The sequence below is a fragment of the Pseudomonadota bacterium genome (genome assembly GCA_013285465.1).
In the GTDB taxonomy this organism is placed as follows: Bacteria; Pseudomonadota; Alphaproteobacteria; order Micavibrionales; family CSBR16-224; genus CSBR16-224.
Map to the genome: position 1 here is coordinate 660,686 of CP053449.1, position 113,356 is coordinate 774,041.

120 protein-coding genes (2 of these 120 cut by a window edge) are annotated in these 113,356 nt (G+C 52.1%); 54 read left to right on the plus strand and 66 right to left on the minus strand.

From position 1 onward, the window contains the following. Positions 1-564 carry the final stretch of a hypothetical protein gene (locus tag HND56_03200; protein ID QKK04753.1) on the plus strand. Its footprint begins 693 nt before the window's first position, so only the last 564 of its 1,257 coding nucleotides appear in the window; its start codon lies off the left edge, out of view; the stop codon is at positions 562-564. A gap of 19 nt (positions 565-583) precedes the next feature. Here HND56_03200 and rnd read toward each other — a convergent pair whose 3' ends face one another. Continuing rightward, positions 584-1,738: a ribonuclease D gene (gene rnd, locus HND56_03205; protein ID QKK04754.1), complete on the minus strand. Its 1,155-nt coding sequence runs from the start codon at positions 1,736-1,738 to the stop codon at positions 584-586. Between the two features lie 108 nt (positions 1,739-1,846). Between rnd and HND56_03210 the strand changes: the two genes are divergently transcribed. Beyond that, positions 1,847-4,180, plus strand: coding sequence for an NADP-dependent malic enzyme (locus tag HND56_03210; protein ID QKK04755.1), 2,334 nt, complete (start codon positions 1,847-1,849; stop codon positions 4,178-4,180). Here HND56_03210 and HND56_03215 read toward each other — a convergent pair. Continuing rightward, on the minus strand, positions 4,177-5,208 hold the full coding sequence (locus HND56_03215; GenBank protein QKK04756.1) for an endonuclease/exonuclease/phosphatase family protein: 1,032 nt from the start codon (positions 5,206-5,208) through the stop codon (positions 4,177-4,179). The genes HND56_03210 and HND56_03215 overlap by 4 nt on opposite strands. Before the next feature lie 175 nt (positions 5,209-5,383). On the opposite strand from HND56_03215, the gene HND56_03220 reads away from it, so the two are divergent. Next, complete coding sequence (locus HND56_03220) at positions 5,384-7,150, plus strand: tetratricopeptide repeat protein (GenBank protein ID QKK04757.1); 1,767 nt, start codon at positions 5,384-5,386, stop codon at positions 7,148-7,150. An 86-nt stretch (positions 7,151-7,236) separates the two neighbouring features. On the opposite strand, the gene HND56_03225 is transcribed toward HND56_03220, so the two are convergent. The 6 genes from HND56_03225 to HND56_03250 form a co-directional block, all read right to left on the minus strand. Next, entirely contained in the window at positions 7,237-7,536 is a 300-nt protein-coding gene (locus tag HND56_03225; protein QKK04758.1) for a type IV secretion protein IcmT, read from the minus strand. Positions 7,537-7,607: 71 nt separating this feature from the next. Next, on the minus strand, positions 7,608-8,852 hold the full coding sequence (gene tadA, locus HND56_03230; GenBank protein ID QKK04759.1) for a Flp pilus assembly complex ATPase component TadA: 1,245 nt from the start codon (positions 8,850-8,852) through the stop codon (positions 7,608-7,610). Then, a complete protein-coding gene (locus tag HND56_03235) occupies positions 8,831-9,754 on the minus strand; it encodes a type IV secretory system conjugative DNA transfer family protein (protein QKK04760.1) in 924 nt (307 codons plus the stop codon). Before HND56_03235 ends, tadA begins: the two co-directional genes overlap by 22 nt. 33 nt (positions 9,755-9,787) lie before the next feature. Further along, on the minus strand, positions 9,788-10,291 hold the full coding sequence (locus HND56_03240) for a DotD/TraH family lipoprotein (GenBank protein ID QKK04761.1): 504 nt from the start codon (positions 10,289-10,291) through the stop codon (positions 9,788-9,790). A gap of 85 nt (positions 10,292-10,376) precedes the next feature. Then, positions 10,377-10,799 carry a lytic transglycosylase domain-containing protein gene (locus HND56_03245; protein ID QKK04762.1) on the minus strand — a complete coding sequence of 141 codons (423 nt, stop codon included), beginning with the start codon at positions 10,797-10,799 and terminating at the stop codon, positions 10,377-10,379. 42 nt (positions 10,800-10,841) lie between these two features. After that, positions 10,842-11,828: a hypothetical protein gene (locus tag HND56_03250; GenBank protein ID QKK04763.1), complete on the minus strand. Its 987-nt coding sequence runs from the start codon at positions 11,826-11,828 to the stop codon at positions 10,842-10,844. Between the two features lie 432 nt (positions 11,829-12,260). Here HND56_03250 and HND56_03255 point away from each other — a divergent pair, with 432 nt between their 5' ends. Next, the gene (locus tag HND56_03255) at positions 12,261-14,957 is read left to right on the plus strand and encodes an ATP-dependent Clp protease ATP-binding subunit (protein QKK04764.1); all 2,697 of its coding nucleotides are present in this window, start codon (positions 12,261-12,263) and stop codon (positions 14,955-14,957) included. A gap of 102 nt (positions 14,958-15,059) precedes the next feature. On the opposite strand, the gene HND56_03260 is transcribed toward HND56_03255, so the two are convergent. The 10 genes from HND56_03260 to HND56_03305 all read right to left on the minus strand — a co-directional run bounded on the left by HND56_03260 (position 15,060) and on the right by HND56_03305 (position 22,627). Further along, on the minus strand, positions 15,060-15,404 hold the full coding sequence (locus tag HND56_03260) for a TfoX/Sxy family protein (protein ID QKK04765.1): 345 nt from the start codon (positions 15,402-15,404) through the stop codon (positions 15,060-15,062). A 121-nt stretch (positions 15,405-15,525) separates the two neighbouring features. Next, the gene (gene rplI, locus HND56_03265) at positions 15,526-16,113 is read right to left on the minus strand and encodes a 50S ribosomal protein L9 (GenBank protein QKK04766.1); all 588 of its coding nucleotides are present in this window, start codon (positions 16,111-16,113) and stop codon (positions 15,526-15,528) included. Between the two features lie 6 nt (positions 16,114-16,119). Next, on the minus strand, positions 16,120-16,407 hold the full coding sequence (locus HND56_03270) for a 30S ribosomal protein S18 (protein QKK04767.1): 288 nt from the start codon (positions 16,405-16,407) through the stop codon (positions 16,120-16,122). After that, positions 16,404-16,754, minus strand: coding sequence for a 30S ribosomal protein S6 (gene rpsF / locus HND56_03275; GenBank protein ID QKK04768.1), 351 nt, complete (start codon positions 16,752-16,754; stop codon positions 16,404-16,406). Before rpsF ends, HND56_03270 begins: the two co-directional genes overlap by 4 nt. A 186-nt stretch (positions 16,755-16,940) precedes the next feature. After that, positions 16,941-18,338 carry a hypothetical protein gene (locus HND56_03280; protein ID QKK04769.1) on the minus strand — a complete coding sequence of 466 codons (1,398 nt, stop codon included), beginning with the start codon at positions 18,336-18,338 and terminating at the stop codon, positions 16,941-16,943. Between the two features lie 41 nt (positions 18,339-18,379). Next, positions 18,380-18,607, minus strand: a complete 228-nt coding sequence (locus HND56_03285) for a DUF3126 family protein (GenBank protein ID QKK04770.1) — start codon at positions 18,605-18,607, stop codon at positions 18,380-18,382. Between the two features lie 50 nt (positions 18,608-18,657). Then, positions 18,658-18,999 (minus strand): hypothetical protein, encoded by a 342-nt coding sequence (locus HND56_03290; protein ID QKK04771.1) that lies wholly within the window; start codon positions 18,997-18,999, stop codon positions 18,658-18,660. Then, positions 18,999-20,411, minus strand: coding sequence for a threonine synthase (locus HND56_03295; protein ID QKK04772.1), 1,413 nt, complete (start codon positions 20,409-20,411; stop codon positions 18,999-19,001). The genes HND56_03290 and HND56_03295 overlap by 1 nt, the downstream gene beginning before the upstream one ends. A 9-nt stretch (positions 20,412-20,420) precedes the next feature. Continuing rightward, a complete protein-coding gene (locus HND56_03300) occupies positions 20,421-21,962 on the minus strand; it encodes a carboxypeptidase M32 (protein QKK04773.1) in 1,542 nt (513 codons plus the stop codon). Then, the gene (locus tag HND56_03305; GenBank protein QKK04774.1) at positions 21,959-22,627 is read right to left on the minus strand and encodes an SURF1 family protein; all 669 of its coding nucleotides are present in this window, start codon (positions 22,625-22,627) and stop codon (positions 21,959-21,961) included. The genes HND56_03300 and HND56_03305 overlap by 4 nt, the downstream gene beginning before the upstream one ends. Positions 22,628-23,133: 506 nt before the next feature. Between HND56_03305 and msrB the strand changes: the two genes are divergently transcribed. Both msrB and msrA read left to right on the plus strand, forming a co-directional pair. After that, entirely contained in the window at positions 23,134-23,655 is a 522-nt protein-coding gene (msrB, locus tag HND56_03310; GenBank protein ID QKK06538.1) for a peptide-methionine (R)-S-oxide reductase MsrB, read from the plus strand. Beyond that, positions 23,652-24,347 carry a peptide-methionine (S)-S-oxide reductase MsrA gene (gene msrA, locus HND56_03315; protein QKK04775.1) on the plus strand — a complete coding sequence of 232 codons (696 nt, stop codon included), beginning with the start codon at positions 23,652-23,654 and terminating at the stop codon, positions 24,345-24,347. Before msrB ends, msrA begins: the two co-directional genes overlap by 4 nt. Positions 24,348-24,397: 50 nt before the next feature. On the opposite strand, the gene HND56_03320 is transcribed toward msrA, so the two are convergent. The 7 genes from HND56_03320 to ruvX form a co-directional block, all read right to left on the minus strand. After that, complete coding sequence (locus HND56_03320) at positions 24,398-24,916, minus strand: hypothetical protein (protein QKK04776.1); 519 nt, start codon at positions 24,914-24,916, stop codon at positions 24,398-24,400. Positions 24,917-25,084: 168 nt separating this feature from the next. Further along, a complete protein-coding gene (locus HND56_03325; GenBank protein ID QKK04777.1) occupies positions 25,085-25,390 on the minus strand; it encodes a hypothetical protein in 306 nt (101 codons plus the stop codon). A gap of 112 nt (positions 25,391-25,502) precedes the next feature. Continuing rightward, a complete protein-coding gene (locus HND56_03330) occupies positions 25,503-26,255 on the minus strand; it encodes an RNA methyltransferase (GenBank protein ID QKK04778.1) in 753 nt (250 codons plus the stop codon). After that, entirely contained in the window at positions 26,255-26,917 is a 663-nt protein-coding gene (locus HND56_03335) for an HAD family hydrolase (GenBank protein ID QKK04779.1), read from the minus strand. Before HND56_03335 ends, HND56_03330 begins: the two co-directional genes overlap by 1 nt. Positions 26,918-26,938: 21 nt before the next feature. Beyond that, the gene (gene gatB / locus HND56_03340; protein ID QKK04780.1) at positions 26,939-28,390 is read right to left on the minus strand and encodes an Asp-tRNA(Asn)/Glu-tRNA(Gln) amidotransferase subunit GatB; all 1,452 of its coding nucleotides are present in this window, start codon (positions 28,388-28,390) and stop codon (positions 26,939-26,941) included. A gap of 93 nt (positions 28,391-28,483) precedes the next feature. Continuing rightward, entirely contained in the window at positions 28,484-29,578 is a 1,095-nt protein-coding gene (locus tag HND56_03345) for a patatin-like phospholipase family protein (protein ID QKK04781.1), read from the minus strand. A gap of 36 nt (positions 29,579-29,614) precedes the next feature. After that, a complete protein-coding gene (gene ruvX / locus HND56_03350) occupies positions 29,615-30,106 on the minus strand; it encodes a Holliday junction resolvase RuvX (protein QKK04782.1) in 492 nt (163 codons plus the stop codon). A gap of 58 nt (positions 30,107-30,164) precedes the next feature. Between ruvX and gatC the strand changes: the two genes are divergently transcribed. The 7 genes from gatC to HND56_03385 all read left to right on the plus strand — a co-directional run bounded on the left by gatC (position 30,165) and on the right by HND56_03385 (position 36,064). Next, positions 30,165-30,452, plus strand: coding sequence for an Asp-tRNA(Asn)/Glu-tRNA(Gln) amidotransferase subunit GatC (gene gatC, locus HND56_03355; protein QKK04783.1), 288 nt, complete (start codon positions 30,165-30,167; stop codon positions 30,450-30,452). A gap of 5 nt (positions 30,453-30,457) precedes the next feature. After that, entirely contained in the window at positions 30,458-31,945 is a 1,488-nt protein-coding gene (gatA, locus tag HND56_03360) for an Asp-tRNA(Asn)/Glu-tRNA(Gln) amidotransferase subunit GatA (protein ID QKK04784.1), read from the plus strand. Between the two features lie 67 nt (positions 31,946-32,012). Further along, the gene (locus HND56_03365) at positions 32,013-32,528 is read left to right on the plus strand and encodes a hypothetical protein (GenBank protein QKK04785.1); all 516 of its coding nucleotides are present in this window, start codon (positions 32,013-32,015) and stop codon (positions 32,526-32,528) included. Positions 32,529-32,567: 39 nt separating this feature from the next. Next, a complete protein-coding gene (locus HND56_03370) occupies positions 32,568-33,086 on the plus strand; it encodes a hypothetical protein (protein QKK04786.1) in 519 nt (172 codons plus the stop codon). 33 nt (positions 33,087-33,119) lie between these two features. Next, positions 33,120-33,605, plus strand: a complete 486-nt coding sequence (locus HND56_03375) for a hypothetical protein (GenBank protein ID QKK04787.1) — start codon at positions 33,120-33,122, stop codon at positions 33,603-33,605. A gap of 174 nt (positions 33,606-33,779) precedes the next feature. Beyond that, positions 33,780-34,964: a patatin-like phospholipase family protein gene (locus HND56_03380; protein ID QKK04788.1), complete on the plus strand. Its 1,185-nt coding sequence runs from the start codon at positions 33,780-33,782 to the stop codon at positions 34,962-34,964. Positions 34,965-34,996: 32 nt separating this feature from the next. Then, the gene (locus tag HND56_03385; GenBank protein ID QKK04789.1) at positions 34,997-36,064 is read left to right on the plus strand and encodes a DUF2806 domain-containing protein; all 1,068 of its coding nucleotides are present in this window, start codon (positions 34,997-34,999) and stop codon (positions 36,062-36,064) included. On the opposite strand, the gene addA is transcribed toward HND56_03385, so the two are convergent. Then, positions 36,061-39,753, minus strand: coding sequence for a double-strand break repair helicase AddA (gene addA, locus HND56_03390; GenBank protein QKK04790.1), 3,693 nt, complete (start codon positions 39,751-39,753; stop codon positions 36,061-36,063). The two genes, HND56_03385 and addA, sit on opposite strands and share 4 nt — an antisense overlap. Positions 39,754-39,761: 8 nt before the next feature. Beyond that, positions 39,762-43,100 carry a double-strand break repair protein AddB gene (gene addB, locus HND56_03395; GenBank protein QKK04791.1) on the minus strand — a complete coding sequence of 1,113 codons (3,339 nt, stop codon included), beginning with the start codon at positions 43,098-43,100 and terminating at the stop codon, positions 39,762-39,764. Positions 43,101-43,363: 263 nt separating this feature from the next. Between addB and HND56_03400 the strand changes: the two genes are divergently transcribed. The 8 genes from HND56_03400 to HND56_03435 all read left to right on the plus strand — a co-directional run bounded on the left by HND56_03400 (position 43,364) and on the right by HND56_03435 (position 48,719). Then, the gene (locus HND56_03400; GenBank protein QKK04792.1) at positions 43,364-43,852 is read left to right on the plus strand and encodes a hypothetical protein; all 489 of its coding nucleotides are present in this window, start codon (positions 43,364-43,366) and stop codon (positions 43,850-43,852) included. 86 nt (positions 43,853-43,938) lie between these two features. Continuing rightward, the gene (locus HND56_03405) at positions 43,939-44,163 is read left to right on the plus strand and encodes an AbrB/MazE/SpoVT family DNA-binding domain-containing protein (protein QKK06539.1); all 225 of its coding nucleotides are present in this window, start codon (positions 43,939-43,941) and stop codon (positions 44,161-44,163) included. Further along, positions 44,160-44,636: a type II toxin-antitoxin system death-on-curing family toxin gene (locus HND56_03410; GenBank protein QKK04793.1), complete on the plus strand. Its 477-nt coding sequence runs from the start codon at positions 44,160-44,162 to the stop codon at positions 44,634-44,636. The genes HND56_03405 and HND56_03410 overlap by 4 nt, the downstream gene beginning before the upstream one ends. A 93-nt stretch (positions 44,637-44,729) precedes the next feature. Further along, positions 44,730-45,107: a succinate dehydrogenase, cytochrome b556 subunit gene (gene sdhC, locus HND56_03415; protein ID QKK04794.1), complete on the plus strand. Its 378-nt coding sequence runs from the start codon at positions 44,730-44,732 to the stop codon at positions 45,105-45,107. 13 nt (positions 45,108-45,120) lie between these two features. Further along, a complete protein-coding gene (gene sdhD / locus HND56_03420; protein QKK04795.1) occupies positions 45,121-45,522 on the plus strand; it encodes a succinate dehydrogenase, hydrophobic membrane anchor protein in 402 nt (133 codons plus the stop codon). A gap of 13 nt (positions 45,523-45,535) precedes the next feature. Further along, positions 45,536-47,329, plus strand: coding sequence for a succinate dehydrogenase flavoprotein subunit (locus tag HND56_03425; GenBank protein QKK04796.1), 1,794 nt, complete (start codon positions 45,536-45,538; stop codon positions 47,327-47,329). A 38-nt stretch (positions 47,330-47,367) separates the two neighbouring features. Further along, positions 47,368-48,168 carry a succinate dehydrogenase iron-sulfur subunit gene (locus HND56_03430; GenBank protein ID QKK04797.1) on the plus strand — a complete coding sequence of 267 codons (801 nt, stop codon included), beginning with the start codon at positions 47,368-47,370 and terminating at the stop codon, positions 48,166-48,168. A 53-nt stretch (positions 48,169-48,221) separates the two neighbouring features. Then, positions 48,222-48,719, plus strand: coding sequence for a hypothetical protein (locus tag HND56_03435; GenBank protein QKK04798.1), 498 nt, complete (start codon positions 48,222-48,224; stop codon positions 48,717-48,719). Between the two features lie 84 nt (positions 48,720-48,803). Here HND56_03435 and HND56_03440 read toward each other — a convergent pair whose 3' ends face one another. The 8 genes from HND56_03440 to xth are packed head-to-tail and all read right to left on the minus strand — an operon-like array spanning position 48,804 to position 58,105. Further along, positions 48,804-49,226, minus strand: coding sequence for a hypothetical protein (locus HND56_03440; GenBank protein QKK04799.1), 423 nt, complete (start codon positions 49,224-49,226; stop codon positions 48,804-48,806). Positions 49,227-49,229: 3 nt separating this feature from the next. Then, positions 49,230-50,564, minus strand: coding sequence for a flagellar protein export ATPase FliI (fliI, locus tag HND56_03445; GenBank protein QKK04800.1), 1,335 nt, complete (start codon positions 50,562-50,564; stop codon positions 49,230-49,232). A gap of 36 nt (positions 50,565-50,600) precedes the next feature. Then, positions 50,601-53,306 carry a type I DNA topoisomerase gene (gene topA / locus HND56_03450; GenBank protein QKK04801.1) on the minus strand — a complete coding sequence of 902 codons (2,706 nt, stop codon included), beginning with the start codon at positions 53,304-53,306 and terminating at the stop codon, positions 50,601-50,603. A 31-nt stretch (positions 53,307-53,337) separates the two neighbouring features. After that, positions 53,338-54,540 carry a DNA-protecting protein DprA gene (gene dprA / locus HND56_03455; GenBank protein QKK04802.1) on the minus strand — a complete coding sequence of 401 codons (1,203 nt, stop codon included), beginning with the start codon at positions 54,538-54,540 and terminating at the stop codon, positions 53,338-53,340. Next, complete coding sequence (plsY, locus tag HND56_03460) at positions 54,527-55,132, minus strand: glycerol-3-phosphate 1-O-acyltransferase PlsY (GenBank protein ID QKK04803.1); 606 nt, start codon at positions 55,130-55,132, stop codon at positions 54,527-54,529. Before plsY ends, dprA begins: the two co-directional genes overlap by 14 nt. After that, positions 55,132-56,049: an aspartate carbamoyltransferase catalytic subunit gene (locus HND56_03465; protein QKK04804.1), complete on the minus strand. Its 918-nt coding sequence runs from the start codon at positions 56,047-56,049 to the stop codon at positions 55,132-55,134. Before HND56_03465 ends, plsY begins: the two co-directional genes overlap by 1 nt. Next, positions 56,046-57,296: a CoA transferase gene (locus tag HND56_03470; protein QKK04805.1), complete on the minus strand. Its 1,251-nt coding sequence runs from the start codon at positions 57,294-57,296 to the stop codon at positions 56,046-56,048. Before HND56_03470 ends, HND56_03465 begins: the two co-directional genes overlap by 4 nt. After that, complete coding sequence (xth, locus tag HND56_03475; GenBank protein ID QKK04806.1) at positions 57,293-58,105, minus strand: exodeoxyribonuclease III; 813 nt, start codon at positions 58,103-58,105, stop codon at positions 57,293-57,295. Before xth ends, HND56_03470 begins: the two co-directional genes overlap by 4 nt. A gap of 114 nt (positions 58,106-58,219) precedes the next feature. On the opposite strand from xth, the gene HND56_03480 reads away from it, so the two are divergent. Beyond that, positions 58,220-58,981 (plus strand): ankyrin repeat domain-containing protein, encoded by a 762-nt coding sequence (locus tag HND56_03480; GenBank protein ID QKK04807.1) that lies wholly within the window; start codon positions 58,220-58,222, stop codon positions 58,979-58,981. A 9-nt stretch (positions 58,982-58,990) separates the two neighbouring features. Here HND56_03480 and HND56_03485 read toward each other — a convergent pair whose 3' ends face one another. The 5 genes from HND56_03485 to HND56_03505 are packed head-to-tail and all read right to left on the minus strand — an operon-like array spanning position 58,991 to position 62,937. Then, a complete protein-coding gene (locus HND56_03485) occupies positions 58,991-60,007 on the minus strand; it encodes a GMP reductase (protein QKK04808.1) in 1,017 nt (338 codons plus the stop codon). A 32-nt stretch (positions 60,008-60,039) separates the two neighbouring features. After that, the gene (locus tag HND56_03490; GenBank protein QKK04809.1) at positions 60,040-61,032 is read right to left on the minus strand and encodes a calcium/sodium antiporter; all 993 of its coding nucleotides are present in this window, start codon (positions 61,030-61,032) and stop codon (positions 60,040-60,042) included. A 3-nt stretch (positions 61,033-61,035) separates the two neighbouring features. Then, positions 61,036-61,599, minus strand: coding sequence for a hypothetical protein (locus HND56_03495; protein ID QKK04810.1), 564 nt, complete (start codon positions 61,597-61,599; stop codon positions 61,036-61,038). A gap of 8 nt (positions 61,600-61,607) precedes the next feature. Continuing rightward, the gene (locus HND56_03500) at positions 61,608-61,946 is read right to left on the minus strand and encodes a ferredoxin family protein (GenBank protein QKK04811.1); all 339 of its coding nucleotides are present in this window, start codon (positions 61,944-61,946) and stop codon (positions 61,608-61,610) included. A gap of 52 nt (positions 61,947-61,998) precedes the next feature. Next, positions 61,999-62,937, minus strand: coding sequence for an exopolyphosphatase (locus HND56_03505; protein ID QKK04812.1), 939 nt, complete (start codon positions 62,935-62,937; stop codon positions 61,999-62,001). A gap of 164 nt (positions 62,938-63,101) precedes the next feature. Between HND56_03505 and HND56_03510 the strand changes: the two genes are divergently transcribed. Then, entirely contained in the window at positions 63,102-63,671 is a 570-nt protein-coding gene (locus tag HND56_03510) for a hypothetical protein (GenBank protein QKK04813.1), read from the plus strand. A gap of 4 nt (positions 63,672-63,675) precedes the next feature. Here the strand turns inward: HND56_03510 and HND56_03515 are convergent, their stop codons facing one another. Then, the gene (locus tag HND56_03515) at positions 63,676-64,080 is read right to left on the minus strand and encodes a hypothetical protein (GenBank protein QKK04814.1); all 405 of its coding nucleotides are present in this window, start codon (positions 64,078-64,080) and stop codon (positions 63,676-63,678) included. A gap of 173 nt (positions 64,081-64,253) precedes the next feature. On the opposite strand from HND56_03515, the gene HND56_03520 reads away from it, so the two are divergent. The 3 genes from HND56_03520 to HND56_03530 all read left to right on the plus strand — a co-directional run bounded on the left by HND56_03520 (position 64,254) and on the right by HND56_03530 (position 67,118). Beyond that, entirely contained in the window at positions 64,254-64,814 is a 561-nt protein-coding gene (locus HND56_03520) for a hypothetical protein (protein QKK04815.1), read from the plus strand. Positions 64,815-64,832: 18 nt separating this feature from the next. After that, the gene (locus tag HND56_03525) at positions 64,833-66,242 is read left to right on the plus strand and encodes a M48 family metalloprotease (protein QKK04816.1); all 1,410 of its coding nucleotides are present in this window, start codon (positions 64,833-64,835) and stop codon (positions 66,240-66,242) included. A gap of 114 nt (positions 66,243-66,356) precedes the next feature. Further along, positions 66,357-67,118: a DsbA family protein gene (locus HND56_03530; GenBank protein QKK04817.1), complete on the plus strand. Its 762-nt coding sequence runs from the start codon at positions 66,357-66,359 to the stop codon at positions 67,116-67,118. A 27-nt stretch (positions 67,119-67,145) separates the two neighbouring features. Here HND56_03530 and HND56_03535 read toward each other — a convergent pair whose 3' ends face one another. Both HND56_03535 and HND56_03540 read right to left on the minus strand, forming a co-directional pair. Next, the gene (locus HND56_03535; protein QKK04818.1) at positions 67,146-67,427 is read right to left on the minus strand and encodes a hypothetical protein; all 282 of its coding nucleotides are present in this window, start codon (positions 67,425-67,427) and stop codon (positions 67,146-67,148) included. Further along, entirely contained in the window at positions 67,424-68,077 is a 654-nt protein-coding gene (locus tag HND56_03540) for a GNAT family N-acetyltransferase (protein QKK04819.1), read from the minus strand. Before HND56_03540 ends, HND56_03535 begins: the two co-directional genes overlap by 4 nt. A 112-nt stretch (positions 68,078-68,189) precedes the next feature. On the opposite strand from HND56_03540, the gene HND56_03545 reads away from it, so the two are divergent. After that, on the plus strand, positions 68,190-68,906 hold the full coding sequence (locus tag HND56_03545) for a YdcF family protein (protein ID QKK04820.1): 717 nt from the start codon (positions 68,190-68,192) through the stop codon (positions 68,904-68,906). A 61-nt stretch (positions 68,907-68,967) separates the two neighbouring features. Here the strand turns inward: HND56_03545 and HND56_03550 are convergent, their stop codons facing one another. The 7 genes from HND56_03550 to HND56_03580 all read right to left on the minus strand — a co-directional run bounded on the left by HND56_03550 (position 68,968) and on the right by HND56_03580 (position 74,639). After that, positions 68,968-69,279, minus strand: coding sequence for a hypothetical protein (locus HND56_03550; protein ID QKK04153.1), 312 nt, complete (start codon positions 69,277-69,279; stop codon positions 68,968-68,970). Between the two features lie 91 nt (positions 69,280-69,370). Beyond that, the gene (locus HND56_03555) at positions 69,371-69,748 is read right to left on the minus strand and encodes an STAS/SEC14 domain-containing protein (protein QKK04821.1); all 378 of its coding nucleotides are present in this window, start codon (positions 69,746-69,748) and stop codon (positions 69,371-69,373) included. 36 nt (positions 69,749-69,784) lie between these two features. Then, a complete protein-coding gene (locus HND56_03560; protein ID QKK04822.1) occupies positions 69,785-71,257 on the minus strand; it encodes an NAD(P)H-hydrate dehydratase in 1,473 nt (490 codons plus the stop codon). A gap of 3 nt (positions 71,258-71,260) precedes the next feature. After that, positions 71,261-72,616, minus strand: coding sequence for an MBL fold metallo-hydrolase (locus tag HND56_03565; GenBank protein ID QKK04823.1), 1,356 nt, complete (start codon positions 72,614-72,616; stop codon positions 71,261-71,263). Between the two features lie 141 nt (positions 72,617-72,757). Continuing rightward, positions 72,758-72,952, minus strand: coding sequence for a hypothetical protein (locus HND56_03570; protein ID QKK04824.1), 195 nt, complete (start codon positions 72,950-72,952; stop codon positions 72,758-72,760). 172 nt (positions 72,953-73,124) lie between these two features. Further along, a complete protein-coding gene (locus HND56_03575) occupies positions 73,125-73,763 on the minus strand; it encodes a methyltransferase domain-containing protein (GenBank protein ID QKK04825.1) in 639 nt (212 codons plus the stop codon). Between the two features lie 3 nt (positions 73,764-73,766). Then, positions 73,767-74,639 (minus strand): acyltransferase, encoded by an 873-nt coding sequence (locus HND56_03580; protein QKK04826.1) that lies wholly within the window; start codon positions 74,637-74,639, stop codon positions 73,767-73,769. 137 nt (positions 74,640-74,776) lie between these two features. Between HND56_03580 and hydA the strand changes: the two genes are divergently transcribed. Further along, positions 74,777-76,240, plus strand: coding sequence for a dihydropyrimidinase (gene hydA, locus HND56_03585; protein QKK04827.1), 1,464 nt, complete (start codon positions 74,777-74,779; stop codon positions 76,238-76,240). Between the two features lie 16 nt (positions 76,241-76,256). On the opposite strand, the gene HND56_03590 is transcribed toward hydA, so the two are convergent. The 3 genes from HND56_03590 to HND56_03600 form a co-directional block, all read right to left on the minus strand. Then, the gene (locus tag HND56_03590) at positions 76,257-77,423 is read right to left on the minus strand and encodes a hypothetical protein (protein ID QKK04828.1); all 1,167 of its coding nucleotides are present in this window, start codon (positions 77,421-77,423) and stop codon (positions 76,257-76,259) included. Positions 77,424-77,526: 103 nt separating this feature from the next. Beyond that, entirely contained in the window at positions 77,527-78,483 is a 957-nt protein-coding gene (gene mdh, locus HND56_03595; protein QKK04829.1) for a malate dehydrogenase, read from the minus strand. Positions 78,484-78,514: 31 nt separating this feature from the next. Beyond that, positions 78,515-79,126 carry a ribonuclease D gene (locus tag HND56_03600; GenBank protein ID QKK06540.1) on the minus strand — a complete coding sequence of 204 codons (612 nt, stop codon included), beginning with the start codon at positions 79,124-79,126 and terminating at the stop codon, positions 78,515-78,517. 189 nt (positions 79,127-79,315) lie between these two features. Between HND56_03600 and HND56_03605 the strand changes: the two genes are divergently transcribed. Together HND56_03605 and HND56_03610 are read left to right on the plus strand one after the other, a co-directional pair. Then, the gene (locus HND56_03605) at positions 79,316-79,615 is read left to right on the plus strand and encodes a TrpR like protein, YerC/YecD (protein ID QKK04830.1); all 300 of its coding nucleotides are present in this window, start codon (positions 79,316-79,318) and stop codon (positions 79,613-79,615) included. After that, positions 79,612-80,517, plus strand: coding sequence for a GNAT family N-acetyltransferase (locus HND56_03610; protein QKK04831.1), 906 nt, complete (start codon positions 79,612-79,614; stop codon positions 80,515-80,517). Before HND56_03605 ends, HND56_03610 begins: the two co-directional genes overlap by 4 nt. Here the strand turns inward: HND56_03610 and HND56_03615 are convergent. Genes HND56_03615 through HND56_03625 form a run of 3 tightly spaced genes read right to left on the minus strand, consistent with a single transcriptional unit; the run spans position 80,507 to position 83,963 of the window. Continuing rightward, on the minus strand, positions 80,507-81,292 hold the full coding sequence (locus tag HND56_03615) for a hypothetical protein (protein ID QKK04832.1): 786 nt from the start codon (positions 81,290-81,292) through the stop codon (positions 80,507-80,509). The genes HND56_03610 and HND56_03615 overlap by 11 nt on opposite strands. 6 nt (positions 81,293-81,298) lie before the next feature. Next, positions 81,299-82,573 (minus strand): NAD-dependent dihydropyrimidine dehydrogenase subunit PreA, encoded by a 1,275-nt coding sequence (gene preA / locus HND56_03620; GenBank protein QKK04833.1) that lies wholly within the window; start codon positions 82,571-82,573, stop codon positions 81,299-81,301. A 28-nt stretch (positions 82,574-82,601) separates the two neighbouring features. Then, positions 82,602-83,963: an NAD(P)-dependent oxidoreductase gene (locus HND56_03625; GenBank protein QKK06541.1), complete on the minus strand. Its 1,362-nt coding sequence runs from the start codon at positions 83,961-83,963 to the stop codon at positions 82,602-82,604. A 296-nt stretch (positions 83,964-84,259) separates the two neighbouring features. Between HND56_03625 and HND56_03630 the strand changes: the two genes are divergently transcribed. From HND56_03630 to truA, 8 genes are all read left to right on the plus strand, one after another. Continuing rightward, positions 84,260-84,910: a deoxynucleoside kinase gene (locus HND56_03630; GenBank protein ID QKK04834.1), complete on the plus strand. Its 651-nt coding sequence runs from the start codon at positions 84,260-84,262 to the stop codon at positions 84,908-84,910. Positions 84,911-84,937: 27 nt separating this feature from the next. Then, positions 84,938-85,918, plus strand: a complete 981-nt coding sequence (locus HND56_03635) for an HAD family hydrolase (protein QKK04835.1) — start codon at positions 84,938-84,940, stop codon at positions 85,916-85,918. Positions 85,919-86,005: 87 nt separating this feature from the next. Beyond that, positions 86,006-87,313 (plus strand): tRNA (N(6)-L-threonylcarbamoyladenosine(37)-C(2))-methylthiotransferase MtaB, encoded by a 1,308-nt coding sequence (gene mtaB / locus HND56_03640; GenBank protein ID QKK04836.1) that lies wholly within the window; start codon positions 86,006-86,008, stop codon positions 87,311-87,313. Next, on the plus strand, positions 87,295-88,656 hold the full coding sequence (gene ftsY / locus HND56_03645) for a signal recognition particle-docking protein FtsY (GenBank protein ID QKK06542.1): 1,362 nt from the start codon (positions 87,295-87,297) through the stop codon (positions 88,654-88,656). The genes mtaB and ftsY overlap by 19 nt, the downstream gene beginning before the upstream one ends. A gap of 112 nt (positions 88,657-88,768) precedes the next feature. Continuing rightward, positions 88,769-90,319, plus strand: a complete 1,551-nt coding sequence (locus tag HND56_03650; protein ID QKK04837.1) for an AMP nucleosidase — start codon at positions 88,769-88,771, stop codon at positions 90,317-90,319. 93 nt (positions 90,320-90,412) lie between these two features. Beyond that, positions 90,413-91,144, plus strand: a complete 732-nt coding sequence (locus tag HND56_03655; GenBank protein ID QKK04838.1) for a hypothetical protein — start codon at positions 90,413-90,415, stop codon at positions 91,142-91,144. A gap of 81 nt (positions 91,145-91,225) precedes the next feature. Continuing rightward, positions 91,226-91,834 (plus strand): DUF2497 domain-containing protein, encoded by a 609-nt coding sequence (locus HND56_03660; GenBank protein QKK04839.1) that lies wholly within the window; start codon positions 91,226-91,228, stop codon positions 91,832-91,834. Between the two features lie 22 nt (positions 91,835-91,856). Beyond that, complete coding sequence (truA, locus tag HND56_03665) at positions 91,857-92,630, plus strand: tRNA pseudouridine(38-40) synthase TruA (protein ID QKK04840.1); 774 nt, start codon at positions 91,857-91,859, stop codon at positions 92,628-92,630. A gap of 20 nt (positions 92,631-92,650) precedes the next feature. Here truA and HND56_03670 read toward each other — a convergent pair whose 3' ends face one another. Further along, positions 92,651-93,529 carry a DnaJ domain-containing protein gene (locus HND56_03670; GenBank protein ID QKK04841.1) on the minus strand — a complete coding sequence of 293 codons (879 nt, stop codon included), beginning with the start codon at positions 93,527-93,529 and terminating at the stop codon, positions 92,651-92,653. 321 nt (positions 93,530-93,850) lie between these two features. On the opposite strand from HND56_03670, the gene HND56_03675 reads away from it, so the two are divergent. The 3 genes from HND56_03675 (at position 93,851) to HND56_03685 (ending at position 95,553) form a co-directional block, all read left to right on the plus strand. Next, positions 93,851-94,045 (plus strand): hypothetical protein, encoded by a 195-nt coding sequence (locus HND56_03675; GenBank protein QKK04842.1) that lies wholly within the window; start codon positions 93,851-93,853, stop codon positions 94,043-94,045. A gap of 180 nt (positions 94,046-94,225) precedes the next feature. After that, positions 94,226-94,843 (plus strand): hypothetical protein, encoded by a 618-nt coding sequence (locus HND56_03680; GenBank protein ID QKK04843.1) that lies wholly within the window; start codon positions 94,226-94,228, stop codon positions 94,841-94,843. Next, on the plus strand, positions 94,843-95,553 hold the full coding sequence (locus HND56_03685) for a tetratricopeptide repeat protein (protein QKK04844.1): 711 nt from the start codon (positions 94,843-94,845) through the stop codon (positions 95,551-95,553). Before HND56_03680 ends, HND56_03685 begins: the two co-directional genes overlap by 1 nt. A gap of 30 nt (positions 95,554-95,583) precedes the next feature. Here the strand turns inward: HND56_03685 and HND56_03690 are convergent, their stop codons facing one another. Beyond that, positions 95,584-95,955, minus strand: a complete 372-nt coding sequence (locus HND56_03690) for a hypothetical protein (GenBank protein ID QKK04845.1) — start codon at positions 95,953-95,955, stop codon at positions 95,584-95,586. Between the two features lie 21 nt (positions 95,956-95,976). Then, positions 95,977-96,945 (minus strand): hypothetical protein, encoded by a 969-nt coding sequence (locus HND56_03695; protein ID QKK04846.1) that lies wholly within the window; start codon positions 96,943-96,945, stop codon positions 95,977-95,979. 195 nt (positions 96,946-97,140) lie between these two features. Between HND56_03695 and rfaE1 the strand changes: the two genes are divergently transcribed. The 8 genes from rfaE1 (at position 97,141) to HND56_03735 (ending at position 104,422) form a co-directional block, all read left to right on the plus strand. Then, positions 97,141-98,580 (plus strand): D-glycero-beta-D-manno-heptose-7-phosphate kinase, encoded by a 1,440-nt coding sequence (gene rfaE1 / locus HND56_03700; protein QKK04847.1) that lies wholly within the window; start codon positions 97,141-97,143, stop codon positions 98,578-98,580. A gap of 27 nt (positions 98,581-98,607) precedes the next feature. After that, a complete protein-coding gene (gene rph / locus HND56_03705; GenBank protein QKK04848.1) occupies positions 98,608-99,348 on the plus strand; it encodes a ribonuclease PH in 741 nt (246 codons plus the stop codon). Positions 99,349-99,458: 110 nt separating this feature from the next. Then, positions 99,459-100,352 (plus strand): sterol desaturase family protein, encoded by an 894-nt coding sequence (locus HND56_03710; GenBank protein QKK04849.1) that lies wholly within the window; start codon positions 99,459-99,461, stop codon positions 100,350-100,352. A gap of 62 nt (positions 100,353-100,414) precedes the next feature. Beyond that, positions 100,415-101,050: an RdgB/HAM1 family non-canonical purine NTP pyrophosphatase gene (gene rdgB / locus HND56_03715; protein ID QKK04850.1), complete on the plus strand. Its 636-nt coding sequence runs from the start codon at positions 100,415-100,417 to the stop codon at positions 101,048-101,050. Then, positions 101,035-102,222 (plus strand): coproporphyrinogen III oxidase, encoded by a 1,188-nt coding sequence (locus HND56_03720; GenBank protein ID QKK04851.1) that lies wholly within the window; start codon positions 101,035-101,037, stop codon positions 102,220-102,222. The genes rdgB and HND56_03720 overlap by 16 nt, the downstream gene beginning before the upstream one ends. A 96-nt stretch (positions 102,223-102,318) precedes the next feature. After that, positions 102,319-102,519 (plus strand): 30S ribosomal protein S21, encoded by a 201-nt coding sequence (locus HND56_03725; GenBank protein ID QKK06543.1) that lies wholly within the window; start codon positions 102,319-102,321, stop codon positions 102,517-102,519. A gap of 81 nt (positions 102,520-102,600) precedes the next feature. Then, positions 102,601-103,707, plus strand: a complete 1,107-nt coding sequence (locus HND56_03730) for an Mrp/NBP35 family ATP-binding protein (GenBank protein QKK04852.1) — start codon at positions 102,601-102,603, stop codon at positions 103,705-103,707. Between the two features lie 10 nt (positions 103,708-103,717). After that, complete coding sequence (locus HND56_03735; protein ID QKK04853.1) at positions 103,718-104,422, plus strand: ankyrin repeat domain-containing protein; 705 nt, start codon at positions 103,718-103,720, stop codon at positions 104,420-104,422. Between the two features lie 4 nt (positions 104,423-104,426). Here HND56_03735 and HND56_03740 read toward each other — a convergent pair whose 3' ends face one another. From HND56_03740 to HND56_03765, 6 genes are all read right to left on the minus strand, one after another. Continuing rightward, a complete protein-coding gene (locus HND56_03740; protein ID QKK04854.1) occupies positions 104,427-105,401 on the minus strand; it encodes a hypothetical protein in 975 nt (324 codons plus the stop codon). Between the two features lie 72 nt (positions 105,402-105,473). Continuing rightward, complete coding sequence (locus tag HND56_03745; protein QKK06544.1) at positions 105,474-106,016, minus strand: dihydrofolate reductase; 543 nt, start codon at positions 106,014-106,016, stop codon at positions 105,474-105,476. After that, a complete protein-coding gene (locus HND56_03750) occupies positions 106,016-106,810 on the minus strand; it encodes a thymidylate synthase (protein QKK04855.1) in 795 nt (264 codons plus the stop codon). Before HND56_03750 ends, HND56_03745 begins: the two co-directional genes overlap by 1 nt. A gap of 118 nt (positions 106,811-106,928) precedes the next feature. Further along, entirely contained in the window at positions 106,929-107,447 is a 519-nt protein-coding gene (locus HND56_03755; protein ID QKK04856.1) for a cytochrome c family protein, read from the minus strand. A gap of 97 nt (positions 107,448-107,544) precedes the next feature. Further along, positions 107,545-108,030, minus strand: a complete 486-nt coding sequence (gene gpt / locus HND56_03760; GenBank protein QKK04857.1) for a xanthine phosphoribosyltransferase — start codon at positions 108,028-108,030, stop codon at positions 107,545-107,547. Between the two features lie 97 nt (positions 108,031-108,127). Beyond that, positions 108,128-108,868, minus strand: a complete 741-nt coding sequence (locus HND56_03765; protein ID QKK04858.1) for a hypothetical protein — start codon at positions 108,866-108,868, stop codon at positions 108,128-108,130. A 123-nt stretch (positions 108,869-108,991) separates the two neighbouring features. Here HND56_03765 and HND56_03770 point away from each other — a divergent pair, with 123 nt between their 5' ends. The 4 genes from HND56_03770 (at position 108,992) to HND56_03785 (ending at position 112,011) form a co-directional block, all read left to right on the plus strand. Next, the gene (locus HND56_03770; GenBank protein ID QKK04859.1) at positions 108,992-109,795 is read left to right on the plus strand and encodes a hypothetical protein; all 804 of its coding nucleotides are present in this window, start codon (positions 108,992-108,994) and stop codon (positions 109,793-109,795) included. A 172-nt stretch (positions 109,796-109,967) separates the two neighbouring features. After that, the gene (locus HND56_03775) at positions 109,968-111,047 is read left to right on the plus strand and encodes a divergent polysaccharide deacetylase family protein (protein QKK04860.1); all 1,080 of its coding nucleotides are present in this window, start codon (positions 109,968-109,970) and stop codon (positions 111,045-111,047) included. Positions 111,048-111,080: 33 nt separating this feature from the next. After that, complete coding sequence (locus tag HND56_03780) at positions 111,081-111,389, plus strand: hypothetical protein (GenBank protein ID QKK04861.1); 309 nt, start codon at positions 111,081-111,083, stop codon at positions 111,387-111,389. Continuing rightward, complete coding sequence (locus HND56_03785) at positions 111,382-112,011, plus strand: hypothetical protein (GenBank protein QKK04862.1); 630 nt, start codon at positions 111,382-111,384, stop codon at positions 112,009-112,011. Before HND56_03780 ends, HND56_03785 begins: the two co-directional genes overlap by 8 nt. Before the next feature lie 14 nt (positions 112,012-112,025). On the opposite strand, the gene HND56_03790 is transcribed toward HND56_03785, so the two are convergent. Further along, positions 112,026-113,168: a thiolase family protein gene (locus HND56_03790; GenBank protein QKK04863.1), complete on the minus strand. Its 1,143-nt coding sequence runs from the start codon at positions 113,166-113,168 to the stop codon at positions 112,026-112,028. Positions 113,169-113,224: 56 nt separating this feature from the next. Between HND56_03790 and HND56_03795 the strand changes: the two genes are divergently transcribed. Further along, positions 113,225-113,356: the 5' end (the start) of a methyltransferase domain-containing protein gene (locus HND56_03795; GenBank protein ID QKK04864.1), read on the plus strand. It continues 771 nt past the right edge of the window; only the first 132 of its 903 coding nucleotides appear in the window; its start codon is at positions 113,225-113,227; its stop codon lies beyond the right edge, outside the window.

A 113,356-nucleotide genomic window follows, 5' to 3' on the forward strand; every position in this document is an offset into this window, starting at 1 on the left:
TATAGTGTTTTGCAGAAACAGGCTGTGGATACGCTTGCGCTGGTCTTTCCCAAATCCGGTACGATTGAAGAATGGCGCCGCGATAATCTGGGCGGCGAATTGCTGGAAATGCAATACCCGGCCAGCTGGGTGCGCAACCGTACCCGTTACAACGAAGACGGTATTAAAACAAGTTTTGAACTGCATAATCAGGCGGAAGAAAATAAGGTTTTCGGGCTGATGCATTTTACCGCCATTAAACGTTCCAAAGATACGGATTTGCCAACGGAAATAGAAATTCTTAAGAAAAGTCTTGAGGAGGTCTACGGGTTGTATGTCAAGGAAATCAAATCATCCCAGCCAAGCTACGGGCCGCTGGAATTCGATTATATCCGGGAAGAAATTTATATTGTCGGTTTTGAGGCTGAACGGGGAATTCAGGATCAGGAGCTGCGGCTGCTGGTGATGGCGGATAGCAAATGGTATGTGATCTTTTACATGATGACACCGCTGGAAGCGAATGACTTCTATAACTGGGCGCGTAATATGCGCGCCTATGCCATCATTAAGGATAGTTTTCTGTAAGATTGCATGCGGGTATGTATCAGGGAAGCGGGAAGAATTTGACCTTGCCGCCCTTGATGGCCACGGCCAGCTCGCCGTGTTTCAAGGCCAGCGCTTTCTGCCCGAAAATATCGTAACGCCAGCCCCGCATAGCCGGAACATCGGCGCGGTCATTCTGGGCGATCTCTTCCAGATCCTGCGCATTGGCCAGCAGTTTCGGGGCGATTTTGTGTTCTTCACAGGTGTATTTCATCAACACACGCAGCAATTCGATAATGGCGGCGGCCTGATCTGATAAGCCGCGGCTTCTTTGCGGTTGCGGAATATCCGCAGGCGGTTTCGCTTTTTTGATTTTGTCCAGCAGCAGATCAAGATCTTTTGAAGCGATATCTTTCGGGAAGCGGCGGATTTTGTCGAAATCATCGCGGGTGTTGATCTTGTGCATGGCAAGATTTTGCATGACATCATCGCGCATGATACGTGTGCGCGGACGGTTCTGGCGTTGCGCGACTTCCTCACGCCATTCCGCCAAAGCCTGCAGGCGGGCGATGACATCTTTTTTCTCGGTGCGGATTTTCAGGCGTTTCCATGCGTTTTTCGGGTCGGCATCATAGGTTGCGGGGTTCAGAAGAGCCTCGTGATCTTCGGCAATCCATTCCGCACGCCCGCTTTCCTCCAGCATGGGGGCCATTTTGATGTAAATGTCGCGCAGATAGGTCACATCCGACAAGGCGTAATCCAGCTGCTGCGGGTTCAATGGACGTTTTTTCCAATCGGTGAAACGCGAGCTTTTATCAATGGCTTTCCCCAGAAAGCTTTTGACCAGTTTCTCATAGCCGATCTGGTCACCGAATCCCAAGACCATGCCGGCGATTTGCGTATCAAAGACGGAAACAGGCATTTTATCGAATTCGTGATAGAAAATCTCGATATCCTGACGGCAGCCATGCATGACTTTCAGGATTTTTTTATTCATCAGCAGCGCATGAAAGGGGGCAAGATTGATATCCTCGGCCAGAGGATCAATCGCGGCATAGTTCTTTTTGTCACTGCCTGCGGCAATCTGTATCAGGCACAGTTTGGACCAATAGCTGCTGTCGCGGATAAATTCCGTATCAACGGTTATAAAGCTCTCTTTTTGTAGCCCGTCACAGAATTTTTTCAGGTCGGCTTGCTGTGTGATGGTTTTTGTCATTATTTTCGCAAGAAGTGTTGGAAACTGAGGTAATTTATACTTTGTTTTATAGCATGCCATGCTAGATTAGCATAGGCGGAATATTAGAGCCACGAAGGAGGTTCCCCAATGAATAAAGACCGGCTATACCAAAGCGCGCTGGAATACCATATGCACCCGAACGGCCCCGGGAAAATCACCATCAACCCGACGAAAGCATTGGTGACGGCACGGGATTTGTCTCTGGCCTATTCCCCGGGCGTGGCGGCACCTTGCGAGGAAATCGCGGCAGACCCTGATAAGGCACGTGATTATACTGTGCGCGGCAATCTTGTCGCCGTGGTCACAAACGGGACGGCTGTTCTGGGACTGGGCGATATCGGCCCGCTGGCGGCCAAGCCGGTGATGGAGGGGAAGGCGGTTCTGTTTAAGAAATTCGCGGGGCTGGATTCCATTGATATCGAAATTGACGAAAAAGATGTCGATAAGCTGGTTGATATTATTGCCTCGCTTGAGCCAAGCTTTGGCGGTATCAATCTGGAAGATATCGCGGCGCCTGAATGTTTCGAGGTGGAAAGACGTCTGCGCGAACGCATGAAAATTCCGGTCTTCCATGATGACCAGCACGGCACGGCGATTATCGTCGGCGCGGCCTTTACCAATTGGCTGCATCTGTCGGGGCGCGATATCAATGATGTCAAATTGGTCGCTTCGGGCGCAGGTGCGGCATCACTGGCTTGTCTGAATATTCTTGTCGGTCTGGGGCTGCCGCGGGAAAACGTGTTTGTAACCGATCGTGCCGGCGTTGTTTATAAAGGCCGTAATGAAGGTATGGATGTCTATAAAGCGCCTTATGCACAGGAAACCGATGCCCGAACTCTGGCAGAGGTTATTAAGGGGGCGGATGTGTTCCTCGGCCTGTCGGGGCCGAATGTGATGAACAAATCCATGGTGAAATCCATGAATGACGCACCGTTGATTATGGCGCTGGCCAATCCCGTGCCGGAAATTATGCCGGAGGATGTCCGTGCGGTCAGCCCGGATGCCGTGATCGCGACAGGGCGCTCTGATTATCCGAACCAGGTGAATAATGTGCTGTGTTTCCCTTATATTTTCCGCGGAGCATTGGATGTCGGCGCGACGACGATCAATGAGGAAATGAAACTTGCCTGTGTCAACGCCTTGGCAAGACTGACCCGTGCCGAGGTCGGGGCAGAGGTCGCGCGTGTCTATAATGATGAAACGCTGGAATTCGGCCCTGAATATATTATCCCCAAACCTTTCGATCCGCGTCTGGTGGTCGAGCTGCCGATGGCGGTCGCGCAAGCGGCAATGGATAGCGGCGTGGCGACACGCCCGATCAAAGATTTTGCGGCCTATCGCAACCATTTGCGCGGCTATGTCTTTAAATCCGGCCAGTTAATGAGCCCGGTCTATGCGAAGGCATCGGACAGTCCGAAACGCGTTGTTTTTGCCGAGGGTGAGGAATTCCGTGTGCTGCATGCCACGCAAACGATTGTGGATGACGGTATGGCTTTCCCGATTCTGATCGGACGGGAATCCGTTATTCTTGAACGCATCCGCCGTGCCGGTCTGCGCCTGAAACCGGGTAAGGATTTCGAGCTGATCAATAACGAGTTTGATCCGCGTTATGATGAATATTGGCAGACCTATTACCAATTGCGTGCCCGTAGCGGCATTACGCCGGCCATCGCCAAAACCCATGTGCGGACGCGTGATACGCTGATCGGTGCGCTGATGCTGCACAAGAACGAAGCTGATGCGATGATCTGCGGCACGATCGGGCGTTACAATGCACATTTTGAAAATATCATCCATACCGTCGGGCTGCGCGAGGGTCTTACACATGCCGCGGCGTTGAATGTTCTGATTATGCCGACCGGTACATATTTCATCTGTGACGCCTATGTGAACCCCGATCCGACGGCAGAGGAAATCAGCGAGATGGTGATGCTGGCGGTGGAGCAAATCCGTCATTTCGGGATTACCCCGCGTGTTGCGCTGTTGTCGCATTCCAATTTCGGCAGCCATGATTATCCCTCGGCGCAGAAAATGCGTCTGGCCGCAAAATTGATCCGTGACCAAAACCCCGATTTTGAAGTTGATGGTGAAATGGCGGCGGATACGGCGCTGTCTGAACGTATCCGTGATTTGATCTTCCCGGATTGCGGTTTGACGGAGACGGCGAATTTGCTGGTGATGCCCAATATTGATGCGGCAAATATCTCTTTCAACATGTTGAAAGTGCTGAGCGATGCCGTTGTGATCGGTCCCTTGCTGCTGGGAACAAAAAAACCCGCCCATATTCTGACACCGTCTGTGACGGCGCGCGGTATCGTCAATGCGACGGCTGTGGCGACGGTCGGTGCGCAGAGTCAGGGCAGTATGGTACTGGAAACGCAGAAACCGGCGAAGCCTGCGCGTAAGCGCAAGAAGGCCTAAGGTACGGAAAAGAGCGTCAGCGTGGCCAGATGGTCGCTGCCGATGGCGGGCAGCGCCGTGAATTCCAGTAGCCGGATATCACCTTTATAGAAAACATGGTCAATCGGAATACGCAGCAGATGCGGGATCATCAGATTCTCCGTCTTGAACCGTGTCGGAAGCGGCACATAAACCGGCCATGTCGGGTATAAGCCGCGCCCGTTGCGGGCATTTCGCAATTCTGTTTTGCGCAGAAAGCTTTTATAGGAGGGTGTATACATTGTCATGTTCATATCACCCGCGACAATCACCGGCCCGTCCTGCGCCTGCTGCAGGGATGCGGCAACCCCGTCCATATAGCTGTCACGGTGTTTGAAGCGCATTTTCGAGACCGGCGATAACGGATGCAGCGAGGCAATCAGAATATCCCGGTCGTTGACTGTGATGCGGAACAGGATGGCAGGGTGCGTGTCCGTTGCCGGATACAGGCTTTCCTGCTGTGTAAATTCATAACGTGACAGGACCAGCATGCCGTTACTGCCCGGCTTGGCCTGATCAATCATATAGGGCCAGCCGTCTTTTGCCGCCGTCAATTCTTTTAAGGCATCCCGCCATTCCGGTGTGGCCTCGGCAATTGTGATAAGATCGGGTTTGTATTTATGGATGAAATGCAGCAACACGTCATGTTTCCGGTTGAATTTGAAGACATTGACCTGCATCAGCCTTAGTATCGGCGCATCGGCGTTATCAACCGCCTTTTGCGGACGCGGCATATAAGGGGCAAGCGAGGCGCCGCTTAGCAAAAGCGCAAGAAGGGACACGCCCAGAAACTGCTGCAGAATGCGGTTTTTTCGCCGTGTTTTTTTGCACCATAACAGCGCGGCAACCGAAAATAACAGCAAGGACAGTACAAAATAATAGCTTTGGAAATGTGCAATCAGGTCAAAAAACCAGAGTGACAGCGGCAGAAAAGGAATCAGGCAGGCCAGCAGCAGGAAATAGAGGCTGCCCAGCATGAAACTGCCGCAAAGATTTTTTATTATCCGCATGTTTTATTACGTTTTTTTTCTGATTTTTATATGATTCCATTAAATCTTAAAGGCTTTGAGGAAAACTTACCAATTTTTTCCGGCTGTTTTACTTTTCTTAAGGTTTTTTTGAGATCATATAATCATGGAAAACTGCGCTGTTTCTGTGGTTTTCCGCCTGTCGCAAGGGGGAGAAATGCACAAAATTCTTCAAAAATCATCCTATCTGGGCATTGTTTTCAGCTTATTTCTGCTGACGGCCTGTGTGCATCAGGATGCCCGGACGAACAGCTCCGAATATGCCGCAACGCCCTCTTATCTGGATAACCGTCAAGCCACGCTGACCGGTGCTTATCTGGCGGGACGTTTTGCGCAAAACCAAAGCGACTGGAGCGCGGCCAATTATTACATGAATCAGGTTCTGGGCATGGATGACGGTAATAAAAACCTGCTGCACCGGAGCTTTCTGCTGGCACTTGGCGACGGGGATATGGATCGTGCCCTGCCTTTGGCGCGACAATTGGTTGCAGGCGGTGAAAATGCCGAACTGGCAACGGTTATTCTGGTCGCCGATGCCATGGGGCGCGGCGATGCGCAGGCTGCATGGGGCTATACTGAAATGTTGAATGGCGGCGGCTTTAACGAATATGCCAAGCCGCTGTTTCAGGCATGGGTGCTGGTAATGCAGGAGGATATTCCGGCGGCGCTGGAAAAAGTCACCGCGCAGATTGAAACCTTTAACCGTGATCCGGTGTATCTGTTGCACAGCGCATTAATTGCGGAATATCACGGCGATAAGAAACAGGCGGAAGATTATTATCTGGAGGTTATGGCTGCAGAAGATTACACCGTTTATGCGGCTTTGACGGCGGCCAGCTTTTACGAGCGGGACGGGCGGACGGAAAAAGCCAAGCTGATTTACGGCCAGTTGAATGAAAAACGTAACCCTTACCGCGTCTTGTCACTCTCGCATATGGCGGAGGTTGTCGGGAAATCCGCATCTGACCCGCGTGATGCCGTATCTTTGCTGTTGTTCGAGCTGGCAACATTATTATATGAACGCGAAGCCTATGACAGCGCGCTGATTTACACGCGTCTGGCGGAAGTGCTGACACCGCAGTCTCCTTTTGTGGCGATGATGCTGGGGGATATTGCGCTGCATTACGGCGATTATCATGCGGCGCGTAAATATTATACCGCCGTCGGGGATGAATCGGGCATGATGCGTTTTGCGCGGCTGAAACTGGCGGAAGCGCTGGAGGCGGGCGGGCATCAGGATGAGGCGGTTGCGATTTTGTCGGATGCCGCAGATGAAGAAGAAAGCTATGCCGACAGTCTGATTTATCTGGGCGATATTTACCGCCGGAATGAACAATATGCCGAAGCCGTGCGTGCCTATAGCCGTGCGCTGGGGCGGATCGGCGATGTGAAATCCGAACACTGGTTTGTTGTTTACGCACGCGGCATGTCGCAGGAGCGTCTGAAAAACTGGGATATGGCTGAGCAGGATTTGCTGAAAGCGCTGGATTTGAACCCCGAAAATCCGCTGGTATTAAATTATTTGGGCTATAGCTGGGTCGATCAGGGGCTGCATCTTGAGCGTGCGATGGAAATGATCAAAAAGGCTGTGATGTTGCGCCCGGAAGACGGCTATATCACTGACAGTTACGGCTGGGCGCTGTATCAGACCGGCGCATTGGACGAAGCGGTGAAATGGCTGGAATATTCTGTTGAACGCGTGCCTTATGATGTGACCATTAATGACCATCTCGGTGATGCCTATTGGCGTGTCGGTCGCCGTGTCGAGGCACGTTTCCAGTGGGAACGCGCCTATAATTTGGCAAAAGCCAAGAGCGACAAGGAACGTATTTACCGCAAACTGGAAGCCGGCTTGCCGGGGCAAAATCCGGGAAAACAGCCGAAAACAGTCACGGCGGAACGCGAAGCCATGCTTCACCGCTAAAACAGATACCGCAGGGATGAAGCGATATAAGAAAACGGCCTTTATCAGTAAAGGCCGTTTTGCTGTGATCCGTTTTTTTTAATCTGTTATTCCTGATCGCCCAATTTGCGGCGGTCTGTCCAGAAATAAGCCGGGCGCTTCGGCCCGATGAGCCAGACACGCATGGCGCGTAAAGCAGCCGTAAAGGTCAGGCCTTTGCGCTCCAGCAGCCAGAAGGTAATATTCACCAGAAGAAAGACGGCAATCGTCCATTTCCGCGGAAACAGAACAACCAGCAGCAGAACAAGGCCGGCACGCGCATCAAAACGCCAGAAACGCGGAGTCTTCTGGCTGTTACGCCAGTGCCATGTTTGAATCAGGACGACTTCCGTTTCTTCTTTCGCCATGGGATTACCTTTATGCTTTGCGTTGTTTCAACAGCTTTTAATATTGTAGCAGGCAAGCGTTAAGAAATATTTTAATGCCCGCCACCGCCGGCGCGAAACTCTTCGACCTCTTCGCCGCGGGCGCGGCGCGCATCATCTTCTTCCTGAATTTTTCGCAGACCTTCGGCGCTTTGTACATAGGTCAGCAGGTGACGGCGGTCAATCAAGCCTTCGTCATATGCCTGACGTGCGGAAAACTCCATACTGCGGCCATGTTCGGGAACCATATTCATTAAGCGGCTGGCCCATTCCTCGAAGTTACAGCTCAGCATTTCCTCGCGGATTTCCTCGGTGAATTCCATCCACTCCCTTAAGCCCACACGGCCGCCGCCGATACGCGGTGCCAGCGTTTGCGTCACAATCAGACGCAGGGTTTCCATCAGCGAGTAGGCACGCTCAACCCGCTCGGCAGGTTCAAAGCTTGAAATCATACGACGGACGGTCGCGGCAACGCCGGTGGTGTGAACCGTGGCATAAACGGTGTGACCCGTTTGCCCGGCTTCAATAGCGGCGGAAATGGTTTCACGGTCACGCGCCTCACCAACCAGAATGATTTCCGGCTTCCGGCGCAGGGCGTTCCGGACACCATGAGCAAAACTTTCAAGGTGGCGCGGAATTTCCGACTGCCCGATCAGGCTTCGTTTACTGATAATCGTATCATAGGTGAACTCGATCGGCGCCTCATAGGTCAGCATCTTGCCGCAACCATGCGGACGTTCCAGCATCATGCGGTTTCCGGCGGCCAGCAGCGTTGATTTACCACTACCCGTCGGGCCTGTCACCAGAACAAGCCCCTGACGAGGGTGCCAGGCCTGTTTGATTTCTTCCTCGATACCCAGCTGTTCCATTGTCGGCGGTTCACTCGGCAGGACACGCATTGTGACCTGTGCACCGTCACGGCCGTCAGCCAGAATGGCCGTGATGTTGACACGGAAACGCTGGCGGTTCCAACGGTCGATCATGACTTCATAGGACAAATCGATATCACGGCCACCGGCCAGAAGCGCGAGAGCCTCAACGCCGTAGAGTTTGGTGATAATGGCATTCATATCCGCCGCATCAAGCGGACGGAAGGTTGCAGGGTAAAGCGTGCCGTGAATCTCGTTATAGACGGGACGTGCCGATTGGAAGGTGATATCACTCGAATCTTTCCGGACACACCAGAGAAGAAACGGGTCAACATGATCCTCTTGGAAACGATCCGGTTCTTCCGGATAAGTTTCCTTGATATCATCTTTACCTTTTTTTAGAAGACTTACCGGTCTGCGGGCTGCCATTCTTCATAACCTGTCTTGAACTCGGATTGTCCGGTAATGCGCAGAGCGCGGTCACCGACACGCAATTCATCCTTACCGCCTGTCACACCGCGGTCTTCGTGAAGGGCATAGGGCTCGGAAATCATGCCTTGCGCTACCATCATGCGGTAGCGAACCATCCCGTTGAAATCGGCAACAAGACGTTCAAGATTGCTTTCAAAAATCTGATTGGCCTGCTCTATGCCCGCTTTCCAGCCGCGTTCGAAGGCGGCATCCCATCGTGCAGATTCTTTCGGCGATTGCGGCCAAAGAATTTGCGGCGGCGGTTCGATCTCGACATCCCAATAGGGCTGGATATATTGACGCCAGTTGCGCGGTGCCGTCACAATCTGCGCATTTTTCTGAATATTGTAAATACGGTCAGCCACAGCAGCTTCGATACCGCCTTTGCTGACAATCAGGGCGTTTTCCGCCTCGGATACAATCGGTGCCTCAATCAGCAAACCTGAAGGGGCGCGCATCAAAAGCCGTCTGAAATCGAAGACTTCATCCAGCGATTTTTCATGACCGCTTAATTCCTCGGCGATTTCATGGCTGCGGAACGAGAGCCCGCCGCGCGCGCCGTAAGACAGGGCGGCTTCTTCTTGCGCCTCGGTACGGATATCAAGAGAAACGGTATCATTGACAACGCCGGTAATTTCCATGGCGGCAGCAGGGCTGATGATCGGCGTTGTTGCACGCAATTGATCGCGGCTCAGCGGTGTTCCCGTTTTTTCAGGCGTTTTGGTTAGCGCCTCGGACTGGGCAAGCGCCCGGCGGTCAGCTTCGGTGAGCTCGGGTCTTTTATATTTGGAGCTGCATCCTGTAAGCGCCATAACGGCTGTCAGCGCCAAGGCTGTGCAAATCGAAGTCTTTTTTCTCATATGTGCCATTCTTACAAACTTTCCGCGCTTTCTTTACATTGATTCGTCAAATAACGAGACATAGCTGACTTCAACCGTACGGTTATCCGCATCGACGACAACATCCGCGCGGGTTCCGCCTTGCAGACCCAGATCACGCAAAACATCAATGACCGGTTTTTCAACAACATTCAGCGTCACAACGACCGGAACGGGCGGACGGATGCCGGCAACGTTAAAGTTATATCCGACGCGTTCGGCAAGACGTGCGGTGATTTGCTCGAGAGGACCGACCCAATCAACGGAGATGCTGCGCATCAGTTCGCGCGGCGCATCGGTCACCGGAGAAACATTTGCCAGCGGCGTGCGTGCCTGTTCGACGGCAGCGAGCGTTTCCAGCGCAGCGGATGCGCGGTCAACCGATGATGCCAAACGCAGTGAAACGGCATCAGGCTGCGCAACCAGTTGATGACCGGTTGTCGGTTTAAAAGTGCAGCCCGAAAGCGCAATCATACCTGTCAAAGCCAGTGCCGTATAAAATGGGGTTGTCTTTTTCATCTTTGCCTCGTGTCCCTTAAAGATATTATGAGAAAGTGTGACTTTCCGCGTGAACGTACTTTATTAACAAAACATATTTTATCGTTTATCTCAAGCTGTTTTGCGTTTTCAACAGCCCTTGTCTGTGCATGGCAACAAAAACCTTCTGACGGTAGGGTAAACCATAGCGCGGCGTTTTGGAATGGTAGTGTGCAATTCCCGTATAAAGACTGCCGGCATCGTCACTTTTTTTGCGCAAAATCCATGCGCCGACGGCGACATTGATGCAGCCGTCATCACGAACCCAGCGTTTTGCCGTGGATTGCGGCACCTGCCAGTGCCGCGCCAGTTCCGGCATCCAGATTGTATTGATCTGCATGGGGCCAAGATCATAGGTGCCGTTGCTGTTACGCACCTGTTGTCCGACCTTGCCGCCTTCGACATGCAGGATGCCCACCAATACGGCAGGTGGAACGCCGTAGGTTTGCGAGGCAAGGAATATGCAGGTGGCTAAAGTGTTCGCAAGCACTGTCGCACTCTCTGATAAAGGTTTATGTGTATAGCTTTAATATTATCGGATGAAGTCGGATAATAGCAAGAGCGGATTATCAGGTTTCCCGATCAAAATTTTGATTTTGCTGTCGCTCGGGGACCGGTAAACGCTGAAAGGCGTTGTCCGCAATTTCCATTTCATCCAGATATCGGTATTTGCCGCGACTTTATCGTAAGCGCTTTTATCGGTGATCTTGTCCTCTGACAAAGCGCTCTTGTCGCCGCCGGTATAGCTGCCCCATGCCTTTACGGGGTCGCTGACGGAAAGAAGAGCCGCGCTGGCGGTCTTATTATCGGCGGAGCTTCCGAAAGGCAGGATGCGTAACTGTATTGCGCCGCTGTCAATATGCGGCTTCAGGTCATTCCAATAGGCGATGCAATGCTCGCAGGTCGGATTCATGAATATATATATATAAGGGGCATTCGCATTGCCGACAGGAAACCAATCCGCCTGCTCCACGATACTGTAGAATATTTCGGATTTGCCGGATTTCTTCGTGTCTTGTGCAGGTTTGTCAAATTTTTTGGAAGCGGCTTGCTGCGGAGCGGCGACCGGGGACGGAGCCGCTTTGACAGGGGCGGCAGCTTGTTTCGTGCCCCCGCTTTGTGCTGTGCCGCCGTCATCCGTCAGATTCAGCTTTTCAAGGAGGTTTTGCTGCGCCTCTTGTGTTAACGCCTGATCGGCCAGTTTGTTCCGCAGGGTTTGCGCCTGTTCTTGCGTGACGACCTCTTCCGAAGAGCTCATCAAAAGACCGAAGACAACGCCGCCTTCCGGTGTGGAATAGGCATAGCTTCTGCCGCCGTCAATATCGACGGCCCAGCCGTCCAGCCCGTATTTGTTTCCCAGGAAATGCAGTTTGCCGTTTTTTTGCGCAACGTAATTTGACAACAGTTCCGGCGGCTTTTTCGTTTGCGCCGCGGCGGGTTGCGGCACAAGAATCGACAGGCAGGCTGCAAAAAAGCCGAGTAAAAGATAGTTATACAGGGCAGTTTTTTTTCTGGTCATTGTGCTGTTTCCGTTTTCTTTCGTTAAATGTGACGGCTCAATATTAACATCACTTTGGCGGAGATGACCATCATAAAAACAAAATGCCTGCCGGTTGGTATAAGCCATTTAATTGTAGACAAGCGGCTTTTTTGCGCTAAACTTTACGCCGCTTTCAGCAAATGCCTGAGATTCGGGCGGAAAAGATATTGCGTTATAAGACTGCAGAGGTCGATTCTTTTTTTGAATCTGTTAAATCCGATGTGACGCAATAAAAAGAATGTTTTTTGCCCTTTATAGCAACAAAACCCCAGTTTTTTTGCCGAAAAGACATAAAAATACAAAAAAGTCTTGACCTGAAAGCGGGAGTCTAGTAAATTCCATAACTGTAGAACGAAAAAATTAAACATAATACCCGATAAAAACACAGAAACCAGTTGGAGGTTTAAGAACATGGCGAATAATTTTCACGGCCCTAGATACTTTGTTGACGCTAAGGAGAATATCCAATACGTCATTACTTTTTCCATGGGGCGTCCGGCAGAGATGGTGGCGCTTGATAGCAAGACAGGGATGCCGATTCCGCCGCAGGTCCTGTTCTCCGGCGACAATAAAGACAAATCCTTCACGGCTGTGGATGATGAAACGCTTGAAGTTTTCAGCATTAAAACACAGAACGTTCCCGGTATGGGGCTCGGTATTTCCGTAGAGCCGACCGGTCAGAATGTCGACAAACTGCCCGACCAGCACCCGACAGGTGCGGATGCGGCACGCCGTTTTGACGATACCCGCAAACAACAGGCCGAGCGTCTGAAAGACATGTTCGGCGGCTTGTTCGGCGGCGGCGATAAAGATCCTGATGAAAGCCCGTTCGGCGGTCTCGGCGATCTGTTCGGCAATGGCGAGGACAATGACGATAACTGGACGCCGCCCAAGCGCGAGCCCGTTCAGGATACGACACCCCGCGGTCGCACCAAACCCGGTATTAAAGGCGTTCCCAGCGGCGGCTACAAAGTTTCCGACAGCGCACTTGAAAAAGTTCTGCACAAATTCGGAACGGATCTGACCGAGCAAGCCATGAAAGGCGAGCTGGATCCGGTTGTCGGTCGTGATGAAGAGCTGAGCCAGCTGAAACAGTTCCTGCTGCGTAAAAACAAATCCAGCGTGAACATCCTTGGTGAGGCCGGTACAGGTAAAACCGCGATGTTCGATGCGCTGGCACAGGATATTGTTGCCGGTAAAGCGGAAGAAGAGCTGGCGGATGCCCGCGTTATCTCGCTGGACATCACCGGTATGAACGCAACGGATCAGGCCAAATTCCGCGGCCAGTTCGAGAAAGAGCTGAAAAAAGTTCTGGACGGTCTGGAAGAGCGCGGCGGCTACATCAACGGTCAGAAAGTCATTCTGTGCTTGGACGAGATTCACTCGATCCTCGGCGCGGGTGCTGTTTCCGGTAACGAAGGCGGCGGCGCGGCACAGATCATGAAACCGTTCCTGGCGCGCGGATCGATTACCTGCATTGGTACGACAACGTTGAAAGAACACAAGAAATACATCGAAAAGGACGGCGCATTGAACCGTCGTTTCCAACCGCTGTATCTTGACGAAACCGATACGGATGCCACTTTGTTTATCTTGAGTAAAGTGAACGAGCATTACGGCAAGTATCACGGCATGGACACATTGATGAATGAAGATCAAATGAAGAAAGTCGTCAAAATGACCGACCGCTTCATGCCCGCGCAGTACCAGCCGGATAAGTCGATCGGTGTTCTGGATGATGCGATGGCGATTGCCCGTAAGGAAGGCCGCAAAGGCGTGACGGATGATGATATCATCACGGCTGTTTCCAAAGCGTCGAAACTGGATAAGAAATTCTTGAACCAGGATGACCATCAGCGCTTTATCGCTCTGGAAGAGCAGTTGCCGGAAATCGTTCTCGGACAGGATGAAGCTCTCGAAGCGGTCGGTGATCGCCTGATGTCGGCGCGTGCCGGTCTGACCGATCCGAACCAGCCTTGGGGCGCGTTCCTGTTCCTCGGTCCGACAGGTGTCGGTAAAACGGAAACCTGCTACGCTCTGGGTGAGCTGCTGCATGGTGACCGCGACTCCGTTATCCGGATCGATATGAGCAAATACAGTGAAAAACACGCGATTTCCGGTCTGATCGGTTCGCCTCCGGGCTATGTCGGTCACGAAGATACGGAAGGCGAGTTCGAAAAAGTGCGTGAAAAGCCCTACAGTATCGTCGTCCTTGACGAGGTGGAAAAAGCGCATCCGGATGTCTTTAACGTGCTGCTGCCGATTTTGCAGGACGGTGAGATCGAAGACAGCCGCGGACGCAAGATTTCGTTCAAAAACACGATCATTGTGATGACGAGTAACCTGGGTGCCGGTAAAAGCGGTAAAACCATCGGTCACATCGCCAATAACGATGTCGAGGAAGATCGTAAACTGACTTACATGGCAGCTGCAAAATCGCAGTTCCGTCCCGAGCTGATCAACCGTATCAACATGCTTGGTGGTGTTCAGGTCTTTAACCGTCTGGACAAGCCGGTCATCGACAAACTGGTGAAACGTGAAGTCGAAAAAGTCGGCGCACGTCTGCAAGATGCATCCGGTGGCGGTCTGCAGCTGGAAAACATCACGCTGAAAGTGTCGGATGAAGTCCTCGCGATCCTGGGTGAAAAAGGTAACCAGCCGGAATATGGTGCACGTCCGCTGCAGGCGGAAGTCCAGCGTAACCTGGCACAGCCTCTCGGCCGCTGGTTGATGAAAGGCAAATCCGAATACAACAGTAAAATCGCCGCAGGCGAGGAAGTATCGGACGAGCTGAAAGCAATCTTCGACAAACGCTCGAAAGCTGAAATCTTCATCGATGAAACGGGTAAAACCATGACGCCGAAAATCAAGGTGATCGAACTGGCAAAAGAAGAAGAGCCTGTTCTGGAAACCGTCGGCGCGGATGATGAACCCGCAGTTGAAGAAAAAACCACACCGGCACAGCATGTCGAGAAGAAAGACAAGCCGGATACGGGCAAGATCGACATCCCTGTCAAAAGCAATGACAATGACAAAGCACAGGATGTGCCGATCAAAACAAAACCGCCGCGTATTCGTCCCCGCTCGAATGGTGGGCCGAAGAAATAAACGGAAATAGTAAGAGGTTTCTGCGACAACCGTAACCTATCAACCATCCAACTGGGGTTTAGCAGAAGTTCTTGAGGGGATATGTCCATTGGACATGTCCCCTTATTTCCTGTTCGGGTTCCGGATAGTCTGAGCATATGACTGTTCCGCATAATCCAGCAAAATCTCCTGATCTTCCAGCCATTCGGCAGGCACACGCCAATAAGATGACAGTGTGACATCCTTTCCCTGTTTTTTGTACGAAAACGGGGTGCTGCAGGCCTTTTGGTAAGTCTCTCTTGTGTCGGCCTCCGTGACTTTGAAATACAGCGTATCATCGCTTATTAGCGCAAAAAACACATGGTCTTTATACAGCCCGCAACCGCCGAACATGCGGCGCGATGTTATGCCGTCCAGCGGGGATAACAGGTCCAGAATGTAATCAAGATATTCGGAGGATATCGCCATGCTTTAAGTCTATCCCGCTTGCGGGCGCGGTGCAATCGGGCATGAAAGAGCGGCGAAAAAAAACAAGGAGCCGGAAAATCCGGCTCCTTGCATCAATTCATCGCCTGCGGCGCAAAAGCTTTTAGGCTTCTGCCGCTGCGGCTTCTTCTTCCGTCACTTCTTCTTCAACGACGGCAAGAATGGCTGCTTCGGCCAGAGAGGGCTCATCCGTCTCATCGGTGCTGATGAGGGCTTTGCCACGCTCTTTCTGAATAACGGCTTCTTCTTCCGAACGCGCAATATTCATCGTGATTTCAACCGTCACTTCCGGGTGAAGCGTGATTTTGACAGGATACAGACCCAGCATTTTAAAGCTGCGATCCAGTGTGACCTGTTTGCGGTCGATTGTGATGCCAGCAGCTGTGACAGCGTCGGAAATGTCACGTGTGGTGACGGAACCGTAAAGCTGTCCGCCTTCCGAAGCCTGACGAATAACGGAAACGGTCAACCCGTCCAGTTTTTTCGCGACTTGCTCGGCTTCTTTGCGGCGGTCAAGGCTGTTTGCTTCCAGCTGCTTTTTCTGTGCTTCAAAATAGGTGACATTGTCTTTTGTCGCACGCAAAGCTTTGTTTTGCGGCAGCAGGTAATTACGTGCATATCCGGAGCGGACGGTGACTACATCGCCCATTTGACCGAGATTTTCAACACGTTCTAAAAGAATGATCTGCATTGTTCACTATTTCCTTTCCGTCCAGGATGCCGTGCGCTCGACGACATAAGGCAGCAAAGCAAGGTAACGGGCGCGTTTGATCGCTTGCGACAGACGGCGCTGTTTCTTGCGTGAGATACCGGTGATACGGCTGGGGATCATCTTGCCGCGTTCGGAGATATAACGGCGCAGCATTTTGATGTCCTTGTAATCAATATCCAGCGCATTTTCACCACTGAAAGGGCATTGTTTTTTGCGTTTGAATAACCCGCGGCGAACCGGCAGGCGTGCTTTCTTTTCGTTATCTGCACTCATGCTGCTTCTCCTTTGCGGTCATAATCGCTTTTGCGCATCATAATGGTGGCGTCGGTCGGCATTTCTTCCAGGCTGACAGACATGAAGCGCAGGATATCCTCGCTCAGGCGCATTTGACGTTCCATTTCCGCGACAGCGGCGGGAGCGGCATCAATATGCATCAGAACATAGTGACCTTTGCGGTTTTTGCGGATGCGGTAGGCGAGGGTGCGAAGACCCCATTGCTCGACACGGACGACTTTGCCGCCGTTATCGGCAATAATTTTGCTGTAATCGCTTGTCAGTCCTTCGACCTGCTTTTCAGACAGATCCTGACGAACGATAAACACCGTTTCGTAAAAAGACATGTTTATTTATCCTTCCTATGGTTGATCAAGCATGCAACCCGCGTCCATCGCGGGACATGTGACAGCCGAGACCACGCGGTATCTTTAGATACATCAAAGGGAATCGGCAGGAATCCGGAGCTGCAAACAGCCCGGTCGGAGGCGATTATACGTATTTCAGGTTTGAAAGCAAGCTTTTTCCATGACTTAACGTGAGAAAAAGCCCGTCTTTTCCTTCACCATCTGATTGGAGCGGTATATTCTGAACGGCGGCCCGGTATCGTCAGTCTGCATATGCGACATCAGCAATCCGCTTTTATACAGTTCAGGGATATAGGCGCTTTGGCCTGCACCCAGCGGGGTAAGGTTTTCAGGGCCGATCGGCTTAAAATACTGCATGACTTTCAGGCGGCCTTTTTTGTCTCTGGCCAGCTTTGCCTCGGCAATATCGGCAAATTTGAAGATATGGGTTCCCTGATGTTCTTGCTTTTGATCGCCGAAGCTGGCCATAAGATAAATGTTCTCGTCCTGTTCAAACAGATAGCCGCTGTCGACGCGGGTGTATTTGCCGAGCTTTGGCGCATCTTCAGTGCTGAGAACGGCGCCGAGATAGCCCCAGCTTGCGCCGTGATCGGTCGAGGCCAGCAAAATAATGCGGTCCGGTTTGTTCTCTTCCATATAAACCGTCAGGGTCATGAAAAGTACGCCGGCCGTTTTCGAATAAAGCGCGCTGGGCTGGGAGTAATACAGAACCTTTTCGAGCGAGGGGTCAAGCTCGTTGAGGCGCAGCTGGACAAATTCGCTGTAAGGCGCGGGCGGCTGGTCCTGCGTGGCGCTGAAAAGCCAGTGCTCGCGCGACCAGTTTTTCAAGGCGATATTCTCTGCATAACGGTAGACAATCGCACTGTAGCGGCGCGCCGAGGTAACATCGCCATCCCAGTAATAGCGGTAGGCATAGATCTTCCATTCCCGCCCCTTATCCTCCGGATCATAGACCAGTGAGGGTGTTTCATAGCGCCACATACCGTCATTTTCCAGGACATTGCCGTTGGGGCCGTGCAGGACGGCTTTGCGGCTTTCAAAAACATTGTGGTGGAAGGCCCATCTGCCGCCGCCTGCAAGGCTGGTGGCGAGGTTGATATCAATGCGGGGATGGCTTTCCTCCGGTTTTTGCGTAATGGCGGCATAGGCCATCCAGATCCAGCTTGCGCGCGGTTCAAACATGACACTGGGGGAGTGGATGCCCAATGTGGCTCTTTCGCCGGAGATGCCGATGGCAAAAGGTGCCGAGAACTGTACGACTTTCGTAAAGACGAAATAACTGACAAAGGCAATCAGGAAGATTCCCGAGAAGACAATAGTCAGGATATGTTTGCGTTTGAGCGGAGAATGCGTGATGAAATAAGGGTTTTCGTCATAGCCGTAATCCTCGTAATACTGGTATTCGGCGATATCCTGCTGCGGGGTTTGCTCCCCCTGTTGCGGTGCTGATGCGGATTGTTGCGGAGCAGGCGCCGCAGCATCCGGTTTTTCAGCCGGCTTTTCGGTTTTTTTTGCCGGTTTGTCGCCGCTTTTCGGTGCGTTATTCTGCTCGGGTATATCCATTTTTTCGGTAAAAGTCCCTTACTGTCCGGTTTTCCGGGGGATCAGCCTGTCGCTGACAGATCAATATCCAAAATAGACATGTTCAAATCGTAAGAGGTTTCGCCCTCTTCGACATTTTTGTAAATCACGGCAAGAAACTCTTCACCCAGCAGAACCTCAACGGAATCAGGTGCTTCTTTTCGCTGCATCAGGCGCAGGCGGTCGGTTCCGAAGGTCTTGCGCAGATAGTTTTGCAGTTGAATGACTTCTTGTTGTTCAATATTTGACATGTTTTGGGCACTCTTTTCTTATAGACAAATTTTTGTTTCTGCTCTTCTGCCTATGATAGCAGGCCGGTCAAATATTGATAGCCAAAATATCCGACCGTCAGCAGTCCAAGACCGGAGATATAACATTGCCAGAAGGTTAAATGCAACAGCCCCGCCAGTAAAAACGGTACAAAAAACAGCAGCGAGGCCGGAATCGCCATAAAGACATTACGGGCAAAGGCGATCGAGGTTTCCGGTGACTGGTATTCCGCATAGGAAAACAACAGCGCCAGCAGCGTTGTCAAAGGCAATGCGACGATAAAACCCGCCACATGCGGCAGTTTCCCCGACAAATACGAGGCCAGAGAGATAATTCCCGCGGCAATAAAGATTTTGGCAATGGCAAATCCCATTATTTCTGTTCCCTGATAAAGGCTTTCAACTGTTGCAGATCATTCGGTAATACGGTCAGCCGTTCCTCCTGCCGGTGTAATCCGGCCAGACGGGCGGGCAGGGTGGGGAAATGCCCCGTGGCGTCTTCTACCGCTTCGGGGAATTTCGCCGGATGCGCGGTGGCCAGCGCGACAACGGCATCTGTTGCGGCAAGCGGGCTGTTCCAGATATATTTTTCGGCGGCGCCGATACCGATGGCTGTATGCGGGTCGGCGATATAGCCGGACCGGTTATGCAGGCGGCGCATAATTTCTTTTGTAGCGGCATCGTCAAAACGGTAGGCGGAAAAAATGTCGCACAGACGGGTCATCATGGCCTCATCCAGCGCAAAAGGGCCTTTGCTGCGGAAATACTGCATGGTGCCGGTTACGGCCTCACCGTCGCGTCCGTACAGGTCAAACAGCACACGTTCGAAATTGCTGGATATCTGTATATCCATACTGGGGCTGGTCGTCGGCACGACAGTTTCGGTTTTCATCGTGCCGCTCTCCAAAAAGCGGAACAGGATATCGTTACTATTGGTGCCGATCAGCAGTTTTTTCACCGGCACGCCCATAGAGGAGGCGACATATCCGGCATAAATATTGCCGAAATTCCCCGTCGGCACGGCAAAGACGATATTTTCCGTACCTTTTTCGGCAGAGAGTTTCAAATAAGCGTAAACGTAATAGGCGATTTGCGCGACAATACGCCCCCAATTGATGGAATTGACGGCTGACAGGTTTTTCTCCCTGCGGAAGGCTTTATCGGCAAACAGCGCTTTGACCAGATCCTGACAATCGTCAAAACTGCCTTCAATGGCGATATTGTGGATATTCGGGGATAAAACCGTTGTCATCTGGCGACGCTGTACCTCCGAAACGCGGTCTTTCGGATGCAGCATAAACACATCCATCGTGTCCTTGTCGCGGCAGGCCTCAATGGCGGCAGAGCCGGTGTCGCCTGATGTCGCACCGACAATGGTCAGCTTGTTATCGCGTTTTTGCAGGATATGGTCAAACAGATGCCCCAGAAATTGCAGCGCCATATCTTTAAAGGCCAGCGTCGGGCCGTGGAACAGCTCCATCACGTAAAGATCTTTTTCAACGGGAACCAGCGGCGCAATCTCGGGATGGTCGAAATTCTTATAGGCTTTGTCGATAATCCGGTACAGCGCATCGCTGTCGATACAGCCTTCGGTAAAGGGCTGGATCACGCGGTGGGCAATGCCGGTATAAGGCACATTCCGCATGCTGTGCATGTCGTCGGGCGTGATGACGGGGCAGGCGGCAGGGACATAAAGCCCGCCATCGGCAGCCAGCCCTTCCAGCACAACCTCTTCAAAATTTTTCACGACATCATCGCGGCGGCGCGTACTGATATAGTCAAGCATGTTCTTCAATCAGCCTTCCAGATAGCGGGCGGTTAGATGGTTCTGGAAGTTTTCCAGTTTCAGATAATCGCCTGTTGCCTCTTTGATAATATCGCGCGGCATATTCAGGCAGCCGCGGGAATGAATATTCTCGCGCAGCCAAATGCGCACAGGATCGAATTTTCCGGCGGCGATGTCCGTGTCGATTTCGGGAATATCGCGGCGGATGGACTGGAAAACCTGCGCGGCATTCATCGCCCCCAGAAGATAGGAGGGGAAATAACCGAAATGTCCGCCATACCAATGCACATCCTGCATACAGCCTTGCGCGTCATTCGGCGGGGTAATGCCGAATTTGTCCTGCATCTCGTCATTCCATGCGGCGGGAAGGTCTTTGATTTCCAGATCGCCGTCAATCATCGCCTTTTCCAGTTTGGTGCGCAGCAGGATATGCAGCGGATAGGTCATTTCGTCAGCTTCAACGCGGATCAGGTCCTTTTTGACCATATTGACGTTGCGGTACAGGTTTTCAGGCTGGAAGGCCGGATCATCATCGGCGCGTCCGAACAGATCGCGGCAATAAGGCGCAAGGAACCGCCACAGCGGCAGTGACTGGCCGATCTGGCGTTCCCAGACCATAGCCTGCGATTCATGTACCGCCATGCTTAAATCAAACACGCCGCCGACGGGCTGTTCATCCCATTCTTCGGGAACCTGCATATCATACAGCCCGTGTCCGGCTTCGTGCATCACAGTCAGCACGCCGTCAACGGTGAAATCATCGCTGGTATAGCGTGTGGTAATCCTTACATCACCGTGGCGGCCTGTTGAAAACGGGTGCGAAGAGGTATCAAAACGGCCGTGATAGCCCATTTTCTCCAGCAGGAAGCGGCCCAGCTTTTCCTGCAGGGCAACGGAAGGCGTTTGCCCCAGCGGCAGCGGCGGAGTCTGTTTTTCAATGGCGCGGTTGACGGCATCGGGCAGCCATTTTTCCAGATCGGCAAAGAGCGGCGCAATATCCTGATAGCGTGCGCCCATATCAAATTCATCGAGCATGGCATCGTAAATATTATCCATGCCGCAGGCATCGGCGATGGCCTGACCGCTTTGCCGCGTCAGGGACAGCAGCTCCAGCAGATAGGGCTCAACGCCTGCAAAATCATTTTCAGGCCGTGCCTCTTCCCATTTGGTTTCGCAGGCATTGGCGGCGCGGCTCAGCGCGGCGGCAAGATCATTCGGCACGGCAACGGCGCGGCGGTACAGCCGCGTCATTTCGCGCAGATTGGCGTGTTGCCAGTCCGACATTGCTGCAGTTTCCGTCGCGGCAGCCTGCAGCAAATCACCGATTTTTTCATCCGTCAGTTTCTTGTGGCGGATTTGCACCAATGTGCTGCACTGCTTGCCGCGGGCGGCGGCACCGGTTTTTGGCATCATCACGGCGCGGTCCCATGACAGGAGGGACAAGGCGCGGCCCAGATGACACAATTCGGCGAAATGTCCTTCCAGCGCGTGATAGGCGGCAAGGCGCGGCGAGGAATCGGCAGTTGTGCGGTGTAAAGCGGTGTCGGTCATGTCTTGTCCTGCTCCTTTGGGGGCTCATGGGATAGATGCGATAAAATATACACGACAATCAGCGTGAAGGCCATGCCCAGCCAGAACAGCATATAAGCAAAATGGTCATTGGGATATTCCGTTCTGAGCTGTCCGGGCAGGGGATATTTCTCCTGCTGCGTATCGTCTTCCGTGACGAATAGCAGGTAATCGCGCGTGGAGGTGTTGAAATGCCTGTCGGCGGCGGCTTTTTCAAACCAGTACCATGCTTCCTTTTCAGGACTGTTGGGCGGGGTGAAGGTTCCGGCAACAGGCAGTTTTCCGATCAGTGCCGTCAGTGTGACATCCCCTGCCGGACGGGGGAATTCCTGTTGCTCCTGCGGCAGCCAGCCGCGATTGACAAAAACAGGTAAACCTTCCGCAGGCTGAAACAATGTGACGACATGCCCGCCGGGGCGGTCGTGATGCGTGCGCGGATGCAGAATCATGGTCTTGTCATGGAGGAACCGGCCCGTCACGCTGACAGGACGGTATTCCCATGCGGCGGGATGATCGATTGTGGCAGGCAGCGGGGTAAGCGGTGCGGACAGACCTGTTTCGATGCGGTTTAAAAGAGCGGTCTTCCAGCCCAGCCGTTTATGCTGCCAGCCTCCCAGCAGCAGCAGCAGGGTCAGACAGACCAGCATGAAAAGGGTTGTTCCCCATCCGGGCTTTCTAAAATGCAGTGTTTTCATAGAAGGCATTATTAAAGGAAACGGTGCGAAACAAAAGAGGAAAAGGGGGTAAAAAAAAATGTCCGGAGAATTGGCATTCTCCGGACAAACGGCGGTAATAGAGGGTGTGTATCTATTTTATAGCGCAAAATAAGAAGCAATGCAAGCATTTTTTTAAAATATAATTCCTCAAACCGGCAAAAAACTAACATTTTCGCAAAAAATCGCCAAAATCATGAAAAATGGCAGCTGCGATAATGATATAACATATTAGAAAAACATCATATTCCGGCGATTGCTTTTTTTCGCGTTTTGCAGTGCAGCAAATGCGTTATTTTGTCATTTTTTTGTTTTACGGAATGGTTTTCTGAAACTTTTTTCGGCTTTTCATCGAAAAAGATTATGAGTCGCATGGAGGGTTTATTCGCAAATGATTCTCTGGCACAATGAAAACGCATAAGAAAGGCTGGTATGCTGATATGCAAAGACGATATTTTTTATATGCTTCCGCAGGATTAATCGCGGCGCTGTTATTATCGCCCAAAGATATGGTGTTCGCCGATCACGGGGAAATTGAAAAAATGACACTCAGTAAAGATGAATGGGAAAAACGCCTGACGCCGGAACAGTTCCGCGTTTTGCGCAAGGAGGGGACGGAGCCGTCAGGCACCAGCCCGCTGAATAATGAAAAGCGCAAAGGCACATATGTCTGTGCGGGCTGCGGGTTTGAGCTGTTTAGCTCCGATATGAAATATGACAGCGGTACGGGCTGGCCCAGTTTTTTCGACACGATTGAAGGCCATGTCGAAACCAGCACTGATTTCAAACTGCTTTATCCGCGCACGGAATATCACTGCGCCCGTTGCGGCGGCCATCAGGGGCATGTCTTCAAGGACGGTCCCAAACCGACGGGGCTACGGTATTGCAATAACGGCGTGGCGCTGAAATTTGTTCCGGCGGAGAAAAAGACCGGAGAAGAGATAAAGGAGAAGACGGAATGAGGAAAATAGCAGTCATGATGATGGCCGTTCTGGTCAGTTTCGGCATTTATACGGCAAAAGCGGAGGATGCGATGAAAAAAGAAGCGGCAGTTACTGAAAATCACAAAACCGCGGTTTTTGCGGGCGGGTGTTTCTGGTGTCTTGAATCTGATCTGAAAGAGGTGGCGGGTGTCATCAGCGTTTATTCCGGCTATAGCGGCGGCAATATCGCCGATCCGAGCTATGAGATGGTCTCCAGCGGTACGACAGGGCATTTGGAAGCCGTCGAGGTGACCTATGATCCGGAAAAAATCAGCTATGAAACGCTGCTGGATTATTTCTGGCAGAATGTCGATCCGCTGGATGAAGGCGGGCAGTTCTGTGACCGCGGCGATCAATACCGCGCGGCTATTTTCTATGCCGATGATGCGGAAAAATCGGCGGCGGAAAAATCGCGCGATCATGTCGCCGAAGTTCTGGGAGAGGAAGTTAAAACCCTGCTATTGGAGAGCAAGGCTTTTTACCGCGCCGAGGATTATCATCAGGGCTATTCCAAGAAAAACCCGATCCGCTATAAATATTACCGCCAAAGCTGCGGCCGCGACCGTCGCATGAAGGAACTCTGGGAAGAGAAAGATATCAATGCCCCGGCTCCTGTGCAGGATGAGGGCGTGCAGGAAGAGAAAGCGGAAGAAAAAAGCGGGACGGAGTAACACTCCGCCCCGCGCCCCTCTATTTTTCTTATTATTTTTTGTTGTCGTTATTATTTTTTGGGGTTCAAAAGACCGCGGCGTACTTCGGGGCTGTTTAAAACAGCGCCGGTATTGGCGGCTTTGATCGGACGTTCATTCTGTTCGAAAATGGCGACCAGATGGCGCATCACTGCCGGTGACTGTTCTCCTGCAGGGTGCGTTGCGTTGCCGTAATAACGTTCGTGATAGGCCGTATGACGGCGCATGCGTTCTTCCGCCGCTTTCAAGGACAGCCCGTCATCTTCCGCCGCTTTCAGGCAGCCCAGCACCAGCGCCTCCGTATGGACGCGCAGCTTTGAGGCTGTTGCTGAAAAGGCGCAGACAAAATCGCTGTAATCCGAAAAATCGGGCAGCGCGGCAATGCCGCCTTCCGCATGTAGCATCACCATTTCTTTGTAAAAATTATTTCTTAAGTCACGTATCTGCTCATGGGATAATGCGGCACCATCGTAACGCATCATCTCGTTCCAATCGGCAATACGGGTCATAATCCCGCCAAGGGCGGGATGCGGGGCTTGTTGTTCAGTCATGATCGTCACACCTTAATTCTATTACTTTTTTATTGTTTTTTTTTTTTTGCTTATACGGCGCGACTCAGCCGTGCCGTTAATGGAGTATTGTGCGGCGCACAAAATCTGTCAACGAATTTCGTATAACATGCTGTTATATAATGAAAATAATGGGTAGAAAAACGGTATTTAATAGGTTAAAAAACACATAAACAGGATCAGCCCGACCATGGTGAATTTTTTATAAAGCTGTTTGCGCAGCGTCTGTTTCAGCATGGCGTGGGTGATCATACCGTTACGGATCAGAATGGAACCCAGCGGACGTTTGGTCTGTGCCTGCTCGACAAGTGCGGCATGCAAATCCTCCGGTGTGATCATATTGTTTGACATCAAAAGCTCGCCGATTCTGTTTTCGGTCATGCTGCGGCGCAGGCGCGTCATCAGGCCGGCTTTACGCCTTTTGCGCGGTGCGGTGTTTTCTGCCGTTTCGCTCACTCTCTAATATCCTTCGAAAATCTTTGAAATATTGATAAATATCATAATGTTAAGAAACGCTTCTGTCCCTTCTATCAAGATAGCAGTAAAGAATTAAAGTTCGGTTAAGTGGTCACTTCCAGCTTTTGCGGCCCGAGAGGGCGCTGATAATCCCGTGCAGGGTCATGATTTCCTGCGCGGTCAGATCCATGCGGCCGAACATGTTATGCAGGCTGCGCATGGTTTTCGGACGGCGGTCGGGTGCTTTGAAAAAGCCGCCGGCTTCCAGCTCGTCTTCCAGATGGGTCAGCATATGCTGTAATTCTTTTTTTGTCGCGGGGACGGTATCGCCATGCTGTAGCTGTTTTGCAGGGCGGTCGGGGTCTGTGGCGCGTCCGTACCAGCAATATCCCAGCAGCAAGACGGCTTGCGCCAGATTAAGCGAAGAAAAATCAGGGTTGACCGGAATATTCAGCACCGCATCGGCGCAGGCAACATCTTCATTGACCAGTCCCGAGCGCTCCGGTCCGAATAAAATGCCGCATTTCTGGCCGTTTTGCGTGCGGCTGATGCATTCCGTCGCGCCGCCTTCGGGCGTGAAAACAGGCTTAATCATGTCGCGGCTGCGTGCCGTGGTGGCCAGAATGAATTGCAGATCGGCAATGGCTTCTGCCGTTGTGTCGAAAAGACGGGCATTTTCAAGAATGGTTTCCGCCCCGGCGCTCATAGCGGTGGCGGCCTCATTCGGCCAGCCGTCGCGCGGGGCGACAATGCGCATCTCGGTCATGCCGCAATTCAGCATGGCGCGCGCGGCGGCACCGATATTCTCGCCCATTTGCGGGCAGACCAGAATAATGGCAGGTGCGGCAGGGAGAGGCGTATCCATCAGGACAGGTCGGTAATATAGGACATGACTTCATCATAATCGCGGCTGGCGATATTGTGTGCGCCGGCTTCCGTCAACCGGTTGGCGCAATGATTGCCCCATGTCACGCCGATCGTATGTGCGCCGGCGGCAAGACCCATATGGATATCCATGGTGGTATCACCGATCATCACGGTTTGTTCCGGCGTGAAGGATAATTCCTTGGCGAGGCTTAACAGCTGGTCGGGCGCGGGTTTCTCACGCTCTTTGCGCAACCGCACGTCGCAGGATGTCCGTACACCGCAGAAAACCGGCTCCAGATCATAATGTTTCAATACGGCCGCCATTGGTTCCGAGGGTTTGGAGGTGACGATACCGAGCGTATAGCCGCGCTTTTTCAGCGCTTGCAGAAATTCCAGTGCGCCGTCATACAGGGGCGGAATAACGCCGGCGACATGTTCGTCAATACGGCGATAAACATTATGCAGATGCGGTTTTTGCTCATGCAGTTCCAGCCCCCATTTGAAATCAACTTCATGGGGAAAGGCGTATCCGTGACGGATGCTGTCCAGGCAGGGCTGCGGCATATTCTGTTCTGCGGAATATTTTACCATTTCCTGCTCGAAAACCGGCCAGGAATTTAAAATTGTTCCATCAACATCAAAGGCGATAAATTTACTCATAATCTCTCTTGGTTCTTAATTTTAGTTTAGTTTGTCTTTTAAAATCTGGTTGACCATCGCGGGGTTGGCCTTGCCTTGCGTTTTTTGCATGACCTGCCCGACAAAGAAGCCGAACAGCTTGTCCTTGCCGCCCTTATATTGTTCAACCTTATCGGCATTGGCGGCCAAAACTTCGTCAATCACGGCTTCAATCGCGCCGGTATCGGTGACCTGTTTTAAGCCTTTTTCCTCGACGATGGCGGCGGCATCCTTGCCGGTCGCGAACATCTCGGCAAACACATCTTTGGCAATCCGGCCGGAGATCGTGTCATCGGCAATCAGTTCGATTAAACCGCCCAGCTGTGCGGCTGTAATCGGGCTTTCGTCCAGCGTTTTTTCCGCCTTGTTCAACGCGCCCATCAGCTCGGTCGTCAGCCATGTGACAGCCAGTTTCGGGTCGCGCCCGTCGGCGACTTGCTCAAAAAATGCGGCGCGGCTTTTTTCCGCGACCAGCACGCCCGCATCATAGGCATTCATGCCGTAATCATTGATATAGCGGCGCTTTTTCGCATCCGGCAGTTCCGGCATATTGTCATTAATGCTGTCGATCAGACTTTGTTCGACAATCAGCGGCAGCAGATCGGGGTCGGGGAAGTAACGGTAATCATGCGCATCTTCTTTTGAACGCATGGAGCGGGTGATCCCCTTCGCGACATCAAACAACCGTGTTTCCTGCTGGATTTTATGACCGGATTCAATCAGTTCAATCTGGCGCTGCGCTTCATATTCAATCGCCTGCTGGATAAAGCGGATCGAGTTCATGTTCTTGATCTCGCAACGCGTACCGAATTCCGCACCGGGGCGGCGGACGGACAAATTGACGTCGCAACGCATCGATCCTTCATCCATATTGCCGTCACAGGTTTCAAGATAACGCAGGATGGAGCGGATTTTCGTGACATAGGCCGCGACTTCCTCGCCCGAACGCAGATCGGGGCGGGAAACGATTTCCATCAGCGCGTTACCGCTGCGGTTCAGATCGACAAAGCTTTTTGTCGGATGCTGGTCATGCATGGATTTACCGGCATCCTGCTCCAGATGCAGGCGTTCAATACCGATCATTTTCGTCGTGCCGTCAGCCAGATCAATTTCAATCGCCCCTTCGCCGACAATCGGAATTTCATATTGTGAAATCTGATAGCCCTGCGGCAGATCGGCATAGAAATAGTTCTTACGCTCGAAAACCGAATGTTTGTTGATTTTCGCGTTCAGCCCCAATCCGGTTTTGACGGCCTGTTCCACACAATGTTTATTGATGACGGGCAGCATGCCGGGCATCGCGGCATCGACAAGGCTAACCTGCGAATTTGGTGCTGCGCCGAATTCCGTCGCAGCGCCCGAGAACAGTTTTGATTTGGCGGTTACCTGCGCATGGATCTCAAGACCCATGACAACTTCCCATTCACCGGTTTCACCCTGTATCAATTCAGCCATTGTTTTTGTTTCTCCGTTGGAAAGATAAAAATGCAACGCACCTTAGCAGGAACAAGGCCTGCGGGCAAGAGTTATGACATTTATAGCTTTTGGTTATTTCGGCGTCGTGCCGCGGCGTTTTCCGGTCATGGAGGGCGGCATCGCACGTTCACGCGTGAAACTGCTCTTTTTACCAAGGTCGTCGAAATGCTGCGCCAGCCATTCATCAGCGGCCTGACGTCCGGCCTCAAACAACTCGTCCAGATGGTCGCGGTCAAAGCACAGCATATGCTCGGCTTTCAGTTCTTTGCCGATTTTGACGACATGGGTATGGATTTCCCTCAAGCCCAGCGCTGCCGCGGCTTCCGGATTTTTGGTCACCAGCTTGTTGTCGCGGTCGATTTCTTCCAGATCGCGGCGCAGCGAGGCGTTATTGGTAAATTCCATCACGCGGTCAATGCTGGAATTGACGACGGCCATGCCGTCGCGCTCATGCATTTCAATGGTCTGGATAATCAGCAGATCGCCGTCGCATTCTTTCAAAGGGGCAATTGCGGGGTTGGCGGTATAGCCCCCGTCCAGATATTTGCGTCCGTCAATTTCGACCTCGCCGATGACGACGGGTAGGGCGCAAGAAGCTTTGACGGCTGTCGCCGTAATATCGCTGCGGTCGAAAATCCGTTCCTTATGCGCGTTGACATCGGTGGCGGCAATAAACAGCGGCACGCCTTTTTTGTTTTTTTTCAGCGCGGCAAAATCGATGATTTTCTCCAGCGCCGCTTCAAACAAGCCTTCTCGTCCGTTCAATACGGAGAGCGTTGCGCCTTGTGTGACGGCTTTCAGGCTTTTCATGAAATCACCTGCGGCGGTTTCCGGCATCAGCTGTTTGAACATTTTTGCCAAGGCGCGGTTTGATTTGCTGCCTGCCGTGCCGACATAAGGCATTTGCTTGACGGCCTCGTCATAGGCAAGGCTGTTCCACAGGCTGCGGAGGGTGTCGCGTGCGCCTTCATTGCCGTTTTCGGCCAGCCCGTGGGCAATGGCAACAGCATTCATCGCACCGGCGCTGGTGCCGCTGATGGCGCTGACGTCAATACGGTCATCTTCCAAAAGCCGGTCGAGTACGCCCCATGTGAACGCACCAAAAGCGCCGCCGCCCTGCATGGCGAGCATTACTTTTTTCTTTTCAGCTGTTTTCTTTTTTGTCATGGAAATACCTTTACCATATAATATTGATTTTGGCAATTATGCCGGTTTCAAATTTTTCAAATAATCCAGTGCGCCTTGCAGAATATGTGCGGCGGCCAGTTTATCAACCACTTCGCCGCGCCGCTTGCGGCTGAGATCGGCTTCATCAATCAGCATACGCTCTATGGCGGCGCTGGACATGCGCTCATCCCAGAAAGCGATGACAGGCTCCGCGCCGAAGAAATCGGCACGGCTGACAAGATTGCGTCCAAAAGCGCGCACCGACTGACAGCGCGGCCCTTCCGTGCCGTCCATATTCACCGGCAACCCGATGATAAGGGCCGCAGGCTGATATTCATCCATGACGCGTTTTAAATGTTCGATGTCTTTTGAAAATTTTTCCACGCGGATCGTGTCCAGCGGCGTGGCGATATTGCGGTCGGGGTCAGAGACGGCAATACCGATATTTTTGCTGCCGTGGTCAAGGCCAAGAAGCCGCGCCCGCCGTGGCAAAACCGCATTTAATTCTTCCAAAGATTGCAATCCCATGCTATAGCTCTGCATTGATGTTTTTGCTCATAAGTCTATATAGAGAGGTTAACGGCAAATGTCTATTGATACCGGAACCGTTGAGAAAATCGCCCGTCTTGCCCGCATTCGCGTGAGCGAGGAGGAAAAGGTCAAATTTGCAGGCGAGTTGAACGGCATTATGCAGTGGATCGAACAGCTTCAGGATGTTGACACCGAAGGTGTGGAGCCGATGACATCCGTGGTTGATATGAGCCTTCACATGCGTGAGGATGAAGTCACGGATGGCGGTATGCAGGAAAAAATTCTGGCCAATGCACCGGAAGCCGCAGAAGGTTTCTTTGTTGTGCCGAAAGTGGTGGAGTAAAAGATATGACAGCATTAACGGATTTGACAATCAAACAGGCGCTGGACGGTTTAGAGAAAGGCGATTTCACTTCTGTGGAGCTGGCATCTGCGCATATCGCGGCAGTGGAAGCGGCGCGCGGCCTCAACGCCTTTATCGTGGAAACGCCGGAACAGGCGCTGGAACAGGCAAAGGCCAGCGATGCCCGCCGCAGCAAGGGCGAAGCAGGCATTCTGGATGGTATTCCGGTTGCGATCAAAGACCTGTTCTGTACTGAAAATGTGCAGACAACCGCCGCCAGTAAAATTCTGGAAGGTTTCAAACCGCAATACGACTCGACCGTTACAAGAAACATGTTCGATCAGGGCGCGGTCATGCTGGGTAAGACCAATCTGGACGAATTCGCGATGGGGTCTGCGAATGTCACCAGCGGCTACGGCAATGTGATCAGCCCGTGGAAACGCAAGGGTGATGAGACCGATCTCGTTCCCGGTGGTTCTTCCGGCGGGTCTTCCGCCGCAGTCTCCGCACGTCTTGCGATGGGCGCAACAGGAACGGATACCGGCGGCTCAATCCGTCAGCCGGCGTCTTTCTGCGGTATTTCCGGTATTAAACCGACTTATGGCCGTTGCTCACGCTGGGGTGTCATTGCCTTTGCCTCCTCGCTGGATCAGCCGGGCTGTTTCGCCCGCACGGTCGAGGATAACGCGCTCTTCCTGCGTGCCATGGCGGGCTATGACCCGAAGGATTCCACCTCCGTCAACCGCGATGTGCCTGATTACGCTGCCGCAATGACAGGCGATATCCGCGGGTTGAAAATCGGTATTCCGAAAGAATACCGTGTTGACGGTATGAATAGCGAAGTTGAGGAAATCTGGCAAAAAGGCATTGAATGGGCAAAAGACGCGGGTGCGGAAATTGTCGAGGTCAGCCTGCCGCATACGAAATATGCGCTGCCGACCTATTACATTATCGCGCCTGCGGAATGTTCCTCCAACCTTGCCCGTTATGACGGCGTGCGTTACGGCCTGCGCGTTGACGAGGGGAAAACGCTGGATGATATGTATGAGCTGACCCGCGCCGCAGGTTTCGGTGATGAGGTCAAACGCCGCATCATGATCGGCACCTATGTTCTCTCCGCCGGTTATTACGATGCCTATTACAACAAGGCGCGGAAAATTCGCAAGAAAATCTGGAATGATTTTGATCAGGCTTATAAACAATGCGATGCATTGCTGACGCCGACCGCACCTTCTGCCGCTTTCGGCATCGGTGAAAATATGGATGATCCGGTGACGATGTATCTGAATGACGTCTTCACGGTGCCGGCCTCATTGGCGGGCATGCCCGGCATGTCAATTCCGGCAGGTCTTGATAAAGACGGTTTGCCGCTGGGCTTGCAGATTATCGGTCGCCCCTTTGACGAGGAAACGGTTTTCCGGACTGCAGGCGTGCTGGAAAAAGCCGCCAATTTCACGGCAGTACCGCAGCTGGCTGTCCAAAAAGCCGCCTGATTGTTTGACAATTGTTAAATTATTATGTAAGGTTGCCTCCTTTCAAAACGATGAAGGAGGCTTCTTTATGGCCGATACACCGAAACGCAGTATTTTAAATATTTTTCAATCTGTTACCCAATCCGAAAATATGGAATCGTTGAAAACGGCGCTCGATTCAGTCGCCGCTTATGATGAATCCGACAAGGCGCAGCTGATAGACGCGCTGGAAGCACATGCCATTGAGTCTATTCAAGGCGATGTGGCCACCAAAGAAGACTGGGATCAGGTCGCGGAATATATCGGTGTCTCCAATGCCCTGATGGGCGGCGGTGACCGCAGTGATGACGAAGCGCTGTTCCCGATGCACAGTATTCTGGCGATTGCCGATAAAGTCGCCGATGCGAAAGGTGAGGAAACGGCACCATTACTGAAAGATATGCTGGAAACGGTCTCCGGTCTTTCCAATGGCGATTATCACAGCCAGATGACTCTGTCGCTGACTTTTATCGATGTCGCGCGGAAACATACTCCCAGCCGGAAAGATCTGACCTCCAAGCCAAATCCGTTTCGCGGCAAAGGCTATGGCGGTCCGCACAAATAAAAATTATCTATCAACCGCAATATAAAAGGAATTTTACGCATGTCCGAAAATAACAAAACCAACCCGCAGCAAACTTTTAATGCCATTGCCCGCGCCGGCGATATTCCGACGCTGCAACATGCCCTGCGCCAAATTGACAGCCATGATGCCGATGCAAAAGCGGCGCTGGTCGATGCGCTGGAAAAATACACGATTCAGGAATTTAATGCCGATATGGAAAGCGGTGATCTGGAAATCGTCGAAGGTCTGATGGGGCTTGCCGACATTCTTGGTGATGATCTGCTGGATGCTGTTGGCGATGATGATCTTTATGACTTCCATTCGCTGCTCTTGATGGCAGATAAAGTGGATGAAATCAAAGGCGATAAAACCGCGCCGGTGCTGGTTGATCTGCTGGATGCCGCGTCCCGGCTGTCAGATAAGGACTATAACAGCATGACCAAACTGGCCAAAACCTTTATGGGCGTTGCCAAAAAGCATTTGTCGAACACTACGGATGCGGCGGAAAAACCGTCCAACCCGTTCCGCGGCAAAAAATTCGGCGGTCCGAACGCATAATTTATACATCTCATCTTTTAAGGAGCAAAACGAATGTCTGATAAAAAACCTACCGTTCAGGAAACCTTTAACGCCATTGCCATGGCGGGCGATCTGAAGGCACTGGAATCAAGCCTGACACAGATTGATCTGTTTGACGGCAATGAAAAAACAAAACTGATTGATGCACTGGAAACGGAATTTATCGAAGGCTTCTCCGAAGGTCTGCCGTCTCCGCAACAGATGGAGATGCTATTGGCGCTTAGCTCAATGGTTGGTGAAGGACCGGATGCGGAAGATGCGGAAATGATTCAGGGCTGCCTGTTGATCGCTGATAAAATCCTGACGGAGAAAGGCGATAAAGCCTCGCCGCTGGTGCAAAAGCTGATCGAAAAAGCCGCGGGTCTGACGGATGAGGAATATAATAACCCCTCAGCCCTGTTGAAAGCGGCTGTCGAAGCAGCAAGCGAAGCTAAAGCTGCGGCTCCGAAAACAACAAACCCGTTCCGTAACCGCGGCAATAAAGGCCCGAACGCTTAAGAAAAAGCGGGATATAAATTGAAAGAAAACGCCCTTCCTTTGCGGAGGGCGTTTTTTATTGCACCGCAAGATAAATACAAAAAACAAATATATACGGTAATTTTTTACTGGAAATTCTGCCGCTGCTCCTTATAATAAAGCCTCACTTCAGGAATATGAAACAAAGGAGCCCGCGTGTCAGGGAAATTGCCGCCGAAATCGACGAAGAAAGCGCTGTCTGCAAAAGCGCCCAAAAAGAAGGTGACGCTCGCCCTGCAAGGCGGCGCATCCTATGGCGCATTTACATGGGGCGTGCTGGATCGTCTTTTGGAAGATGACCGTATTGAAGTCGTCGGCATCAGCGGTGCATCGGCAGGGGCTTTGAATGCGGTTGCCGTGGCTTACGGCATGGATGAAAACGGGCCTGAAGGCGCACGTAATGCGTTGCGTCAAATCTGGCACCGCCTCAGCTATGAGGAAATCGCCAAAGACATGCCCGTACTGGGTAAGAAAAGCGCGGCCATGAATAAAGGTCTTAGCGCGGTTTTTAACGCGCTGGGTAAAATCGGCAACGGCACCAAAGTCAAAGCCGCCCATGCCAAAATTCAGGCCGCCATCATTGCGATGACGACCGGAAAAGGCGATTTTTTCGAGGATAATATCGGTCAGGTTATTGATTTTGAATCGATGAAGAAAAAACGTGACGGCTTGCCGCTGTTCATTACGGCCACCGATATCCATAATCACAAATCCCGTATTTTTGACCGTACTGATATTTCGGCGAAATCGGTCAAAGCGTCCTGCGCTTTGCCGGAATTGTTCAACGATGTCGTCATCAATGGCCGTCTGTACTGGGATGGCGGCTTTACCGAAAACCCGGCGATTACCCCGCTGAAAGAATGCGACGCGGATGATATCATCATTATCCAGACGCTGCCGTTCTTAAAACGCAACGGCGCAGATGATAAATCAACCGATGATGATATGCTTTATGAATTGCTGTTCAATTCATCGGTGCGTAAAGATGTGCAATATATTCAATATGATAACGCGCGCTATGACCGTGACCCCGAAGCGGCGAAAAAGCTGGGCATCAAAAAAATCAACACCCATATCATCAATTCCGGGCAGGTCATGCCCAGCAAATTGACGATGTGTTTTGACCGCGATCATTTGCAAACCCTGCATGATATGGGCTATATGGCCGCCGATAAATTTATCGAAGATCATTTTGATGCCATCGGCAAACACAGCTCCTTCACCATGAATACGGCGCGGCCGCCTTCGGCGCATAAGCGTTATAAAAAGGAAAATATCCCCGCACCGAAAATGCCCGAGCCGAAAAAGAAAAAAGGTTTCTGGGGCAGTTTGTTCGGTTAAGCCTTTGGTGAAATATAGTTTGAGTGACTGCCATGACGTATCCTGCAAAAGAAGAAAATAGAGACATTACGATCGGTGATACCACTGTCTCAGAGAAAACCATTGAAAAGTGGGCTAGCAAAGGAGCCTCAAAAATCCGCGATGTGGCTCTTGCGTGCGGAGCATATTTTTATCCTGCACAATTTTTAAAGGGAGCAGAGGCAACGACAAAGGCGCTTAAACATCAAGCTTTAACAGATGCGCAAACAAATCAGGAAATTGAAGCTATTCGCGAGGGGCGAAAAGAATATATTGATGGTGAGTTGAAAGATGTGGTTGTACGTGAAGAGCCCGATCTGCAAAAAGCCATGCTAGAGCAAGCAGCCAGAAACGTTTTGGCTGATGATTTAAGGAAACAATTCACCTTGAATCAGGTGGTTCTTGAAGCAGAAAGCATCGTTGCAGAACAAGCAGATGCAGAAATTAGTGATGAGCCCATCGATCCAGATTGGTTTCAAGCATTTAAATCGTACGCTGAGAATGCTCAAAAAACAGATTTAAAAGTCTTATGGTCTAAAGTTCTGGCGGGAGAAGCTATAAAGCCGGGAACATACAGTCTAAGGACATTTCATTTTCTGCAACATCTCTCCAAGAATGAAGCCCAGCTTATTGAAAAGCTGATGGCTGTAACTCTGGAGGGGAGAGTGATTTTAACAAATACAAGCGGCAAACTTGGCTTGGAAAACTATATAACCGTTGACGAGATATTAGAGCTAGTCAATATGGGGGTGGTCATAGGCCACAATGCTGAGTTATCGATCACTCCAGTATTAAAACCCGATTCTTATTTGACGTTGCTTAATGCAAATAGAGGAATCTCTATAAAAAACAATACGCAAGAAGAGATACACGTTCGTATTTCTAATATGCTTCTAACGGCGTTAGGACTTAATCTCCTTAGTCTTATGGATGATGTGTGTATTGATGAGAGTTACCTTATCCAAGTAGCTCAACATTTCAGCAAGACAGTTGCCGATGCTGAAATATATATCAGCATCAAGCGCGATGAAGAAACCATATCGTATCCTTTGGAGAATTATATTAAAAACAATAATCTTTAACGCCGCGGATTGCGCGGTTTGCGCTGTACCGGTTTTTTATTGGCCGCGGGTTTCTTCGCATCCTGCTTCGTTTTCGGCGTAATACCGGCCTTGATGCAGGCATCATCCAGCATCGCATCGGGGACGGGCTGCAGCATGGCTTTCCGCGTCCACAGCAGGGCGCATTTGACCTCTTTATCCGGATAGATATCCTTCATCGCCTCGCGATATGCGGCAAGCTGCAGCATATATTGCGGCGAGATTTTATCCGCCGTTTTCGGGATATATTTACTGTTTTTGTAATCGACAATCCAGACGGTTTTCTCACCGACGACAAGGCGGTCAATATTACCGGAAAGGAGTTTTTCCTCGCCGTTCTGGATGATCTTGCCGCTGATCGAGACCTCGGGGCGTGAATTCGGGCCGAACATGATACCGAATTCAGGGTCATTGATAATGCGGTCGATCTGGTCGTAAATGCGTTTCTGCTCTTCCTGCGGCAGATCCCATGCGGGTTTGGCGACATAGTTTTTCGCCGCGTCCATTTGTTGTTCCTGCGGGATTTGCGGCAGGAATTCCAGCAATTGGTGGACGATATTACCGATTTTCTGATCGCGGGTTTCCTGCAGCCCGTCCAGCGGCGAGGGCGCGGTTTTCGGCTTGCTGTCAGGTGCCGGGGCATTCGCTTTATTATCATTCGCCGTGCTCTTGGCCTGATAAAAGGCCATAGAAGGCGTGAATTTCTTGATCGGCGGCACCGGATCGGGGGCCTGCTGTTTTGCCCACATCGGCAAGCCGGATTTGCGGCGTTTTTTCACAGGGCGGACACCGTCATCTTTCGGGCGTGCGGTCTGCGGCGCGGTAAAGCGCATAATCGGGCCGTTTTCGCCTTCTTCAAAGCTCAGGGATTTCCCCAGATTTTCTTCCATACCTTTGCGCGCCAGCTCGTACCAGCAATCTTCGCGGCGGTTTTTGCTGTTCTGATAACCGAAGATCATCAAACGGTCTTCAGCGCGGGTCATCGCAACATAGAGCAAGCGGCGGTATTCCTGATCGCGCTCTTTTTCGATCTTCTCGCGCTCGGCTTGGAAATATTTGTTTTCATTTTCGGCGCGCGGCACCCAGAGCGGCACGGTGCGGTCGCCTTTCGGCCACAGCAGTTTCGGGCGCGTTTTCGAATTATTGGCGGGAACCGTTGTCGTATCGGGCATAATGACGATCGGTGCTTCCAGACCTTTCGCGCCATGTACTGTCATAATACGGATTTTCGGATTGCTGCTGTCACCGTCGATCTCGCGTTTGATCTCGGATTCTCCGGCATTCATCCATGAAATAAAGCCCTGCAATGCGGGGGTGTTCATTTTCTCGAACCGCTCCAGCGCATTCATAAATTCGACAATCGCATCTTCCGCTTCAAAGCCCAGACGTCCGTAAAGACCATACAGACCGGAATTTTCATCACCGGGGCAGGGCTTCATCAGCACATCGGCATAGAAATCATAGGGGCGGCGTGCTTTGGCGGCTTCTTTGCGCTCGGTCAGATAATCGACGATACCTTTATGTTTTGTGCTGGTTTCCGCTTTTTCCTTCAGCGCATCCCAGAGCGAGCCTTCACGGCCCAGTGCCAGTTCTTCTAGCTCTTTGTCATTCAGCCCGATCAGCGGCGATTTCAGTAATGCGGCCAGTTTGAAATCATCACGCGGGAACAGCGAGAATTCTCCGACAGCCAGCAAATCCATCACGGCAATCTGGTCACGTAGCGTAATACGGTCAGCGCCGGAAACGGGAATATCGCGTTTTTTCAGGGCGCGGATCATGTCATCGACAAAGCGTGAGCGGCGGCGGACCAAAATCATAATATCCGACGGTGCAATCGCACGTCCGCGGGCTTTCAGTTTCTCACCGCTTTTCAGCCAGCCGTCAATCTGGTCGGCAATATTTTCGGCAAGATCGACGGAAGGATCATAACTGTCTTCCTTTTCCGTCGGCAGCGGCCAAGGCGGCAGCGGGCGCATACCGCGTGATTCAAAAGGCGGATGAATTTCAACAACGCCGCTTTGTCCCGTACGGAACGGCTTGTGCTTGATGTCTTTTTCTTTGTCTTCAAAAGACAAGCCGTCACAGGCTTCCTGATTTTTAAAGACGGCGTCAACGGCGGACATGATCGCAGGGCTGGAACGGAAGGTGACTTCCATTTGCACATGTTCCCATTTTCCTCCGGCTTTTTTGACCTGATCGGCGAAAAATTCGCGGCGGCGTTTGAATTCCTGCGGGTCGGCGCGCTGAAAGCTGAAAATCGACTGTTTTTCATCGCCGACAACGAACATGGTGCGGGTTTTTGAGTCGCGGGCTTTCGCATCCGGCTTTTTCCCGTTATCGGGATTAAAGAATTCTTTGGTCAGGGCGGCGATAATTGACCACTGGTCGGGGTTGGTATCCTGCGCTTCATCCACCAGAACATGTTCCAGATTGCCTTCCAGTTTTTGCAAGGCCCAGGCCGCACCGTCATTTTCTTCCAAAAAGACCAATGTGCGGTAAATCAGATCATCATAATCCAGCGCGTTAATCGCGCGCTTGCGTTCTTTATAATTGTCTAAAATGGCATTGGACAAAACCAGTAGCGCTTCGGTGCTGCGGGCAACGCTGACGGTGCGTATGGCTTCCAGCCCGTCCAGTACGCGGTTTTGCTCCGCTTCCAGAATTTCCTGTGCGGCGGCGCTGGCTTTGGTGGTCAGACGTTTGCGCGGCTCATTGGCCTCCGTCAGGAAGGTCTTGATATAATCATCCAGCATTTCCAGACGCTCATGCGGTTTGGCATCAAGGAAGGCGCGGATGGTGGCGCCGCGTTCCTTATCGGCATCCGTTCCGGTCTCCAGAATATCGCAGGCATTATAAAGGGCGCTGATGGCGGGTGCCTGTCCGTTCAGACCGGCATCTTCACACATCGCTTTGCGCAGGCTGCTTTCGCCTGTGCCGCGTGCGGCACCCAGCTGTTTGTAAATCGCGTCCAATGCGCCGTTGATTGTGCCGGAGCCGTCATCATGGTTCTGGAAGACGCTCAGCAGCTCGCCGCGGCGATAGGTAATCTCGCCGATCAGGGACATGAAATCCTCTTCCGAGACATTCGGCGTAATACGGCGTACGGCTTTTGCCAGATCGGAGTCCGGCTCGTCCTGCACCTGTTGCAGAATATCGGCCTGTGACTGGCGCAGCAATTCGCGCGCGCTCTGGTCATCCAGTACGTCGAAATAGGGCGGGATGCCCGTTTCAACGGGGAAACGTTTCAAAAGCGACTGGCAGAATGAGTGAATGGTCTGGATTTTCATGCCGCCCGGTGTGTCCAGATATTCGGCAAACAGTCGGCGTGCCTGCTGGCGTGTTTTCACATCGGGAGATTTTCCCGTCAGTTTTTTCAGTCGCGTATTCAGCATCGCATCCGAACAGGTCGCCCAGCGCTCCAGCTCTTCACGGATACGGTTTTTCATGACCGAGGCACCGGCATTGGTGAAGGTGACGCAAAGAATATTTTCCGGCTCTGCCCCCTCCAGCATCAGGCGCAGCACGCGGTCAGTCAAAACTTTTGTTTTACCCGTTCCGGCAGAGGCGGTAACCCAGACACTGGTATTGGGGTTGGAGGCGCGGCGCTGAACCACATTCGGGTCAGGCTTGCGGCTGCGTTTTTGCGCGGGTGTTTTTTTCGGTGCGGCCATGTTTTCCGTTACCTTTTACGTGTGCGTGTTGCGGCGCGTTTTTTCGCGGCAGCCGTTTGCGTTTTTGTTGCCGTTTTTGTCGGCTTTTTTGCTTTCGGCTTGGCTGTTGTTTTCTTTTTTGTCGCCGGTTTTTTGGCTTTGGCGCGCGCCTGTTTGCTGGCTTCGCGCTGTTCGTATTTCCACTCTTCCTCGCGGGAGAGATGCGTGAAATTGTTGAAGCGCGGCGCAAGGCGCGGACGCGGCGTCGGCAGGAAAGGCGTATCTTCATCAAGGAAGGTTTCCATCAGCGCGGTCAATCCTTCCAGCGCTTCCTGTTCCAGACGGTTGATATCGTCATTGATCGGCGTAATCTTGCCGGGCGGCTGTCCGCCGGAAATTTTCCAATATTCCAGTGATCCGACTTTACCGGCATTTACGCCTTTGAATCCGCCTGCCAGTGCGATCAGCGCCTCCAGCGTCAACTGCGGCGAAAATCCGCGGACAACGGCGCTTTTTGCCGGAACGGTTCCGGTTTTATAATCAATGATTGCCAGACGGTCATCATTCAGTTTGTCAATGCGGTCGGCAATTGCCGTCAGGGTGAATTTACCGTTTTTGGTTTCGATCTCCAGACGACCCCCGGCTTCGGTACCGATGGTGTGGGCATATTCACGGCGCTTGGTTTCCTCGGCGATGAACCATTCGGCGATATATTCAAAGCGCGGCCACCAGAAAGCGCGCACGGTCGGATTATCCAGACGCGTGTCAAAGACTTCCTTGCCGATATCAATCAGCTTTTCATAGCCGTCTTTGGGGATTTCATCGGGATATTGCGTGACGAATTTTTCAAGAATTTCGTGGATGAAGTTACCGCGTTCACGGGCGCTCGGCTCTGAATCCAGCGCTTCGCGCGGGTTCAGTTTCAAAATCTGGCGGGCGTAAAGCGAATAGGGGTCACGCAGCAGCGTTTCAATCGCCGTTGCCGACAGCTGTGTCGGGCGAGCCTCTTTCGGCGGCTTCGGCGCGGGCGGTGCAATCGGTTTCACGACAGACGGCTTGTGCAATGCCTCATTGATGGAGGCCATCTGGTTTTTGCTTTCCAGATTTTCATTCAATCCGGTTTTCCCCAAGACCATGCGCAACCGCGTCAGGAAGGGGGAGGATACGGTCGGCACATCACCGTCGCGTTCGGCGCGGGTCAGCAGAACATCGGGGGAAGCCATCGCCTGCGTAAAGTCGTTTGCCGCCTTGCCCAGATGCAGGTCGGAAGAGGGCAGGTTCAGTTTTTCCAGCATATCGCGCGACAGCCAGTTGATATCGGGCGGCGAGCTGGGCCATGTGTTTTCGTTCAAGCCGGAGACAATCATCGTATCGGCCTTGAACAGACGCGCTTCACGCGGGCTTAGAATATATAAATTGCTGTGCGACGGCGGCTGCGGACGCACGGCGACGGAGCGCAGCAGTGTGCTGACCACGCCGACATATTCCTCACCCGTGACAGGCGGCATGCAATCGGCATATTTGCGCAGCTCGGTAAAGAAATTCATGGCCTTTTTACCGGCGCGGCCTGTCCACATTTTCGAACGGCCATCAGCGCCGGGTTCGCCTGCCATCATTTCGGCAAAGGAAATGTGCTTATCCAAGAGTTCGGCAAAATTCTGTTTTTCGCCGCTTTGCATGGCTTCAAGGAAGGGATGCGACATTTCCGCAATTTCCTCCAGCCATTCCTGCAATTCGTTCAGCTCCGCCTGACGTTTTTCGGCACGCGGCGACGTCGGGCGGTCTTTCAAATCCTGTTTTTCGGCGCGCGGGTTGAAGGCGTTTTTCAGGCGCTTTTTCAAACCGTCCAATCCGGGCTCGGGGCGCGGACCGTGCAGGAGGTAATCTTCCAGACGGTCAACATTTTCCAGCGTTTCCTCACGTTCTTTCCCCAATGTGGCGAAAGGGTGCTTCAGAGTCGAAAGCAATGTAATCGGGGAGAGCTCATCTGCGGCCATCGCAGCCGTCAGGCGCATCCAGATACCGGTTTTGGTATCGGCAAGGGCGCGTTCAACGGAATCCTGCACATTGATGCCCCAATGTTTCAAACGGGCGCCAACGCGGCGGGCCAGTGAGCGGTCAGGCGTGACCAGTGCAACGGTGCGGCCTTCCGTTTCCAGCGTTTCCCGCATTTTCAGCGCGATAATGCTGGCTTCCTGCTGCGGTGTTGAACAGGTGGCAAGCTCCATACCGGTCAGCGAACGGACGTCTATCATCTGGCTGTTTTTGGTATCGGTCTTGCGGTGGCTTTTTTTGGCGGTCGGGTCCGGCGCTTTTTCCAGCTTCAGCCATTTATCCGCCGTCGCGGCAGGACGCATGGTTTCGGAAATCAGTTTCCGGCGCGCTTTGGCGTTTTCCGTCAGGCTTTGCTGTTTTGCGGTTTTGTTGCTTGCACCGTCATCCCATTCTTTCATGTCATCGCGGGAAATCGCCAAAGCATCCAGCATCTGTTTGAAACCGTATTGCGGATGCGCTTCGTCAATGCTTTCCCAGCTTTCATCATCAAGGTCCAGATCAACGCCCGGCAGAACAATCCGCCCTTTCGGGGAGCTGGCAACGGCATCGACAAGTTCCATCTCGGCATTGCTGACATGGGTAAAGCCCGCCATGATGACAGGATGTTTGGGCGGTGTATGTTTCCAATGTGCGGCCTGAATAGCGGTTACGGCGTTTTTGTGATCCTGCGGATCAATCATGCCGTGTTCCGACAAAATCTGCGGCCAGCGCTCTGTCAGGATTTTCAGGAATTCATGGGTTTTTTGCCATTGTGCGGAGAATTCGTCCGGAGCCAGCGTTTCCAGATTTTTCAGTTCGACGCCGTGTTTTTGCGTGAAATCAAGAAAACGCCCCAGCTCTTCCCCAAGGCGAATGGCTTTTTCAGGAGAGCTTGCCATGCCCGGCACGGCCAAAATCTCTTTGGCCAGCAGCAGTTTTCTTTGCATCTGCGGAATGGCAGGCGGCAGGTCCATCAGAGCCTCTGACAAAATCGGATCCTGCGCAATTTTCAAACTGGCGACCTCATCATCGAAATCGCGCGGCGTATAAATTTGCGGCAGAACGGCGGATTTTCCTTTGGAAAGCGAGACAAGAGATTCGCGCAAGGCGGTTGCATTGCTGCGCGTCGGCAAAATAATTGTGTAATCGGCCAGCGCCAGTGCGTCATCGCCGACTTCATTCAGGATGCCTTCCGCCAGATTGGTAATGAAGTTATGTTCGGCGGGAATATTGTATACATCAAAGAGGGCAGGGGTTTTTCCACCGGTGCTGCCGTTTTTTCCGGCACCGTTTTCAGCGCCGTTGTTTTGACTTTTTGGGTTGTTGGGCAGCATGGTCCGGCCTTAGCCTTCCTTTAGCATTGTCATAAACGATGTTCCAAATGTGCTTATGACATTATAATATTATTACCCCAAGGTCAAGAAAATTACACGGATTATCACGAGATGCGGTTTTCACTTTCATTTGCATTTCTCTCGCTGTGCCCGCTTGATTTTAATGAAATAACTGTGTCAGAATGAATAAATTTTGCGCAATTCTCGAATAGTCCGGAAGATTGTCAGACGCTATGCGGTATGTAAGGATCATAATTGTTTCATTGATGTTGCTCACGACACAGCTTCTTGCCGGCTGTGAGGAGCAGGAAGCAGGTGTGACCACAAAACTGGAACAACGGGGTGAATTGATGTATCAGCCCGGCGCGCGGGAGCCTTATACCGGCAAATATCACGAATTCTACGAAAACGGCCAGATGAAAAGCGAAATCATGTATTTTCAGGGGCAGAAATACGGCATTATGACGCTTTGGCATAGTGACGGTACCAAAGCATATGAAGGGGAGTTCCGTGCGGATAAACGTTTCGGCACGCATATGGAATGGTTCAAGGACAGCACAAAAAAATCACAGACACGCTATGATAACGATCATAAACACGGCGTGGAAATCATCTGGTATCCGAACGGCAATAAAATGTCCGAAATCGAATATAAATTTGACCAGAAAGACGGTCGTGCGCAGGGCTGGTTTCAGGACGGCAAGCCCATCTATGACAATCATTACCGCCGCGGCATCCAGCGTCTGGAATAGGAATTTGTCTTTCATTCATTTGTAGAAAATCCGCAGAGATGTTATAATGCAGGTTATAACATCGTTTTATTTTTGAGAGGCTCGTGATGCATAAAACCGTGATCCGCAAAATCGGCAATTCCGACGGCTTGATCCTGACCAAGGAAGATTTGTCCCATCTGCATGTGAAGGAGGGGGATGAGGTTTTTATCATCAAAACGCCGGACGGTTTGTCCATTACCTCCTATGATCCCGATTTTGAAAAACAGCTGGATAGCGCAGATAAAATTATGAGCAAATATAAAAACGCCTTGCACGAGCTTGCCAAATGACAGAACAAAAAGAGCCGGCATGGATTAAAAAGAAACTGGCCGTTGCCATTCATCACGAACTTTTGGAGCGGCATGGCGGCGCACGCGGGCTGCGTGATGAAAAGCTGCTGGAATCGGCGCTGGCGCGTCCGCAAAATCTGTATGCTTATGCCAAACCTGATCTATGCGATATGGCGGGCGCCTATGCAGCCGGTATTATCCGCAATCATCCCTTTGCTGATGGAAATAAACGCACGGGCTTTGTTGTGGCCGCGGTCTTTCTTGACAGTAACGGGGTGGAACTGACCGCCACGGAAGAAGAAGTTGTTGCGATGACACAAGCCTTTGCCGCAGGCGACGTGGAGGAGAGCGGTTACACGCAATGGCTGAAAGATAAAACCCGCCCGCTTGCGCCGGCAGATACGCCGTTGCCAAAACCGCATCAAGGCAGTGCGAAAAAGAAAGCCTCTCCGCGCCCCCGCAGGAAAAGATAAAATTTCTGGACGTATGGTTTTGAAAGGTCTATTTTAAAACCATCAAATCCGTCTTTCGGAGCAATCGTAACAAAAACAAAGCGGTAAGCGTTGATGAACAAGCGACCATTATCTCCCCATTTACAGATTTACAGACCTCAAATCACATCGGTTTTGTCGATTATGCATCGTATAACAGGTGTCGGGCTGACCTTTGGCCTTTTGCTGATGGCTTGGGGGCTGTGGGCGCTGGCGCATGGCCCGTCCGCCTATGAAGGTTTTCGCGATTGTGCGACAAGCCCGCTGGGAAAACTTGTCCTGATCGGTTTTGTCTTGTCGCTGAGCTATCATATGCTCAACGGTGTACGCCATCTGTTCTGGGATGCCGGGCTGGGCTTTAAAATGGAAGCGGTGCGTGCCAGCGGCTGGGCGGTTGTAATTTTCTCTTTTCTGATGACGGCGTTTTTCGCCTGTTTCTACATGTTCTTTTAAAGGAGCTTCGAATATGCGCGAATGCTGTTCAAAACAGGAAAAAATACAATCCCCGCTGGCGAAAGCGCGCGGACTGGGTTCGGCAAAATCCGGCTATCACCACTGGTGGATGCAGCGGGTAACGGCGCTGGCGCTTGTGCCGCTGTCGCTCTGGATGCTTTTGCATCTGCCCCGCCTTTTTGCAGCCACTTATACGGATGCGCTGACATGGATGGCACATCCGTGGAACAGCCTTGCCCTGCTGTTATTCCTGTGGATGGCTTTTTATCATGCTGTTCTCGGTCTTGAAGTGGTGATCGAGGATTACATTCACTGCAAGGTTGGAAAACCTTTCATGCTGCTTTTGACCCGTTTTGTGTTCGGGCTGGCGGGAATTATGGCGGGTTATGCCGTCCTGTTGATCAATTTCGGTTGAAGGAAATAACAAAATGACAAAACCGGCTTATGAGATTATTGACCATGAATATGATGTCGTCGTTGTCGGCGCAGGCGGCGCAGGGTTGCGCGCCACATTCGGCATGGCGGAAAAAGGGCTGAAAACAGCTTGTATCAGTAAGGTTTTTCCGACACGCAGCCACACCGTTGCGGCGCAGGGCGGTATCAGTGCCGCATTGGGAAATGTCGGCGAGGATGACTGGCGCTGGCATATGTATGACACGATCAAAGGCTCGGACTGGCTCGGCGATCAGGATGCGATTGAATATATGTGCCGCGAGGCGATCCCTGCCGTGATCGAGCTGGAACATTACGGCGTGCCGTTCAGCCGCACGCCCGAGGGCAAAATCTATCAACGTGCTTTTGGCGGTATGACGACCCATTACGGCAAGGGCACGGCACAGCGCACCTGCGCAGCTGCCGACCGTACGGGACACGCCATTCTGCATACGCTGTATCAGCAAAGTCTGAAACATCATGCCGAATTCTTTATCGAATATTTCGCGCTGGACCTGCTGATGGATGAAGACGGCACCTGCCGCGGCGTCATGGCATGGAATCTGGATGACGGCACATTGCACCGCTTCCGCGCCCATCAGACGGTGATGGCGACGGGCGGCTACGGACGCACTTTCTTCTCCTGCACCTCGGCGCATACCTGCACGGGTGACGGTAACGGCATGATTTTGCGTGCCGGTCTGCCATTGCAGGATATGGAGTTTATCCAGTTCCACCCCACCGGCATTTACGGCGCGGGCTGCCTGATTACCGAGGGCGTGCGCGGCGAGGGCGGTTATCTGACCAACAGCGAAGGCGAACGCTTTATGGAGCGTTATGCGCCATCGGCGAAAGACCTTGCCAGCCGCGATGTCGTCAGCCGCTCCATGACGATTGAAATCAATGAAGGACGCGGTGTTGGCCCTGAAAAAGACCATATTCATCTGCATCTGGAACATCTGGAACCGGCGGTGATCCATGAACGTCTGCCCGGTATTGCGGAGACGGCGAAAATTTTCTCCAATGTCGATGTGACGAAAGAGCCGATTCCGGTGCTGCCGACCGCGCATTACAATATGGGCGGTATTCCGACCAATTATCATGCGGAAGTCATCAATCCGACGAAAAAGAACCCCGATGCCGTCGCGCAGGGTTTGATGGCAATCGGCGAGGCGGCTTGCGTTTCCGTCCATGGTGCCAACCGTCTGGGTTCGAACTCGCTGCTTGATCTCGTCGTCTTCGGACGCGCCGCAGCCATCCGCGCGGCAGAGCTGGTGAAGCCGAACACACCGCATAAAACGCTCAGCAAAGATGCCGATTCCCGCGCTTTGGAACGTCTTGACCGTCTGCGTTACGCTGACGGCGGCACGACAACGGCGGAATTGCGTCTGGATATGCAGAAAACCATGCAGAGCCATTGTGCGGTCTTCCGCGATGCAAAAACGCTGAAGGCGGGCTGCAAGAAAATGGCTGATCTTTGGAAAAAGCTTGGCGATATCAAAGTGCATGACCGTTCGATGATCTGGAACAGCGATCTTGTTGAAACGCTGGAGCTGGATAATCTGATGCATCAGGCCGTCGCTTCGATCAATGCCGCCGAAAGCCGTCATGAAAGCCGCGGCGCACATGCGCGGGAGGATTTCCCCGACCGCGATGATGAAAACTGGCTGAAACATTCAACCGTCTGGGTGGATGATAAAGGTAAAGTGAAATTGGGCGACCGTCCGGTACATCTGAATACATTGACGGATGAGGTCGATGCCGTGCCGCCGAAAGCACGGGTCTATTGATCGGGCCGATACAGGGATAAGTCAAAAGGATTAAAAAAATGGCAGAGTTCAAACTTCCGAAAAATTCCAAAGTCACCGAAGGGAAAACATTCAAACTCGACGGTGATGTCAAAAACAAAAAATCCTTCCGCGTTTATCGCTGGAACCCGGATGGCGAAGAAAATCCGCGTCTTGATACCTATGAAATCGACATGGATAATTGCGGTCCGATGGTTCTGGATGCGCTGCTTTACATCAAAAACAAAATTGACCCGACACTGACCTTCCGCCGCTCCTGCCGTGAGGGGATTTGCGGTTCCTGCGCCATGAATATTGACGGCACAAATACGCTGGCCTGCACGAAAGCCATCGAGGATTGTCCCAGCAAGGATGATATCAAAATCACGCCGCTACCGCATTTGCCGGTGGTGAAAGACCTTGTCCCCGATCTGAACCATATGTATGCGCAATATGCCTCGATCGAACCCTGGATGAAAACCGACAGCCCCGCCCCGACGAAGGAGCGTCTGCAATCACCCGAGGATGCCAACCGTCTGAACGGCGCGGAAGGCCACGGCCCCGCCATGTGTATTCTGTGCTATTGCTGCACGACCTCCTGCCCCAGCTATTGGTGGAACGGCGACCGCTATCTCGGCCCCTCCACATTGCTGCAAGCCAGCCGCTGGGTGCATGATACGCGTGATGAAGCCACAGGCGAACGCCTTGACGCACTGGAAGACCCGTTCAAGCTTTATCGTTGCCATACGATCATGAACTGCACCAGCGCCTGCCCGAAAGGCCTGAACCCGGCAAAAGAAATCGCCGAGGTTAAAAAGCGCATCGCAGAGCGTCAGCATTAATTAGGACTAATATCAAGTCATGGCAGATAATCCCTTGCCAAGAAGTCAAGAAAATGGATTTCAGTACTGTTGATGCTATAAAAGCGAATGGTTTTGAAGGTTTCTTATCCATTCAGAACCTAAGTGAGAAAAAGTGTCGACAGATACCTGAAACTCAAGGCGTTTACATGGTTTTATGCCTTGAACAGGAACGCCCGCAATTTATTCACCCTGGTACAGGTGGTTTTTATAAAAATAAAAATCCAAATGTTGCTACTGCAATACTTCAGAAAAACTGGGTGGATAATAGCGTTGTACTTTACATCGGTAAGGCTGGTGGCACGAAATGCAAGACAAGCTTAAAAAAACGCATTCAAACATACCTGAAATTTGGAAGGGGAAAGAAGGTTGCCCATCAAGGCGGGAGATTTATTTGGCAGTTAGAGGGGGCAGAGAACTTATTATTTTGCTGGAAAACAACCACGATTGATGCACAGGAAGTTGAGCAATCTTTAATTGATAGCTTTGTTGAACAATATAACCAAATGCCGTTTGCAAATCACCGCCGTTAGCGTCTCTACAATGCGTAAACAGTTCTGCTTAGCCATAGCGTTGTTAAAAGGTTTTACTGGTTGCAAGAGTTGTGTGGCGAGTTGTTATTCCGCATTGCGGCGGAAGGTCTCGAGGGCGATTTCGTCGAGGGATTTTGTTTCGGCAAGGCGGCGCTCATCGGCTTCCAGACGCAGGCGTAGCTCTTGCGCGATGTCATAGCGTTTCATCTCGCCGAAAATATCCAGCATCTCGTCACGGGTTTTGAAAATCTTTTCTTCCAGTTTTTGCATGTCTTTTGCCAGCGCGGCGCGTTCCAGATCGGCTTTGCGGCGGAAACCGGCATAGGTGAAATGAACATCATCGCCGCTTTCCTCCACGGCGCGCTTTTCACGCTCCATCGCCTCCTGTAATTGCTGCTGTTTTTCCTCCAGCTGCTCCATCCGGTCATAAAGTTCTTTCAGCTCTTTTTGCTTTTCATCGAGTTCGTGTTTGTGCAGACGGATCAGCACGGATAAATCACCCGCCATAGGTTATCCCCCTTGCGCAAGAATGCCGGCCAGCATTTTATAGCCGTCATCCAAAGACATATGTTCCTCGGCCTTCTGGGACAGGAAATTCTCCAGCTTCGGATACAGCGCAATGGCTTCATCCACCTTCGGATTGCTGCCTTTTTTATAGGCGCCAAGCCGGATCAGTTCCGCCATGTCTTCATAGGTCGAAATCACCTGCCGCGCTTCGCGCACCAGTTTTTCCTGTTCGGGTGTCAGGCATTTGGGCATGGAACGCGACACGCTTTTTAAAACATCAATGGCGGGATAACGTCCGCGGTCTGCGATGGAACGGTCCAGCACGATATGACCGTCAATGATGCCGCGCACGGCATCGGAAACAGGTTCGTTATGGTCATCGCCTTCGACCAGAACAGTGAAATAACCGGTAATATCACCTTCGCCTTCCACGCCGGGGCCTGCGCGTTCCAGCAGCTGTGCAAGCTCGCTGAAAGTGGTCGGCGGATAGCCTTTGGTGGTCGGCGGCTCGCCTGCCGATAAGCCGATCTCCCGCTGTGCCATGGCAAAGCGGGTGACGGAATCGATCATGCACAAGACCTGTTTGCCCTGTCCGCGGAAATATTCGGCAACCGCCATCGTCATATAAGCGGCCTGACGGCGGGTTAGCGGCGGTTCATCCGATGTGGCGACAATGACGACGGATTTTGCCAGCCCGTCTTCACCCAGCTCATCCTTCAAAAATTCCTGCACTTCGCGGCCGCGCTCACCGACCAGACCGATGACATTCACATCCGCGCCGCCATAACGCGCCAGCATTGACATCAGCACGGATTTCCCGACACCTGATCCGGAGAAAATCCCCATCCGCTGTCCCTGACAGGTGCTGAGAAAGGTATTGATGGCACGGATGCCAAGGTCAAGTTTCGGCCCCAGCCTCTTGCGGCTGTGCGCGGGAGGAGGGGAGTTGCGCAGCGGAATGCCGACATCACCTTCGGGCAGCGGGCCTTTGCCGTCCAATGGCGCAGCAAAAGCGTTAATGACGCGCCCCAGCCATGCTTCGGACGGGTAGGTATGGATTTGTTCTGCGCCGACTTCGGCACGGCAGCCCAGCCCGACGCGTTGCAGATTGCCGAACGCCATCAGCATGACATGACCGTCGCGGAAACCGACAACCTCGCAAGGCACGGGTTCTGCGCCGCGCGGTTTTAAAATACAGAGACTGCCGATGGAAAGTTCTTTTTCAATACCGCCGATTTCGACCATCATGCCCAGAATTTTGGTCACGCGCCCGAACAGACGATATGCGGAGATATCGTCAATTTTCTCGGTCAGTTTTTCAACAAATTGATTGCTCATACTCTTTCCATTTTACATGAAAAGAGGAGGGCTGCGTCATTTTTTCTTGCCGGATTTTGACGTTTTCGCAGGTTTTTTGGCGGTGGATTTCTTGGCTTTTGTCTTTTTGCCGGTTTTTCCCGCCGCTTTGTCTTTTTCGGCTTTCTTGGCCAGCAGTTCCAGCGCCTGTTCCATTGTCACGTCATTGATTTCCACATCCTTGGGCAGGGAGGCATTCATCTTGCCGTGTTTGATATAAGGGCCGAAACGTCCGCGATTAATGCTGACAGGCGTGCCGTCTTCGGGGTGGTCGCCGATTTTGCGCAGCTCGCCAAAGCCGCCGCGCGCGCTTTCCTGTGCCAGAATGTCGACGGCACGATTCAGACCGATGGTCAGTACGGCATCGGGTTCATCCTTGGGCAGGGATTTAAATTTGCCCTGATGCACCAGATAGGGGCCGAAACGTCCGATACCGGCCTTGATCATCTCACCCGTTTCGGGATGCAAGCCGACATCGCGCGGCAGGGTCAGCAATTTTACGGCCTGATTTAAATCAACCTGATCCAGCGCAAAACCGCGCGGAATCGCCATACGTTTTGGCTTCGGCACTTTCGGTTTCTTCGGCTTTTTCGGTTTCTTGGGCTTGCCCTTACTGTCCAGCGCCGGTTCTTCCGCAGGCGGTTCCGGCAGTTCTTCAACAGGTTCAGGTTCCATTTGCACGTAATAGCCGTAAGGGCCGCGTCGCAGTGATACAGGTCGTCCTGTTTCGGGATGCAGGCCAAGCTCTTTCGGCTGTCCGCCGTCCAGAACGCCGTCATCATCGCCGCCTTCTTCCGCCGCCATAAAGGGGCGGGTATGTTTACATTCGGGATAGTTCGAACAACCGATAAAGCCGCCGAATTTCCCCAGCTTCAGCCCCAGCCTGCCATCGGCGCAGGACGGACATTTGCGCGGGTCGCTGCCGTCTTCCGACGGCGGGAACAGCATATGTTCCAACTCCGCATCCAGCGCATTGATGACATCGGTGATGCGCAGCTCTTTCGTTTCCTCGACCGTGGCGGAAAATTCGCGCCAGAAATCGCCCAGAACCTGCCGCCACTCCATATCTCCGGCAGAGACATGGTCAAGCTGGTCTTCCAGATTGGCGGTGAAATCATATTCGACATATTTGCCGAAGAAATTGGTCAGGAAGGTGGTGACAACACGGCCGCGGTTTTCAGCGAAGAAGCGTTTTTTCTCCAGCTTTACGTAGTTTCTGTCCTGCAGAACCTGCAAAATGGAGGCATAGGTCGAGGGGCGGCCGATGCCGAGCTCTTCCATTCTTTTGACCAGCGTGGCCTCGGTATAACGCGGCGGCGGCTGTGTGAAATGCTGCTGCGGACGCACTTCCTCCGCAGCCAGATGATCCTTGGCATTCAGAACCGGCAGACGTTTATCATCATCATCGCTTTCGGCATCATCATCGCGGCCTTCCATGTAAAGTACATAGTATCCGTCAAAGGCGATGGAAGAGCCAGTCGCGCGCAAGACAAGATCACCCTTGTCATTGGAGATATCGGCCTTGGTCTGATCCAGCACGGCATTGGCCATCTGGCAGGCCACAGTCCGCTTCCAGATCAGCGTATAAAGTTTTCTTTCATCATCATTCAGAAACCCGGCGACATCGTCCGGCGTACGGAATGCATCAGTCGGGCGGATGGCTTCGTGCGCTTCTTGCGCATTTTTGGCTTTTGATTTGTAAAAGCGCGGCTGTTCCGGCACGTAATTTGCACCGAAATTTTTACCGATCAGGTCGCGGAGGCTGTTCATCGCTTCGCCGCTTAAGGTCACACCATCGGTACGCATATAGGTGATCAGACCGACGGTTTCGCCGCCCAGTGTGATGCCTTCGTAAAGCTTTTGCGCGGTGCGCATGGTTTTTGTGGCGCTGAAACCAAGCTTGCGCGAGGCTTCCTGCTGCAAAGTCGAGGTAATAAAGGGCGGCGGCGGATTGCGGCGTACCTGTTTCTTTTCAACATCCGTGACCGTCAATGCGGTTTTGCAGGCTTCAAGACGTTTGGACAGTGCGGCGGCTTCAGCCTCGTTATGAATGTCCATTTTTTGCAGTTTTTTACCGTCAACCTGCGTCAGTTTTGCCGTAAAAGTTTCGGCATTGTCGGTTTTCAGCAGAGCCTCGATCGACCAGTATTCTTCTTCGCGGAAGGCTTCGATCTCGCTTTCGCGTTCGCAGACAAGACGCAGCGCGACGGATTGTACGCGTCCGGCGGAGCGGGAACCGGGAAGTTTGCGCCATAAAATCGGCGACAGCGTAAAGCCGACCAGATAATCCAGCGCACGCCGCGCCAGATAGGCTTCAACCAGATGGTTGTCGATATCGCGGGCATGGGTAAAGGCTTCCTGCACCGCTTTTTTCGTGATTTCGTTAAAGGCAACGCGTTTTAAGCCCGCCTTGATTTTTTTATCGCGGAAAATTTCGGCGATATGCCATGAAATGGCTTCCCCTTCGCGGTCAGGGTCAGTCGCCAGATAAACAGTGTCGGATGTTTTGGCTAGTTTGAGGATTTCATTAACCTGCTTTTTGGCGCGCTCATTCATTTCCCATGACATCGCAAAGCCGTTATCGGGCTGGACGGAGCCGTCTTTTGGCGGCAAATCGCGGACATGGCCATAGCTGGCGATGACTTGGTAATCCTTGCCGAGATATTTATTGATGGTTTTTGCCTTCGCGGGAGATTCCACGATGACCAGGTTATGTGCGGTCATATTATTCTATTTATCCCAAGTCCTAAAGTCATTAAAACGAATCATCTTCTATCAGGTTTACTCTATTTCCGTGATGTCTTTCAAGCCGTCCGGCAAGTTCCAGTTCCAAAAGTACCGATAAAACCTCCGGCACGGATGCCCCTATGGAGGCGTGCAAGGCGCGGATTAACTCGTCTACATGAACAGGAGAGGTGCTGAGCTGCGACAGGATTTCATCATGTAACTCTACGCTGTTTTCTTCCGCCGTATCGGGCAGTCCGGTGTCGAATCCGTCAAAATTGAAACTGCCGCCTGCTTCAAACAGCGGCGATATGCGCAAATCATTCAGCACATTCAGCACATCATCCGCATGTGTGACCAGATGCGCCGCGCCTTCTTTCAAGAGCTTATTGGTGCCTGCCGCACGCGGATCCAGCGGCGAACCGGGAATGCAGAATAATTCGCGGTTCTGCTCCAGCGTCATGCGGGCGGTAATCAGCGAACCGGATTTCAGATTGGCCTCGACCACCAGCGTGCCCAGCGAAATACCGGAGATAATCCGGTTGCGGCGCGGGAAGTGCCGCGCCTGCGGCTGTGTGCCGATAGGGTTTTCCGCGATGATCGCACCGCTATGGCTTAAGATGTCATTATATAAAGACTCGTTTTCCGCCGGATAAATCACATCAACGCCGCCTGCCAATACGGCAATGGTGCCGCTGTCCAAAGCGGCCTGATGTGCGCAGGTATCAATGCCGCGCGCCAGTCCCGAGGCAATGTAATAACCCGCCATCCCGACGCGGGCGGCGATATCCTGTGTGATTTTGCGTCCGTTGATCGAGGCGTTACGCGTGCCGACAATGGCCAGCGATTTCTGCGACAAGGCATTTAAATTGCCTTTGACAGTTAAAGCGGGGGGCGCGTCTTCCAGCTGTGCCAGCAGATAGGGATAATCTTCTTCCCCCTTCACAACCAGATGCGCACCTGCTTTTTCAATTGCGGCAATTTCATCTTCGATCATATTTTGCGGGCAGGCGATGAGCGGTTTTTTACGGCCGCCGCGCGCCGCCAGATGAGGCAGGGCTTCCAAAGCGCGGATTGCCGTGCCGTAACGCGCCAGCAGCTTTGTAAAGGTGATCGGGCCGATATTATCCGTGCGGGACAAACGCAGGCGTGCGAATTTTTCCTGCGCGGTGATGGTTTGTTCACTTGAAAAGGTCGGGCTGTCTTCAGCAAGTCCGAAATTACTTTTTGCCAATTTTGGGTTCCTCCCCTTTCAAAAGCCGCCGGATATTGCTGTGATGGCGGATAAAGACCAGTATTGCAATCACGCCTGCGATTGACAAGGTTAGAATATCCACATCGGGCCGGAGCGCATAAAGCAGCAGCGGCGCGCTTCCGACAGCGACCAGCGCGGAGAGAGAGGAATAACGGAAAAGAACAGCCGTGGCAAGCCAAATCCCGCAAAGCAAGCCGCCCAGCGGGAAATGCAGCGCAAGGAAACCGCCCAAAGTTGTGGCAACGCCTTTGCCGCCTTTGAATTTTAGCCAGACGGGAAACATATGTCCCAGCACCGCGCCCAGAAAAGCAGGCGCCCCCAGTGTAAAACAGACGGAAACGCCAAGCATAACCGGCAATGCGGCTTTGCCGCCATCCAGAAACAGTGTGAGTGCAGCCAGTTTCTTACCGCCTGTACGCAGCATATTGGTTGCACCGATATTGCCTGATCCGGTTTTGCGGATATCGCCAAGACCGGAGAATTTTCCGACCAGCAACCCGAAAGGAATACTGCCGAACAGATAGCCTAAGGCAAGATAGAGCAGAATTTGCGAAAGCGTTGTGTCACACATCAGGCGGCCTCGCGCATATGGTTTTGCAGGACATGTTCCAGACAGGCCATGCGCACGGCGACACCCGCCTCGACCTGTTGCAGAATCAGGGAGCGGTGCTCGTCATCCGCCACATCGCCGGCAATTTCCACGCCGCGGTTCATCGGGCCGGGATGCAGCACAACGGCATGTTCCGCTGCATGACGCAGTCTTTCCCGCGTTAGCCCGTAATGTTTGAAATAATCCGCATCGCTCATTTCCAGATTTTGCTGCAGACGTTCTTTTTGAATGCGCAGCATCATCACGGCATCGGCACCGGCAATACCGTCATCCATTTCAATAAATTGGCGGATGCCTGTTTGCGGCGCGGGCAGAAGAATTTCAGGGCCGACAAGGCGGATATCCGCGCCGAATTTCTGCAGCAGCAGAATATTTGATCCGGCAACGCGGCTGTGGCGGATATCGCCGCAGATGGCGATTTTCAGCCCGTCCAGCTTGCCGAAATGCCGCCGCAGCACCAGCGCATCCAGCAAGGCCTGTGTCGGATGTTCTTTTGTACCGTTCCCCGCATTCAGCACGGGGCAGGGCATGAATTGTTTTGCGCGTTCGGGCATGTCATCCGCACCCGCCCGCACGATGAAGGCATCGGGATGCATCATGGCAAGGGTCTTGAGCGTATCGTCGAATGTTTCGCCTTTTTTTAAGGAGGAGGCGGCAGCGGAAAAATTGATCACCTTTGCACCAAGACGCAGCGCCGCAGTTTCAAAAGACACGCGGGTACGCGTTGAATCTTCAAAAAAACCGTTTAACACGATTTTTCCGTCCAGCGCAGGGGCGATTTTTTTGCCCAGCCGGATGGCATCCAGATAGGTATCCGCCTGATCCAGCAAGGCGGTGATATCGTCGCGTGAGAGAGAGGTGATCGAGGTAATGCTCATGCAGGGCCGCCTTTCGGTCGAATATTGTGAACATTGTCTTCGCCAAGCCAGTCGCGCAGGATGTCATCATGGTGCTGATCCAGAAAAGGCGGGGCATGGCGGTATTTGGCAGGGGTTTCCGACAGCTTGAGCGGGCAGCCGAGCAGTTTGACTGTTTCAGAGGAAAGCGGGTGTTTCATTTTGATCACCATATCCCGCGCCAAGACTTGCGGGTTCTCAAAAACCTGCTCAAGATTATTGACCGGGCCGCAGGGGACATCAATTTTTTCAAGATTTTCGATCCAGAATTGCTGCGGATGCTGTTTGGTAATATCGCGCAGCATCGGCACCAGAATTTTGCGGTTTTCAACCCGCGCCTGATTGGTTTTAAAGCGGGAATCTTCTGCCAGCTCTGTACATTTGGCGAAATTACAGAAAGCGGAGAATTGTTTGTCATTGCCGATGGCCAGAATCATATGCCCGTCCGCGGCGGGAAAGACCTCATAAGGTACAATGGTCGGATGGGCATTGCCCATGCGCGGCGTGACTTTACCGCCGGTCAGATAATATTGCGCGGCATTGGACAGCCAGGCCACTTGCGTATCCAGCAGCGCAACATCGACAAATTGCCCGCGTCCGGTTTTGTCACGGTAATGCAATGCGGCAAGAATGCCCGTGGCCGCATACATGCCTGCCATCAGATCGGCGATGGCAACGCCGGTTTTATAGGGTGTGCCGCCCTCCTGTTCTGGCCCCGTCAGGCTCATAATGCCGCCCATGCCTTGAATTAAAAAGTCATAACCGGATTTGTCGCGATAGGGGCCTGTCTGCCCGAAACCCGTCAGCGAGCAGTAAATCAGCCCCGGGAATTTTTCCTTCACATCCTCATAACCAAGACCGTAACGCGCCAGCGTTCCGGTGCGGTAATTTTCAATCAGCACATCGGCCTTTTCCATCAGCTTCAGCAGCAGATCGCGGCCTTCGGGCTGTGTGTAATCAATCGCGATGGAACGCTTGTTGCGGTTGGCCGAAAGGTAATAGCTACTTTCACTTGTGTTATTGCCATCAGCATCCTTGACGAAGGGCGGCCCCCATTTGCGCGTGTCGTCACCGGCTGCGGGGCGTTCGATTTTCACCACATCCGCACCCAGATCGCCCAGCAGCTGTGTTGCGCTGGGCCCTGCCAGAATGCGTGACATATCCAATATGCGCAGACCGGCCAGGGAAGATGGTTGGAGGGCGGATGGCTGAATGTCGCTTTGCGTCATTTTTTCACCTTAAAATCTATGATAACGGGCACATGGTCACTGGGGCGTTCCCAACCGCGCGCATCGCGCAGGACTTTACAGCTTTTCAGCATCTCCGCCAGCGGTTCCGTAACCCAGACATGATCCAGCCGCCGTCCGCGGTCAGAGGCCGCCCAGTCACGGGCGCGGTAGCTCCACCATGAATAGAGCTTTTCCTCTTCCGGTACGAAATGCCGCATGGCATCCGTCCAGTTCATGGATTTGTAAAATTCTGCAAAACGTTCTGTTTCGGCGGGCGTGTGCGAGATGATTTTCAACATCTGCTTATGAGACCAGACATCGTTCTCCAGCGGCGCAATATTCATATCGCCCAGCGCGATGACGGGCGCATCGGCATTTTCATTGGAGGGGAACCATTCCGTCAGCTCTTCGACAAAATCGAGTTTGTGCCGGAATTTGTCATTTGCCTCCGCATCGGGGATGTCACCGCCTGCCGGAACATATAAATTATGAATGCTGACAGGTGTTTTAAATTGCGGATGCATGATATTGGCGGAAATATGGCGGCAATCCTCCTTGCCGGTACGGGCATGGGTACGGATGTTTTCCAGCGGGAATTTCGACAGAATCGCCACGCCATTATAGCCCTTCATGCCGTGAAAGGCGAGATGCTTGTAGCCAAAGCCTGCAATAGCCTCTGCCGGAAAGAATTCATCCGGCGTTTTGGTTTCCTGCAGACAGACGACATCCGGCATCTCCTCGGAAACAAGTTTTTCGAGAAGGTTGATGCGCAGACGCACCGAATTAATGTTCCATGTTAAAACACGCATGGCATTTTTTTAGCGCGCCTAGCGCGAAAAATCCACAAGCAAATGGAAATGACTTGTAATTTTGTTATAAAAACAGTATCGTTCCTGTACGAAATCAAAACATCGGGCCTGATAATGGCAAAAAAGAAAAAAACAATATTCAACCTGTTCAGCAACGCCAACCGTCGCGATGACAATGGCCGGACGGAGCTTTATAAGGCCGCCAAAGCCGGGAATGTGCAGAAAGTCAAATCCTGCATTAAATCCGGTACTGATCCCGATATTCCGAATTTTCAAGGGCTGACCCCGCTGCACCAGGCCGCTTATTGGGGCGAGGTCGAAATCGTCAAAGAATTGCTGGCTGCAGGTGCTGACCCGAATGCCGATAACGGACGCGGATGGACGCCGCTGCACAGTGCGGCGCTGGCGGCAGGGCTGGATCGCCGTGCCGAGGTTATTAAATTATTGATTGATGCCGGATGTGATTGCAAAACGCCTGACAATTATGGCTGGTCTGCGGAAGATTACATGCGTCTGTGGATCGAGCATGATGATAAAAACCTCGAAAAAATGCGTAAGGTCTTTCAGGATGAAAGCTTCCTTGATAAGACGCAGCAGCCCGATATGGATAAGCTGGGCGTAAAAAAGGATAACAAACAGCCGCCATCACATGCGAAAAGTAATGATGCCGCCAATGACGATTCCGATATTGCGGATCTTCTGCGCCGGATTGAAGACAGAAGCGCTGAAAAACGCAAGGAAAGCGGCAGTGCCATGAAGCGCCCGGGCAAGGACGAGTCCGAAATTGAAGATCTGCTCCGCCGGATCGACGAGAAAAATCCGCCAGCGTCTTCCGGTAAATCCGGCGCGGCAAAGCGGAATAATCCGAAGCCTTAAATCACCCTATTATTTCGAATGTTTGATGACGAAGGTTGTACGCTTCGACATTTCTTTCATCTTATAGGCACCGACATAGGTGCAGGATGATCTGAGGCCGCCCAGAATAGCCAAAATCGTGTTTTTGACATCACCGCGGAAGGGAATGGAGGCGACACGACCTTCGCTGGCACGGTGTGCGGCAACACCGCCGCTGTATTTTTCCATCGCTTCGGTGCTGCTCATCCCGTAATATTCGATCATATTGTTGTTTTCGGCCAGCGCCTGCAGTTGTTCTTCATTCAGGCATTCGGTGTGTCCGGCCAGCATACCGCCCAGCATGACGAAATCGGCACCGGCGCCGAAGGCTTTGGCAACATCACCCGATGTGCGGCAGCCGCCGTCAGCGCAGATCAGACCGCCCAATCCATGCGCGGCATCGGCACATTCGATAATTGCGGAAAGCTGCGGAATACCGACACCGGTGACCGAACGTGTTTCACAGACGGATCCCGGGCCGATACCGATTTTGACGATATCGGCACCGGCGATAATGAGGGCTTCGGTCATATCCGCCGTTGCGACATTCCCCGCCATGATGACGCAGTCGGGATGTTGTGCGCGGACTTTCTTAATGAAATTGACGAAAATTTCGGTATAGCCGTTTGCAACATCCAGACAGATTTTATTGATGCCTTTATCTTTGACGGCATCCATGACGTTTTGGATATGGCTTAAATCTTCCATCAGACCGAAAGTCATAAAATGGTAATCACCGGACAGGTCGGCGGCTTTCAGATCGTCCAGATCATAATGTTTGTGAATGGCGGTATACATGTCGTGCTGTGCCAGAACGCCGGCCATCGGTAATGTGCCGACCGTATCCATATTGGCGGCAATAATCGGGATACCCGTCATTTCAAACCCGGCATGGGGCAGGCGGAAGGTGCGTTTCAGTTCGACCTCTGCGCGTGTTTCAAGACGGCTGCGTTTGGGCCGGATCAGGACATCGTCAAAATCCAGTTTACGGTCGTTCTCGATTCTCATGGCGGTTTTCCTTTCTGAAGGGTTGCAACCTGTTACATTGTTCCGGGCGCAGGTCCCGATTGGCCGATATACAGCATATAAAGATAGACGGCATATGTCGCTAATAAAAATCCGCCTTCAATCCGCGTGATATTCAGTTTGCGCAGCGCAAAAACGGCGAGCAGGATTGTCGCGAGTATCATCACCCATAAATCAAAGCGCAGAATTTCCGTTGGAATGGTCAGCGGGTCAACCAAAGCCGTGATGCCGAGGATGCCGAGAATGTTATAGATGTTACTGCCCAGAATATTCCCCAGCGATACATCACCGTGATTGCGCAGTCCTGCGACAATAGCAGTCACCAGTTCCGGCAGCGAGGTACCGATGGCAACAATCGTCAAGCCGATGACGGTTTCGGAAATTCCGGCTTTTTGTGCGAGCGTAATCGCACCGGTCACCAGCAATTTTGCACCCAGAATGGTCAGAGTAATGCCACCGACAGCCAGTATGCCGGAGAGCGGCATGGTCATCGGGCGTCCCATAAAGGTTTCCATTTCTTTCAGCTCTTCGACAAGATGCTGTTTTTCCACGCGTTTCAGCTTGGCTTTCTCGCTGAAATAGATAAAAGCGACATAGCCGAGAAGTGACAGGACAAAAAATGCGCCGATCATGCGTCCGACCTCTCCGAAAAACAGGGCGGCAAGGGCGAAAACCAATGTGGATGCGGCGACAGCTGTACCGTCACGTTTGAATTCTGAAATCGGGGTGACAATCGGTATCAGGAGGGCGCCGACACCGGCAACCAGCAGGATATTGGCAATATTGCTGCCGACGACATTGCCGACGGCAATATCGGGCGATCCTTCCAGCGCTGCGGCAACGCAGGTGACAAGCTCGGGCATTGATGTTCCGAATCCGACCAGCACGATTCCGATAATCAGCGGCGGCATTTTCAGGCGGCGGGCAAGAGCAACCGATCCTTTGACGAGAATTTCTCCGCCAAACAGCAGCAACAGGAAACCGGAAATCAGCAAAAGCCAGACCATTGTTTATGCGACCTTCACCGGCAGTTTTTTATGCAGCGCACACAGTGCCTGCGTCAGGGAATCGACATCATGCATGGCATTATGGACATGACCGGGCAAATCAATGTCAAAGGCTTTGGAAACCGTGCCGCTGGTATATTGGCGGACGTCAATACCGGCATTTTTAATGAAAACAGTCGCGTCCAGGAACGGGCAGCGCAGGTCATAAACCATATCGTTTAACACGCAGCCTTCCTGCAAAATGACGCAATCCATGCCATAGGAAAAACAGGGCGTGTCACCGGCAAATTCCTTGAATTGCTGATAGGCTTCTGCGAAAGACAGACCTTGTTTATCAACCTGCTCCTGAGTAATTGCCGTCAAGTCCTTAAAGCAATCGGACAGTTCCGGGTTGCGGACAGGGCGGACGAAGATATCCATTACATCAAGAATTTCGCCGCTGCTCAGGTCAAGCTTTTGCGCGGCAAGCTGAACCAGTTCCCGGTATTCACCTTCACCTGACCAGCCGCGCGCCATTGCGCCGTCCCATGTGGTGTACTCGGTATCCCAGACAATAATGATCGGCATTTTAGGGGTCAGTCTCCTTCCCCGGGTTCGGGGCTGAAATATTTTTCGAACTTTCCTTCCATGCCTGCAAATTCTGCGGCATCTTTCGGATGTTCTTTGCTTTGCGTGATATTCGGCCATTTTTCCGCATATTCGCGGTTCAGTTCCAGATATTTTGCCGCGCGGTCATCAATGTCCGAGACGATGGCTTCCTCCGGGCATTCCGGTTCACAGACGCCGCAGTCAATGCATTCATCCGGATGGATGACCAGCATATTCTCGCCTTCATAAAAACAATCCACCGGACAGACGTCAACGCAGTCCGTGTATTTGCATCGAATACATGTATCAAGCACAACATAGGTCATCGCTGTTTACACCCTTGCAATAAAATTTGTCGTTACAGTGTTCTTTTTATTCTTATTCCGACGTTTCCGCAAGCTTTCGCAGTAATGTCATGCGCACAATATCCGCACGGTCATTGGCGACCTGACAGGTTCCCGCCGCAACATGCCCGCCGCCGCCATGTTCCAGCATCAGCTTGCCGATATTGGCTTTCGAGGATTTGTTCAAAATGGATTTTCCGAGGGCGAAAACCGTGTTCTTTTTCTCGCGTCCCCACATCACATGCATCGACACATTTGTGTCGGGATAAAGCGCATAGATCATAAAGCGGTTGCCGACATAGATGGTTTCTTCTTTGCGAATATCCAGAATGACGGTTTTCCCGTCAACACTGCTGCAGCGGCGCAGCTGTTGCTCAAAAGGACCGGCATGTTCACGGTACAGCGCAACACGTTCAGCAACATCGGGATGCTCCAGAATTTCTTCAATATCGGTTTTTTCGCGGCAGTAATCGATCAGGTCCATCATCAGCTGATAGTTGGAAATGCGGAAATGGCGGAAACGTCCAAGTCCGGTGCGGGCATCCATCAGGTAACCCAGAAGAATCCAGCCATCGGGTTTCAGGATTTCGTCTTTGCTCAGATTGGCGGCATCAATTTTATCCACCGCTTTCATCATATCCAGCGACAGATTCTGATAAGTCTGGCGACCGCCGTAATAATCATATACCACCCGTGCCGCGGAAGGGGCGTGCGGATCAAGGATATGGTTCGGGCGCGACCCGCCGACCCGCATCATCTCGCTGGCATGGTGGTCAAAGACCAGATGCGCATTTTCGACATAGGGCAGATTGGTGATAATGTCGTTGGAGGTCACCTCGATCAGCCCGTCCTGCATATCTTTGGGGTGAACAAACAGAATATCGTCAACGATGTCGATTTCTTTCAATAAAACCGCACAAACGAGACCATCCATGTCACTGCGGGTAATCAGGCGAAATTTTTGTTCGGACATTTTGCTGCCTTTTTAATTTTTACTTTTGCGCCGGAACCTTAATATTAAGACATATCTTAGATTTTACGGCGCGAAGCTTCAAGCGGTAATCACGGTTTTCTGATATTGACAATAGGCGGATTGTGAAATATGTATAGTGCTTATTTTAATTAGGAGATGTTCCCATGACCAAACCCGCTGCAAATCATAATAATACCGAAGCCCCCGCCGTGACCATTTTTATTGATCTGGACGGTGTTCTTGCCGATTTTGACACACATGCGCAGGCGCAGGGCAAAATCAAAGCCGATGGCAAAACCGATTATGATGCGCTGGACACGGAATGGTGGCGGACAATGCCGGCTTTTGACGGGGCGGTGGAATTTCTGAAAGACCTGAAAAAGGAAGGGCAGACAAAATTTCTGACCGGTCCGATGGTTTCGCCGGAATGTCATTACGGCAAGGCGCAATGGATTACGAATTTTGAACCCGGACGCGGAAAATGGGCGCTGATGGATCTGATTATCTGCCCCAGCAAAGATAAGCGCTTTCTGGCGGCGGAAGACCGCATTCTGGTCGATGACCGTATCGGCAATATCAAGGATTGGGAAGCGGCCGGCGGCGTCGGCATCCATCATACCGGCGATTTTGCCGATACGCTGGCGCGCACACAAAAAGCTGCGGCAAAAATTCGCGCAGCAAAGACAGCAAAAACCGCACCGGCCAACAGCCTGCGCCGGACCTTTAAAAGGTAATTTTTCAGCTTAATTCATCAATCAGGTTTTTCTGGATTTCCGATTCCGTGCGCAATGCAAGGGTATTGGCTTTATAAGCGATTTTTGTTGCCAAAAGATCGGTAATTTCCTTTTCCAGCGAAATATTCGGCACGGCCACGGAACCGTTTTCATCGGCAAAAGGCGAGGACGGGTCAAAAACCAGCAATGTGCCGTTTTCATCCTGCGAAATCGTGGCTGTCGTGCCGCCTGCCGGCGAAACTGCGCTTTGCGAGACCTTCAGGGGTTTGAACACCTCGGGGCCTGATGCCGTCTGGCTGTCGGGGTTGACGCCCGAAGAGGTCAGATTGGCAATATTGGAAGATGCCGCCGCAAGACGCTGGCTTTGCGCTTTTAAGCCGCTAAGAGAGATTTGCAGGGAATCCGCCATGTTTCATACCCGTCTTAAAAAATTGTCGAATATATTTATTATAACAAAAAAGCTTTAACGGAGCGTTTAAAAATTTGCGCTTTAAAAATTTGTCCCTAGACCGCCTTTCTATCAACGTGTAAACTTATTCCTGCGACATGGATAAATTTACTGATAAGGGAATGGTTTTAGAGATGCTGAATAAACGATTTACGGGTCTTTTTGCCTTTACGGCGGCAGCGCTGGTTTTTTGTACGCCGGTCAATACTGCAACAGCACAGTCTATGGTGGACGGTAAGGATACGCGCATGGCAAACCGCACGGTTGATGCGACAGGTGCGAGCCTGCCGCTGCATCTGCGTATGAATAAGCGCAAAAAATACAGCTGGTCCTATCAGCCGGCACTGGATCCCATCTGGGCGAAATACAGACATCAGCAGCAATGGCAAGGCCTGTACTGGGACACATCACGCTGGCCCGAGGATATGTCCGAAGAGCAGGTTTTGAAAGCTTTTTACGGGGCAGATATCTTCCGCCGCCAATATATGGTCGAGAAGCAATACAAGTCCAAAGCCGTGCTGGTTGTCGGACCGACTTTCTATAAATTATCCGATCTGGATCGCCACCGCTCTTTGCAACTGGTATCCGACCATTTCAATTTCTTTGAAAGCGGTCTCACGGGCTTTGACGTGACGGATTGGCGTACAGGCTATAAAATCGGCGAATTTAATGCAAAAGGCTTCCAGCTGTTTTAAGGAAGCCGGAAAGTAATCATGGGATATTTACGGAGGCGGCGCTTCTTTTCGGGAATTGTCGCCTTTCTCTTTGCAGTCACATTATGCTTTCTGGCGCAGGGTGAAACGGCCCGTGCGCAAGGGCTTAGTCTTATCCGTGATGCGGAAATCGAAAATGTAATCCGTGATATTTCCGCGCCGCTGTTTCAGGAGGCCGGATTCTCCCGCGATTCCATCCGCATTATTATTGTGCAAAGTAACGAACTGAATGCCTTTGTCGCGGGCGGCCATAATATTTTTCTGCATACCGGGCTGTTATTGCGTGCGGAAAATGCCGGCGAGCTTGCCGGCGTGATTGCGCATGAATTAAGCCATATCGCATCAGGTCATCTGGCACGCGGTCATGCCGCGATGGAAGGGATTTCCTTTCAGGCGATGCTGGCTGCGGTGCTGGGGATTGCCGCGGCGGTCGGCAGCGGTAATGCCGAAGCGGGCGCTGCGATTATGACCGGCGGACAGGCGGCGGCATTGGCCAGTTTTCTGAAATATAACCGGACGCAGGAAGCTTCCGCCGATCACGGTGCGATTTCCTATCTGAATGGTGCAGGGCTTTCCGCGCGCGGTCTTCTGAGCTTCATGGAGAAGCTGGAAGGTGAGGAATTGCTTCCGTCCTCGCAACAATCGGAATATGTGCGCACACACCCGCTGACAGTGGACAGGATCAATTTTCTGCGCCATGCCGTGGGGCAATCGCGTTACAGTGACCGCCCGTTTCCGGCAGTGTGGAACAAAGATTTCCCGCGCGTGCAGGCCAAGCTTATGGGCTTTCTTTATCCCGAACGCGCCTTAAACCTGCGGGAAGGCATTACACATCCTATTGCGGCGCGCTATGCCAAAGCCATCGCATTGTTCCGCAAGGGCAAATTGACGGAAGCCGTCAGCATGATGGATGATTTGATCGAAGAAGAGCCGGAAAACGGCTATTTCCATGAATTAAAGGGCGATATCCTGTTTGAGGCAGGAAACGCCTTACATGCTGCAAAATCCTATCAAAAGGCTGTGGAATTACAGCCGGATAGCGGTTTGATTAAAATTGATTACGCGCATGTGCTGACAGGCATTGCGCGGGCACGGCAGAGCCGTGACGGCAAAGCCCCTGCGGATGTGCTGGATAAAGCCATTGGTCTGCTGCAGCAGGCCAAAGAGGATGAAAATTTGAACCCCAGCCTGTACCGCTTTCTGGCGGTGGCATATGGTATGAAAGGGGAGGATGGTTACGCCCGCTTGAATCTGGCGGAAGAGGCCGTTTTGCGGAATGATCTGGATGTTGCGGAACGTCAGATTTCCTATGCAGAGGCGAATTTACCTGAAAAAGCGGCGCAGGCGCGGCTGCGTGTTGCCGATTTGAAAGAAGTGGTGGCACAGCGCCGTGCGGAAATGAAAAAATAAGGTTGCTTTTCGGCGGGGCAGGCTTTTAGATTGATTAAGGAATATATGTTAGAATAATCAAATGTCTTTTTCTTAAAAGACATTTTTACGGAACAGGAAAAAGGAAATTTGATCATGTGGAAAAAAGGCTCCCGGCTTTCTTTGGCAACATTTTTTACGCTTGCCGCGATGTGTGCGGCAATGTTGACGGTAGACAGCCGCACAGCATCTGCTCAAACAGCGGCAGCGCCGGATCGCGCGGCGATTGAGGCCATTGTGCTGGATGTGATCAAGGATAACCCGCAGGTGATTTTGGAAACGGTAAACGCCTATCTGCAAAAACAGCAGGGGGAGCGCCAGCAGGTTGCCCTGGAAGAACATTCAAGCCGTCTTTTCAAAGGCTCGCCGATTGCCGGTAACCCCGAGGGGGATGTAACGGTTGTGGAGTTTTTTGATTACCGTTGCGGCTATTGTAAACGCGCATGGGAAACCGTAGACCGTTTGATGAAAGAAGATAAAAACCTCCGCGTTGTTTTTAAAGACTTCCCGATTCTCGGCCCCGAATCGGAAACGGCGGCACGTTGGGCTCTGGCTGCCGAAAAACAGGGAAAATATCTGGAGTTTCACCATGAATTGATGACGCATCGCGGTGCTTTTGACGTGGATACGCTGTCTGCTATGGCTGAGAAACTCGGCCTGAATGCGGGACGTATGCGTCAGGATGCGCAAAGCGCCGATGTGTCGACGACGATCCAGATGAACCGCGCTTTGGCGAATGATCTTGGTATTACAGGAACGCCGGGTTTTGTCGTCGAAGATCAGCTGATCTCCGGTGCGGTACCATATGAAAGCATGGTGGATGCCATCAGTAAGAAAAGAAAAGAAAAAAAGCTTTAAGTCCTTCTTTTTAAAAAGAGTTTTACGTTATTTATCACGCTGTCCGGAGCCCGCTTCGGACAGCGTCGGTATATTGCGGATCTTTCTGTTGTCATCCAGGGACTGCAATATCTCTTGATACAGATCCGTGCATCTCTCCCAGGTACCTGCACCGCCATGCTGTTCTTCATAGGTCGCGATGATTTTTAGCAATGCGTCATCCAGTACGGGAACAATCTCGCTCATTCCCTCGCGGTCGGCTTCAGCCAACGCATAAAGGATTAGGGATAAAATATGTTCGGTAACGTTTTTCTTTATGTGGTCGCTCATTCCATACACCCCTTTTTCTGAATGGTTTCAATCTCGTTAAACGGCGCCGTCAGCAGAACCGGATGAGAAATGCCTGTCTTCTCCCTGACCCGCTCCAGCGCTTCTGCGGACACATGCATCTGTCCCGCGATATTTTTGCGCCCGCCGCCGTAATGTCCGGCTTTTCCCAAAAATTCGACATCCCAGCCTGCATTGATGAAAACAGACTTCCAGATCAGCGGCGGCATAATGCCGATAATGGCGGTGATGTTCCGGGCCAAGGCGAATTCCAGATAGGCGCAGACAATTTCCGCCGTGATACGGCGGCGCAGAAATTGCGGCAATTTACGGTCAATACAAAAGCGTGACCCTTCCCAGATGCGGGCGGAGGCGGGTAAGGCGATGTTTTCGACGCTTTCCGGCCACAAATCTTTCAGCATATAGGGGCGGTCTGTCGGCATCAGGCGCGATGCGCCGCGTACATCACCGTTTTCATCCTGCCAGACAAGATAGCTGGTGGCAGGTGTATCGTAACAGTCATATTCCATGCCGCGAAAGCTGGACAGCTCCCAATCCTGCCGGTCGACAAAGGAGCGGTAGCGCAGACGGTATTGTGATGAGAGTGCTTTGCCGAAATACTGTGCCGTTTCGCAGTTTACACAGTTAATCATTGGCGGGATGTCTCCTTCAAGAAGCGGTGTTCCTTTGAATAGGGAGGCGTGGAATGGACGAAATGAAGGGAGTCCTGCCCCCATCTGAAATGACAGCAAATTGCGGAGCTTTGTGAAACTGCAAAACTTTGCAGTTGCATTGGCGGGTATTTTCCTGTATATATTTATTATGGATAATAAAAGGCAAAAGCAAGACGATATCAAGCACATCACGGATTATATGCTGGTGGAAACCGCATTGCGTCCGGCGGATATTTGTTTTGTTTTTGGCGGCCAGAATGCCGATCATCTGGCTGATCACGCCGCCAAGCTGTATCATCAGGGGCTTTTTAAACATATCATTGTCTCCGGCGGCGTTGCCACCGATGACGGGCGGCTGGAATGTGACCGTATGCGCGACCGTCTGGTGGAAAAAGGCGTGCCGGAAGATTGCATTCTGGTGGAAAATCAGGCGACCAATACCGGCGAAAATGTCACATACGGTATGCAGCTGATTGAGAAGGAGATCGGTCTGGATAATATCGGCTCCGTCATCGGTATCGGGCAGATACACGCTTCGCGCCGCTTTATCATGACATTGGAAAAACATTGGCCGGATGTCGTGAAAATGTTCTCCACACCCAATTATTACCCCGTCGATAAAAAGGACTGGCACAAAGATAAGAAATTCCGCAGTGATGTCATGCGCGAATTTAACAAGGTCGCCCCTTATAAGAAAAAGGGCTTTATCGCCGAAGTTGATCTGGACGAGATCGCCGAAAAAATTGAAAAACTTCCCGACACACCGCCTGCGCGTCCGCCTATTAAAAAGCGCCGTTATCGCCGCTGAAAAAGAACGCGCCCCTGATATTATCAGAGACGCGTCTTTTTAAAATCTGTTCAGCGCTACGTTATTCGCTTTCATCTTCCATACTGTCATCCGCTGCGCCGTCATCACTCTCGCCGGCATCTTCGGGCATGGTCGTGTCATCGCTGTCCGTATCGTCCATGTCGTCCATATCATCCATGTCGTCATCACCGGCATCTTCACCGGGGCAGGGGGCGAATTCGCAATTCGGCCCCGTGCGTCCGACGGCGCTGCCGTCAGGACAGAGTTTGGCATCCATGGTACACATCACGCTGTCGGCCTCTGCCGTTTGCGGGATACCGAAAGAAACAAACGAAGCAAGTGCTGTTGTCAGAATAAGAGAACGAATCGTCATGTTATGTTACCTCCTTGGTATCTTCAGTTTACCAAAAATCATTTAAAAATTATGTATGAACAGGAGGGGGGGATGAAAAATATTTTCTTTTTTAATTCAGTTTGTTATCGCAGGCGTCCTGCAGGTATTTCCAGGCCTTGTCCGCGTCTTTTTCATCATAATATTCCAGATCGGACGGGGTAATCCAATCGGTGAATTCCGTTGCAAATTTCATCCATTTTTCATCGCCGACAACAACGACATAGGTGAAATTCCAGTAATATTTAAGGCTTGTCAGGAAATCATCCAGCATGGCATGCGGGGTCATGCCTTCAAAGGAAGTGATGTCAATATAAAGGCCGATATGGCTTTCGGTATTGATCGTGGCATCCAGCGCGGGCAGAAAATTTTCGTAATCCTCATGGGTCAGAATACCGGAGGCCTTCACAGCCAGAATTTTATCGGTGGTTTTTTCGAGGATTTCGATCATCGTGTTTGTTCCTTTTGTCGTCGCATTTCTTTTTGTTTAACGGCTTGGCGCGCTGTTGTCCAGCTCTTTCAAAATAGGAGGAAGATATTCGGCAAGGTCTTCGGCAACTAGACCGCGTCCGCATTTTTGCGCCGCTGCGCCATGCAGCCATGCCGCCGCCGCCGCCGCTTCGAAGGCAGGCATATGTTGTGCCAGCAAGCCTGTTATGATCCCTGCCAGCACATCGCCTGCGCCTGCCGTGGCAAGAAAAGCGGGGGCGTTGGTATTAATCACGGCGCGCCCGTCCGGCGCGGCAATCACCGTATCAGCGCCTTTCAGCAAAACAACGGCACCGGATTTTTCAGCGGCTTTGCGTGTGCGGGCAATTTTATCGCCTTCAATGCTGCCGAACAGCCGCGCGAATTCGCCGTCATGCGGCGTTAAAATACAATTGTCATGCAAGGCGGAGAACAGCACATCGGGCGTATCGTGAAAAACGCTGAGCGCATCGGCATCAAGACAGACGGCTTTGTCTTTTGCCGCAAGTGCTGCCAGTACGGCGTCGCGCGTTTCGTCGGTGACACCCAGCCCCGGGCCGATCAGCACGGCATTTTTGCGCGGGTCTTGCAGGAAGGCGGTTTTCTCGCCAATGTCTGCCAGCGGTTCCACCAGCAGATGCGCTTTATATTCCGCATAAATGTCAAAGCTTTCGGGCGGGCATAAAATTGTGGCCAGTCCTGCACCGCTGCGCATGGCGGCATGAGCCGCCAGTTTTGCCGCGCCGGTCATTTTTGCGCCGCCGAAAATCACGGCATGACCGTGGCTGTATTTATTGTCGCCCGTTTGCGGCTGCGGGAATAGGGGGTACCACAAGGCCGGGCTGTTTTCGTATAGCGGCGGCGCGGTGTGTTCCTCATGCGTGATGCCGATATCCGTGATATGAATCTGCCCGCAATAAGCGCGTCCGGGCAGCAGCAGATGCCCCGGTTTTTTTGCGTGGAATGTGACGGTATGGAGGGCTTTCAGTGTCGCAGGATCGGCAGCGCCGGTGTCGCCGTTGACACCGCTGGGAATATCCACCGCGATGACAGGCAGGCCTGCCGCCGCAATGTTTTGCAGCATTTCCGCCAGCGGCGGTGCGAGCGCTTTGGAAAATCCGGTGCCGAACAGCGCATCAATGACCAGTGCCGTCTCTTTCAAATCGATATTTCCAGACAGCGCTTCAAATTTTTCGCCGCATTTTTTCGCCATCAGCGCGGCATCACCTTGATAATCCGCCGCCGCTTTCATCGCGGCAATCCGCACAGCCCATCCGACCTCTTGCAAAAGGCGCGCAATCACAAAACCGTCACCGCCGTTATTGCCGGGGCCGCACAGTACCAGCACGGGGCAGGGGGCGTAATTCTGTATGATGATATCAACAACACTCTGGCCCGCCTGTTCCATCAGTACGGCGCCTGCCGTGCCTGCGGCAATGGTTTTGCGGTCACTTTCCTGCATTTCCGCGACTGTCAGAATACGCGCCGTCATTTTTTAAAATTCCACCTGTTCCAGATGTTCGGGAATATGGACATCCCAGCCGAATTTTTTGCTGATTTTGTCTTTGAGAGAGGTCGCGGCGTTTTCCTCGCCATGCACGATAAAGACCTTTCGCGGATCGGCGTTAAAGCCCTCAAGCCAGCCAAGTATTTCATTGTAATCGGCATGGGCGGAAACGCTGCGCATATAGCGGATTTCGGCACGGACGGGATACATTTCGCCGTGTATTTTAATTTCCGTCTCACCGCGGACAAGGCGGTCACCGCGCGTTTCGGCAGCTTGAAACCCTGCCAGCAGGATGGTGTTGCGCTCATCCCCCAATGTGTTTTTCAAATGATGCAAAACGCGTCCGCCTGTGGCCATGCCGCTGGCGGAGATAATGACGCAGGGCATATGATGTTCGTTAATGGCCTTGGATTCCTCGCGGCTGCGCGTATAGATCACCATATCGCACATGGCGCGGCAGACACCGGGGGACAGGCGGTGCTCGCTTTTGTGCTTATGCAGAAGCTCGGTGACATTGATAGCCATCGGACTGTCCAGATAAACCGGAATATCGGGTATTTGCTTCGTTTGTTTCAGCACATGCAGATAATAAATCAGGCTCTGCGCCCGCCCGACGGCAAAGGCGGGACACACCAGCGTTCCGCCGCGTTTGATGGTTTTATTGACGATATGGCGGATGGTTTTCATCGGGTCTGTTTTTTCATGGGCGCGGTCGCCATAGGTGGATTCCACGACCAGATAATCGGCTTGCTGAATATGGGCGGGCGGAATAATGACGGCATCATGCGGGCGGCCCAGATCGCCGGAAAACAAAATCGATGCGCTGTCATTCATCACTTTGATAAAAGAGGCGCCGAGAATATGCCCCGCATGGTGCAGGGTAAAGCGCAGCTCGTCATCCAGCCATGTTTCGGTGCCGAAATCGACGGGATGAAATGATTTCAGCGACTCGCGGGCATCCTCCTCGGTGTAAAGCGGCAGGGCAGGGTGGTGCTTGGTATAGTGGTAGCGGTTGGCGCGCTCCGCGTCCTCCTCCTGCAAATAGCCGCTATCGGGCAGCATGATGCTGCAAAGATCGCGTGTGGCTTCGGAGCAATAGATTTTACCCTTAAAACCGCTTTTGACCAGCAGGGGCAGATAACCGCTATGGTCGATATGGGCATGGGTCAGCAAGACCGCATCAATATCGGCAGGGTTCACGGGCGGTTTATCCCAGTTGCGCAGACGCAGGTTCTTTCTACCCTGAAACAAACCGCAATCAATCAGAATTTTCTTGCCCGCCGTTTCCAGCAAAAACTTCGAGCCCGTAACCGTGCCCGCCGCGCCGAGGAATTGTAACTTCATGGAAAAGCTCCCTTTCTTTTTCGCATTATAGTAACGCCGCAAAGCGAAAGAGGAAAGAGAGGAAAACCTTTTATACCGGACACACAAAAGCCGCGATTTTCAGGCCGCGGCTTCGTAGTACTCGTTTCTTATTATATGGTCTTAACGGTAAGAACCTGCACGGAGCGTTCCGATTGTGAAGCTTGTGCCATGGCTGCTGCCGCGTGCCATTTTTTGTGCATCACGCTGGATCTGGAACTTTTCGAATTCTGTCATCTCATAAGGCTTTTTGCTGACAGAGCCGAAGGTCTCGGAGGTTTTTCCGTTTTCTGCAAGTTTCGTTTTGTTGTTTTCCATTATATTTACTCCTACTGGTTTTAAGTTTGCTAGGCCAGGAGATTCTGTTTGTTTTTGTTATTGCCTCCCTTGATTAATAAGTTAACATAATGTTAATGTCAAAGTCAACAAAAATTTATGGAAAATTAACAATTTTTTCCGCATTATTATCAATATGATACAGGGATTATTTTTACGATTTGGGAAAATCGAGGCGGAAAATCTGCCACAACGTATCCGCATCGCCTGTAAAGACCTCTTTTGCGGTGATGGCGGCAGGGTAAAACGCCTCCAGACGGGCTGTTAAGACATCATGCGGCAGCGACTGATTGTAAAAATCATAATGCTCCTGCAAATAGGCATCATAGGCCTGCATCATGTCGCCGTCACAGGCAAAGCAGGACAGAAAAGCCGTGCCGCCGGCTTTGCCCAATTGCCGCAACAGGCGCAGATGGGCGTCAATATCGGCCATATGATGCAGAATGCCGAGCGACAGGACGATATCGGCCTGCGGCAATGTGGCGGTAAAGGCGTCATCCTCGATATCGCCGCTGATAATCTCCGCATCAGGGGCGGCTTTGCGCGCGATCTCCAGCATCGCGGGGCTGAAATCGCTACCGTATAAAGACATGGCGGGATGCGCGGCAGATAGATGTTTCAGCATCCATCCCGTGCCGCAGCCAAGGTCGAGAGCCGTGCCGTTTTCCGGACAAGCCGCAGGCCAATGCGCCGCAATCCATTCCTGATGGCTACGGATATGCAAGGGCCAGCCGGCATCGAAATCGCTTGCGAAATCTTCGTAGGCTGCTTTCACCGCGTCTTTATCAAACATTCTTTAAGAGGCGATATCGGTCAGGCACGGATAGGTTTCCGGACGGCGGTCGCGGAAGAACTGCCACTGGTTGCGCACTTCGCGCACCACATCCATATCCATATCGGCGATCACCAGCTCATCCTTGTCTTCGCGGGCCTCAACCAGAAATTCGCCGCGCGGATTGACGATATAGGAGGAACCGTAGAATTTACCGATATTCCACGGTGCTTCCGTACCGGGGCGGTTGATCGCACCGACATAATAGCCGTTTGCGACGGCGGAGGCAGGCTGCTCCAGCTTCCACAGATATTGGCTCAAACCCGCAACGGTGGCCGACGGGTTGACGACATATTCCGCGCCGCTTAAGGCCAATGCACGCCAGCCTTCGGGGAAGTGGCGGTCATAACAGATATAAACGCCAAGTTTCAGATAGGCGGTGTCAAAGACCGGCCAGTTCGAGAAACCGGGCTTAAAGAAGAATTTCTCCCAAAATCCGGAAACCTGCGGGATATGGGTTTTGCGGTATTTGCCTAAGTATTTGCCGTCGGCATCAATGACGGCGGCGGTGTTGTAATAAACGCCGGTGATGTCTTCCTCGTAAATCGGGACGACAATGACCATATTGTATTTTTTCGCATATTCCTGCATCAGCCTTGTCGTGTGCCCGTCCGGAATCTGTTCGGCGGCGGCATACCATTTTTTATCCTGACTGGGACAGAAATAAGGCTGGGTGAAAACCTCCTGAAAGCTTAAGACCTGAACACCTTTTTTGCCCGCTTCCTCGATCAGCGGGATATGTGCCGCCAGCATTTTGTCGCGGATTTGATCGGGTGTGTCCTTTTCGGCATCCCCTTTCAGGCTCATTTGAATAAGACCGGCTTTAACAATAGACATATGCATCTCTCCTGCGATAAAGGGCTAAAAACCTTGACCCTTGGGTCAAAAAAGCGATAGATTTATGCCTATTATAAGATAGAAATTTACACAGAAATTCAAGCTTTTTATCATTCAGCCCAAAGGAGAGCCACGCCATGTCCCTGATTATTAAAGGTGGAACAATTGTCACAGCAGACCGCACTTATAAAGCGGATGTCTATTGTGAAGGCGGCGTGATCAAACAGATCGGCGAAAATCTTGAAACGCCCGCGGGCGCGGAAGTCGTGGATGCAAGCGGCCAATATGTGATGCCGGGCGGCATTGACCCGCATACGCATATGGAACTTCCCTTTATGGGCACGGTCGCCTCCGAAGATTTCTTCAGCGGCACATCGGCGGCAGCCGCCGGCGGCACGACGATGATTATTGATTTCGTTATTCCCAGCCCGCAGCAGCCTTTGCTGGAAGCTTATGACACATGGCGCGGCTGGGCGGAAAAAGCCGCCACTGATTACAGCTTTCACGTTGCCGTGACATGGTGGGATGAGAGCGTCTCCAAAGATATGGAGGTGCTGGTGAAGGAGCGCGGCGTCAACAGCTTTAAACATTTCATGGCCTATAAAGGCGCGATCATGGCCGATGACGAAGTGCTGGTGAACAGCTTTACCCGCGCCCGTGAGCTTGGTGCGATTGTCACGGTTCATGCCGAAAACGGCGAGCTGGTCTTTACCCTGCAAAAAGAATTATTTGAAAAGGGCCTCACAGGGCCGGAGGCGCATCCGCTTTCCCGCCCGGCAGAGGTTGAGGGCGAGGCGGCAAACCGCGCCATCCGCATCGCACAGGTGCTGGATGTGCCGCTTTATATCGTGCATAACTCCGCCAAGGACGCGTTGCAGGAAATTATGCGTGCGCGCGGCGAAGGCCAGCGCGTTTTCGGTGAAGTGCTGGCAGGGCATCTGCTGATTGATGACAGCGTTTACCGCCACCCCGATTTTGAATTCGCCGCCGCGCATGTGATGAGCCCGCCTTTCCGTCCGAAAGAACATCAAAAGGCATTGTGGCAAGGCTTGCAGGCAGGCCATCTGCAAACCACGGCGACCGATCATTGCTGTTTCTGCGCCCCGCAAAAAGCGGCAGGCAAGGATGATTTCCGCAAAATCCCGAACGGTACCGGCGGCGTTGAAGACCGCATGGGCGTGTTGTGGCATCACGGCGTCAATTCCGGCAAGCTGACAATGAATGAATTTGTCGCCGTGACCTCGGCAAATGCGGCGAAGATCTTCAACATCTATCCGCGCAAGGGCGCGATTCTTGAAGGCGCGGATGCCGATATCATCGTCTGGGATCCGGAGAAAAAACGCACGATTTCCGCCAAAACCCATCACCAGAATGTCGATTTCAATATCTTTGAAGGTATGGAAGTCAAAGGCGCGAATACGGTGACAATCTCGCAAGGCAAGATCGTCTATAAAGACGGTAAGCTGATGACGGAAAAAGGCGCGGGACGCTATATCGACCGCCCGCCTTTCGCTTCTTACTATGATGCGCTGAAAATCAAACGCGCCGGCGAAGAACCGACTCCCGTCAACCGCAAATCCGGCAAAACCGAAGCGGCGTGATATGGATTTTGTTTGATTAAGGCGACGGGCGGCGCAGGAATTGACGCATTTTCTGGCGCTGCTGTTCCTGCTGGCTCTGCTTTTGCTGCAGGCGGGCAACGGCAAATTCGCGGCGCAGGCTGTTTTCGCCCGCTTCCCATTCGGTAAATAATTTCACGGCCTTATGGCCGTTGCCGTTGCGGCGCGCCATATCTTTGGCGGTCAGCCCTTCATTGTTGGTCAGGCGGAGGCTGCTGTTTTCTTTCGCCAGCGTTGCGGCGTCCCAGCACAGCAGCGTTTCAATCATTTTTTCATTGGCACTGCGTCCGGCAAAATGCAGCGGCGTATTGCCGTCATTTTCCTGATGCGTCAGGCTGGCATTGTAATCCAGCAGTATTTCGGCAATATCCGTCTGTCCGGTCACGGCGGCCCAGTGCAGGGCGGTACGGCCGTTGCTGTTGGTAATCTCCGTATCCGCACCCGCGCCCAGCAACAGGGAGACCATATTCAGATTGCGTTTCAAGATGGCACGGACAAGGGCGGTATCGCCATGTTTATCTGTTTCTTTCAGGAGGTCCGCAGCGCGCTTTTTATCGCTCAGCAAAAATCCGACGGCTTTTTCGCTGTTTCTTTCCACCGCAATATCCAGCGCCGTCAAGCCGTGAATATTTTTTTGAAAAACATCCGCACCGTTATCAATCAACAATTGCATAATGCAAGTATCATTTTTAATGGCGGCGCGCATCAGGGCGGTCATGCCGGCTTTATCAGCGGCATTGATATTCGCGCCTTGCCCGCCTGTGGCGGCGCTGTGTTCGATCAGCGCCTGCACGATATTCAACCGTCCTGCCGCAACGGCGACGGAAAGCGGCAGCATATCATTCATATTGCCTTTTTCAGGGTCGGCGCCCTCTTTCAGCAATGTACGGATCAGCGAGTCATTACCGCTGGAAACGGCCCACCATAGCGGGGTGGCGCGGTTGCCTTTGCGGTCACGCAGATTGGGATCGGCACCATAGGCCAGCAGCAGGGCGGCGGTTTTGGAATGACCGCGGTAACTGGCGGCGCAAAGCGGTGTCCAGTCCTTGCTGCCGGGCTCGCCATCCGGATTGGCACCGCCGTCAAGCAGTTTGCGGGTTTTTTCAACATCGCCTTTTTTTGCGGCCTCAATTAAGGCCTCTGCTGGGGTCTTGGCTGGCTGCATTTTGCGTCCCTGTGTTTCAATGTAGGAGCGGCATATTATCGTAAAAAAACGCGCCCCGCAAGAGAGCGGGGCGCGGGACATGCAAATTTATTCAGTCCGGTTTTCAGGCGGCGCGCAAATCTTTTGCGGCAGCGCAAAGCTTTTTCACGGCTTCGACCGAAGCATCGAACATGGCTTGTTCTTCCGCCGTAAATTCGATCTCGATAATTTTCTCGACACCGCCTGCGCCGATCACGACCGGCACACCGATGTAAAGACCGTCAACACCATATTGCCCCGTCAGATAGGCGGCGCAAGGCAGAACGCGTTTTTTGTCTTTCAAATAGCTTTCCGCCATGGAAATCGCGCTGGAGGCGGGGGCATAAAAAGCGGAGCCTGTTTTTAAGAGGCCGACGATTTCCGCGCCGCCGTCGCGTGTGCGCTGAATGATGGCATCCAGTTTTTCCTGTGTTGTCCAGCCCATTTTGACCAGATCGGGCAGCGGGATACCGGCAACGGTGGAGTAACGCGCCAGCGGTACCATGCTGTCACCGTGACCGCCCAGAACAAAGGCGCTGACATCTTCAACCGAGACGCCGAATTCTTCGGACAGGAAGAAGCGGAAACGCGCAGAGTCCAGAACACCGGCCATGCCGACGACTTTTTTCGGGTCAAATCCGGTCACTTCCTGCATCACGCCGACCATCACATCCAGCGGGTTGGTGATAACAATCACAAAAGCATCCGGGGCATGGGTTTTAATTTCCTTACCGACCGCCTGCACGATACCTGTATTGATGCCGATCAGATCATCGCGGCTCATTCCCGGTTTACGCGGGATACCTGCGGTAACGATCACGACATCCGCAGCGTCAATGACGCTGTAATCATTGCTGCCGGCGAAGACGGCATCAAAGCCTTCAATCGGTGCAGCTTCCGCCAAATCCAGCGATTTTCCTTGCGGAACGCCTTCGGCAATATCAACAACGGCGATATCGCCCAGTTCTTTCAAACCTGCCAGAAGGGCAAGCGTGCCGCCGATTTGTCCTGCACCAACGAGTGCGATTTTCTTACGTGCCATTTTCATTTCTCCTTTATGGATGATTTATTTGTTAATGCGCGAAAATATCTTCATCCTCCCAGCCGCCAAGGTCAAGAACCGCGCGGGTGGGCAGGAATTCGAAACAGGATTGCGCCATCTCGGTGCGGCCTTCGCGGGCCAGCATGTCGTCAAGACGGGTTTTAATTTCATGCAGATACAATACGTCAACCGCCGCATATTCCATCTGTTCGGGCGTCAGCTCGTCCCCGCCCCAATCGGTGCAGGTCTGCTGTTTGCTGATATCGACATCCAGAAAATCCTTGCACAGGTTTTTCAGGCTGTGATGCGGCGTAAAGGTGCGCACCAGTTTCGAGGCGATTTTTGTGCAGTAAACCGGCGCGGTCAAAACATCCAGATAGGCCAGCAGCACGGCAACATCGCCGCGTGCGAAATGGAAAATCTTGGTGACATTGCGGTCGCCCAGCAGTTTTTTCAAATTCGGCGCATTGAATTCACCGGGCGCAAATTTTACCAGATGGCAATTGCCGTCCCCTGATGACAGCTGCACAAGGCATAGGCGGTCGCGCACGGGTTTTAAACCCATCATTTCACAATCCACGGCGACCGTATCGCCAAGGTCAAGGCCATCCGGCAGATCGCCGTGATGCAGTTCGACTGTCAGTTCGTGTTTTGTTGCCATTGTTCCGCTTTGTTTTGTTCCTGTGAGTCGTTTCGGGCACAGTTTAAAACGCTTTCTCTCCCCGCGCAAATTCTAATTTTTTGAAAGAATTGCGGATTGTTTTGTAAAACCTGCTTGACAATACTGTATTATTACGTTAATACAGTATTACATTAAAACAACAGCAAAGACATGATGATGACGACAACATTGGTACAGGCGCTTTTAACGCTGAAAACGGACGCGGAGTATGAGAAGGTCTGGCGCGATCTCCTCACCCCGCAGGAAATCCGCGTGATGGAGGAACGCTGGCGCATCGCGCAAATGCTCGATCAGGGCGAAAAATCCTATCGCGAAATCGCCGCCGGAACAGGCGCCAGCGTTACAACGGTCGGCCGCGTTGCACGTTTCTTGCGTGACGAACCCTATCAGGGCTACCGCATGTTACTGGACAGAACGGCAAAACAGAAAAACAAGAAGGCAAAAAAATGACGGCAGGAAACGATAATCAAACAGGCGTGAAGGATTTTCCGGCAGAAGGCGGCATTATACGTATCCGTCCCGCAAAGCGGACGGATGAGGACGCGCTGGCTGATCTCGCCTATCGCTCTTACAAAGACCGTTTTTTCAATGATGCGGTCACCGATCAGCTTGGCGGCTCGCTGAAAATTTTCCCTGACCTGATCCCCGATGATGAAAACGGCACAGGGCAGAACCGCGCATTTTTTGCCGCGTACTGGACGGAAGCAATGGCAAAGCTGGAGGATAAAGACGGTTTTTACTGCACGGTCGCGGAATTTATCACTGATGGTGACAGAAAGGGTGATATCCTCGGCTTCGTCAAAGGCTATGGCGGCGCGCTGGAACAGGAATTATTCACCCTCTACGAAGCCGAAAACACCCGCCGCCAATCCTCTGCCCTGACGGATGATTTCAATACCAAAGCGGCAAAACAGACACCCGTTGATCTGCCGCAAGCGGAAAAAATCGCCGAGCTCGGCTCCCTCTATATCGACCCCGCCTGCCGCAAAAGCGGCATCGGGCGGCTGCTGACCCAGCGCTATGCGCAGGACATGCAGGCGAAAGGCTATACCGCGATGACCACCCGCTGTTACAAAGAAAATAACTCGCAACGCTTTTTCGAAAAAATGGGCGCGGAACTCTTCAGTGACTGCCCGATCCCCCAACAATTTGCAAAAACCGACGGCACCCGCGGCGATCTAACCCTGCCGGGCGAAACCCTGTTCTGGAACACGCAGCAGCTCAAAGCACTGGCAACGGAAGATGTACTGTCCTTGCAGACAGGCCAAAAAATCGGCGCTGCGCTTACGCAACCAGATAATCGCCGCACCGCACAGAATAATCAGCGATGCAGTAGGAGCTCTAAACGCTAAGGGTATCTAAGAAGTCCTTTGGTGGAACTAGTTCTTTGAAATCATCTTCGATGGTGTGCTTGATAATTTTCTTTGCGTAAGATTTCGGTAAAGCCGATTTCCCCAACGCCTGTACTTGTGGAATTAGTAAATCAATAAAATGTATGGCGATGTCTATGTTCAATAAGAACCCTTCCGTTGCACTTTGTAATCTGGAGTCAGTCTTGCCGTTTCTGTTTGTGTATCCAAGGTAAAAATGCACCTTGTCGTCTTCTGAGGCAGGGTCGGAACGTATGTCTTGAATGAGAAGGTTTCGTAGTTTTGTAATTTCTTCGACATTGCGAAGAGCATCCTTTACTTTTACAGCGGTAACAAGAGTCTTGGAGTCCAGATAGGCATACAACGAAAGGTTTTCTGTAATTGCTGTAGTATCATAATGCACTTCCAAGAATTGATTAAATATCTTTTGAATGAGAGAGCTATATTGTTGGTTGCTGTCAATTGCGTCCATTATTGATGAAAGCTCTTGGTAAGCAGGTAGGGCATAGTTTTTTTTGACATTTAAAAGAGCGTTTAAGTTAGCAATGAGCATTGCTAGTACTTGATTAATTTGTGATAAAGATTTTTCGCGTTCTTTACTCTTGTTAAGAAACCATACGCAATATGCACCACCAAAGGCACCAAAAGCTGAGCCTATAGCCGCCGTCATAAAATCGGGAGAAAGAAAGCCTACTGCCCACTCCCAAAATGTGAGTAAGAAATTCGTGATTGTGACACCGACATCCTTATAGGCCATCGCGTGTTATGCCGTCTTCTTATTCGCAGGATTACGCGGGTCTTCCAGCCAGGTCATATAGGGCTTGTCGTGCTGGACTTCCTCCATCGTGATGCAATCATCCACAGGGCAGACATGCATGCACAGGTTACAGCCGACGCATTCCGCATCAATCACCGTATATTTGCGGTCACCATCGACGCGCTCCGCGGTAATCGCCTGATGCGAGGTATCCTCGCAGGCAATGTGGCACAGCCCGCATTTGATGCACAAATCCTGATTGATCAGCGCTTTGATATCGTAATTCATATCCAGCTGACCCCAATTGACGAAGTTTTTCGAGGCTTGGCCGCGGAAATCCTCGATGGTGTCATAACCTTTTTCATCCATCCAGTTATTCAACCCGTCAACCATATCTTCAACGATTTTAAAGCCGTAATGCATGGCCGCCGTGCAAACCTGTACCGTGCCTGCACCCAGCGCAATAAATTCCGCCGCATCGCGCCATGTTTCCACGCCGCCGATGCCGGAGATCGGAATGTTTTTGCAATCAGGGTCGCGGGCAATCTCGCCGACCATATTCAGCGCAATCGGCTTCACAGCCGGGCCGCAATAACCGCCATGCGCGCCTTTGCCGTTCACGACAGGCTCGGGTGCCATCACATCAAGATTGACCGAGGTGATGGAATTGATGGTGTTGATCAGGGAGACACCATCCGCACCGCCATTCACTGCCGCACGGGCGGGCAGGAGGATATTGGTGATATTCGGCGTCAGCTTGACCAGTGTCGGAATTTTGGTGTGTTTCTTGCACCATTCCGTGACCATCTGGATATATTCGGGAACCTGACCAACGGCGGAGCCCATACCGCGTTCGGACATGCCATGCGGGCAGCCGAAATTCAGCTCGATGCCGTCACAACCCGTCGTTTCAACGCGGCGCAGTATTTTTTCCCAGCTTTCTTCTTCACAAGGCACCATCAGCGACACAATCATGGCGCGGTCGGGCCAGTTCTTTTTCACGCGGGAAATTTCCGTCAGATTCACGTCCAGCGGACGGTCGGTAATCAGCTCGATATTATTAAAACCGGCAATTTTCGAGCCGTTATAATGCATCGCGCCATAGCGGGAGGAGACATTTACAACCGGCGGATCTTCGCCCAGCGTTTTCCAGACAACGCCGCCCCATCCGGCTTCAAAAGCGCGCACGACGTTATATTCCTTATCCGTCGGCGGTGCCGAGGCCAGCCAGAACGGGTTGGGGGATTTAATACCGACAAAATTTGAACTAAGGTCTGCCATAATGAAATGTCCTTTTTCTTGAAATATTTTAAGCCGAAAGCGCGCGGTCAATAGCGATGGCGGCGCGTTTGCCGTCCTCGACCGCCGCAACGGTTAAATCCTGCCCTTCGGTGCAATCACCGCCCGCCCAGACATTGTCCAGCGAGGTCTGACAATCTTCATTCACCGCAATCTTGCCCTTCGGCGTGATGGTCAGCAAATCGCGCCCGCCGTCCTGCAAGGGGGAGGGAACAAAATACTGCCCGATGGCCTTATAGACCGTATCGACCAGCAGGGTAAAACTATCGCCCGTGCCCATCAGCTTGCCGTTTCCATCCAGCTGCGTGTATTCAAATTCAATCTGGCGGACATGACCGTTCCAGCCGATCAAGCGTTTCGGCTGTGCCCAATGTTTGATCAAGACACCGTTTTCCTGTGCAAGGTCTTGCTCGTGCCAGGTCGCACTCATTTCATCCGGTCCGCGGCGGTAAACCAGCGTTACATCTTCCGCACCCAGACGTTTGGTCTGGATGGCGATATCAATGGCGGTGTTGCCGCCGCCGATCACGACGATCTTGCGCCCGACGGGCAGATCGGCAAAATCTTTGGCCTGACGTAGCGCGGCAATATAATCAACGGCGTTTTCCACGCCCTCTAAATCCTCACCATCCAGCCCCAGCTTATTGACACCGGCAAGACCCATGCCGAGGAAGACCGCATCATAATCGCGGCGCAAATCTTCCAGCTTGATATTGTCGCCCAATCTCTGACCGTTACGGATTTCAATGCCGCCGATGGAGAGAATATAGTCCAGCTCCTGCTGTGCGAAATCATCGGGCAGCTTATAGGCGGCGATACCGTATTCATTCAGGCCGCCGGCTTTTTCATGGGCTTCAAAGACAACGACATCATGCCCCAGTGTCGCCAGACGATGCGTGCAAGACATACCGGCAGGACCGCCGCCGACCACGGCGACTTTTTTGCCCGTCGCGGCTTTACGCGTAAAGATTTGTTTGTCATCACGCGCCATCAAACCGTCAACGGCATAGCGCTGCAGGCGGCCGATTTTGACAGGCTGGCTGTTTTGCGTATTGCGTACGCAGGCATCTTCGCACAGTTCTTCCACAGGGCAGACACGCGCACAGGCACCGCCCATAATATTGGCACTCAGAATATCCGTGGCAGCGCCTTTGACATTATTTGTCGAGATTTTGTGGATAAAGCTCGGAATATCGATCCCCGTCGGGCAAGCCTCAACGCAAGGCGCGTCATAGCAGAAATAGCAACGGTCAGCCTCGATCACCGCACGGCGGCGGTCAAGCGCGGGCAGCAAATCGCTGAAATTCTCGTTATAGGCTTCCGCATTCAGCCGTCCGGCTTTAATATCCGGCGTTTCCGGTACGGGCGGCATTTCGATCGGCGTTTTCGCCGCTTGGGAACTATCAGTCATTCTGGTCCTCAAAATCTGGTCAGTGTTGTCTTGCTTACACACACGCTTTATAACCACGCCAGCAGTCAGAGGAATTTTTTTATTGCAGAAAAGGTAGTCGAAGCCATCCCTCCCGTCAAGCCTTCCAACAGCTTAGGGCCGTTTCGGAAGAATGTTTCAAGATTCCGAAAAATATTTAATTTTTGACATCACGGCAGGCTTTTCCTACACTTTCAAACACAGCATATATCGAAGAAAAAAATCATTGGGAGAATCGAATGAACAAGTCCTTGCGTCTTGCCATTGAGGGTAATATTGGTGTCGGAAAGTCAACTTTGCTTAACACTCTGCCCGCACAGCTCGGCGATAACTGGTTCCCGCTTCCCGAACGCGCTGACGAAGACCCCGAATTCCGCCGCCTTTTGAACGAGTTTTACGCCGATCCGAATAAACGCGTCAATCTGCAGGCATGGATCACCAATAGCCGCATTGAAGAATGCAAAACCCTGCGCGCAGACAGCAACTATATTTTCGAACGCTCCTTCATCGGCGATATGATCTTCTGCCACGCCAATTTCATGCGCCATGAACGCCCCTCGGGCGAATTGCTTGGCTTTTACTACGATATTATGAAGGCGGCAAAGGATCATCCGCTTGATGCGCTGATCTATCTGAAAGCCTCGCCGGAAACCTGCCACAGCCGCATTCTTGACCGCAGCCGCGCCGCTGAAGACGGCATCCCGATGAGCTATATCCGCTATCTGCACGGCTGCTATGAAACCCATCTGCCGGAAATTGCCCGCACGCTGAATATTCCGGTGATCGAAATCGATTGGGAAAGCTTCCAAAAAACCGAATATGTTGCGGAAAAGCTTGAAAATTTCATACAAAATGGTATATATGGCACGACAATAAGGAAAATCGCCTAAAGCTTTTATAGCTGAACGGAGTGCCAAATGCAGAAAATTTCCGCCGTCATTTTCGACGTCGATAACACGCTTTATGATTTCACCGCCTTCTATCGCCCGGCTTTCGAGGCGATGCTCGATAAAATCTCTGAAAAAAGCGGCATTGATCAGGAACAGCTGAAAAAAGAATTCCGCGCCATCCATCAGCGCGAAGGCACCTCCGAATTCGTTTTCGCCGTACAGGAGCTCCCATCTTTAAAGAAATTGCATCCCGGCGAAGACCTTACCGAAACCTATGCCGATGCCATCCATGCCTTCCGCAAGGCACGTAAACAGAATTTGAAGCTCTATGACGGCGTGAAAGAAACGCTGGAAAAGCTGAAAGAGTCAGGCACGCGCATCATTGCCTATACGGAATCCCCCGGCTATCACGCCATGTCACGCTTGAAACAACTGGGGCTGGACGGTCTTATTGACTGCGTTTATTCAATGCCCGACCATGACATGCCCGGCCAAGTCAAACGCGAAGATGTGCGCCTTTACGATAAAAGCAATTACGCCTTCGCAAAAACCGAAATGCGCCACACCACGCCGGGGGTTTTAAAACCGAACCCGGAAACACTGGAGGGCATTGTCGAAGAACTCAATATCGATGCGGATGAAGTCCTCTATGTCGGCGATCACTTAATGAAGGATGTCAGCATGGCAAAGGCGATGGGGCTGCACGCCGCCCATGCCGCCTATGGCTCCTATATGGGCGACAATAATTACGAATTGCTCAAACAGCTGACCTTCTGGACCGATGAGATGATCGAAAAGGAAAAACAATATCACGACCAACCCCAAATCGCGCCCGATACCACGCTGTCCAAAAACATCAATGAACTGTTCCGGCATTTCACCTTTACTGCCTATCAGGGAACCCCGAAAGACAGCGCCAAATTCGCCGCCAGCCCGTTCTGCAAAACCACGCAGGATGCGGAAAAACCATCCGCCAAACAACAATCCCCGAAAACACCGAAACGCTAAAAACGGGCTTTTCAGCTTGCATGAATACGAAAAATAGCGTATTCAAAGGGCCTGAAAAACTTTGCTTTTACGGCGTAATGAACAGTCATGGATAATGTGAACACGGAAACAGTCGCGGAAAATGAAACCACCGCTCCGCAAGATATTGATATCGTCACCTTCGGCTGTCGATTGAATATCCATGAATCCGAAGTCATGCGCGACCATGCCAAATCAGCCGGATTGAAAGACACCGTCATCATCAATACCTGCGCCGTGACGAAAGAGGCGGAGCGCAGTGCGCGTCAAGCCATCCGCCGTTTGCGCCGCGAACGTCCCTCGGCAAATATCGTCGTCACAGGCTGTTCGGCGCAGATTGATCCCGCAAGCTATGCCAAAATGCCCGAGGTTAATCATGTCATCGGCAATGATTTGAAATTGAAGGCCGAAACATGGCAGAGCGCACAACATCCGCCCGCAAAAGTACTCGTCAATGACATCATGTCGGTGAAAGAAACCGCAGGCCATCTGATCAGCGGCTTTGAAACCCATGCCCGCGCTTTCGTCCAAGTGCAAAACGGCTGTGACCACCGCTGCACTTTCTGCATCATTCCCTTCGGGCGCGGCAATTCGCGCTCCGTCCCGATTGGCGAGATTGTCGATCAGGTGCGCAAACTCGTCGCCGCAGGCTATGCCGAGGTTGTGCTGACAGGCGTTGACGTCACCTCCTACGGGCCTGATCTGCCGGGCAATCCGACGCTGGGGCAGATGATCCGCCGCTTGCTGGCACTCGTCCCTGAACTGACGCGGTTGCGCCTGTCCTCGCTTGATCCTGTCGAAATTGATGATGATCTCTGGCATCTGATCGAACATGAGCCGCGCTTGATGCCGCATCTGCATCTTTCCGTTCAGGCAGGGGATGATATGATTTTAAAACGGATGAAGCGCCGCCATCTACGCAAAGATATTCTCGATGTTTGTGAAAAGGCGCGCCGTCTGCGCCCTGATATTGTCTTCGGCGCGGATATCATCGCAGGCTTTCCGACCGAAACCGACGAGATGTTTGAAAATACCCGCAAGCTGGTGGCGGAGGCGGGGCTGGCCTATCTGCATGTCTTCCCTTATTCGCCGCGCCCCGGAACGCCTGCGGCACGGATGCCGCAAGTGGCGGGCAATATCCGCAAATCCCGCGCCGCCATTCTGCGTGCGGAAGGCGCAACGCAGTTACAGGCATTGCTGGCAAAACATGACGGCAGCCTGTGCAATGTGCTGGTGGAAAAAAACAATGCGGGGCATAGTGAACATTTCCTGCCTGTTGTGCTACAAGAAGAAAATGATGACGTTCCGCACGGAACACTTCTGCCGGTGCGCATTACCGGCATCACGGAAGACAAAGCATTGGGAGTGCGCGCATGATCTGGTTTTTTCGCAAGAAAAAAAAGGATAAACCGAAAGAGGAAGAGCTTCCCGTAGAAGAAGCGGCGGAAGAAGTTGTCGCAGAACCCGCGCCCGAACCGGAACCCGAACCCGAACCCGAACCCGCGCCCGAACCTGTCGCTGAAATTGTCGAAGAGATAGAAGAAACAGTGCTGGAAGTTGCGGAGGTCATCGCACCGCCGCCGATTGAAACGGCAGCCGCTGTCGCCCCCGCACCGGAACCTGCACCAGAGCCAGAGCCTGAGCCTGAGCCTGAGCCTGAGCCGGAACCCGAACCCGAACCCGAACCCGAACCCGAACCCGAACCTGAACCCGAGCCCGAGCCCGAGCCCGAACCCGTTGCTATTGCGGAAGAGGTAGCCGAAGAGCTGCCGGAAGAAAAACCGGAAGAGAAAAAAGGCTGGTTCTCTCGCCTGACGCAGGGTCTCAGCAAAACCTCCTCGCAATTAACGGAAAATATTACTGCCGTTTTCACCAAGAAAAAGCTCGATGCGCAAATGCTGGAGGAGCTGGAAGAGGCGTTGATTATCGCCGATATCGGCCCCGAAACCGCTGTGGCTTTAACGGAAGCGCTGTCAAAAGAACGCTTCGGCAAGGAAATCAGCTCCGAGGAAGTCCGCGAGTTTCTGGCGGAAAAAATTGCGGATATTCTGGAACCCGTCATGCAGCCGCTGGTGCTGGAAACGCCGGAAAGCGGCGGGCCTTGCGTGGTGCTGGTCGCGGGCGTGAACGGTGCGGGGAAAACCACGACCATCGGCAAAATGGCGCATCATTACCGCGCACAGGGCAAAAAGGTCATGATGGCCGCGGGTGATACGTTCCGCGCTGCCGCTGTGGAACAATTGAAAGTCTGGGGCGAGCGCACGGGCGCACCGGTGATTGCCAAGGATACGGGCGCAGATGCGGGCGCACTGGCCTATGAAGCCTATGAAGCCGCGAAAAAACAGGGCATGGATATTCTGCTGGTTGATACGGCGGGGCGCTTGCAAAACAAAACCGATCTGATGGCGGAGCTGGAAAAAGTCGTGCGCGTCTTGAAAAAACATGATGAAAGCGCGCCGCATACCACGCTGCTGGTGCTGGATGCCACGGTCGGGCAGAATGCCCATAGTCAGGTTGATATTTTCGGCAAAACCGTTGATGTGACAGGGCTGATCATGACCAAACTCGACGGTTCCGCAAAGGGCGGGGTGGTGGTGTCACTGGCACAGAAATTCGGCCTGCCGATTCATGCCATCGGTATCGGCGAGGGGGTGGATGATCTGCGTCCCTTTGATGCCGTGTCCTTCGCGCGTTCATTGATGGGGCTTGACCGGTCTTAACAACACACCCGTAAATTCTGTTACAAAAACTTAACATTTATGTGATACTGTCTGATAATGCTTTGCTTTTCTGCGGGGCGTATTTTTCGAATATTTCAAGGTTTCTTTGACAATGCCCACACGTTACCCTTCACCGATCAAACCCGGACGCAGCACGAAAGTGTTCCGCAGCCCTGAAAAGGCGTTGCAGCATATCAAAGAAATCTATGACAGGAATGTCACCTATTTGCGCCGCCGTTTCGAGGATTTCTGTAACAAGGAAGGCTTGCCGACGGAACGCTCCACGGCGCATTACCCCTATATCCTGTTTAAAACCAAAACCTATCCTTCGGTTGACCGCCGCTTGTCTTACGGTTTTGTCACCCAGCCGGGCATGTATTCCACAACCGTCACGCGGCCTGATATTTTTGACCATTATTTCAAGGAACAATTGACCCTGCTGTGCGAAAACCACAGCGATGCGAAACTTGAAATCGGTGTGAGCGATGTGCCGATCCCGCTGCATTTCGCACTGGGGGAGGATTTTTATCTGGAAGGTGAGCTTTCCTCGACAAAGCTGGATGCCTTGCCGCTGCTGTTTGATCTGCCTGATCTCAGTATGATGGATGATAAAATCGCCAACGGTATTTATCTGCTGGATGAAGATACGGAGGCGAATGTGCAGCCGCTGTCCCTGTTTACTGCGCCGCGCGTTGATGTCAGCCTGCAGCGGTTGAAACATTATACGGGCACATCTTCCGAGCATTTCCAGAATTTCGTCATTTACACGAACTATCAGTTCTATATTGATGAATTTATCCGTAACGGCATGCGTCTGATGTCTTATACGGAGGAAAAGGAACTGGCGAAAGAGCGGTCGGAATATGTCTCCTTTGTCGAGCCGGGCAATAAAATCACCCATAACGCCAATCTTCCCGGCGGGATGAGCAAAGACGGCTTTCCCCGCATCGAAGGCGGCAGTATGAGCCGTATCCCGCAAATGCCTGCCTATCACTTGAAACGGGCAAACGGGTCGGGCATTACCATGATCAATATCGGTGTCGGTCCCTCCAATGCCAAAAACATCACCGACCATGTCGCCGTGCTGCGTCCGCATGCATGGCTGATGCTGGGTCACTGCGCGGGCCTCCGGAATTCGCAGCGTCTGGGTGATTATGTGCTGGCACATGCCTATATCCGTGAAGATGCCATTTTGGATGATGATTTGCCGCTGCATGTGCCACTTCCGGCCTTGTCGGAAATTCAGCTGGCGCTGGCCTCGGCAATGAGCGAGGTCACAGGGCTGGATGATTACGAATTCAAACGGATTATGCGCACGGGAACGGTTGCCAGCATTAATGACCGTAACTGGGAGCTGCGCGACCAGAAGGAGCTGATGTGGCATTTCAGCCAAAGCCGTGCGATTGCGCTGGATATGGAATCCGCGACCATTGCCGCAAACGGTTTCCGTTTCCGCGTTCCTTACGGTACGCTGCTCTGCGTGTCTGATAAGCCGCTGCACGGGCAATTGAAACTGCCGGGTATGGCGGATGAGTTCTACCGCGAACGTGTTGACCAGCACTTGAAAATCGGTCTTCTGGCAATGGAAAAACTGCGCGCCATGGGCAAGGAAAGATTGCACAGCCGCAAGTTGCGCAGCTTTACCGAAGTTGCATTTCAGTAAAAACTTCCCGATAATAATAAACAGATATACGGATTTTCCCTTGATGGCAGGGGATGACCGCTTGGACGCAAACCGAAAGACGCGGGCAGCAGCGTGGATCTGATAGAATTTATCGAGAAAACCAGCAAAGCCGACACAGTCGAGCAGCTTTTCGCCCTGCTTGAAAATGTCATGTCCAATTACGGTTTTGACCGTGTGCTGTTCAGCCTGATGACGGATCATCCTTCGATCGGAAAATCTGCCGGCCACGGCATTATGCGGAATTATCCCGGCGAATGGATGGCCTATTACGCCGATAAGAAATATGAGGATGTCGACCCTGTCCGCCAATATGTCGTGCAGGCTCCGGCACCTTTTACATGGTCGTTTCTGGAAGACAAGCTGCAATTGATGCCGGACCAGCAAAAAGTGATGGATGAAGCGCGTGAAGCGGGTCTGTATCACGGTATTGCCATTCCGATGCGCGGGCCGATGGGGGCGATTGCGGGGATAGGTGCGGCCGGCAGCGGGGCGGATGGCAGTGATATTTCCCGTGATACGCTGGCGCTGGTCAATGCCGCCTGTCAGCAGTTTTACGCGTCTTTCATCGGGTTGGAGCAGCAAGCCGTCCCGCCGGAGCAGGAAGGTGTTAGCCTGACAGAGCGGGAAAAAGAAGTGCTGAAATGGTGCGCCCAGGGCAAGACCACATGGGAAATCGGTGTCATTCTTGGCCTGTCCGAGGCGGGCGTGTTGTTTCATCTGCGCAATGTGATGAAAAAATTCAATACTTCCTCACGCGTTTATGCGGTGATGCAGGCGGTACGTTTTGGATTAATACAGCTGTAAAAGTTTTTGACGCAAAACGAAAATAGGCTATAGTGGGAAGATACGGGATTAACATTTTTAAACTAAAGTGCACTAAAAATCATGGCAGATAAAAAAGCGGAACAGGCCACGGCGGAGGAGCCTTCGATCGAGGAAATCCTCGAATCCATTCGTCAGATCATATCTGACGATGATGAAGATGGCGATGATGCCGGCGATGTTATCATGGATGTCGAAGCGGATAAGGATAAAGCCGGCGATGTCGATCTGCCGAAAAAGGACGATGATGACAAGCCCGCCGATATCGAAGGCGATGTGACGGAACAGGCTGTTGATGACGGCGATGTACTAGAGTTGCGTGATGTCGTTGAAGAAGGCGGCGCTGCGGATATTTCGATGGATGCTGCGGAAGATGATTATGAGCCCGCCGATATCGAAGGTGATATGACGGATGCGGATGACAGCCGTTTGATCTCGGAAGATACGGAAGAGGCCGCCGTCGGCGCGATGGCGAAACTGGCGGAAAATATGTTTGTCGAAGAACACACCGCGGCAGGCATCGCCCCGGCCGGACGCGTGACGCTGGAACATATCACGCGGGAACTGTTACGTCCGATGCTGAAGGAATGGCTTGACCGCCGCCTTCCCGGATTGGTGGAGGAGCTGGTCGAGCGTGAAATTAAGAAAATCTCCGACCGTTCCAAGAAATAACCCTGCTTTTTAGTCTGATCCCATGACGCAGCGCTGGAAAATAACCGTGGAATATGACGGTTCCCTCTATGCGGGCTGGCAACTTCAGCAACATGACATGACTGTGCAACAGGCTCTGGAAGAGGCGATTTTGGCCTTCTCCGGAGAAGAAACACGCCTGCATGTTGCCGGGCGCACGGATGCCGGAGTGCATGCGCTGGGGCAGGTCGCACATTTCGATCTGGAGCGGGAGGTCACGGAAAAAACCGTGCGCGATGCCATCAATGCCAAATTACGGGAAAAGAAATATTCCGGCGTGTCGGTGGTGATGGCGGAGCCCGTAGAAGATGATTTTCACGCCCGTTTCGGTGCGCAGAACCGGGTGTATCTCTACCGTATCCTTGCTGACCGCGCCGCACCGCCTGCATTGCTGGGCAAACGTGTCTGGCATATGCGTGACAGGCTGGATGTCGCTGCGATGAATGCCGGTGCGCAATATCTTTTGGGGCATCATGATTTTTCCTCTTTCCGTGCGGCGGGCTGTCAGGCGAATTCACCGCTGCGTACGGTGCGTCTTGTCGCGGTGACGGAGGATCGCGAAGAGGCTTACGGGGCAGGGCAGGCGGTGACCGTGAAAGTTGAGGCCAAATCCTTCCTTTATCATCAGGTGCGCAATATCGTCGGGTCACTCGTGCCGGTCGGGACGGGAAAATGGCAGCCGGAAAAAATCGGTGAAATCCTTGCCGCCTGTGACCGGACAAAAGCGGCGGAAACCGCGCCCGCGCACGGGCTGTATTTCGCGCGCGTCGATTATTAGACCGGTCAGGCTAAAAGGAATTAGCGGTTAAAGCCCTGTTTTTTGCGGTTTTGTGCGCCGCCGTCAATATGATCGGCAATGCTTTTCAACTCGCTGACAACGGTTCGCAGGGACATGCTGCTGAGTTTGCCGTCTGTTTCGACAAGCTCGTTGATGACATCGCGCAGGCGTCCTGACAATTCGGAATTTCCTGTTGTTGCCGGAGCATCATCATCACCGTGGGTCAGATCATCGACCGTTTCCATGGCTTTATCTTTTGCACGGCTGAAAACACCGCTGGCTTTGCCGGCGAGATCGCCCAGCAGACTTGATCCGCTGCCTTTGGAAGCGGCGGGTTTATCCTCTTTTTTCGGAGGAGATTTCTTCGGTTTTTTGCCGCGGACTTCGTCCAGCAGATCGTCAAGGCTGGTATCATTGCCTTTGAACGGGTTTGTGCCGGTATGGCGGGCGTTTTTCAGGACATCTCTCACATCACGGCGCGTCGATTTCTGGTCAAGATCATCACCGAACAGTTCGTCATCGCTCATTTCCACGGTTTCCGTACCGAATTCGGCGCTGGCTTTCCCGAAATCCCAGAAAGCATCGCTGCCGCCTGAGCTGGAGGGATCATCGCCATTGGCTTGACGCGCAAGCCCTTCATAACCGTATTCATCAAAAGTCTGGCGTTTTTCGGGATCTTTCAGAATTTCATAGGCACCGTTTACAAGAGAAGCCTGCTGGCGCGCTTCTGTCAGAAGTTTTACGGCTTCCGGCGTGCCTTCCAGCCCGTCGCGTTTGATCCGCGCATTGACGCGGTCTTCATGGTGCCGCATCAGCGCCTTGTTTTTGGCTTTTTTGATCTCGTCATCAGTGGCATTCTTTGCAACACCGAGAATTTCATATGGAGATGGTTGTGACATTATTTTAAGTCCCTCTTCCTCTTATTCGTACCAGCCGTTTTGCTCTGCAGGGCTTTATTATTGCCATTTGCCCGTTGCATTTCAAGTATTCAAACACATACCCGCGCATAGGTTGCGCATGGTTGTTAACCTTGTATTAATATTTCTACATGATTCTGAGCATTATGTCAAGTAAATCAAGTGATGATATTCTTTGAAAAAGTTTTTTTTTGTGTGTAGACTAGTTATGTGTTCTGTAGTAGTTCTTAAAACACTACGGGATTTTCAATCCGGTTTCGATTTTTTTTTTGCAAAAAACAAATCACGAAAGGAAGTACTATAATGAAGAAGTTTTTGACAGTAATGTGCATGGTTTCTGCCCTGTCCGTTGCAGGTTGCTCGCAATCCGCAACGACAAATGACAAAAGCTGGGATCCGATCTCAAGCGGTCGTACAGCTGGCAGCGTCGGTGTTGAAGCCGTAAAAACCAAGCCGATGAAAGCCGAAAAATCTTTCGACAACTCGCTGCGTAAATAAGCCTGTTGTGCTTGTAAAGATTTGTCCGGTACGGATAAATGGTTGAAAAAACCCTGCCTGCGTGATGAACCGGGCGGGGTTTTTCTTTATTTTGCGGATATTTTCTTTGACTTACAGGCCTTTTTTGACGCATCATAAGAAGAGAAGGGTTCCCTTCGTTCTTACAGGAGAAGAATTACCATGAAGCGTTCAGCGAATCACAGTCTGCCTAGCAGCCTCGTTATTTTCGCGTTGGTTTTCAGCATGTTGCTGGCCGGCACCGCTTTCGTGCGCACGGCAATGGCACAAAATGCCGCGCCACCGCCTGCTGCGGCGTATCAGGGCGTCCCGCAGGGCTATAACTATGCCAATAACAAGATTATCCGCCTGACCCCGAATGAATCCCATATTCTGCACCTGAACCGTAATGCCGCCAGCGTGATTGTGGCCAATCCCGTTCATGCGGGTGTGTTTCTGGATACACCGCGCGTGTTGGTGATTGTTCCGGGTACGCCGGGCGCAACCTCTTTTACGGTTCTGGATGTGGAAGGTAATGAAATCATGCGCCGCGATGTGATTATCTCGGAACGTCAGAACAAATATGTCCGTATTCAGCGTATTTGCACGGGCGGCGGCAATTGTGTTCCCAGTTCGGTCTATTTCTGTCCGGACGGATGTCATCAGGTTTCCACGACATCGCGCGACAGCGGTTCCGTTAATGTCAGCGCCCGCCCGGCTCCGGCACCTGCCGGCGGTATGGATGGCGGCGGCGGAGACATGGAAGAACCCGCGGATGTGAATGAGGGGGACGGATACTGATGACAGAGCAATCCTCAAACCGTATAAAAATTCTGCTCTCGACGGCTTTTTGCGGCTTGATGCTGTTCGGCTGTCAGAACAGCAGTTCACAAACGGGCATGTATCAGCAGGCACTGGAATCGCGCCAGCAGATTACACATTCCAATGCCGGTGAAGCCGTTCAACTTTATGAAAGGCTTTACGCCCGCAACAGCGGTGATATCGGCATTACCGTGAAATATGCAGAAGCTTTGCGCAAGGCGGGTATGCCGCAACAGGCGCTGACTGTTTTGTCACCGCTGGCGGAATCGCAAATGAAGGCAAAACCTGCGGTTCTGGTTGAATATGCGGCGTCTAATATTGCCGTCGGGCGCTTTATGCATGCACAGCATGCGCTGGATAAATTCTATGGGCTGGATAAGAAAAACGCCGCGGATAAAGATGATTTGCAGCCGCAGGCGCTGAACCTGAACGGCTTGGTCTTGTCGGCCTCGGGCCATCACGCAGAAGCGGAAGAGAAATACCGCGAGGCACTGGCCTCATGGCTGGGCAATCCGTCGGTTGTGATGAATAATCTGGCCTTATCGCTGGCACAGCAGGGCAAATTTGACGAAGCGCTTGATTTTCTGGAACAGGCACAACGTCAGAGTACGCCGGAACAGCAAGGCATGCATGACCAAAACCTTGCGCTGGTCGAAAAACTGCAGAAAAAATCCGCGAAAAAGAAATAATCGCGGCTTTCCGGCGGCTCCTCAAAATCTTTAAGACGGATCTTCGCGCTTGCCCATGCGTTTCATGCGTTCACCCAGTTGATTTGCCATGTCGTTTAGACAATCTGCGGCATTGGGTGTCAGGCCGAAATCGATTTCCAGCTGTCTTTGAATATGCGCAGGGGCTTCTTCGCCGGGGCCCCATTCGATAATTTCGCCATAATCCTTGATATTGCAGAATGCGTCATTCTGCGCGGCGACAAAGGCATCGTATTTTTCCATCGGCACCATCAGATAAGCCCAGTAATCCTCGTCGTCGATGGTGACACTCACATGCATGATAAAACCGGCATGGTCATCATCAGCGGCGATATGCCGCATCAGATCCTGTGGCGCATCGCCGGTATCGTGGTCATCATCCATGAGGGCTTCTTTCTAAATGATTTAAGAATTCTGGACGCGGTGCATCCACCAGCTGCCCTGATTGATCGAGAAAATCGGTTTATAGCGCGTGACGTTGTTGATATTGCGCATGGCCTTATCCTGATTGTCCAGAACATAGCTTTGGCCGTTTTCCGCATAAACGATCAGAACCGCATGCGGAATGTTTTTGATCTTGTCATGCACAATGGCAATACGCAACCGCTCCGCCGGTACGCCGAGGGCGCGCAGGGAGGCATATTTGGCAATTGCGAAGTCTTCACAATCGCCGCCGCGGCTGAAAAACTCGACGGGGGTGGCCCAATGGTCGGTCTGTCCCCAGTTTTTGGCATCGGTGATATATTGCACCTTATTGATATAGTTGTTCACGGCGGCAATTTTGTCTGCCGTGCTCAGATGACGGATGCGTGACAGCTCGGCCTTCCATAATTGCAGGCGCGGTGCGGTTGCGCCGGAATGTGCGGTGAGCTGTTTTTCAAAACGGTCCAGCATTTTCGTCCATTTTGTAAAAGCGGCCGTGTTGTCGGAACGGATTTCCGTTGTGCCGAACAGGGACGGATACTGTAAAGCTGCGGCTTTATTAAAGGGCGTGGCCGTGGTGGCAGAGGCCAGAACAATCTGTCCGCTTTGTGCCTGACCCGATCCGGCACGCGCTGCGCTGGGTACAGCCGTTGCGCCCATCATAAATGTCAAACCATAGGCGCTGACGCGCACACACCACTGTTCCGCCAGTTTACGGTACAGCATGGCGGCGGTAATGGCGCCGCTTTTGATCAAGACTTTACCCAAAGGCTCACGGGTACGCGCCTGCATTGCCAGTGCGCTTTCCAATTGCTCTGTCGTAATCATACCGGAGGAGACCAGAAGATCACCCAGACGATTCTTTTTCAGGTGCAGGGCAACGGTGTGAAAAAATCCGGTTCTTGCACGCTTCTCTTCCGTCATTGTGATATTTTGATATGTGTCGCTCATATTTCCCCCACCGAAAGCCCCGTCTTCTGCCTTTTCTGCGGAACTTCGGAACGCTCTTAGGTCTGTGTTCTTACAGCTCTATTAGACCACAAAAGATTTAACAAAATATGAAAACTAACAAAGGCTTGAGATTGCGGCAAAAATCTGCTATGAAAAATACTAATCCCGTGTGATAACGATAAAAAGGCGGACGACATGGTTGATATGACGGCGTATTTCGAGAGCTTTCGTCAGGTGCGGATTCTGTGCATCGGCGACATTATGCTGGACCATTTTATGTATGGCTCTGTGGCGCGTATTTCCCCCGAAGCACCGATTCCCGTTTTAAAACTGGAGCGCGAAACCCAAATGCTGGGCGGCGTTGGTAATGTTGTGGCGAATTTGGCCGCATTGGGCGTGAAAACCTCCGTTGTCGCGACGGTCGGTCAGGATATGGCTGCGGAACAGATTCGCGCCAAATTGCAGGATATTCGCGTCAGCGATGGCGGTCTTGTCACGGATGCGGAGCGTCCGACCAGCGTGAAAACACGGTATCTGTCAGGCGGCCAGCAGCTTTTGCGTACGGATCGCGAAAAAACCGGCGCTTTGTCCGGTGAAAGCCGCAGCCGCTTTTACGAAGCCGTTGATGCCGCGATTATGGATGCCGATATCGTTGTACTCTCCGATTACGGCAAAGGCACGATTGATGCCGATCTGTGCCACTATGTCGTCTCGCGCGGCAAACGCGTGATTGTTGACCCGAAAGGGCGCGATTACAGCTGTTATAAAGGCGCGTTTCTGGTGACGCCGAACCGTACGGAACTGGCCGACGCCTCCGATATGGCGACCGGCACGGATGAAGAAGTCACCGCAGCGGCAAAATCCCTGATGGAGCTGACAGGCGTTGAAAATATTCTGGCCACACGCAGTAAAGACGGTATGAGCATCGTCTATGGTGCCGCCGCGAAAAAAGACCCCGTTCATATCAAAACCAGCGTGCGTGAAGTCTATGACGTTTCCGGCGCGGGTGATACGGTCGTTGCCGTGATGGCGGCGATGCTGGCCACAGGTGCGGAGCTTGAGGCCGCGGCATCTGTTGCCAATGTTGCAGGGGGAATCGTTGTCGGCAAAATCGGTACGGCAACGGTCACGGTTCCCGATATCAAAAAACAGATCGACAATACACGTAACACAGGCGGCGTGACCCGCGAAGAAGCGCTGGAACAGGTTGAACGCTGGCGTGCAAACGGGCTGACAGTCGGTTTCACAAACGGCTGTTTTGATCTGCTGCATCCGGGGCATATTTCCCTGCTGGAACAGGCGCGCGCACGTTGTGACCGTCTGATTGTCGGGTTGAACACTGATGCCTCCGTCCGCCGTCTGAAAGGCGAGACCCGTCCGATCCAGAATGAAACGGCACGCACCACAGTCTTGCAGGCACTGGCCGCTGTTGATATGGTGGTATTGTTTGACGAGGACACGCCGGAACAGTTGATCAAGGATATTTCCCCCAATCTGCTCGTCAAAGGGGCGGATTACACGATCGAAAATGTTGTCGGCGCGGCACATGTGATGTCCTATGGCGGCGAGGTTTATCTTGCCGAACTGACAGAAGGGCAAAGCACAACCGGAATGGTCGGCCGTATGGTGGCCTAAATTCCGGCTTTAAGCAGGAGAAAACTTATGGTCAGACCGTCCGGTCGTCAAAATGACGAATTACGCCGCATCAGTCTTGAAACGCAGAATGTTACAAAACATGCCGAAGGTGCCTGTCTGGTAAAATTCGGTGATACGCATGTGCTTTGCACGGCAACGGTCGAAGACCGCCTGCCGCCCTGGCTGAAAGGGCAAGGCAAGGGCTGGGTCACGGCGGAATACGGTATGCTGCCCCGTTCGACGAGCACGCGTATGGCGCGGGAAGCGGCGCGTGGTAAGCAATCGGGCCGCACACAGGAAATTCAGCGTTTGATCGGACGCGCCTTGCGCGCTGTGGTCGATCTGAAAAAAATGCCCGATGTGCAGATCACACTTGATTGCGACGTTATTCAAGCCGATGGCGGCACGCGCACGGCGGCGATTACAGGTGCCTATGTCGCCCTTAATCAGGCCATCACACATCTTTTGTCCATCGGCGCGTTAAAAGAAACGCCGCTGATTGATTCCGTTGCCGCGATTTCCTGCGGGCTGTATCAGGGGCAGGCGGTTCTGGATCTTGACTATGCGGAAGACAGTGCCGCCGAAGCGGATGCGAATTTCGTGCTGACCGGAAAGGGCGGTATCGTTGAAATTCAGGCCACGGCGGAGGAAACGGCTTTCTCTCATGCCCGTTTTCAGGATTTGTTCGGTCTGGCTGACAAAGGCGTTGCCGCACTGACAAAGCTGCAGCATGAGGCGTTGAAAGAGGCGGCACGCAGCGCAGCCTGACCTGTCATTCAAATATATTTTCATTTTTTCAAAAAGGCCGCTGCTTCAACTGCGCGGTGCTGTGTTATAATGTCATCTGAACGAAACAGGAAGACAGCGACAAACAGGCGATGGACCCGGCTTATTACCAGTTAGCGATAGAATGGCTGCTTACAAAAGCCGATGCGATTATCGTGCTGTGTATTTATGCGCTCGGCTTTTACGTGTTATCGCTGTTTCTGGCGGAACCGACCCAGTCGACGAAAGAAGAAAATTTCAGCAAGGTGCATTCCGACCGCAGCATGTTTTATAAAGAGTTCAATCTGGAAATCGGCTATTTCCTGATTAATCTGTTCGTGACCAGCCTGTTTATCACATTTATTACCGCGACATTGGCGCTGATTGTGCTGCCGGCCATTGCGCCGCACCGCATTTTTGCCGTCGAGCTTGAAAGCTGGCCCTATGAAATACAATTTGCGCTCGGCCTGCTGATGGCGGATATCGCCTTTTTCATTCCGCATTGGCTTGTTCACCGTTTTATGTGGCGGTTTCATGCCATCCATCATGCGGCGAAAGAATTACGCTGGCTGACCAGCATCCGCCTGCATCCCGTTGATGCCATCATGTTTTCCGCCTGCGGCTATGTCATTTCCTATTTCATCGGTTTTGACGGTCATGCGGTGTTGCTGGCGATTACCGTCCATAATATCTATAATTTCTTTGTGCATACGAATATCAATCTCGCCTATCCGGCGCCTGTCCGCTATATCTTTGTCAGCCCCAATTACCACCGCTGGCATCATGCGACGGATAAGGCGGCGGTGAACAAGAATATTGCGACCATGTTTTCCTTTCTGGATTTGATCTGCGGCAGTTATTATCACCCCGAAGGCAAATTGCCGAAATCATACGGTATTGCCCGTTCTTCTCCCGAAAGTGCGCTGCCAAAAACTTTCTGGGCGCAGATTTTCTATCCGTTCCGCATCAGAAAAAAATCCGCCGCCAAAAAGACAAAACAGAATTAACTTGACCGCGGGCGGGGCGGTATTTCAGTATAGCTCTTTAAAGAAAGAGCAGGAGAGACAGCATGGACACGATACGGCACGGCATATCTTCCGAGGATTACCGTCTGGAAGACAGTCTGGTGATTGCCACGCATAATCACGGCAAATTGCGTGAAATCCGCGATTTGATCGGTGCGCGTATTCCCGATATTCAGGCGGCGGGTGATCTCGGCCTTGATGATCCGGAGGAAACCGGCACAACATTCGAGGAAAATGCGGCGCTGAAAGCATTGGCGGCGGCAAAGGCGACAGGGCTGCCCGCACTGGCCGATGACAGCGGGTTAGAGGTTCAGGCACTGGGCGGCGATCCCGGTATCTATTCGGCACGCTGGGCGGAAAATGAAAACGGCAGCCGCGATTTTGATTACGGCATGCGCCTGATCTGGGAAAAACTGAAAGATGAACAAAACCACCGCGCCCGCTTTATCAGCGTGCTGGCGCTGGCCTTTCCCGACGGGCAGGTCTTTTATACCGAAGGCACGGTCGAAGGCGAGATCGTCTGGCCGCCGCGCGGTAAAAACGGTTTCGGCTATGACCCGATTTTCCAGCCCGATGGCGAAGCCCGCACATTCGGCGAAATGGACGCCGATGAAAAACACAGCTTAAGCCACCGCGCCAAAGCCTTAAGAGAATTTGCTGCGCGATGGTGCCACAGTTAAACACAGCCCCTGCACGGGGCTTTCCCGCGCCCGGTTTCGGTATCTATATCCATTGGCCGTTTTGTCTGGCGAAATGCCCGTATTGCGACTTTAACTCCCATGTGCAGGATGATGTCGATCACAGCCGCTGGCGCAAGGCGCTGGTGCGGGAGCTTGCCTATTACGCGGAAACGCTGCCCAAAAAACAAACAGTCACATCAATCTTTTTCGGTGGTGGTACCCCCTCGCTGATGGTGCCGGAAACTGTCGCGGCGGTGATTGAGGCCGTGCGGGAATATTTTCCTGTCGCTGATGATGTTGAAATTACGCTGGAGGCCAATCCGACCTCTGCCGAGGCGGCGCGTTTTCAAGGCTATGCGGCGGCAGGGGTGAACCGTGTCTCGCTCGGTGTGCAGTCGCTGCGCGATGCGGAGCTGCAATTCCTTGGCCGCCAGCACAGCGCAAAAGAGGCATTGGCGGCGCTTGATCTGGCACGGCAGCATTTCACGCGCAGCTCTTTTGACCTCATCTATGCCCGCCCCGGACAGACAGTACAGGATTGGCGCGCCGAACTGGATGAAGCCCTCTCCCATGCGGGCGGGCATCTCTCGCTCTATCAACTGACCATTGAAAAAGGCACACCTTTTTATACGCTCTATCAGCGCGGAGAAATGCCGATCCCCGAAGAGGAGGAAGCGGCGGTGCTGTATGAAGAAACGCGCGAACAGGCGGCAAAACACGGCTATGATGCCTATGAAGTCTCGAATTACGCTGTCAAAGGACAGGAATCGCGCCATAACCTTGTCTATTGGCGTTACGGTGATTATCTCGGCATCGGCCCCGGCGCACATGGTCGCGTGACGCGGGAGGGCGGCAAATACGCCACCCGTGCCCACCGCGCTCCGGCCATCTGGCTTGACCGTGTCGAAAAACACGGCCACGGCGCACATGATGAGGAATTACTCGCTCCTGCCGATCGCGCAGCGGAAATGCTGCTGATGGGGCTGCGCCTTGCCGAACCGCTCTCGCTCGCCCGTCTGGAGGCGGAATCTGGCGGCGCAGAGGTGCTGAACAGGGAAGGTCTCGCCCGTATGCAGGAAACCGGCCTTATCAGTGTCACGAATGATGCATTGCAAAGCACGGAAGCAGGCCGTCAGCGCCTTGAATATGTCCTGTCCCGCATTGTGCTGTAATCTGTATTTATGCTTTACAGATATTCCGCGCTGTGATAGAAATTGCGCTGACTATATGTTTATTAAACCGCAAAACTCTTGAAAGGGGTGAGGACAATCGTCCAGGTAATCGTACGTGATAACAATGTTGACCAGGCTTTAAAAGTACTGAAAAAGAAAATGCAACGCGAAGGCGTTTTTCGGGAAATGAAACTGCGTAGACATCACGAAAAACCGTCGGAAAAACGCGCACGCGAAAAAGATGAAGCAGTGCGCCGCTTCCGCAAATTGGAACGTAAACGCGAAGATCGCGACTAAGGTCCAAATTTTGGTTAAAAGATAAAAGAGCGCTAGGGTTTGACCGGCGCTTTTTTACATTCAGCTTGAAGGAGCCTGCCCATGAAAATGCTGACACTGGAAGACATCCGCGAAATTCTGCTGCACCATCAGGAACAGCCCAAAGCACCGGAGGAGCTGATTGCCGCCATGCTGCGCTTTCTGTCCTCCGCCCGCCATACGGAAGAGCGCGGGCTGGTTGTCATTCTCGATGTGCCGGAAAACGCGCCGCGCAGTGAAATGGGCGCTTTGCAAAAAGACGCACAGGCATTCCTGACGCAGATACTGCCTGATCTGCCGCGTGTCTCCGTGGTGCTGACGGCAGAGCGCAAGGCAGGTAACGGCAATGACCAGCACGGTCACAGTCACGGCAAAAAGCCGGATCAGACCAAACTGAATCTCCCGGATATCCGCCATATCATCGCTATTTCTTCAGGCAAGGGCGGCGTCGGAAAATCCGCCGTCGCGAATAATCTGGCTGCGGCGCTGGCGCGTCAGGGCTATGCGGTTGGCTTGCTGGATGCCGATATTCACGGCCCGTCACAGCCGCATATGATGGGTACGCAGGATGCCCGCGCCGTTTTAGGGGAAGACCGTAAAATCGTTCCGCAAGAGGCGCATGGCGTCAAAACCATGTCCATCGGTTATCTGCTTGAAAAACAGGGGCCTGTCGTCTGGCGCGGGCCGATGGTACAACGCGCTTTGCTGCAAATGCTCAGCGATGTGGCATGGGGCAAACTGGATGTGCTGGTGCTGGATATGCCGCCCGGCACGGGGGATATTCCGCTGACCCTGTCGCAAAAAGTGCCGCTGACAGGGGCAATTGTGGTCTCCACGCCGCAGGATATTGCGTTGCTGGACGCGATGAAAGGGCTGGAAATGTTCCAGAAACTGGATGTTCCCGTTCTTGGCCTGATCGAGAATATGAGCATGTTCTCCTGCCCGCATTGTGGCGAGGAAACGCATCTTTTCGGTCATGGCGGCGCAAAGCGCGAGGCGGAAAAACGCGGCTTGCCGCTGCTGGGCGAAATTCCGCTCAGCCTTGAAATCCGCGAGGCCGCAGATGGCGGGCGCATTGCCGAAGGCGACAGCCGCAAGGTCTTTGAAGCCGTGGCACAGCGCCTGAGCGATATTCTGGAGCTGGAAGAGTCCGCGAAAAAAGCCGTTTAAGGAGAAAAAAATGTCCACCGGACAAGACAAATATCCCGCATGGAAAAAAGCCGAATGGGCCACGCCCGATGCGGCCTATAGTGCTGCTACGGAGAATAACACCGCACTTTTAAAGGCGCTGGCGGCCTGTGATGCGTTGCTGGATAAACCGAATGACATCGGCTGGACACCGCTGATGTATGCCGTGCATAACGGCGCGAAAGAGGCGGTCGCGGTGCTGCTGGAAACAGGCGTTAATCCCGATCAGGGCAAATATGGTGACGGTGATGACACACCGCTGATGTTGGCGGCGGAAAGCGGCTGCACCGATCTGATGGAAATGCTGATTGCGGCGGGCGCGACATTGGATAAAACCAACAGCTATGGTGTGACGGCATTGATGACGGCGGCGCATTGGCGCGAGGCTGAAGCGGCAAAAATGCTGCTGGAAAACGGCGCAAAGCCCAATATTCAGGATAAAGAAGGCGATACTGCGCTGACGGTTGCCGCCGATAATTCCGGCGATAAAGTCGCGCTGGTACTGCTGCAAAAAGGTGCCGACCCGTCCATCAAAAACAAAAAAGGCCAAAATGCGCAAATGCTGGCGGAAAAACGCGCCAATTTCCATGACGGCGCAAGGATGATTCTAAAACATTTGAAAGGTACCAGCCGCGAAATGAAACAACGCGGCTTGCGCAGCTATCTCCGCAACCGCCGCCCGTCTACGGGATTGTAACCATCTAGTTTTCGTCTTTGTTGCTGAGGACGGGAGCTGTTTGCGCTTTTTTCTTTTCGATGGGGCTGCAGCTGTCCTGCTGGTACTTTTTTCCATCCCATTTCCAAATGCACCATTCATTGGGTTTCGTTTCTAGACCCAGATCTTTCATGTTGTTTGTCTTGTTTTTGTAAACACGTATTTGAGCGCGCATAAGAGGTGGGCCATCTATTTTTGTGTAGTCGCCATGATCGTTCTTCAAAAAAATGAGTATTTGTTCGGCTTTTCCCGAAAACGGCTCTTCAAAATAAAGCGGCAGTTTATCGCATACGTCACAAGGCTCTGATATATATGACAGGGTGTCCAGTTTGCCATCACCGTTCAGGTCAGCGTTTACAATGCCTATATTGGGCCAATAATACTCTTCACCTTCTTTGATGTCTGTAAGTGGTCTGTATTTGCTGAGATCGACATAATGATCCAGAATAAATTTTCTTTCTTTGGAGCAGCATCCTTGGTCGAATCTGTAATGGTCGGCTGTTTCATCGGAAGTACGAGAGGGACAGTTATACATTCTACTCAAGGCATTGGGGAAAGCGACATATGATGCCTTTCCTCTGTTTCTGGTATTATGCTCGTCAAGCCATGCAACGTAATCTTCCGCCATATCACGAAAATCATCGCGCTGATCTGTGACGGTACAGATGCGTCTGTAAAGGTCACCAATAACTTTGGAAATTTTCTTCCCTTCTTCATTTTTAGGAGGTATGTACCATACCATGTTTAGCACAGTAGCAATATAGGATTGTATGCTGGCATAACATACGGTTTTGGCAAATTCGTCATCTGACATATGGGTTTCGATGACATTCTTACAGCTTTGATAGACAGCGTAGCCGTTTCTTTCGCCGTTGAGATCTTTATCGTCAAGCGCATGGGCATATTGCGGTGTAATTGCAATAAGTACGAATAGACTGCAAATGTTGAAAAATCTTCTCATCGCAATTTCCTGTATAATATAGATGGCGCGTTATATGTTTCATATTAAATGCGTAAGGCGGGTGACAAAAAATTAGGCGCTGCGGCGCTCCCATGTCACGAAACTGTAATCGGCGGTATCGCCTTCTTCCGCGCTGCAATGCTCGCGGCGGGTTTCCTGCCATTCTTCCTTGAGGAAGGCGGGGAAGAAGGTGTCACCGTCTTCAACCGTGCAGTGAATTTCCGTCAGATGAATAATATCAGCCGTGGGCAGCGATAATTTGTAAATCTCCGCGCCGCCGCCGATGCAGATTTCATCTACGCCCATCTCCTCTGCCAGCTGGGCGGCATGATTCAAAGCATCGTCATAGCTGTGATGAATACTGACATCGGGATGGTCATATTGATAATCCCGCCGCGTCGTGACCACAATATTCGGACGCCCCGGCAAAGGCTGCGTGCCGCCGTTTTTTAGCGATTCAAAGGTCTTGCGCCCCATAATCAGCGGCTTACCGATTGTGGCCTCTTTGAAAAAACGGAAATCGCCTTTCGCGCGCCACGGAATATCATTGGCGCGTCCGATAACGCGGTTTTCCGACATGGCGGCGACCAGCGAAATCTTGTAGCCTTTATGCATCATACCGCCACCTTACCGGCAATATGCGGATCAAAGCGGTAATCACGCAGGGTGAAGTCTTCAAATTTAAAGCTGAAAATATCCTTCACATCCGGGTTGATGATCATTTGCGGCAGCGGCTTTGGCACACGCGTCAGCTGCTCTTCCACCTGCTGGATATGGTTCTCATAGATATGCACATCACCAAAGCTGTGGACAAATTCTCCAGGCTCCAGACCTGTGACATGGGCGATCATCATTGTCAAAAGCGCGTATGAAGCAATATTGAACGGCACGCCGAGGAAAACATCGGCACTGCGCTGATACAGCTGGCAGGATAGCTTGCCGTTCAGCACGTAAAACTGGAACAGACAGTGACAGGGCGGCAGTGCCATATTTTCGACCTCGCCCGGATTCCATGCCGACACAATCAGACGGCGGCTGTCAGGGTTGTTTTTGATCTGGTCAATCAGATGGGTAATCTGGTCAACCGTGTCGCCGCCTGCCGTTTTCCATGACCGCCATTGCGCACCGTAAACAGGACCCAGATTGCCGTTTTCATCCGCCCATTCATCCCAGATACGCACACCGTGTTCTTTCAAATAGGCGATATTGGTGTCGCCGTTCAGAAACCAGAGCAGCTCGTGAATAATAGAGCGCAAATGCATTTTTTTGGTGGTGACAAGCGGAAAGCCCTCGGATAAATCATAGCGGCACTGATAACCGAAAGTACTGATCGTATCGGTATCCGTCCGGTTTTCGCGGCGTTCGCCTTTTTCCAGCACATGTTTCATCAGGTCAAGATATTGCTTCATGGCGGGCCTCCCTTAATTTTGTTCTCGATGATCTTTTTTTGTTTTGATGCGGCGGGCGCGAATCTCCTGCCTGCTTTCATTATAGCGAAAGCAGCCGGAAGCTGATAGAGCAGGCAGGTTATTTTAAAGATTGCAGGTAAGCCACCAAGGCGGCACGGTCTTCCGGTTTTTTCACGCCGCGGTAATTCATCTTGGTACCGGAGAGTGTTTTCTTCGGATTCCACAGGAAGGCGTTCAGGCTTTCCACATCCCATTTGCCGCCATGCGCCTTCATAGCATCGGAATAGGCAAAGCCGCCAATACTGGCAACAGAACGTCCGGCAACGCCCCATAAAGGCGGGCCCTGACGGGATTCGCCGCCTTGGTCCATCGTATGGCAGGCCATGCAGGCGCGGGAGAGTTTTTTGCCGCGCTCGATATCGGCGGAGGCCATCAGATCGGCAATGGATTCCGGGCCGGTTTCAACAGGGGCGCCGTCATGTCCGCCGCCGGCACCGTCTTCGGCGGCTTCAATCTCGTAAGCGGCTTCTTCGAGTTCATGCGGGTGCATGGCAAGCTGGGAGATAAACCCGCCGAGCATTGCGATAATGCCGGCAACCAGAAGAGCTGCGAAAATCTTGTTGGTTTCCATGTTCATGGCCGTGTTCTCTTACTCTTGTTATTGTTCTTGTTTTTATCGTCGCGTTTTTTATTTTAAACATCCGTTCACAGAATGCCAGCGCACTTTATAATATTTAGACCGCTTTTTTCTGGTCGGCCAGCGGTTGTGCAAATTTCAGCTCGACATCCCAGGGGAAGTGAATCCATGTATCCTGACTGACCTCCATAATAAAAGTATCAACCGTCGGCAGGCCTTCGGGCTTGGCATAGATGGTCGCAATATGCGCTTTCGGCATTAATTCGCGGGCGATTTTTGCTGTTTTTCCGGTATCGGCCAGATCATCAATAATCAGCCATCCTTCACCGTCTCCGGCCAGATCCGCTTTTTTCAGGATATTGGCATCCCCCTGATCTTTATGGTCATAGCTGGCGACACACAGGGTTTCAATCAGGCGGACATCAAGCTCGCGGGCGATAATGGCAGCGGGAACAAGACCGCCGCGGGTAATAGCAATCACGCCTTTCCAGTCACCATGCTGTTCCAATAAACGCCAGGCCAGAACTTTGGAATGACGGTGAAATTCTTCCCATGAAATCGGCAGATCTTTTGCTTCGGACATTTTATGCACACCTTTGAAGACTCGTTGAAAATCCTTTGAGAAATGTATATCGGAGTTTTTCCGGTATGACAAGATAGAGGCCGGAATTTTATCGGCTTTAAAATGCTTTTCCCAGCACCAGTTTAAAGCTGTGATCCGGCGCGGCGCGGGAGATTCCGGCACGGTAACCGATTTCATATTCAAGACTGTTCCGGATAAGCTTGCCTTTTAAGACAGGGCCGAATGTGTGATTCTGGCTTGACCAGCCGCCATGGAGTCTGTTGAGCCGCCCAAAGACATTAAAAGTTTCAAAGCCGAAACGGTGACGTTCTGCAAAAGGGTAGGTGAGCTGCATTTCCGTATTCAGGCTAATCCCTGTCCGTTGCATTTGTCCGGTATCGCGGTTGAAAATCTGGTTGAAGCGCAGCTCCCATTTTTTGAGAGGTGCGCGTGTATAAAGCCGGAAAGACAGGCGGTCAGGCTTTTTATCACCATCGCGGTAGCTGTAATTCACTCTGGTGCCGAAATCAAAGCCGTGATCGGCGCGTTTTAACAGATGAAAACGGTTTTCGATCGTCCAATCTTCAGCTTCCATATTGCCGTTTTTGCGTTTATCGGTCGAAAAGGAAATTCGTCCCGCATAAATATCGTTAAAACCGTGATCAATCTGGATGCGTGACCGTACACGGCCATCTGCGGATGACCTGTTATTATCTTTGCTGAAGCCGGTGCGCGCCTCGATTTTTGTCTGTCCTTTTTTAACGTTCGGACTGCCGACGACGGTAATACTGGCCTGAGCCTGACGCAACGGCGTCAGGACAAGCAGAAAAATCGCGATAATATGTGGAAATCTTTTCACCCTCATCCCCTCATATGTTGCGGCGAGTATAACAGTTGCCAAAGCTTTTTCAACGGAGCACATATTGACATAAAAATAATGCTATGGTAAAAAACGCTTTATTTCATTTTAAGGAAAAACGGCATGCATTATCGGTACCGCGATTACGACACACCTGTAAAAAACAATCTGATTGCGCGCGGCGGCGTTTATTTTCCGGTCGTGGCGGCGCTTGTCGGGCTGACGGCATGGAATCTCGGCTTTGATAATATGGAGCACAGCGAAGGCCCGAACCGCGATGCCTATATGACGCAGTTTGAAGAAAGGCTGGGTGATCTTGACACCCGCCATGACAAGCTTGTCGCACAGCAGAATGTTTTAAAAACCTATCAGTTGAACAATCAGGTCGAACAGCTGTTAAAAACAGATGAAAGCATTGTCACCGACAAGGCAGAGGCCGTTAAGCTCCCCGATGGTTTTGCCGGTCTGTTTAATAATGACGCAAAAAACTGGCTGACGGCGGTGCATATTTCACCGGAACTCTCCGAGGCGGATAAGGATGATTTGCTGAAAGCATTTGAAAACAATATCGGCGCAGAAACGCGCGAAAAATTGGGTTTTTCCGATACGGATGCCTCATTGCTGAATGAAACGATGGCGCAGATGGATGTCAGTACTTATCAAGATAGACCGCAGCAACTGGCAGAGAAACTCAGTCGTGAAACAACCGAATATTATAACGGTGATGAAAGTTTTGGCCGCACTTTCCTGTTTTTGTTAATTTTGGCGGCAGGCACAGGGATCGGTGGTAATATTCTGCGCGGCCCGCTTAGTAACGCTTTCGGCAAGGCCGAGCGCAATCTGCGCAGCGGCAGTAAAAATCTGGGAAAAAAAGTCGCGGCGGCCAAAAAGAAAATGCAAAGCGGCGGCGGCAAATTCACCCACTAAACCGCATTCTGCCTTTCATAAAATATTTCTTCTGTGCAAATATGTGTCTTTCCGCTAAAATGGAAAGCAAGAAAACACGTCTTTAAAAAAATACATCACACAATACATCGACTTCTCTACCGCCATCTCCGTTCTCCGGCGGCTTATCCAAAAAAACAAAGCGACGTACAAAATGAAACAGAAGAAGATTCTTTCCCTTGCAGGGATTGCTCTCTGCGCTCTCTTGACAATTAGCGCCCGGAATACGCCGCCGCCTGTGGCGGAATATGAACTGAAATGGAGCTGGCCGCCCGTGATTTCCGGCAAACAGGATGCCGCCGCTGCGGATGTTGCCGCACAGGCGGAGGTTATTGAAACGGATATGCCTGCTGATGATCTTGCAGAGCTGCCGCAGCCGTCACCGCTCAGACCCGCGCCGATTTTGCCTGAGGCCGTACCGCTTCCGGCATGGCTGAAAAACGCCGTTGCCGTTCCTGCGCGCGGTATGCGGCATGAGCTTGCCAAAAACGGCAGCGCCGCCACGCTGCCTTCGCCGGTGCTGATTGCGATTGTGATTGACGATATGGGGCTTGGCTCATCTTATAATGATGATGTTCTGAATCTTCCCGCACCGCTGACGCTGTCTTATCTTCCTTATGGCGAAAATCTGCCGCAGCAAACCGCCGCCGCACATGATAAAGGCCATGAGCTGATGGTGCATATGCCGATGCAGCCGGATAGTCATGCGACCGATCCCGGCCCTGCGGCGCTGCGGGCAGGGCAGAAGCATGATGAAATGCTGAAAAATCTGCGCCGTAATCTGGAACAGTTCGACGGCTATGTCGGTATCAACAACCATATGGGCAGTCTGTTGTCACGCGACAGTGACGCGATGAAACTGGTGATGGCGGAGCTGAAAACCCGCGGCTTGCTCTATGTCGACTCCCGCACAACGCCGGAGTCTCTGGGAGAGAAAACAGCGGAGGATTACGGTGTGCCGACGGCCGCCCGCGATGTGTTTCTGGACCATGAGGAAACGCCGGAATTTGTTGCCGCCGCATTGCTGCGCCTGGAACGAGAAGCACTGAAAAACGGCAGCGCCATTGCCATCGGTCATCCGAAAGGGGTGACGGTTGCGGCGTTGCGTGACTGGCTGCCAAAGGCACAAAAAAAAGGCTTCCGCATCGTCCCTGTCACGGAAATCATCAAACAGCGCCAGTTCGAGAAAAACGCGCCGCAGCTTGTTGTCGCTAATAATGCGGAATTGCGTTAGAATAAATTTTTAATTTCTGCTGTAGGAGTTGCCATGAAATTTTCTTTGTGGTGCGTGATTTTTTTTACGATGATATTGAGCTTTATTTGTTTGGGAACGAAAGTGGCCAATGCAACACTATGTGATGAGAAATACGACACGTTAGAAGATCGATTTTATGGTGCATACGATGTTATTTTTGTGGGAACAGTAACGGCAACGCAGTCCGATACAATGACCTTTCGCATTGATCAGGCTCTGAAAGGACTGAGCCGTCAGGAAATAAAAAAAAGGATATCTTACTTTCAAGATACAAAAAAAAGATTCCCTTTCAATCGGGGAGAGAAGGCTCTTATTGCTTGATCGTTTAGGGGCTGAATATATAAATTACTACTCTACGCATACATGCCAGTATGCAAGGAAACAAAGGTTACCGGAAGATATTTATAATATATTGCAAAATGTACCAAGGCCTGTTTCTACGGAACTCCTTGAAGAAATGTTAGGATACCGTGTCAGCAGTTACAGCCATTTATATTTTCTGGGAGAGGTTATGGGGTTTTCTGAACGTCAAAACAAAGGGGGGCACAGGCAATTGACGGCTCAGATAAAAATATTGGATCTTCTCAGAAATGACACAGCGACATCATGGAAATTGGAGCATGTTACAGAGATGGCCATTCATGAGGGTTGTTTGAATATTATGAGAGTGGGACAAAAATCTTATTTCACCGCGAGCACTTCTTTTGCTTCTAAAGAAAATCCGCGCGCATTATTGCTAAAATGTGAATTTGCTGCTTCATATGATTTCGATGTGCTTGATCAAATAAAAAGCTATGTGAGTAGACAAAAGATTACCTCAAAAGATGAGCATCACATACAAAGAAAAAGCACAAGAAAAGCAGGTATTTTATGGCTTGTTCTTGTTGGCATTATAGGCGCGGTATGTGGCGCATATTGGTGGCATCGGAAGTCACTTAAGTAGTGTTGTAAGCTTTTTTAAGCCGCTTCCAGAATGGTGGTAATGCCCTGACCGCCGCCGATGCACATGCTGGACAAGGCCAGCGATTTGCCTTCACGTTTCATGATCTGTGCGGCTTTGCCGGTAATACGTGCGCCTGATGCGCCCAGCGGGTGACCAAGGGCGATGGCGCCGCCGTCCAGATTGACTTTTTCCTCGTCAATGCCCAGCTCGCGGATCACGGTCATGGCCTGTACGGCAAAGGCTTCGTTCAGATCGAAAATATCAATATCGTCAATCGTCAGCCCGGCACGTTCCAGCGCTTTTTGTGTGGCAGGAACAGGGCCGTAACCCATCAGTTCCGATTTACAGCCGGCAACCGCCATGGAACGGATTTTCGCCATGATCTCCAGATTATGCGCCTTCGCATATTCCTCCGTCGTCACCAGCACGGCGGAGGCACCATCGGTGAGGGGGGAGGATGTCGCGGCCGTGACCACGCCGTCCTTGTCAAAGGCGGGACGCATATCGGCAATCGCCTCGGGCGTGGTGTTGCCGCGGATACAGCCGTCACGGTCAACAGTGTCACCATTTGCAGTGACCAGCGGTACGATTTCCGCATCCAGACGTCCGTCCGCTTGTGCGGCGGCGGCTTTACGGTGTGAATTGACGGCGAACTCCTCCTGCTCTTTGCGGGAGATTTTAAATGCTTTGGAAAGATTTTCCGCGGTTTCCCCCATGGAAATATAGGCTTGCGGATAAGTTTCCATCAGTGCGGGGTTCGGCAGCGGGTTAAAACCGCCCATCGGGATGCGTGTCATGGATTCAAGTCCGGCGCAGATGAAAACTTCGCCGGCGCCGGCCAGAATGGCTCCGGCGGCGGAATGAATCGCCTGCATCGAGGAACCGCAGAAACGGTTGATCGTCATGCCGGCAACGGCAAGCGGCAGATCCACCAGATTAACAACCAGCCGCGCGACGTTATATCCCTGTTCTCCTTCGGGAAAGGCGCAACCCATAATCAGATCTTCAATATCTTTGGGATCAACACCGGTCTCGTCCAGCAGCGCTTTGACCGCCGCCGCGCCCATATCATCGGGGCGCACCCGCGCCAGCGCACCTTTATGCGCAAAATGGAACGGCGTGCGTTTATATCCGGCGATTACAATATTTTTTTCCATTTTCTGCCTCTTTCCTGTATGAACTGTGTACGGAATACATGGTATAGGAAACACCCATGAGTGAAAACAGCAAATTCTGGCAGGCGTCTTTTTTTCTGCCGCCGCAAACATCGGAGACACTTGCCGCGGAATATCTGGATTGTTTCGAGGGTTTTGCGCATAGCAGTTTTCTGCGCATGGAAGATGAC

Excerpts from the sequence above, each read along its gene's own strand:
- rnd (QKK04754.1), bottom strand. The coding sequence starts at position 1,738 with ATGACAAAAACCATCACACAGCAAGCCGACCTGAAAAAATTCTGTGAC.
- HND56_03210 (QKK04755.1), top strand. The coding sequence starts at position 1,847 with ATGAATAAAGACCGGCTATACCAAAGCGCGCTGGAATACCATATGCAC.
- HND56_03215 (QKK04756.1), bottom strand. The coding sequence starts at position 5,208 with ATGCGGATAATAAAAAATCTTTGCGGCAGTTTCATGCTGGGCAGCCTC.
- HND56_03220 (QKK04757.1), top strand. The coding sequence starts at position 5,384 with ATGCACAAAATTCTTCAAAAATCATCCTATCTGGGCATTGTTTTCAGC.
- HND56_03225 (QKK04758.1), bottom strand. The coding sequence starts at position 7,536 with ATGGCGAAAGAAGAAACGGAAGTCGTCCTGATTCAAACATGGCACTGG.
- tadA (QKK04759.1), bottom strand. The coding sequence starts at position 8,852 with ATGGCAGCCCGCAGACCGGTAAGTCTTCTAAAAAAAGGTAAAGATGAT.
- HND56_03235 (QKK04760.1), bottom strand. The coding sequence starts at position 9,754 with ATGAGAAAAAAGACTTCGATTTGCACAGCCTTGGCGCTGACAGCCGTT.
- HND56_03240 (QKK04761.1), bottom strand. The coding sequence starts at position 10,291 with ATGAAAAAGACAACCCCATTTTATACGGCACTGGCTTTGACAGGTATG.
- HND56_03250 (QKK04763.1), bottom strand. The coding sequence starts at position 11,828 with ATGACCAGAAAAAAAACTGCCCTGTATAACTATCTTTTACTCGGCTTT.
- HND56_03255 (QKK04764.1), top strand. The coding sequence starts at position 12,261 with ATGGCGAATAATTTTCACGGCCCTAGATACTTTGTTGACGCTAAGGAG.
- HND56_03260 (QKK04765.1), bottom strand. The coding sequence starts at position 15,404 with ATGGCGATATCCTCCGAATATCTTGATTACATTCTGGACCTGTTATCC.
- rplI (QKK04766.1), bottom strand. The coding sequence starts at position 16,113 with ATGCAGATCATTCTTTTAGAACGTGTTGAAAATCTCGGTCAAATGGGC.
- HND56_03270 (QKK04767.1), bottom strand. The coding sequence starts at position 16,407 with ATGAGTGCAGATAACGAAAAGAAAGCACGCCTGCCGGTTCGCCGCGGG.
- rpsF (QKK04768.1), bottom strand. The coding sequence starts at position 16,754 with ATGTCTTTTTACGAAACGGTGTTTATCGTTCGTCAGGATCTGTCTGAA.
- HND56_03280 (QKK04769.1), bottom strand. The coding sequence starts at position 18,338 with ATGGATATACCCGAGCAGAATAACGCACCGAAAAGCGGCGACAAACCG.
- HND56_03285 (QKK04770.1), bottom strand. The coding sequence starts at position 18,607 with ATGTCAAATATTGAACAACAAGAAGTCATTCAACTGCAAAACTATCTG.
- HND56_03290 (QKK04771.1), bottom strand. The coding sequence starts at position 18,999 with ATGGGATTTGCCATTGCCAAAATCTTTATTGCCGCGGGAATTATCTCT.
- HND56_03295 (QKK04772.1), bottom strand. The coding sequence starts at position 20,411 with ATGCTTGACTATATCAGTACGCGCCGCCGCGATGATGTCGTGAAAAAT.
- HND56_03300 (QKK04773.1), bottom strand. The coding sequence starts at position 21,962 with ATGACCGACACCGCTTTACACCGCACAACTGCCGATTCCTCGCCGCGC.
- HND56_03305 (QKK04774.1), bottom strand. The coding sequence starts at position 22,627 with ATGCTGGTCTGTCTGACCCTGCTGCTGCTGCTGGGAGGCTGGCAGCAT.
- msrB (QKK06538.1), top strand. The coding sequence starts at position 23,134 with ATGCAAAGACGATATTTTTTATATGCTTCCGCAGGATTAATCGCGGCG.
- msrA (QKK04775.1), top strand. The coding sequence starts at position 23,652 with ATGAGGAAAATAGCAGTCATGATGATGGCCGTTCTGGTCAGTTTCGGC.
- HND56_03320 (QKK04776.1), bottom strand. The coding sequence starts at position 24,916 with ATGACTGAACAACAAGCCCCGCATCCCGCCCTTGGCGGGATTATGACC.
- HND56_03330 (QKK04778.1), bottom strand. The coding sequence starts at position 26,255 with ATGGATACGCCTCTCCCTGCCGCACCTGCCATTATTCTGGTCTGCCCG.
- HND56_03335 (QKK04779.1), bottom strand. The coding sequence starts at position 26,917 with ATGAGTAAATTTATCGCCTTTGATGTTGATGGAACAATTTTAAATTCC.
- gatB (QKK04780.1), bottom strand. The coding sequence starts at position 28,390 with ATGGCTGAATTGATACAGGGTGAAACCGGTGAATGGGAAGTTGTCATG.
- HND56_03345 (QKK04781.1), bottom strand. The coding sequence starts at position 29,578 with ATGACAAAAAAGAAAACAGCTGAAAAGAAAAAAGTAATGCTCGCCATG.
- ruvX (QKK04782.1), bottom strand. The coding sequence starts at position 30,106 with ATGGGATTGCAATCTTTGGAAGAATTAAATGCGGTTTTGCCACGGCGG.
- gatC (QKK04783.1), top strand. The coding sequence starts at position 30,165 with ATGTCTATTGATACCGGAACCGTTGAGAAAATCGCCCGTCTTGCCCGC.
- gatA (QKK04784.1), top strand. The coding sequence starts at position 30,458 with ATGACAGCATTAACGGATTTGACAATCAAACAGGCGCTGGACGGTTTA.
- HND56_03365 (QKK04785.1), top strand. The coding sequence starts at position 32,013 with ATGGCCGATACACCGAAACGCAGTATTTTAAATATTTTTCAATCTGTT.
- HND56_03370 (QKK04786.1), top strand. The coding sequence starts at position 32,568 with ATGTCCGAAAATAACAAAACCAACCCGCAGCAAACTTTTAATGCCATT.
- HND56_03375 (QKK04787.1), top strand. The coding sequence starts at position 33,120 with ATGTCTGATAAAAAACCTACCGTTCAGGAAACCTTTAACGCCATTGCC.
- HND56_03385 (QKK04789.1), top strand. The coding sequence starts at position 34,997 with ATGACGTATCCTGCAAAAGAAGAAAATAGAGACATTACGATCGGTGAT.
- addA (QKK04790.1), bottom strand. The coding sequence starts at position 39,753 with ATGGCCGCACCGAAAAAAACACCCGCGCAAAAACGCAGCCGCAAGCCT.
- addB (QKK04791.1), bottom strand. The coding sequence starts at position 43,100 with ATGCTGCCCAACAACCCAAAAAGTCAAAACAACGGCGCTGAAAACGGT.
- HND56_03405 (QKK06539.1), top strand. The coding sequence starts at position 43,939 with ATGCATAAAACCGTGATCCGCAAAATCGGCAATTCCGACGGCTTGATC.
- HND56_03410 (QKK04793.1), top strand. The coding sequence starts at position 44,160 with ATGACAGAACAAAAAGAGCCGGCATGGATTAAAAAGAAACTGGCCGTT.
- sdhC (QKK04794.1), top strand. The coding sequence starts at position 44,730 with ATGAACAAGCGACCATTATCTCCCCATTTACAGATTTACAGACCTCAA.
- sdhD (QKK04795.1), top strand. The coding sequence starts at position 45,121 with ATGCGCGAATGCTGTTCAAAACAGGAAAAAATACAATCCCCGCTGGCG.
- HND56_03425 (QKK04796.1), top strand. The coding sequence starts at position 45,536 with ATGACAAAACCGGCTTATGAGATTATTGACCATGAATATGATGTCGTC.
- HND56_03430 (QKK04797.1), top strand. The coding sequence starts at position 47,368 with ATGGCAGAGTTCAAACTTCCGAAAAATTCCAAAGTCACCGAAGGGAAA.
- HND56_03435 (QKK04798.1), top strand. The coding sequence starts at position 48,222 with ATGGATTTCAGTACTGTTGATGCTATAAAAGCGAATGGTTTTGAAGGT.
- HND56_03440 (QKK04799.1), bottom strand. The coding sequence starts at position 49,226 with ATGGCGGGTGATTTATCCGTGCTGATCCGTCTGCACAAACACGAACTC.
- fliI (QKK04800.1), bottom strand. The coding sequence starts at position 50,564 with ATGAGCAATCAATTTGTTGAAAAACTGACCGAGAAAATTGACGATATC.
- topA (QKK04801.1), bottom strand. The coding sequence starts at position 53,306 with ATGACCGCACATAACCTGGTCATCGTGGAATCTCCCGCGAAGGCAAAA.
- plsY (QKK04803.1), bottom strand. The coding sequence starts at position 55,132 with ATGTGTGACACAACGCTTTCGCAAATTCTGCTCTATCTTGCCTTAGGC.
- HND56_03465 (QKK04804.1), bottom strand. The coding sequence starts at position 56,049 with ATGAGCATTACCTCGATCACCTCTCTCTCACGCGACGATATCACCGCC.
- HND56_03470 (QKK04805.1), bottom strand. The coding sequence starts at position 57,296 with ATGACGCAAAGCGACATTCAGCCATCCGCCCTCCAACCATCTTCCCTG.
- xth (QKK04806.1), bottom strand. The coding sequence starts at position 58,105 with ATGCGTGTTTTAACATGGAACATTAATTCGGTGCGTCTGCGCATCAAC.
- HND56_03480 (QKK04807.1), top strand. The coding sequence starts at position 58,220 with ATGGCAAAAAAGAAAAAAACAATATTCAACCTGTTCAGCAACGCCAAC.
- HND56_03485 (QKK04808.1), bottom strand. The coding sequence starts at position 60,007 with ATGAGAATCGAGAACGACCGTAAACTGGATTTTGACGATGTCCTGATC.
- HND56_03490 (QKK04809.1), bottom strand. The coding sequence starts at position 61,032 with ATGGTCTGGCTTTTGCTGATTTCCGGTTTCCTGTTGCTGCTGTTTGGC.
- HND56_03495 (QKK04810.1), bottom strand. The coding sequence starts at position 61,599 with ATGCCGATCATTATTGTCTGGGATACCGAGTACACCACATGGGACGGC.
- HND56_03500 (QKK04811.1), bottom strand. The coding sequence starts at position 61,946 with ATGACCTATGTTGTGCTTGATACATGTATTCGATGCAAATACACGGAC.
- HND56_03505 (QKK04812.1), bottom strand. The coding sequence starts at position 62,937 with ATGTCCGAACAAAAATTTCGCCTGATTACCCGCAGTGACATGGATGGT.
- HND56_03510 (QKK04813.1), top strand. The coding sequence starts at position 63,102 with ATGACCAAACCCGCTGCAAATCATAATAATACCGAAGCCCCCGCCGTG.
- HND56_03515 (QKK04814.1), bottom strand. The coding sequence starts at position 64,080 with ATGGCGGATTCCCTGCAAATCTCTCTTAGCGGCTTAAAAGCGCAAAGC.
- HND56_03520 (QKK04815.1), top strand. The coding sequence starts at position 64,254 with ATGCTGAATAAACGATTTACGGGTCTTTTTGCCTTTACGGCGGCAGCG.
- HND56_03525 (QKK04816.1), top strand. The coding sequence starts at position 64,833 with ATGGGATATTTACGGAGGCGGCGCTTCTTTTCGGGAATTGTCGCCTTT.
- HND56_03530 (QKK04817.1), top strand. The coding sequence starts at position 66,357 with ATGTGGAAAAAAGGCTCCCGGCTTTCTTTGGCAACATTTTTTACGCTT.
- HND56_03535 (QKK04818.1), bottom strand. The coding sequence starts at position 67,427 with ATGAGCGACCACATAAAGAAAAACGTTACCGAACATATTTTATCCCTA.
- HND56_03540 (QKK04819.1), bottom strand. The coding sequence starts at position 68,077 with ATGATTAACTGTGTAAACTGCGAAACGGCACAGTATTTCGGCAAAGCA.
- HND56_03550 (QKK04153.1), bottom strand. The coding sequence starts at position 69,279 with ATGACGATTCGTTCTCTTATTCTGACAACAGCACTTGCTTCGTTTGTT.
- HND56_03555 (QKK04821.1), bottom strand. The coding sequence starts at position 69,748 with ATGATCGAAATCCTCGAAAAAACCACCGATAAAATTCTGGCTGTGAAG.
- HND56_03560 (QKK04822.1), bottom strand. The coding sequence starts at position 71,257 with ATGACGGCGCGTATTCTGACAGTCGCGGAAATGCAGGAAAGTGACCGC.
- HND56_03565 (QKK04823.1), bottom strand. The coding sequence starts at position 72,616 with ATGAAGTTACAATTCCTCGGCGCGGCGGGCACGGTTACGGGCTCGAAG.
- HND56_03570 (QKK04824.1), bottom strand. The coding sequence starts at position 72,952 with ATGGAAAACAACAAAACGAAACTTGCAGAAAACGGAAAAACCTCCGAG.
- HND56_03575 (QKK04825.1), bottom strand. The coding sequence starts at position 73,763 with ATGTTTGATAAAGACGCGGTGAAAGCAGCCTACGAAGATTTCGCAAGC.
- HND56_03580 (QKK04826.1), bottom strand. The coding sequence starts at position 74,639 with ATGTCTATTGTTAAAGCCGGTCTTATTCAAATGAGCCTGAAAGGGGAT.
- hydA (QKK04827.1), top strand. The coding sequence starts at position 74,777 with ATGTCCCTGATTATTAAAGGTGGAACAATTGTCACAGCAGACCGCACT.
- HND56_03590 (QKK04828.1), bottom strand. The coding sequence starts at position 77,423 with ATGCAGCCAGCCAAGACCCCAGCAGAGGCCTTAATTGAGGCCGCAAAA.
- mdh (QKK04829.1), bottom strand. The coding sequence starts at position 78,483 with ATGGCACGTAAGAAAATCGCACTCGTTGGTGCAGGACAAATCGGCGGC.
- HND56_03605 (QKK04830.1), top strand. The coding sequence starts at position 79,316 with ATGATGATGACGACAACATTGGTACAGGCGCTTTTAACGCTGAAAACG.
- HND56_03610 (QKK04831.1), top strand. The coding sequence starts at position 79,612 with ATGACGGCAGGAAACGATAATCAAACAGGCGTGAAGGATTTTCCGGCA.
- HND56_03615 (QKK04832.1), bottom strand. The coding sequence starts at position 81,292 with ATGGCCTATAAGGATGTCGGTGTCACAATCACGAATTTCTTACTCACA.
- preA (QKK04833.1), bottom strand. The coding sequence starts at position 82,573 with ATGGCAGACCTTAGTTCAAATTTTGTCGGTATTAAATCCCCCAACCCG.
- HND56_03625 (QKK06541.1), bottom strand. The coding sequence starts at position 83,963 with ATGCCGCCCGTACCGGAAACGCCGGATATTAAAGCCGGACGGCTGAAT.
- HND56_03630 (QKK04834.1), top strand. The coding sequence starts at position 84,260 with ATGAACAAGTCCTTGCGTCTTGCCATTGAGGGTAATATTGGTGTCGGA.
- HND56_03635 (QKK04835.1), top strand. The coding sequence starts at position 84,938 with ATGCAGAAAATTTCCGCCGTCATTTTCGACGTCGATAACACGCTTTAT.
- mtaB (QKK04836.1), top strand. The coding sequence starts at position 86,006 with ATGGATAATGTGAACACGGAAACAGTCGCGGAAAATGAAACCACCGCT.
- HND56_03650 (QKK04837.1), top strand. The coding sequence starts at position 88,769 with ATGCCCACACGTTACCCTTCACCGATCAAACCCGGACGCAGCACGAAA.
- HND56_03660 (QKK04839.1), top strand. The coding sequence starts at position 91,226 with ATGGCAGATAAAAAAGCGGAACAGGCCACGGCGGAGGAGCCTTCGATC.
- truA (QKK04840.1), top strand. The coding sequence starts at position 91,857 with ATGACGCAGCGCTGGAAAATAACCGTGGAATATGACGGTTCCCTCTAT.
- HND56_03670 (QKK04841.1), bottom strand. The coding sequence starts at position 93,529 with ATGTCACAACCATCTCCATATGAAATTCTCGGTGTTGCAAAGAATGCC.
- HND56_03675 (QKK04842.1), top strand. The coding sequence starts at position 93,851 with ATGAAGAAGTTTTTGACAGTAATGTGCATGGTTTCTGCCCTGTCCGTT.
- HND56_03680 (QKK04843.1), top strand. The coding sequence starts at position 94,226 with ATGAAGCGTTCAGCGAATCACAGTCTGCCTAGCAGCCTCGTTATTTTC.
- HND56_03685 (QKK04844.1), top strand. The coding sequence starts at position 94,843 with ATGACAGAGCAATCCTCAAACCGTATAAAAATTCTGCTCTCGACGGCT.
- HND56_03690 (QKK04845.1), bottom strand. The coding sequence starts at position 95,955 with ATGGATGATGACCACGATACCGGCGATGCGCCACAGGATCTGATGCGG.
- HND56_03695 (QKK04846.1), bottom strand. The coding sequence starts at position 96,945 with ATGAGCGACACATATCAAAATATCACAATGACGGAAGAGAAGCGTGCA.
- rfaE1 (QKK04847.1), top strand. The coding sequence starts at position 97,141 with ATGGTTGATATGACGGCGTATTTCGAGAGCTTTCGTCAGGTGCGGATT.
- rph (QKK04848.1), top strand. The coding sequence starts at position 98,608 with ATGGTCAGACCGTCCGGTCGTCAAAATGACGAATTACGCCGCATCAGT.
- HND56_03710 (QKK04849.1), top strand. The coding sequence starts at position 99,459 with ATGGACCCGGCTTATTACCAGTTAGCGATAGAATGGCTGCTTACAAAA.
- rdgB (QKK04850.1), top strand. The coding sequence starts at position 100,415 with ATGGACACGATACGGCACGGCATATCTTCCGAGGATTACCGTCTGGAA.
- HND56_03720 (QKK04851.1), top strand. The coding sequence starts at position 101,035 with ATGGTGCCACAGTTAAACACAGCCCCTGCACGGGGCTTTCCCGCGCCC.
- HND56_03730 (QKK04852.1), top strand. The coding sequence starts at position 102,601 with ATGAAAATGCTGACACTGGAAGACATCCGCGAAATTCTGCTGCACCAT.
- HND56_03735 (QKK04853.1), top strand. The coding sequence starts at position 103,718 with ATGTCCACCGGACAAGACAAATATCCCGCATGGAAAAAAGCCGAATGG.
- HND56_03740 (QKK04854.1), bottom strand. The coding sequence starts at position 105,401 with ATGAGAAGATTTTTCAACATTTGCAGTCTATTCGTACTTATTGCAATT.
- HND56_03745 (QKK06544.1), bottom strand. The coding sequence starts at position 106,016 with ATGCATAAAGGCTACAAGATTTCGCTGGTCGCCGCCATGTCGGAAAAC.
- HND56_03750 (QKK04855.1), bottom strand. The coding sequence starts at position 106,810 with ATGAAGCAATATCTTGACCTGATGAAACATGTGCTGGAAAAAGGCGAA.
- HND56_03755 (QKK04856.1), bottom strand. The coding sequence starts at position 107,447 with ATGAACATGGAAACCAACAAGATTTTCGCAGCTCTTCTGGTTGCCGGC.
- gpt (QKK04857.1), bottom strand. The coding sequence starts at position 108,030 with ATGTCCGAAGCAAAAGATCTGCCGATTTCATGGGAAGAATTTCACCGT.
- HND56_03770 (QKK04859.1), top strand. The coding sequence starts at position 108,992 with ATGCATTATCGGTACCGCGATTACGACACACCTGTAAAAAACAATCTG.
- HND56_03775 (QKK04860.1), top strand. The coding sequence starts at position 109,968 with ATGAAACAGAAGAAGATTCTTTCCCTTGCAGGGATTGCTCTCTGCGCT.
- HND56_03780 (QKK04861.1), top strand. The coding sequence starts at position 111,081 with ATGAAATTTTCTTTGTGGTGCGTGATTTTTTTTACGATGATATTGAGC.
- HND56_03790 (QKK04863.1), bottom strand. The coding sequence starts at position 113,168 with ATGGAAAAAAATATTGTAATCGCCGGATATAAACGCACGCCGTTCCAT.